The organism is Dactylosporangium sp. NPDC005555 (assembly GCF_040605635.1).
Classification (GTDB): Bacteria; Actinomycetota; Actinomycetes; order Mycobacteriales; family Micromonosporaceae; genus Dactylosporangium.
The window spans coordinates 1-112,305 of the sequence record NZ_JBEXDG010000016.1; the positions used below are offsets into that span (position 1 = coordinate 1).

The following is a 112,305-nucleotide window of genomic DNA, read 5'->3' on the forward strand; positions in this document are numbered from 1 at the left end:
TCGACAGCATGTGTAACGGGAGCTTCGTTGCTGCGCAAGCCGCCACGCGGCATCGACAACCCTCGACGCAAATCCTTAACTCACCGGCATTGCGCTCTGACGACCACAACTTTTCCGGATCACGAGAAATGGGCCGGTGTCGATGGCTGGACCGGGGAGTACCGCGGTTCGGGCGGCGATCTTCGGCCCGGCGGGCTCGACCACATGACGATTTCGGGGCGTGGTGCGGGGGTGGGGGCGGCGCCACTCGCACACCGCCGACGTGGACACGACCGGCCTCACCCGCGGACTGCGGCAACCGCACCAGATCGCAGCGACGCCCGACGGAAGGGACCCGGCACGACGATGCCGGGGCGCAGCACGCGGTGGAGCGGAACGTCAGGTGGCGGGGCGGTCCACGGCGGTCCAGGGGTCCTTCGGGGCGGCGTCCACCCCTGCGGGGCACGAGCGGCGGTAGTCGCACCACGAGCACTGCGGCCCAGGGGCGACCGGAAACGCGTCGTCCGCCGAAGTGCCCGCGGCCAGGGCGGCGCCCGCGGTGGTGATGTCGGCGGCGGTGGCTTCGGCGCGGCGGAGGTGCCGGGCGAGGGAGTCGTCGGTGTGGTCGTGGGCGGCGACCGTGCCCGTGGGCAGGTGGTGCAGCTCGACGCGGTGGCAGGGCTTGCGGAACACGCGGGAGGCGGCGATCGCATACAGCGCCAGCGCCCTGGAGCCCCGCGCGTCGTCGGGGGTGAGGCCCGAGCGGCCGGTCTTGTAGTCGACGATGACGATCTCGCCGGCGCGCTGGTCGATGCGGTCGACGCGGCCGGACAGGGCGAGGGTCTCGGTGCGGGCGGCCACCGTGCGCTCGACGCCGAGCGGCTCGTCGTGGGGGTCGAGGCCGTCCACATAGGACTCGAGCCAGCCGAGGGCGCGGCGGAAGACGTCGCGCTCCTGGGTTTCGTCGCGGTAGCCCTCGCCGACCCAGGTGGCCTTCAGCAGGGTCGGCAGCGCGGCCCTGTCGCGGCGCGAAGGGTCCAGCGCATACCAGCTGCGCAGGGCCGTGTGCACGGAGGCACCGAGCGAGTTGTGCGCCCACGGCGGGCCCTTCGGCGGCGCCGGGCGGTCGACATACGTATACCGGTAACGCCGGGGGCAGTCCTCATAGCTGCCGAGCTTGCTGGGCGTGCAGGTGAACAGCCGCTGAGGCGGGGCGAAGAGACCGAGCTGCTCGTTGTCCACACCCCGATCCTGCCACCGCGGTACGACAAAAACTCAATGGGGTGAGTGCATATATTCGGTGACGAAAGCCCCGATCGCGTCGGCGAGCAGCTGCACGGCGATGGCGGCGACGAGGAGGCCGGCGATGCGGGTGACGACCTCGATGCCGCTCGGCCGCAGGACGCGGACCAGGATCCCTGAGAAGCGCAGCACCAGGTACACGATGGCCATGACGGCGACGATGCCGACGGCGATCGACAGATACCCCGACCACGAGGAGGCCCGGCGGACGAAGAGCATCGTGGCCACGATGGCGCCGGGGCCGGCCAGCAGCGGGGTGCCCAGCGGCACGAGGGCGACGTTGGAGGTGACCTCCTGGCGGGGGTCGTCGGTCTTGCCGGTGAGCAGCTCCAGGGCGACGAGCAGGAGCAGCAGGCCGCCGGCGCCCTGCAGCGCCGGCAGGTCGATGTGCAGGTACGCCAGGATCTGCCGCCCGACGAGTGCGAACGCCACGATGACGCCGAACGCGAGGGCCACGGCCTGCAGCGCCGCGCGGTTGCGGTGCTTGGTGGCCATGGAGCCGGTGAGGGCCAGGAAGATCGGCACCGCCCCTGGCGGGTCCAGGATGACGAGCAGGGTGACGAACACTTCGCCGAAAAGCTTGAGATCCACATCCCGGATTGTCGTGGTGCGCCCGCATCGAGGGGAAACCAGGGTCTTGACGGCATCGAACGGCACCCCTACGTTCCCCATGAACAGCAAACTTTCCTTACAGTCATGGAGGGTTCATGGGCAGACGCTCCGTCCTGGCCGGGTTGGCGGTGTCGCTGACGCTGGCGTCACTGGCAGTCGTGCCCGGCACCGCGTCGGCGCACACCGCGCCGCATCAGGACCAGTACAAGCGCGTCGGATACTTCATCCAGTGGGGCATCTACGGCCGCCAGTACTACGTCAAGAACCTCGAGACCAGCGGGCAGGCCAAGAACCTGACCCACATCAACTACGCGTTCGGCAACGTCGACGCGACCGGCAAGTGCGTCTCCGCCGACCCGTGGGCCGACTACCAGCGGCCGGTCTCCGCCGAGGAGAGCGTCGACGGGGTCGCCGACGCGCCGGGCCAGGCGCTCAACGGCAACTTCAACCAGCTCCGCAAGCTCAAGCTCAAGCACCCCGGGCTGAAGGTGCTGCTGTCGCTCGGCGGCTGGACGCTGTCGGCGAACTTCTCCGACGCCGTGCTGACCGACGCGTCCCGCAAGGCGCTCGTGAAGTCGTGCATCGACACGTTCACCTCCACCGGCGTGTTCGACGGCTTCGACCTCGACTGGGAGTGGCCGGGCTCCGAGGGCAACCCGGGCAACGTCATCCGCCCCGAGGACAAGCAGAACTTCACGCTCCTGCTCGCCGAGTTCCGCAGGCAGCTGCCCAAGAAGTCGACGCTGACCGCGTTCCTCCCGGCGAACCCGGCGAAGATCGACGCCGGCTTCGAGGTCAACAAGATCTTCAAGTACCTCGACTTCGGCACCATCCAGGGCTACGACTTCCACGGTACGTGGGAGCCCAAGACCAACCAGCAGTCCGCACTGTTCGTCCCGCGCGGCGCGCCGACCACCCCGGACTTCAGCGGCGCCACCACGCTGAAGGCCTGGACCGACCGCGGCGCCCCGAAGAAGTCCCTGGTCCTCGGCATCCCGTACTACGGGCAGGGCTGGACCGGCGTGACCAACGCCAACAACGGCCTGTTCCAGACCGCGACCGGCCCCGCGCCGGCCACCTGGGCCGCCGGCAACGAGGACTACAAGGTCCTCGCGACGCTGCCGCAGCAGGGGTACAAGGTGCACCGTGACCTGCTGTCGGGCCACGCGTGGCTGTTCAACGGCACCACGTTCTGGACCTTCGACGACCAGATCACGATCGCGCAGAAGTCGCTGTACGTCCGTCTCGGCGGCTACGGCGGCGCGATGGTCTGGTCCCTCGACGGTGACGACGCCAACGGCACCCTCACCAAGACGATCGGCACGGTCCTGAAGTAACGAAGCACAGAACTGCCTGGGCCGCCTTCAAGGACGAAGGCGGCCCAGGTGCACGTCCAAGAAGGGAACGGCCCCGCCTTCAAGGACGAAGGCGTCCAAGACGCACGTCCCTCGCCTTCAACTACGAAGGCGTCCAAGATGCACGTCGATGCCGTCCAGGACCCGCGCGAGCCCGAACTCGTAGGCGCGCACCGGGTCGCCCGCGCCGTACTCCTCCCCCGCCGCCTGCCCCACCCGCGCCGCGGTCGGGAAGCGGTCCGGGTCGAGGACCTCGCCGAGCAGCGGCGCGTAGGCCTCCCACCACTGCTCCTCGCTCATACCCGTGCCCTGTTCGGCCTGATCCGCCTGTACCGCGGCACGCACCGCACCCGCGACGTAGTTGAGCACCAGGCTCAGCAGCTGGTCCGCGTCCACGTCCGGGATCGCCGAGCTCTCGAAGGCGCGCAGCTCGAAGTCGTACTTCGCGATGACGTTGGGGCCGAGCACGGGGCGGGTCCCCGCGATCTGCAGCAGCCAGGGGTGCCGGCGGTACAGCTCCCAGTTGTTCCCGGCGATCTCCCCCAGCCGCCCCCGCCAGCCGTCCGCGGTGAACGTGTCATGCACCGCCTCCGCGCTGACGGTGTCGACCATGACGTCCAGCAGCTCGGCCTTGCTGGGGACATAGGTGTACAGCGACATCGCCGTCACCCCGAGCTGCTCCGCGACCCGCCGCATGGACAGGGCCCCGAGCCCTTCGGCGTCGGCCAGCGCGATCGCGGCGGTGGTGACGTCGCCGACGGTGAACTTGGCCTTCGGTCCCCGCCGGGCGGGGGCGGCGGTGCCCCACAGCAGCTCGATGCTCCGCCTGGGATCGCCCGAGCCGCTGTACTCCGTGGTCACGCGATCACTTCGGACCCGGTCGCGGCCTCGACGATCTGCTCGAAGACGGCGGGTGCGGTCGTGCGCGCGCCGAGCCGGACGGTCTTGTTGGTGCCGTGGTAGTCGCTGGAGCCGGTGACGACGAGCCCGAGCCGGTCGGCGATGGCCCGCACGTGCGCCCGCTCCTGCGGCGTGTGGTCGGTGTGGTCGGCCTCGACGCCGAAGAGCCCCTCGTACGCCATCTCCTCGATCACCTCGTCGGGCACGACGGGACCGCGCGTGCTGGCCCGCGGATGCGCGAAGACCGGCACGCCGCCGGCCTCGATGACCAGCCGGAGCGCGGCGAAGACGTCGAGGTCCTCCTTGCCCACCCGGTACCGGTGGCCGAGCCACTCCGGCAGGAACGCCTCCGACACGGTGTCCACCAGACCTCGGCGCATCAACGCCTGCGCGAGGTGCGGCCGGCCGACGGTGCCGCCCTCGGCGTGCTCGAGGACCTCGGCCCAGGTGACGTCGATGCCGTCGGCCCGCATCAGGTGGACCATGCGCTCCGCGCGGGTCGCGCGGGAGGCCCGGATGCGGGCGAGCTCCACGACCAGGGCGGGGTACGACGGGTCGAACAGGTACGCGAGCAGGTGCAGGGAGATCGGCCAGGGTCCGCCGTGCCACCGGCACGACAGCTCGGCGCCCGGCACGAGGGTGAGCCCGGCCGGGCGGGCGGCGATGGCGGCGGCCCACCCGGACGTCGTGTCGTGGTCGGTCAGCGCCATGACGTCGAGCCCGGCGGCGGCCGCCTCGGCGACCAGCCCGGCCGGGCTCGACGTGCCGTCACTGGCCGTCGAGTGACAGTGAAGATCGATCCGCACCCAACAAGACTAGGCGCTAGAGCGGTTCGACCAGGACCACGCCGTCGCTCTTGCCGTCCAGCTGCTCCGAGGCGCCGTTCGCCGCCGTCGGTGTGATCGCGCGGAACTTGCCGTCGCTCTCGACCACGAACGTCGCCGCGTTCATCCACACCGTCTTCGTGGTGACCGTCAGCGTCCACGTCTTCGCCGCAGTCGTCCCGTCGAAGATCTTCGTGAGGTCCAGCATGGCGATCTGTTTGAGGCCCGCGACCGGGTACGCGAGCCAGTGCCCGTCCGGTGAGACCCGGCCGCCGGCCTTCGCCGCCACCGGCAGCCCGCACCGCCGCTTCATCTCCTTGAACGGCTGGTCCAGGGTGAGCAGCGCGAGACACATCGGCTCGTCCTTGTCGGCGGGCTTCACCTCGGCGTAGACGCTCTTCGTGTCCTGGTACACCCCGAAGATCCGCACGACCTTGTCGTCCCACGACTCGGTGTAGGTGCGGCCCGCGTACCAGACGTCGAAGCCGGCACCCTCCTCGCGGCCCAGGACCAGGTCGGAGCCGACGAACGCGACCGGCACCGTGCTCTGCGGCGCCGACGTCGTCACCTGCTCGGTGAGCTGCTGCTTCTTGGACTTGTCATCGGTGGTGCGGGAGGCGACGGTGACCTTGCCCTCCTGCGCCCAGGCGACCTTGGTGCCGCCCTTGGCGACGGCGATGTCGGAGGCTTTCTTGACGATGACCTGCTGCGCGTTGTGGTCGTCCTGGAGCACGAGCTGCTTGTCGCCGTCGGCTTCGGTGTTGACGACCAGGTAGCCGTCCTTCGCCTTGTACGCGGCGGCGACGGTGCCGTTGTCGGGCAGCTTCAGCTTCACCGTGAGCGACGGCTGCGCCTGGCCGTCGATCGCGTCGACCTCGCGCGCCGCGGCGGGCGGGGCGGTGGCGGTGTTCTGCGTCGCCTCCGGCTCCGGCGTCTGACGGCCGGTGTCGGTCTGCGCGACGCCGATGCCGGAGGGGGCGTTCGGGGTGAGGACGTGGAACGTGGAGACGGCGGCGAACGCGATGACGACGAACGCGGCGAACCCGGTCACCGCCGTGCGCCGCCGGCGGCGGACCCGCACGGCGTTGCGGATGGCGACATCGGCGATGCCGTCCAGCGACGTCGGCGGCTGGGTGCCCGCCTTCGCCTTGAACGCCTCGCGGAGCGCGTCTTCGATCATGGTCACGTCACCAGTCCCACTTCCACCGACCCTGAGGTCTCCACCAGGACGGCCTCACGTTCGGGCGTCTCGCACTCGTCTTCGCGTGCGGGCTGCTCCTTCGGCACCACTGCCGCCGCCTCGGCGGCCTGCACCGGTGCCGCGGTTTTCACGGTCTTCGCCGGTACCGCCGGCCGCAGCCGGACGGTCGGCGGCCGGGCGGGCCTGGCCGCCGGCTCGATGCCCTCGGCGCTGAGGCGCTGCCGCAGCGTCGCGAGCGCCCGTGACGCCTGGCTCTTCACCGTGCCGACGGACACCCCGAGCAGGCGTGCCGTCTCCGCCTCCGACTGGTCCTCGTAGAAGCGCAGGACCAGCACGGCGCGCTGCCGGTTGGGCAGCTCACGGACGTGCCGCCACAGGGCGTCGCGCTCCAGGCTCTCCTCGACCCGGTCGGCGGCGGCGGACTCCGGAAGGATCTCCGTGGGCCGCTCGCCGTGCCACCGCCGCCGCCACCAGCTGGTGGCGGTGTTGACCAGCACCCGGCGGGCGTAGGGCTCGACCGCTTCGATGTGGCCCAGCCGTTTCCACGCGAGATAGGTCTTGGTCAGTGCGATCTGCAGCAGGTCCTCGGCGGTCGCCCAGTCCCCGGCGAGCAGGTACGCGGTGCGCAACAGCGCACTGGACCTGGTCTCGACGAAATCACGGAAGTCTTCCTCACGGAACCCCGCCTCATCCGGCACCGCCGCTCCCTCCCCCGCTCCGCCCACCAGGCAAGACGCGACAGAGGGGCGGCACGGTTGCACGCCGGGCAAAACTTTCTATGTTTCCGTCGTCTTCGACGCTGTTACCAGCTCCCCGGCCTCACGGCCGCAGCTCAGTGGGGGGTTCCCACCCCACACCCCCCATGCGCCGCGCCGCGACGCACGAAAGCTAGGTTCCGTCGTCTTCGACGCTGTTACCAGCTCCCCGGCCTCACGGCCGCGGCTCAGTGGGGGGTTCCCACCCCACACCCCCCATGCGCCGCGCCGCGACGCACGAAAGCTAGGTTCCGTCGTCTTCGACGCCGGCGGCGCGGCCCAGACGGGCCTCGACGGCCTCCGGCTCGTACATCTCCTCGACGATGCGCAGGTAGAGCTCGTTGGGGTTGGGCAGGTTGCGGATGTTGCGCAGTGCCTGGTCCTGGCCCGCGGACTCGAGCTCGAAATGCCCATAGCCGAACATGCGGCCGGTCAGCGACTGCACGTATTTCATGTCGGTGACCCGCAGCAGCGGCATCATGGCGACATTGCGGGTGAAGATCCCGGAGACCACCATCACCCGCTTGTTGGTGAGGATGAAGCGGTCATACCACCAGTCGGCGACCCGCCACGCGCAGTAGAGGATCACGATGGCCCAGATGACGAGGACCGCGGTGCGCAGCTGGGTCTGGTTGTGCTTGGTCAGCCAGCCCGCGATGTAGCCCATGGCGATCGTGGCGGCCACCGCGATCCCGCCCTCTTTCGCGAGCTGGATCCAGTGCCGCTTCCACTCGCCGCGGAACTTCTCGGTCGGGAAGAGATAGCGGGCCGCGTGCCGGCTGGCTTCTTCGTCCAGCGGCGCCATGCGGCTGCCGGGCGGCACCGGCGGGCCCGAGTCGCCGCCGCGCAGGCCGGAGAACTCGTCCTCGGTGAAGGTCGGCGGACCCTCGTCGACGTAATAGTCGTCGCGTCCGTAACCGCCGAGCCTCGCCGACTGCGCACCGTCGTTGTAGGGGTCGGCGTCGGCATAGTCGTCGGCGTCGGAGCTGGTGGGGCGGGCCCGCGGGATCGGCTCGGTGTCGCGATCCTCCCAGCGGCGGGCACCCGGTTCTTCGGCGGAAGGCTCAGGCCCGGTGGACATCGCAGTCAGGCAACCAGACTGGAGAAGAAGTCACCGAAGCCGGTGGCGATGTCCATGATGCCGCCGCCGATGGACTTGAAGACCTCAGCCGCGGACTGCGGCCGATATGCCACAAAGAAGATGAGGAAAGCAATGCTTCCCCAGGTGAGGACCTTTTTGACCATTGCCGTCAATCCCCTCCCCACGGCGTCGTGCACGTGCACCGTGGCGAACTCAGCGTATCAGTTGCGCGGCACACGGTGAATGCGTGCCGCGCCGACATCGACCCCATCGACCCCATCGACCGATGGTTGATCCTAGTCGTGTACTTCTACGCCTTGCCGTGAAGATAGGGCGACGGCGCGCCGTAGACGAGGTGGGTTGGCACATCGTCGGCGAGATCGTGCAGGTCCAGCTCCTCCTCCAGGAGGTATCCCGCGGCGGCCGGCCAGGTGATGACGTACAGCCAGATCCCCATCGCCTCGCCGACATAGGCGCAGCGGTCCTCCGGCGCCTTCGCCATCCACAGCGGCGTCGGCCACCCGGCGGCGCGGACCTTGGCGTGCGCGGTCGTCGTGGCGATGTCGCCGTCGAAGAACGGGCCCGGGTCGGTGCCGGGGATGCCGGCGAAGCGGGTGCCGAGGCCGACGCCGGGCTCCTCCGCGACGATCACGCAGTCGGCCGGCCCGTGCTGGACGAGGCCGGGGCCGCTGCACGCGAGCACGGTGGCGCGCACGCCGGAGCGCTCGTCGCCGACCCAGCCGACGCCGGTGACGGTCCAGCCGGTCGGCAGCGGCCACGGGCACCACAACGGCATCGGCCGCCGGTCGCCGGCGCGCTGCGCCGCGGCGTTCAGCTTCGCCTTCGCCGACTCGACGATCTCCGGCCCGATGTGCTGAGCCACGTGCAGCGGCAGCACACCGCCGTCCTCATCGCACCTCCACTCGGAGTGCATGAGGTCCGGTGACCGCACCGGGCCGCCACAACGGGGACAGCTGACTGCGACGCCCATGTACCCACGGTAATGGGTCTTATGGGCTGTTGTCGCCGTACGCCCGGATCCAGGCGTGCATCGCGATCCCGCTGGCGACGCCGGCGTTGATCGACCGGGTCGAGCCGTACTGCGCGATGGAGTACACGGCGGCACACGCCTTCCGGGCAGGTTCCGAGAGGCCAGGGCCCTCCTGTCCGAAGAGAAGCACGCACCGGCGCGGCAGGTCGGCCCGCTCCAGGGGCAGCGCGCCGGGCAGGTTGTCGATCCCGATCACCGGGAGCCCCGCCGAAACTGTCCAGTCGAGGAACTCCTCGACCGTCGGATGATGCCGGACGTGTTGATAGCGGTCAGTGACCATTGCGCCGCGTCTGTTCCACCGGCGGCGGCCGACGATGTGCACCTCGGCGGCGAGGAACGCGTTGGCGTTGCGGACCACGGTGCCGATGTTGAGGTCGTGCTGCCAGTTCTCGATGGCGACGTGGAAACCGTGCCGGCGCCCGTCGAGGTCGGCGACGATCGCGTCGAGCGTCCAGTAGCGGTAACGGTCGACGACATTGCGCCGGTCACCGGCCGCGAGAAGCTCAGGGTCGTAGTGCGGGCCGGTCGGCCAGTCGCCGACCCACGGCCCCACGCCGACCTCATCCTGGTTGTGCATCTACCGTGAATCCCCGGGCCGACACTCATTCACCCTGTGGCGCTCACCCGATACGCTACGTTCCTTGCAATCGCAGACCCAGAGGGGATTGGCGAAAATGGTCAAGAAGGTCCTCACCTGGGGAGGCATTGCCTTCCTCATCTTCTTCGTCGCGTATCGGCCGCAGTCTGCGGCCGAGGTGGTCAGGTCCGTCGGCGGCGCCCTGATGGACATCGCCGGCGGCTTCGGAGACTTCTTCGCGAGCCTGTTCGGCTGAGCCTGTCCCAGTCTCAGCTCCGGTCGCGGCGGGTCGTCCGACGAGCCGGCGCACCCAGAGCACGGGCGTGACCTTCTCCAGGGGCTGGAAGCTTGCCATCGCCACCTGGTGCGGGATGAAGGAGATCGTGATCAGGCAGGTCACGACATGGAAGGCGTAGAAGCCGGCGACGATCGCCGTGCGCACCTTCGGCTTCACCACGAACACCAGTGGGCTGAGCAGTTCGAAGCCCACGATGCCGATCTGGCTGACCGTGGTGAAGCCGGGGATGCCGAGCAGCAGCCAGTGCGCCGGCTGGATGCCGCGCCGGCCTGCCGGTCGTGTCGATCCCGTCGGTGCGCGGCACCATGATCGGCTCATTGGGGTTGCCGGCGATCGCGAACGTCCGGAACGGGGCGAACGGAAACCAGACGTCGTTGCCGGCGATCGTGTCGGCGAAGGTCAGCACGACGACCACCGGCGCGACCGCACCCGTGTCACGCGCCCCCGCGGGCTCAAGCGTTCCATCGCCGCGGGACTTTACCGTCCGCCGCCTTGCCCATCCGGACCCCACTACGCTGTGTAGTGAGACCATCGGCACACTCGGTAGTCGCCACGCTCAATTTTCGTCTCATTTCCATAACTGTGATCTGCGTCTCTATACGGAGCGTTGCATTCGCCGCCAAGATACTCGTCACAGAGCGTGGGCGGCGGGTGCCAGGGAGGGCCCCGCCGCTCACTGCGTCTTTGTCACACTCGGCTGAATTTCCCGGCCGTTCCCGGCATGCTTGCAGACCCCACAACGACGAGGGAGTGCGAGATGCAGTTCGGCAGGTACTTCGAGGAGTTCGAGATCGGCGCCGTCTACCGGCACTGGCCGGGCAAGACGGTCACCGAATCCGACGACCACCTGTTCTGCCTGCTCACGATGAACCATCATCCGCTGCACCTCGACGTGCACTACGCCGAGACGTCGACACATTTCCAGCGCAATGTGGTCGTCGGCAACTACGTCTATTCCATCCTGCTCGGCATGTCGGTGCCCGACGTGTCCGGCAAGGCGATCGCCAATCTCGAGGTCGAGTCGCTGCGGCACACCGCGCCGACCTTCCACGGCGACACCATCTACGGCGAGACCACGGTGCTGGACAAGCGCGAGTCCGAGTCCAAGGACGACCGCGGCGTGGTCACCGTGCAGACCAAGGGCTACAAGCAGGACGGCACGCTGATCTGCGTCTTCCGGCGCAAGGTGATGGTGCCGAAGAAGTCGCACGCCGGTCCGGAGATGCCGAGCTTCCCGGAGCCGCGCGAATGACGCTCGTCTAGGAGGACGGCAGTGGGGTTGCTGCGCAGGCTGCTGGGGCGCGAGCCGGCATGGGTCGAACGCTGGGCCGTGTATCCCGGCGAGATCGGCGACGGCCTGGCGATGTACAACATCGACCTCGGCGCCGTCGAGGCCGCCCCGGTGGGGAGGATGCCTTCCCGGTACGACGTCGACTTCACCTATGCGGGTGACGGCGCCGGCGGCATGCCCGCGGAGGCCGAGCTGGGCGCGATCCACGCCCTCGACGAAGCCGTCCGGCAGGCGCTGCGCGGCACCGGTGGCGCGATGGTCGGCAGGGTGGTCACCGCCGGCACCGGCCGCATCACCGGCTACCTGCCCGACGGCGCGACCGTGCCCCCGCTGCCCGACATCCCGGCGCTGTCCCCGGTCGCCACGCTCAGCCCGGACCCGGGCTGGACGCGGGTCCGCGAGGAGCTCACCCCCGACGCCTGGCAGCGCAACATCATGGAGGACAACCAGGTCGTCCAGGAGCTGGAGGGCCACGGCGACCGGCTCAGCCAGCCGCGGCCGGTGGAGTTCCTCGCGTACTTCCCGCAGACCGAGCACGCCGAGGCGGCCGCGGAGGACCTGCGCAACCTGGGCTTCGCGGTGACGGTGGAGCGCGGCGACGAGGCCGACTTCGTGCTCCAGGCGATCCGCCGCGACGCGGTGGAGCCGCCGGCGTTGCACGAGGTCACCTGGGAGGTCCGTGGCGTCGTGGAGCGGCACGACGGCAGCTATGACGGCTGGGGCTGCATGGTGCAGGTCTGAGACCCTCGGTCCGGCCGCTGCGGCGTCGGTACCACCGGTGCCGGGCCTCCGCACGTCTGGAGGCCGGCCGGATGAGAAGGATTGCCCAGCCCACCCGACCGGCGACCACCGGCGCGACCCGTTACTGGCGGTGCAGGGCCAGCGCCAATTCCCTGCCGATCTCGTTGACGAACTCCCGCTCGGCGAGCAGGATCTCCACCCCGCCGAGCCGGATCACCCCGGGCCGCCACGCGGTGCGGCCGACGCTGGCGGCGACGTCCATCAGCCACTCGCCGTAGGCGAGCGCGACGTCCGTGCCCAGCCGCCCGGCCAGCATCCGCACGGCCGCGCCGCACTCTGCGAGGACGCCCTCGCGGTCCAGCGGCGCGGTGCTCGTGACCTGCTCGTGCTCGGCGAAGATCGCCGCGACGACGCCCCGCACCAGCAGCACCCTGGAGCGCTGACCGGCCGCGATGGCCTCGACCCCGGCGACGGCGTCGACGTTGTCGTCCCCGGCGCTGGCGACGACGAGGACGTTGCGGGGCAGCCGGACGAGCCTGTCCCACTCGTGCCTGTGCAGCGGCAGGTCGACCCCGGCGCTGGGCTGGCTCGGTGTGGGCTGGCTCGACATGGCGTACCTCCCACCGCGAGCGTATGCCGAAGATCCGCGGGATTGCCGCCGTTCGCTGATCTTGGCTGCTCGTTTCCGGCGCGGCCTGTCCGTTCCGGCCCGGGGCCTTGCGGTTGCCGGTGCGGGCTCTCCCAGCGGCCGGTGCGGGCCTTCAGCGGCCGGTGTGGGCCCCTTGGGGGTTGCCGGTGCGGGCATTCCAGCCGGGTGCGGGCGTTCAGTTGCCGGTGCGGGCCTTCAGTTGCCGGCGCGGGCCGGGTGCCCGGGCGGCAGGGCACAGGCGGCGGTCCCGCCCGGCATCCGGTGCCGGTTGCGGGCGATCCACCGGTACACCGGCCAAGCCATCGCCGCGACGGGCCGCAGCCCGAGCACGGTGCCGATCGGACGCCACAGGAAGCGGCCGGCGGCGCCGGGCACGTCGCGCAGCATGTCGGCGATCGCGACAGGACCCGCGGTCGGGGCACGGCCGGCGGTCACGTACTGCACCGCGACGCTCGCCGCCTCCTGCGTGACACCGAGCGCGTCGAGGTCGGTGAACTGCCACGCCACGACATGCGCGGTCGGCCTGATGCGGCGCTCGATGAACCGGGCGCATGATGAACAGAAGGCACAGTCACCGTCGAAGACGAACGTCGGCCGATTCATGTCCTCCATCATGGATCACCTGCTCACCGTCGCCATCGTGAGCCCGGACACCGGTTGGGAATGCCGGTAAGGGGTATGTGGTTACAACGGTGCGTACCCGACCGCCCGAAAGGATCTTCAAGACATGGCAACCGTAGAACTGACCGCCGAGAACTTCGCTGAGAAGGTCGGCGGCGAGGGCATCACCCTCGTCGACTTCTGGGCCGAGTGGTGCGGGCCGTGTCGGGCCTTCGCACCCACGTTCGAGAAGGCCTCGGAGAACAATCCGGACCTGATCTTCGGCAAGGTGGACACCGAGGCGCAACAGGAGCTCGCGATGGAGTTCCAGATCCGCTCGATCCCCACCCTGATGATCGTGCGGGACGGGGTCGCGGTGTTCTCCCAGCCGGGCATGCTGCGCGAGCAGCAGCTCGAGTCGTTGATCCAGCAGGTCCGTGAGCTCGACATGGACGAGGTGCGGGCGCAGATCGCCGCCACATCGGGCGGCGAGGCCCCCGCTCCGGCAGCGTCCGAGAAGGCCCCCGCCGACGCTCCGGCCGAGGTTGCGAAGAGTGACGAGAAGGCCGGGGAATCCGTCGAGGCGTAGCTTGCGATTCGTTCGTACACGTGTTCGAATTGGCGTGTGCGATGGGAGAATCTGAAGGCGTCCGGCGGTCCCGGCAACGGTGACGCCGGGGCAGTGCGAGCACTTCCGCTCGCGCTGCCCGGCGCCGTCGCCCGCACCTTCGACGCGCCCGGGTTCCGCGGCGTCACGTTCTACGAGGTCCAGGCGAAATCCCTGATCAACCGGGTGTCCGGCCAGTCCCGGGTGCCGTTCGAGTGGACCGTCAACCCTTATCGCGGCTGCTCGCACGCGTGTGTCTACTGCCTCGCCGGCGACACCGCGATCCTCATGGCCGACGGCACCACCCGCCCCCTCGCCGACCTCCGCACCGGCGACGAGATCATCGGCACGGTCCGCGACGGGCGGCTGCGACGCTATGTCACCACGACCGTGCTCGCCCACTGGTCGACCGTCAAGCCCGCGCACCGCGTCACCCTCCACGACGGCACCACGCTCGTCGCCTCCGGCGACCACCGGTTCCTGTCCGACCGCGGCTGGAAGCACGTCACCGGCGCCCGGCACGGCCGGGCCCGCCGGCCCCACCTGACCACCGCCAACCGGCTCACCGGCTTCGGCGCCCTGCCCGAGCGCCCCCACGAGACCCCGGCCTATCGGCAGGGCTATCTCTGCGGGTTCGTGCACGGCGACGGCCACGCCGGTCCGGTCGCCCCCGCCGCACTGCGCCGCGCCAGGACCTATGCCACCGCCTGCGGCGGCCTGCACGCCATGGCCGCCGACGACCGCGAGTATGCGGGCGCCAGCGTCCGCGACACGAGCGCCGTCATCGACTGGCCCGCCGTCCCCACCCGCACGTGGCGGCAGGGCTTCGTCGCCGGCCTGTTCGACGCCGCCGGCGACACGTCGGCCGACGGCGGCCTGCCGTCCTTCGACGTGGTCGACAAGGTCGTCGTCGACTGGCTCGTCGAGTGCCTGTCGGTCCTCGGCTTCGCCGCCGTCACCGACGGCACCCTGACCAGAGTCCTCGGCGGCGTGCGGGAGCGGCTGCGCTTCGGCCTGATGTTCGCCCCGGCCACCCCCACCGGCACCGTCGCCGGCGAGCTCGTCCGCGGCGACGACGGCCTGCGGATCACCGGGATCGAGCCGCTCGGCGTCGACGTGCCGATGTTCGACATCACCACCGGCACCGGCGACTTCATCGCCGGCGGCGTGATCAGCCACAACTGCTTCGCCCGCAACAGCCACACCTATCTCGACCTCGACGCCGGCCACGACTTCGACTCCCAGATCGTCGTCAAGGTCAACGCCGGCGAGGTCCTGCGCCGCGAGCTCTCCGCCCCGTCCTGGACCCACCAGCACCTGGCGATGGGCAGCAACGTCGACGTCTACCAGCGCGCCGAGGGCCGCTACCGCCTGATGCGCGACATCCTCGCCGCGCTCCGCGACCACGCCAACCCGTTCTCGATCCTCACCAAGGGCACTCTCATCACCCGTGACCTCGACCTGCTCACCCAGGCCGCCCAGGTCACCACCGTCGGCCTGTCGATGTCCATCGGCTTCGTCGACGAGCCCCTGTGGCGCTCCGTCGAGCCCGGCACCCCCAGCCCCCGCCGCCGCCTCGACGTCGTGCGCCGCCTGTCCGACGCGGGCTTCGCCGTCACCGTCCTCATGGCCCCGATCCTCCCCGGCCTCACCGACACCCCCGAGTCGATCGACACCACCGTCGCCGCCCTCGCCGCCGCCGGCGCCGCGGGTGTCGTGCCCCTGGCCCTGCACCTGCGCCCGGGCGCCCGCGAGTGGTATCAGGCCTGGCTCACCCGCGAGCACCCCCACCTCGCCCCGCGCTACCGCCGGCTGTATGGCTCCGGCGCCTACACCGACCAGTCCTACCAACGCGAGATCGCCGCCAGAGTCAGGCTCGCCTGCCGCCGCCACGGCCTCCCCGCCGGCGGCATGACCACCACCCGCCAGCCGTCAGCGGGCCCGCCACCAAGACCACCCGCGGGACCACCCCAGCCTCCGACGCTCCCCTTCACCGTGGCACCGACCACCCCGGCGCCGCCACCCGGCTCGGCATCCGCCGCCCCGATGCCGCCACCCACCACGGCACCATCCGTCGCGACGCCGCCGGCCGCTTCGCCGCCCACGCCTCTCACCGCGACACCGCTCAGCTCGCCGCCCGCGGCCCCGACCTTGCCGCTCGCTCCAGCGCTGCCGGCCACCCCACCGCCGGCAACCGTCGCAGCGGCGGGCGCGAGGTCAGCCACAACCACCCTCACCGCCACACCGCCAGCAGGTGCGAGGTCAGCCACAACCACTCCGACCACCCCGCCTACGGCCGCCGCCGGAGCGGGGGGCGCGAGCTTGACCACAACCGCCCCCGCCACACCGCTCGGAGCCGCTGCGGATGCGGGCGCGAGGTCGGCCACAGCCTCGCCCGTCGCCGTGGTGCCGGGGGGTGTCGTGGCTGGTCCGGGCGGTGGTGTGGTGGCGGGGCAGGGCGCGCGGGCTTTGCGGGTGGGGCAGGGGGCGGTCGAGGTCGTCGAGCAGCTGTCGTTGCTGTGATCGACGGTCAGGAAAACGTCAGCTAGCGTGCATAAGCTCGGTCGTATGCGTGCTCGTGCCGGTGACTTCGTGGTGCTGCTCGCGCCGACCGTGGTGGTCGGCGTGCTGGTGCCGGTCGTGACCAGAGACGACCCGGGCGTTTACGTGCCGATGCTGCTCGTGCTGCTGATCATCGCGACGATCGGGATCGCGTTCGGGTTGATTCTGCTGGCGCACACGACGCGGGGGCCGTCGACGTTCGCGATCGTGGTGTGGCGGGAGCAGGCGGCGTTCCGGGTGCGGCCGAGCTTCCGGCGCCAGTGCGTGTTCTACGGGGTGCTGGGCGCGGCGCTGGTGCTGATGGCGTTCAACGGGTTCCGGGTCGGGCACATCTCGGTGCTGCGCGCCATGTCGTACGGGATCATCGTCCTGACGACGTTGTTCCTGCTGGTCCTGTCGGTCAGGATGCTGCGCAGCGGGCCGCTCGTCCTCACCGCTGAGGGGATCGCCATCGACGGTGGGCGTTCGTTCGTGCCGTGGGACGCGCTCGACGTCACGTCCGAGCCCGGCACGTGGGCGGTCGGCAGCCCTGAGCTGGTGCGCGGGCGGCGGGTGCGGCAGTTCCGGCCCGGCGAGGACGTGCCGCTGGAGGTGTCGCTGTACTTCCTGACCCGCGTCATCGACCTCTATGCCCGGCAGCCCGAGCGGCGGGCCGCGATCGGCACCGAGGAGGAGCTGGAGCGGCTCCGCGGCACGCTCACCCGGCAGGTCACCTGACCGCACCCGCCTTCCGGGGCCACCGCGGGTCATCGTCAGACCCTGTGCGGGGCCGGGGTCCGGCGTGGTGCGCGCGTGCTGGTGGCCGTCGGATGTGCGTACCCACCTGATCCCCCGCGCCGGATGCGCCGCCGACGACCGGGTGCGGGCCGCCGTGGTCGCGTTCATCGTGCCGGTCGCGCTTCGGCGACGCCCACCCCGCGGGCCGGGCGGCATGGGTCGCGTTCGTCGTGCCGGTCGCGCTTCGGCGACGTCCACGCCGTGGGCCGGGCGGCACGGGTCGCGGTCATCGCCCAGATCGTGTTCAGCCTCGTCCACGTCGGTGCCGCCGTCGTCGTCCTGGACACCGCGCTCCGCCACCGTCTCACCCCACCCGCGACCGGCGGGGTCAAGCGGCCATACAAACGCGGACCGGGACGAACGACCACGTGACGCGGGACCGGGCGAGCGACCACGGCACGCCGGACCGGACGAATGACCATGTGACGCGGGGCAGGGCGAGCGGTGACCGGGCACAAGGTGGGGTGCGGGGGGATTCGGCGCGGGCCGGTCGTGGGCCGGGGCCGAACGGGTGACGCAGGGCGCGGCCCGGAATGTCTACCGTATGGCCATGACCTCGGCGCGGCGTGATCCGCTGAACTGGTTGTGGGTCGCGGTGCCGCCGGCCGTGACGCTGGCCGCGGGTGGGCTGCTGCTGGCGTTCGGCGGTCCGGACGCAAGTGCGGTGTTGTTGCCGTTCGTGCTGGCCAACGTGGTCGTGCACGGGGCGAACTACGTCGTCAACGAGATGCGGCGGCGGGACGAGGCGCCGGCTCGGGCGGGGTGGGAGTTTCACCGGCCGTTCCGGGAGGGGTGCGCGAGGGTCGGCCGGCTGTTCGCGGTCGGGTCGGTCGCCCTGGTCTGGGGACTGCTCGTCGACGCCGGGCCGGTGCCGGCCGCCGTCGCGTTCGCCGGGGCCGCCGCGAACTTCGCGGTCGGGTGCCGGGGGCTGGTGCGGCTGGTGCGCGGCACGCCGACGGTGCGGCTCACGGGCGGCGGCGTCGGGGTGGGCGCACGGTCGTACACCTGGGAAGACATCCAGCGCGTCGAGCTCAACGGCGACCGGTGGCATCCCCGGATCGACCTGGCCGTCGCCGGGCGGGCGCGGCCGGTGACGGTGCGGCCGGAGGACGTCGACGGCAGCCTGCTGTTCCTGATGGATCTGATCGGCTACTACGTGGCACACCCGCAGCGGCGGCCGGCGATCGGTGAGCCGGATGAGGCGGTGCGGGTGCACGCGGCGCTGCTCGGCGCGCGGCTGTCGGCCGGCCTGGCCGGCGGCCCGACCCCGATCCCGGCGACGTGACGCGAGCTATGGTCCAGGGGTGCGGAGCGCTGAGCAGATCCTGCGGGAATCGGTGACCATCGCTGTTGTCGGGGCGTCCAGGGATCCGCGGAAGACCGCGCACTCGGTGCCCCTTGCCATCCAGCGGCGGGGGTGGCGGATCATTCCGGTGAATCCGTATGCCGACGAGATCTTCGGGGTGAAGGCGTATCGGCGGCTGGCCGACATTCCCGAGCCGGTCGACTTCGTCAACGTGTTCCGGCCGTCGCGGGACGCCACGCAGGTGGTGCGGGACGCGATCGCGATCGGGGCGCCGGCGGTCTGGCTGCAGCAGGACATCGTCTCGCCCGAGGGGCGCATGCTGGCCGAGGCCGCCGGCGTCGACTACGTCGAGGACACCTGCGTCGCGGTGGTGCGGGCGGTGCACGCGATCAACGGGCCCCGTATTCCTTGAGCAGGCCGCGGCTGATGATGGTCTTCTGGATCTCGCTGGTGCCTTCGCCGATGAGGAGGAACGGGGCTTCGCGCATGAGGCGTTCGATCTCGTATTCCTTGGAGTAGCCGTAGCCGCCGTGGATGCGGAAGGATTCCTGGACGACCTCGGCGCAGTATTCGCTGGCGAGGAGTTTGGCCATGCCGGCTTCGACGTCGTTGCGCTGGCCGGCGTCCTTGAGTCTGGCGGCGCCGACCATGAGGGCGTGGCCGGCTTCGATCTTGGTGGCCATCTCGGCGAGTTTGAACGCGATGGCCTGGTGTTCGACCAGGTGGGCGCCGAACGTCTGGCGTTGCTGGGCGTAGGCGATCGCCAGTTCGAACGCGCGGATCGAGATGCCGCAGGCGCGGGCGGCGACGTTGACCCGGCCGACCTCGATGCCGTCCATCATCTGGTAGAAGCCGCGGCCCGCCTTGTCGCCGCCGCCGAGGACCGCCGTGGCCGGCACGCGGACGTTGTCGAGGACCATCTCGGTGGTCTCGACGCCCTTGTACCCCATCTTCTCGATCCTGCCGGGGATGGTGAGGCCGGGCAGGGCCTCGTTCTCGCCGAAGCCGGGTGTCTTCTCCAGCAGGAACGTGGTCATGTTCCCGTAGACGGAGCCGGCGCCGAGGTCGGTCTTGACCAGGGTCGCCACGACCGAGGAGTACGCGCCGTTGGTCAGCCACATCTTCTGCCCGTTGATGACGTACCCGTCGCCGTCGGGGACGGCCTTCGTGCGGATCGCGGCGACGTCGGACCCGCAGCCGGGCTCGGACATGGAGAACGCGCCGCGGACCTCACCGGCGGCCATCCGCGGCAGGAGGCCCGCCTTCTGCTCGGCCGAGCCGTGCTGAGCGACGAGGTACGCCACGATGAAGTGCGTGTTGACGATCCCCGACACCGACATCCAGCCCCGCGACAGCTCCTCCACGACCAGCGCGTACGTCAGCAGCGACTCACCCAGCCCGCCGTGCTCCTCCGGGATCGTGAGCCCGAACAGGCCCATCTCACGCATCCCGTCGACGATGTCCGCCGGATAGACATCGCCGTGCTCCAGACGCTGGGCATGCGGGATGATCTCCTTGTCCACGAACTCCCGCACGGTCTCCAGGATCGACTGCTGCACATCGGTCAGACCGGGCGTCCGGGCGAGGCGGGCCATTGATTGACCTCCATTGGTCAGCGGCGTGGCGGGATGCGGCAAGTTACCGGCGGGTATGCACGCAGTATCCCGGCTGGGCCTGGCCCGGGCCAACGTGAGCGGCCCACACAACCCTGTGAAATGGTTCTCAGGTGCGCTACAACAAGATGGCGGTCGCCGCCCTGGTCTGCGCGGTCCTGGTCCCGCCGTTCGGCATCCTGATGGGCCACATCGCGTGGGCGCAGACCCGGCGGACCGGGGAGCGCGGGCACGGGCTGGCACTCGCCGCGCTGGTGATCGGATACGTGGAGCTGCTCGTGCTGTGTGGCATCCCGATCGTGCTGCTGGGCTTCTGAGGCTCGTCGACCTTGGAGACTTCGGCACGTCAGGGCGTGTCAAAGTCTCCAAGGTCGAACTCGTGGCGGTTGTTCGCGGCCGGGACGGCCGCGGCAGCTACCGGCGGCGGGAGAGGGAAGGCCGTCCACGGCCTGACCGGAGCCCGCGGGAGCGGCGGTCCGCACCACCGCGGACCTGGGCCATGATTGAAGGCTTATCGATATTGCGCTTCGCGGACGCTGTTGCCGCCGTCGATGACGAGCATCTGGCCGGTGATGTACGACGCGCCGGGCGAGCAGAGGAACGCGATCGTGGCGGCCACCTCTTCCGGGGTGCCGGGGCGGCCCATGGGGGTGCCGAAGCCCTGCTTGAGCTCGACCAGGGTCGAGGCGCCGGTGTGGATGATGCCGGGGGCGACCGCGTTGACGGTGATGCCGTCGGCGACGAGCTCCATGGCCAGGGCGCGGGTGAGGCCGACGACGCCGGCCTTCGCGGCCGCGTAGCCGGCCTCGGCGGGCAGGGCGTTGACGGGGCCGGCGGTGGCGGCGAGGTTGACGATGCGCCCCCAGCCGTGTTCGGCCATGCCGCCGACGAAGGCGCGGCTGACCAGGAACGCGGTGGTGAGGTTGCGGTCGATCTCGGCGCGCCACTCCTCATAGGTGAGCTGGGCGACCGGGCGCAGGACCTCGGGGCTGGCCTTGCTCGCCAGGCCGGCGTTGTTGACGAGGATGTCGACGGTGCCGACGGAGTCGAGGATCGCGTCGGCGAGCGCGCCGACCTCGGCCTCGACGGTGAGGTCGGCGACGAAGCCGGTGACGCCGAGCTCGGTGGCGCGGTCGTGGATGCGCCTGGTGGTGGACACGATGGCGACCGCCGCGCCCATCGCCTTCAGCCGGCGGGCGGTGGCGTAGCCGATGCCGTCCGGGCTGCCGGCGCCGGTGACCAGCGCGACGCGGCCGTCGAGGCGGTCGATCGCCGTGCTGCCCTCGTCCTCCGAGACCGGCTCTTCGGCGAGCTCGGGCCCGGTGGACGGGACGGCCCGCAGGGTGCGGCGGGCCGAGGAGGGGCGGCTCGCGTCACGCCGGTTGCCTTTTCCGGCGGGACCGGTGGATCGTAGGTCGGGTGCCATAGGGCAAATCCTGCCTGCCCGAGCCGCCCCCGGGCAATGCGACACGGATTTCTCAGGCCGGCGGGGTGAATGACGTCGTGCGGGACATGCCCGCGGCGCGGCCCTTGGCGGAGATGACCAGGGCCATCTTGCGGGACGCCTCGTCGATCATCTCGTCGCCGAGCATGACGGCGCCGAGCTTGCCGCCGGCCTCCGAGGTGGAGTGCTCGTAGGCGTCGAGGATGAGCTCGGCGTGGTCGTAGTCCTCCTGGGCCGGCGAGTAGACCTCGTTGGCGGCGTCGATCTGGCCGGGGTGCAGGACCCACTTGCCGTCGAAGCCGAGCGCGGCGCTGCGGGTGGCCACTTCCCGGAAGGCCGCCACGTCGCGGATCTGCAGGAACGGGCCGTCGATCGCCTGCAGGTCGTGCATCCTGGCGGCCATCAGGATGCGCATGAGGATGTAGTGGTACGGGTCGCCCGGGTAGCCGGGGATGAGCGCACCGACGACGAGCGACTTCATGTTGATCGAGGCCATGAAGTCGGCGGGGCCGAAGATGATCGTCTCTGTTCGCTGTGAAGCCGCCGCGATCGCGTCGACGTTGACCAGGCCGGCCGCGTTCTCGATCTGCGCCTCGATGCCGATCTTCCCGACCTCGAGGCCCATCGTCTTCTCGATCTGGGTCAGCGTGAGGTCGAGCCACTCGATCTGCCCCGCGGACTGCACCTTCGGCAGCATGATGCAGTCGAGGTTGGCGCCGGCGCCCTCGACGACCTCGACGACGTCGCGGTAGGTCCACGGCGTGGTCAGGTCGTTGACCCGCACGACCCGGGCCTTGCCGCCCCAGTCGCCGTCGTTGAGCGCGGCCACGATGTTCTTGCGGGCGTCGGGCTTCGCGAGGGGCGCGACGGCGTCCTCCAGGTCGAGGAAGACCTGGTCGGCGGGGAGCCCCTGGGCCTTGTCGAGCATTTTGACGCTCGAACCGGGGACGGCGAGGCAGGACCTGCGAGGACGCATGACGGCGCTCCTTAGCGAGCATTCAGCGGGACCTACGCCACGGTAACCTCGTCGCGGGATGGCGCAGAATGCCCCTGTGGAAGATCTCACCGGCCGCACGGTGGTGATCACCGGTGCCAGTTCCGGGATCGGCCCGGCCGCGGCCGTCGACATGGCCGGCGCGGCGCGCACGTCGTCCTCGTCGGCCGGGATCCGGGCCGCCTGACCGCGGCGGTCGACCGGGTCAAGGCCGCCGGCGGGCGCCGCGGACCTTGTGCAGGCGGAACGGGCGCTTCGGCAGTCTCGTCGCCGGGGACGGCTTCGGGGGCGCGGCCTGGGAGTCGTCGGGCATCGGCAGCAGCGGGGCGTCCTCGGCGGGGGTGAGCCGGCTGACCACGCACCCGGTCGCCCACTTGGCCGCGAGGTCGGCGCCGCCGTTGAGCCGCTTGCCGGCGAGCTGCGGCACGAGCTCCGTCCACGCCTCACCGGCGGGGTCGAGGGTCTCCACGGTCGCGGTCCAGGTGACGATCCGGCCGCCGTGGTCGCCGCGCAGCGAGACGTCGGCGGTGCCGGCCTCGGCGAGGCCGGGTGCGGCCTGCTCGCCCGGGCCGCTCACGACCAGCAGCGAGCCGCCGAGCCACGCGCACCAGACCAGGTAGGCGGGGCCGGCGCCGGGCACGGCGAGCCAGGCGACGGCGGCCTTCTTCGCGGCCTCTTCCACCAGCGGTTCCACGAGTCCCATCCAATCACAGGGGCGGGCGCGGGGACCGGTCCTCGTATTCGGCCGAGCCGTATGCCAGGGCTCGCAGACCCGACGGCCAGCCGGTCCAGCCGCCCTTGTGCAGCAGCGCGTCGAGGAACTGCTCCGCGGAGGGCAGCTTCGCCCACACCGACGGCAGGAAGGTCGCCCTGCGTGTGCCGTCGGTGAGGATCAGCCCGTGCACGTGCGGCACCACGGCGGCCAGCAGCGCCTCCCGGCGGTGCGCGGGCAGTGCGGCGGGGCGGGTCAGGACGGAGACCTTCACGTCGAGCGATGGCCAGTCGGCGGCGGTGACCGGTGGCACCCGCGGATCCGCCATCGCCCGGACGGCGTTGTGCACCACGTCACGGTGCAGGGGACGCATCGCCTCCAGCGTGCCCACGCAGCCGCGGAGCGCGCCGGCCCGCTCCAGCGTGACGAACGACGCGCCGTCGGCGTGCACGGGACCGGACGGCGGCAGGTGCGCGGTGAGGCGTTCGCCGGTCAGCCTGGCGCGGACGGCGCCCGCCGCGAGACCGGCGAGCAGCCGTCCATCCATCGGCGACAATGGCGCCGTCACCAGTTCAGCATAGGCCCGCCGACGGTGGCCGGGAGGGGCATGCGACCCGCGACGAGGTCGGGAATCTGGTCGAGGCTGGTGATGCGGGCGCCGTCCCAGTCGAGGTCGGCGTGGAAGGTCAGGTGCCCGCCGAGGTCGGGCGCGTCGAGTTGCACCGCGGTGAGGCCGAAGGCGCGTGCGCCGGTGAGCTCGTTGCCGCCGCCGTCGCCGATGTACAGGCAGGCCTCGGGGTGCACGCCCAGGCGTTCGCAGGCGGTGCGGTACATCGCCGGGTGCGGTTTGGCCCGGCCGACCTGCGAGGAGTAGACGCCGGCGTCGAAGAGGCGGCCGATGGGGGTGCCGGGCAGGACGGACGGCAGCTCGAACCAGCAGTCGCTGACGACGGCGGTGCGGATGCCGCGCTCGCGCAGCGCGCGCAGGACGGGCTCGGTCTCGGGCCGGGGCGGCGCGTCCTGCTGGATCGTGGCGATCCGCAGGTCGGCGGCCTCGCGCAGCTGGGCGGGGGTGGGTTCGACGCCGAGTTCGCCGCAGAGCGCCCGCAGCCCGGCTAAGACGCCGCCGTAGGCGCCCCGTGCCCGGACGTCGAAGGTGCGGTCGAGGAGGTCGAGCCACGCGTGGGGTTCGACGCCGAGCACCTCGGCGGTCCGGCGGTGGCCGTCGCCGCGTACTACAGCCGTCGTACATGTGTTGAAGTAGTCGAAAAGGACAGCACTAAACACCGTTCGGCCCTCCTGGCATCGTCCGAAAGTACGAGTGCAGATCGCTCTGGTCTACTGCCAAGGGAGGCGGCCCAGTGTCGGATCGCTGACAATTTGCACCTGGTGACAACATCTGCCCATGCGGCATATCGGGATACCCGCGGTGGTAGCACTGACCGTCGCGATCGTCGCCGTGTCGGCGTCGGCGCCGCTGATCGCCTACGCGACCGCACCGGCCCTCGCGATCGCCTTCTGGCGCAACCTGCTGGGCGTCGCCGCGATCGCCCCTGTCGCGCTGGCGGTGCGGCGGGAGGAGTTCCGGTCGCGGAGCATGGTCAGCGCCAGCGTCCTGTCCGGGGTGTGCCTCGCGGTGCACTTCGGCACGTGGGTGCCGAGCGCCAAGCTGACCAGCGTCGCGATGTCCGTCGCGCTGGTGAGCACCACGCCGATCTGGACGTCGCTGATCTCGGTCCTGCGGGGCGTGCGCGTCCCCGGCAGCACGTGGGCGGGGGTCGGGGTCGCCGTGCTCGGGGTCGCCCTCGCCACGGGCGCCGACCCGGACCTGTCGGGCCGGGCGCTGCTCGGTGACGCGCTCGCGCTCGTCGGGGGGATCGCGGCCGCCGGATACACGATGCTCGGCGCCCACGCGCGGGCCACGGCCTCCACCAGCACCTATGCGACCATCTGCTACTCGGTCTGCGCGGTCGTCCTCGGTCTGGCGTGCGTCGTCGGCGGTCAGGACCTGAGCGGCTTCTCGACGCAGACGTGGCTGGCGCTGGCCGCGATGACCGTGGGCCCGCAGCTGCTCGGGCACACCCTGATCAACTACGCGTTGCGGCAGGTCGCGCCGACGACGGTCGCGGTGCTGCTGCTGCTCGAGGTGCCGGGCGCGCTGATCATCGCCTGGCTGATGCTCGACCAGCTCCCGGCGGCGCAGACGCTGCCCGGCATCGCGTTGCTGCTCGTCGGGGTCGCGATCGTGGTCCTCGGCGGGCGCCGCTCCCCTCAGCCCACGAACGGAGGGACGATCATCTCCCCGGACGCGATCGGCACGACGTGGCCGGACACGGTCGCCGACACCGCCTCGCCGCCCGCGGCGGTGATCGAGCAGGTCAGCAGGGACGGGCGGTGCATCTCGGAGCCCTGACGGATCCGGTACCGGCTGAGCCCGTCCCCCGGGAGCAGCCCGGACGCCACCAGCCAGACCCCGAGCCCCATCGCCGCCGAACCGGTCGCCGGGTCCTCGGCGACGCCGGCGTCGGGGACGAGGACGCGGACGTGCGCCTCGTGCCGCTCCGCGTCCCAGTGCAGGACGCTGACGTTGTCGACGAGCCCCGCCGGCCGCAGCCGCCCGACCGCCTCGTCGGTCACCGACAGGAACGTGAACGACAGCCCGCAGCCCGCCTTCCGCGGCGCCGGGCCGACATGGTCCGCCTCGGTGAGGCCGACGGCGGCGAGCAGCGGCGCCGGGTCGAGGGCCGGCTCGACGGTCGGCGTGCCGCCGGTGACGACCGCGCTGCCGTGGACGTCGTCGATGCTGATCGGGATCAGGCCCGCCCCGCACTCCTGGACGACCTCGGCGTCCTTGACCAGGCCGTCGCGGCGCAGGGTGACGGCGCAGCCGACGCTGGGATGCCCGGCGAACGGCAGCTCCGTGCCCGGGGTGAAGATCCGCACCCGGTAGGTCGCCTCGGGGACCGTCGGCGGCAGCACGAAGATCGTCTCGGACAGGTTGAACTCACGGGCGATCGCCTGCATCTGCTCACCGGCGAGGTCGGCCGCGTCGAACACGATCGCCAGCGGGTTCCCCGTGAACGGCCGGTCCGTGAAGACGTCCACCACCTTGTACCGCAGCATGCTCATGCCGTCTTCTCCGCTCCGCCGCGCCGCAGGCCGCTCATGTCGTCGAGCCTAGGCGAGCGACGGGCGCCGGAGGCGGTCCAACCGCGAGCCGGTGGTCTCCTTCAGTAGTCTTGAGCCTCGTGAGCACCGCGCCCAGGGTCTATGTCGCGCGCCTCGCCGGCCTGAGCGTGTTCGACCCGAACGGTGACCAGGTCGGCTGGGTGCGTGACGCGGTCGCGCGGGCCCGCACCGACGACCTGCCGCCCAGGGTGGTGGGGCTCGTCGCGGAGATGCCGATGCGCCGGCGGATCTTCCTGCCGATCGGCCGGATCACCGCGATGGAGCCCGACGCGGTGGTGCTCAACACCGGCACCCTCAACCTGCGCCGCTTCGAGAAGCGCCAGGGTGAGCTGCTGGTCCTGGAGGACTTCATCGACCGGCACGTCAGCGTCCCGGCGACGGGGCGCACCGGCACGGTCGTCGACGTCGCGATGGAGGCCGACCGCACCGGCACGTGGGCGCTGAGCCGGGTCGCGGTCCGCGAGTTCAGCGGCCGGCTCACCCGCCGCGGCCACCTCAACCAGCTCGAATGGGGCGAGGTCGCCGGGCTCGCCGGCACCCCGCACGCGCAGGGCACCGCCGGCATCCTCGCCGTGCTCGACAACATGCGCCCCGCCGACCTCGCCAACGTGCTGCAGGACCTGTCGGAGAGCCGCCGCGTCGAGGTCGCGACCGCCCTGGACGACGAGCGGCTCGCCGACGTCCTCGAGGAGCTCCCGGAGCACGACCAGCTGGAGATCATGGCGGCCCTCGAACCCGAGCGGGCCGCCGACGTCCTGGAGGAGATGGACCCGGACGACGCCGCCGACCTGCTCGCGGAGATGCCGAAGGGCGAGCAGGAGGTGCTGCTGGACCTCATGCAGCCCGACGAGGCGTCCCCGGTCCGCGCGCTGCTGGACTACCTGCCGGGCACCGCCGGGTCGGTGATGACCTCCGAGCCGATCGTCATGGCGCCGCACGAGACGGTCGCGGAGGCCCTGGCCCGCATCCGGGAGCCGCAGCTGTCGCCGGCCGTCGCCGCGGGGGTGTTCGTGACGCGCCCGCCGATGGCGACGCCGACGGGCCGGTATCTCGGCGTCGTGCACTTCCAGCGGCTGCTGCGGGAACCCCCGTCGGCACTGCTCGGCGGGGTCGTCGACAACGACATCAAGCCCCTCGCGCCCCAGGCCACGCTCGGCGAGATCACCCGCCGGATGGCGACGTACAACCTGGTGGTCATGCCGGTGATCGACGCCAACGACCGCCTCGTCGGCGCCGTCACGGTCGACGACGTGCTGGACCATCTGCTGCCCGAGGACTGGCGCGACCGTGAGCACGAGGGTCCTTCGGCGGGCACGGCGGGGCGCGCGCTCGACGGTGCCGCCGGCCGCGCCCTGAACGATCCGGTCACCGACGGCGGGACGGCCGGCGGCCATGGCTGACCGGCGGCGGCTGGATCAGCCGCGGGAGCCCGGCCGGTTGAAGCTGCCCCGCTTCGACCCGGAGGTGTTCGGGCAGTGGTCGGAGGGGATCGCGCGGTTCATGGGGACCGCGAAGTTCCTCGTGTACATGACGGTCTTCATCCTCGCGTGGATCGTGTGGAACACGCTCGCGCCGAGGACGTGGCAGTTCGACCCGTACACCTTCACGTTCCTCACCCTGATCCTGTCGCTGCAGGCCTCCTACGCGGCGCCGCTGATCCTGCTCGCGCAGAACCGGCAGACGGACCGGGACCGGCTCGCCTCCGAGGAGGACCGGCGCCGCGCCGCCGCCCAGAAGGCCGACACGGAGTATCTGGCGCGGGAGATCGCGTCGCTGCGCATCGCCGTCGGTGAGGTCGCCACCCGCGACTTCCTGCGTTCGGAGCTGGCGCGGATGAGCGAGGAGCTCGACGAGGCCGCGGTCCGGCGGGCGAAGCTGGAGCGGAAGAAGGCGAAGAAGACGACGCTGGACGAGCCCGCCGAGGAGGACGTCTTCAACCCCGACGACGACCCGCCGCGCCGGCGCGCCCGGTCGCCCCGCTGACTATTGGGCTCTTGCCGCTACGAGGAGCCCCTCGCCGAGGGGCAGGATCGCCGGCACCCACGCGTCGCTGTCCCGCAGGGCCTTGACGGCCTCCCTGAGCAGGACCGTCTCCGCGTCCCGGATCGTGGGGTCGCTGACCCTGCCGCCGCCGAGCGCGCCCGCCAGCACGAGGGTGCCACCGGGTCGCAGGAGACGCTCCGCGGCGGCGGTCACCGCCACGTACTCGCTCGGGTCGTGGTCGACGAACACCAGGTCATAGGCGCGGTCGGCGAGCCGGGGCAGCACGTCCAGGGCCCGCCCGCTGATGATCCGGGTCCGCGACGGCGGGTTGCCGGCCGCGGCGAAGACCCGCCGGGCGACCCGCTGATGCTCCGGCTCGAGGTCGATCGTGGTGAGGACGCCGTCGCGGCGCATGCCCCGCAGCAGCCACCCGCCGCTCACCCCCGTGCCGGTGCCGACGTCGACGACGGCCTTGGCGTTGCCGACCGCGGCGACGACCCGCAACGCCGCGCCCTCACCCCGGCTGACGCTTGCGATGCCCAGCTCGGCGGCCTGCTCGCGGGCCGCCGTGAGCACCGGATCCTCCAGCACGTAGCCGTCGACGAAGTCGGCGAACTGCTGCGCGGTTCTGACGGACGGGGGGATGTCGCACCTCCATGGGACGTCGATCCCCGCAAGCCTAGGAGACCTCGCCCTCACGTGTGGGATGCCGGCACGTGTAATGCTGGATGCGAAACGGACGGAGGAGCCGATCGTGACAGACGGTTCGGCCTGGCGTCAGCCTGGCCACGGCGCATCGACCAGCCCCGCTGGTTGGCCGATGCCGCCCGCGCGGCCGCGACCGCAGCCCGCCCCGAGCAGTTGGTGGTCCGACGCCCTCGCAGACCCGTGGCGTGACCCGGACGCGCAGGTCGTCGTGGTCAAGACCCCGGTCGAGGCGCCGCCGGAGCTGGAGAAGCCGCCCCCGCCGGGCCCCGGCCCCAAGGCGGGGATCGGCCTGGTGCTGATCGTGTCGATCGTCACCGCCCTGCTCGCCGGCGCGCTCGGCGGCACCCTCGGCTACGTGTTCGCCGGCGGTGGCGGCGGCGTCCTGGGCAACTCGCCGCTCGGCAGCGACCCGCCGCTCAACGGCCGCGCGCCGGACACCGTCGCCGCCCTGGCGAAGAAGGTCCTGCCGAGCGTCGTCACGATCAGCATGCGGGTCGGCTCCGGCACGTCGCTGGGCTCCGGCTTCGTGGTCTCCAACGACGGGTACGTCATCACCAACAACCACGTCGTGCACGGTGGCAGCGGCAACGCCACGGTCCGCTTCAACGACGCCTCGGTCGCCCCGGCGACCGTCGTCGGCGGCGACGACGAGTCCGACATCGCCGTGCTGAAGATCGACACCGCGGGCCTGGCCGACGACAAGCTGCAGCCCGTCGAGTTCGGCGACTCCGACCGGCTCCAGGTCGGCGACCCGGTCGTCGCGATCGGCTCCCCCCTCGGCCTGACCAGCACGGTCACGTTCGGCGTGGTCAGCTATCTGGACCGCCCCATCCGCACCAGCGAGGGCGGCACGGCCCGCTACTACTCGGCGATCCAGACCGACGCGGCCGTCAACCAGGGCAACTCCGGCGGCCCCCTCTTCGACGGCGCCGGCCGGGTCGTCGGCATCAACTCCGTCATCGGCACCCTCTCGGAGGACCAGTCGAACGCCGGCAACGTCGGCCTCGCCTTCGCCATCCCGATCAACCACGCCCGCCGCGTCGCCCAGGACGTCATCAACACCGGCAAGGCCCGCCGCACTGTGATGGGTGTCTCACCCGACCCCAGCTACCGCAACCCGGCCGGCGGCGCCCGCCTCGCCTCCGTCGAAGCCAACGGCCCCGCCGCCGGCGCCGGCATCCGCGCGGGCGACGTCATCATGGCCGTCAACAACAAGCCCGTCGAGGAGTTCTGGGACCTCACGGCCCTCATCCGCAAGTACGCTCCCGGCGCGGTCGTCGAGATCCAGTACCTGCGGGGCACCAGCAAGGAGAAGGCCTCGGTGACCCTGGTCGCCGACGCGAAGTGACCGGTGGGCCCTCCCGTTCCGGGCCCCGGGGTGCGTAGGCTGGCGGGCGAGAGCAGGGAGGCCGGCAATGGGCTTGGAAAACCTCGGTGGCTGGGAGTTCATCGTCATCATCCTGGTGGGGCTGTTCATCTTCGGCCCCGACCGGCTGCCGAAGGCGATCAACGACGGCATGCGCATGCTCCGCAACGTCCGCCAGATGGCCCGCAACGCCACCGGTGACCTGAGCCGTGAGCTCGGCACCGACATCCAGCTCGAAGACCTCCACCCGAAGACCTTCCTGCGCAAACACCTGCTCAGCGAGGCCGACGAGGCCGCCCTGCGCCGTCCGCTCCAGGACATCGTCGGCGAGGTCCGCGGCGTCGCCGACACCGTGAAGCGCGACGCGGAGGCCGCCGTGAAAGCCCCCGCCGCCGCCCCCGCGCCCTCGACCTCCCTGACGAAGCCGGCCGCCGCGGCCCCGGCCGCCGCCCGCCCCTCCTGGGACGACGTCACCTGACCCGGGTCCGGTTGCCATCCCGGACAATCGCCACCTGGCTCAGGTTTGCCGCATGCGGGTGCGGCCACACGGCCGTCCCGCGCCGCGATCCCGGACGACGCGGGCGCGCCTCCGGCCCCCCGACCCGCACGGGATCATGAGCAGCAGCCACCACCGGGCACGAGACCGGCATCGCGCTTCGCCTCAACGCCACATTCCGCGGCCGGCTGCCCGGCCTGACCAGGCCCGATGACACGTCGCCGGCGCACGACCAAGGGTCGCCGCCGGCCGCCCGGGTCGGCAGGCAGGGGTCGGGGGTCGCGGCGGGACCGGACGGCGGCACGGTGACCGCCATGATCCCGGATGGTTCCGTGAGCCACGGCCACCCGGACCGCTCGACCTGCTACGGGTCTGGAGCCGGCGGCGGTGGTGTCACCACCGGACATGCACCTCGACGGCGGCCGACCAGGTGAGGACGCCACCTCAGACCTGGTGGCCACCGCAACCCACGCAACCCATTCGCATGGCCGCCAGGCCCGAGCGGGGCCATCGGCCCAGCGAATGTCCGCCCGCACACGGTGTGATCTTTACCGCGGACCCCGGCCTGGACCCCTCCGGTGACTCCTGGGGGAGCACCGTGAGCAACAGCCCGAACCGGGCAGGGGCGCCGCGGACATCCAATGCCTGCGGCGGGCAGCGGCCCCGTCGTGCGTGACCGCATCACCACCGGCACGGGCCATACCCCCGGCAGGCAGAGCGTGACGTGCCGCCCGGCCGGGGGAAGGCCCGGACGGCACGTCGACGGAGCGGGTGGGTCAGGACATCTGGGGTGCCGGCCGGTCGGCGCGGGCGGCGGCGGGCAAGGGCCCCCCGTCGCGGCCCGGCCGCGGGTCACCGGCACGGCGGGCGGTGCGGGCCGCGGCGCGGCGGTCCTGGTCGCGCCAGTCCAACGCGGTCCGGGCCGTATACGCCCACCAGCCGATCGTGTCGCCATACCAGTCGCGGAGGTCGCCCGGGGACGGTGGTGGGGTGCCGTAGATGGTCTCGGCGGCGTTGCGGTGCTGGTGGAGCTCCAGCGGGGCGCGGTCGGGGTGGCCGAGGACGCGCAGCAGCAGGGCGTGGGCGGTGAAGGGGCCGATGCCGGGCACGGTCAGCAGCGCGTCATACACCTCGGCGGCCGGGGCGGTGCGCAGCCAGGGCTCGCCGAGGCCGCGCAGGCCGGTCAGCACCGCGTGGAGGCGCCGGGCGCTCAGCACATTGCTGGCATACGGCCGCAGTCCCTCCGCGCCGAGCGCGGTCAGCGTGGACATCGGCGGGAAGGCGGCATAGGTGACGCCGTCGACGATGCCGTGGGGGCCGTGGCCGGTGAGGAGGCGGCGCTTGTACGCCTTGGCGAACCAGTGGGCGGAGTGGTGGACGAGCGTGTAGAAGACAGCGCCCTCGGTGAGGGACGGGAAGCGGACCTGGTGCAGGCCCTCGGCGGCGGCGAGGACGGGTGTCATCAGCGGGTCCGCGCGGGCCAGGTGCAGGAACCGGGCGCGGTCGTCGGCGAGGCTGAGCCAGTCGCTCACCCGCTCGCCGACCGCGGCCAGCTCCCCCGGTCTCAGCCCGCCGTCGCTGAACACGGTGAGCGTGACCCCGGGCACCCCGTCGGCGCGGCCGGTGACGTCGGTGACGACGGCGCGGGTGGGGTCGGTGGGGTGCAGGAAGGCGCGGCGGGCGCGGCCGGGGGTGACGAGCTGGTCGCCGCCGCACGGGGCGAAGGACTCCATGGCGCGCAGCGAGCAGGCGAGGTCGAACGGGGCCGTGGCGGCGAGGACGGTGCGGGTGGTGGTGCCGAGTTCTGTCATGCCCCCATCTTCGAACAGGGGTACGACAGAAAAGGAGAAAACGCCGCGTGCCTCAAGGGGCGAGGCGCGCGGCGTACAACGATCGTCCCATCGGCGTGGACGTGGGACAACCCTGTCACCGTTCAGGTGAGTGTGATGTGTTACCGCCCGCGGCAGGGCGCCTGAACAGGCTCGGGGACCGACGTACGATTGCGGGCATGTCAGCCCCGGCCACCACCGTCGAAGCCGCGATCGCCGCCGCCCTGTCGACCGTCGACGACCCTGAGATCCGTCGCCCGATCACCGAGCTCGGCATGGTGCGCGACGTCGTGCTGCGGCCTGACGGCGTGGCCGTGATCGGGTTGCTGCTCACGGTCGCCGGGTGTCCGCTGAAGGACAAGCTGCGCACCGACATCACCGGCGCGGTCGGGGCGGTCGACGGGGTCACCGGGGTCGAGGTCGACTTCGGGGTGATGACCCCCGAGCAGCGCAAGGACCTGCAGAGCAGCCTGCGCGGCGACGTGCAGGAGCCGGTCATCCCGTTCGCTCAGCCGGGCTCGCGGACCAGGGTGTATGCGGTCGCCAGCGGCAAGGGCGGCGTGGGCAAGTCGAGCGTGACGGTCAACCTGGCCGCGGCGCTCGCCGCGAAGGGGCTGGCGGTCGGTGTCGTCGACGCGGACATCTACGGGCACTCGGTGCCGCGGATGCTCGGCGCGGACGGCCGGCCCACCCAGGTCGAGTCGATGATCATGCCGCCGTCGGCGCACGGGGTGAAGGTCATCTCGATCGGGATGTTCACGCCGGGCAACACGGCCGTGGTGTGGCGGGGGCCGATGCTGCACCGGGCGTTGCAGCAGTTCCTCGCCGACGTCTACTGGGGCGACCTTGACGTGCTCCTGCTGGACCTGCCGCCGGGCACCGGCGACGTGGCGATCTCCCTGGCGCAGCTGCTGCCGTCGGCGGAGATCCTGGTCGTGACGACCCCGCAGGCCGCCGCGGCGGAGGTTGCGGAGCGGGCGGGCTCGATCGCCCTGCAGACGCACCAGCGCATCGTCGGCGTCGTGGAGAACATGTCGTGGCTGGAGCTGCCCGACGGCCAGCGCATGGAGGTCTTCGGCAGCGGCGGCGGCACGCAGGTCGCGGAGTCGCTGAGCCGGCTCGTCGGCGCGCCCGTGCCGCTGCTGGGTCAGATCCCGCTCGACACGCGCCTGCGTGAGAGCGGCGACGCCGGGGTGCCGCTGGTGCTGTCGGAGCCGTCGGCGCCCGCCGCGGCCGCGCTGGCCGCCATCGCCGACCGCCTCGCGGTCCGCCGCGAGAGCCTGGTGGGCAAGCCGCTCGGCCTCAAACCCGCCGGTCGTTGACAGAACACGGTGCGACCGGAGCCGCCGCCGGACGTCAGCCGGCGGAGGTCTCGAGCCAGCGCAGGAGGGTGCGCACACCCCAGCCGGTGGCGCCCTTGGTCAGCTCACCGTCGGCGGAGTCCGCCCACGCCGGCGACGACATGTCCAGGTGCGCCCACTGCTCCCGCAGCGAGCCGGTGAACTCGCGCAGGTACAGCGCCGCCATCAGCGACCCGGCGCCGACGTCGGTGGAGTTGACGATGTCGGCGACGTCGCTGCCGAGGGCCTCGAAGTAGTCGTCGTGCAGCGGCATCCGCCACATCGACTCGCCCGCGGCCGCGGCGGCCTCCGCCAGCGACGACGCGAGGGTGTCGCTGTGGCTGTACAGCGCGGCGGTCCGCTTGCCGAGGGCGACGCCCTGCGCGCCGGTCAGGGTCGCCAGGTCGATGATCGCGTCGGGGCGCAGCCGCCGGACGGCGTAGGCCATGGCGTCGCCGAGGACGAGGCGGCCCTCGGCGTCGGTGTTGTGGATCTCGCTGGTGATGCCGCCGTAGTGGCGCACGACGTCGCCGGGGCGGAAGGAGTCGGCGCCGAGCGCGTTCTCCGCCAGGGGCGCGAGTGCGGTGATCCGCAGCGGCAGGCGCAGCGCCGCCGCGGCCAGGGTCGCGCCGATGACGGCGGCGGCGCCGGCCATGTCCTTGCGCATGAGCTTCATACCGGACAGCGGCTTGACGCAGATGCCGCCGGTGTCGAAGGTGATGCCCTTGCCGACGAGCACGACGTGCCGCTTGGCGCCGCGGGGCCGCCAGGACATCTCGACGAGGCGCGGCCCGCGGGTGGAGCCGCCGCCGACGGCGAGGATCGCGTTGAACCCCTCCTCGGCGAGCGCCTTCGGGTCGCGGACGGTCGTCGTCAGCCCGGCGACGCCGGCGGCGGCCTTCTCGACCCGCTTCGCGAACCACGCGGGGGTCTTCTCGTCGCTGGGCATGTTGGTGAGGTCCCGGGCGAGCCGGGTGGACTCCGCGACGATCTTCGCGGCGGCGAGCGCGGCCGCCAGATCCGCGTCCGCGGCGCCCGGGGGTGATGCGAGCACGACGCGGCGCAGCTCCGGCGGCTCGTCGGCGCCGAGGCGGAAGCGGTACGACGCCAGCCACAGCCCCTCGCCGAGCCCCCGGACGGCCGCCGGGGTGACGTCCTGCGGCAGCAGGAGCGTGAGGGTGGGCTCGCCGCTCGCCGACCTGGCGAGCTTGGCGCCCGCGGCCCGCCAGCCGGCCTCGTCGCCGGCCCCGACACCGACGAAGAGCAGCTTGTCCGGGCGGTGACCCGCCCGCGGCAGCTTGTGGATGGTGCCGGCCGACCCGGAGTGCTCGACGTCCAGCAGGAACGCCGTGATGTCGTCCAGGTCGGCCGGGCCGAGCTTCAACCTCGCCAGCGCCGACCGCACGGCGGCGAGCCGTGCCGCCGCGAGCTCCTCCGACGACGGCGAGGGGTCTGTGGTGTCCTTACCGGCCGGCACGACAACGGCGACCGCGCCGGAGGCGTTGCGGGCCGTGGCGAACCGAATGTCCAGCAAGTGCTTGCCTCCATGAGAAGTTTCCGCGCACGCCTCGGGGAGCGACCGCCCAGGGCCACTCGGTTGCGCGGGGTCGTGCCGGATGAACGGAAAAGACCTCAGCCGGTGGCGGTCTTCAGCGCCTCGCTGAGCTCGTTGGCCTCATCCTTGGTCATCTCGACGACGAGCCGCCCACCACCCTCCAACGGGACCCGCATGACGATGCCCCGGCCCTCCTTGGTGACCTCCAGCGGACCGTCGCCTGTCCGCGGCTTCATGGCCGCCATGTTGTCTCCCTTCGCTCCCTGATGTCCCAGACACCAGGTGGCACAGCCGTCCCCGCATGCCCGCGCGTCGTCTCACCGGCGTCGACCGGGACCTGCCTCCCGGCCTTCCGACCCGTGATGAACGCGCCAACAGATGATTTTCCCTGATGATGGCCCCAAGACCCAAACTGGGACGCGAACCATGTGACAACTCCTGGCGGTGGATGCCGGTCAACTGTCACAATAAGCGGCCATGCAGGCCCGGTCCGCCCTCTTTGATCTCTATGGCGACCATCTCCGTCCCCGCGGTGGGCGGGCCGCCGTAGCGGCCCTCGTGCGCCTGCTCGCACCGCTCGGCATCGCGCCACCCGCCGTCCGGACCGCGGTGTCACGGATGGTACGCCAGGGCTGGCTGCAGCCTTTACGGTTGCCGACCGGCCCGGGCTACGGCATCACCCCGAAGGCGGCACGGCGGCTCGACGCGGCGGGAGCCCGCATCTACCGCACCCCGAAGGGCGACGCCGCCTGGGACGGCCGCTTCGATCTCATCACGCTCGACCCGCCGCAGCACCGAGGCGCGCGGGCGAGGCTCGTCGCCAACCTCGGATTTCTCGGGTACGGCGCGATCGACGCCTCCACCTGGATCGCGCCACGCCCCGGCGAGGGCGTCGACGCGCTGCTGGCCGAGGCCGCTGTCAGGTATGACAGGTTCAGCGCCGAGCACGTCGCCGGCGGGGAGCGGCTCGTGTCCCGCGCCTGGGACCTGCGGGAGATCGGCGAGGCGTACGAGCAGTTCGTGGCCCGGCTGACGCCCCTCGTGGCGGCGATCGGCCCCGGCGCGGACGACGAGCGGGCGTACGCGGCCAGGTTCACGCTCGTGCACGCCTGGCGGGCGTTCCTGTTCCGCGACCCGCAGCTGCCGCCGCAGTTGCTGCCGCGGCGCTGGCCGGGGACCGCGGCGGCGGCGTTCTTCGACCGGCACGCGAGCCGGCTGCGGCCCGCCGCCGACCGGTACGTTGACCAGTGTCTGCGCAACCAGTAAGGAGCCGAACCATGAGTCTTGAGGTCGAACGCAACGGCGCGGTCGCCATCGTCACGTTCAACCGTCCCGAGGCGCTCAACGCGCTGGACGTCGCCACCAAGGTCGCGCTGCGCGACGCGCTGCGGGAGCTGGCGGACGACACCGCGGTCCGGGCCGTCGTCCTCACCGGCGCCGGCGGCCGCGCGTTCTGCGTCGGCCAGGACCTGCGCGAGCACGTCGCGCTGCTGGAGTCCGGCGACGAGGGGCCGCTGTCGACCGTCCGGGAGCACTACAACCCGATCGCCGAGCTGATCGTGGGCATGCCGAAGCCGGTCGTCGCCGCCGTGCGGGGTATGGCCGCCGGCGCCGGCGCGTCCCTGGCGCTGCTGGCCGACTTCCGCGTCGGCGGTCCGAAGACCGGGTTCCTGATGGCGTTCGCCAACGTGGGCCTCGCCGGGGACACCGGCGTGTCGTGGACGCTGCCCCGGCTGGTCGGGCAGGCGAAGGCGGCGGAGCTGCTCCTGCTGGCCGAGCCGATCGACGCCGGGACCGCCGACCGGCTCGGGATGCTGACGCGGCTGGTCGACGACGACGAGCAGGTGCTGCCGGTCGCGCTGGAGCTCGCGACCCGGCTCGCCGCCGGACCGACCGTCGCCTACGGGCAGATCAAGCGCCAGCTCGCCGCCGGCGCGTCCGGCACGCTGAGCGAGACCCTGGAGGTCGAGGCGCAGGCCCAGGCCGTCTGCGGGCAGACCAAGGACCACCGGGCATCGACGGCCGCCTTCGTGCAGAAGCAGAAGCCGGACTTCGTCGGAGCCTGACCGCGGATTTACCTCGCTCGAACACCGTGGTCCTACCGTGGGCCGCATGGCCGACCGGAAAGCACTCGCACACCTGCTGCGCCGCGCGACCTTCGGACCGACCGCCGAGGAGGTCGACGCGGCGGAGCGGGCCGGCGCCGCGGCGACCGTCGACGCCCTGCTCAAGCCGTCGGGCGCCGACGCGGGCGCGGCTCGCACACCGGCACCCCGACTGCCCGAGGTCGACGAGCGGGCCGACCGGGCCGCGCAGATCCGCACCGTCGGCTCCTGGTGGCTCGACCGGATGGTCCAGGCCGAGCACCAGCTGCCGGAGAAGCTGACGTTCTTCTGGCACGGGCACTGGGCGACCTCCGCCGACAAGGTCAGGTACGGCACGCTGATGCTCGGCCACCAGCAGACGCTCGCCCGCACCGCACTCGGCGACTTCGGCACGATGGTGCGCGCGATGCTCCGCGACCCGGCCCTGATCATCTGGCTGGACGGGCAGAAGAACACCGTCAAGGCGCCCAACGAGAACCTCGCCCGCGAGCTGATGGAGCTGTTCACGCTCGGTGTCGGGCACTACACGGAGCAGGACGTCCGGGAGGGCGCACGGGCGCTGACCGGCTGGGTCGTGGACCAGCGGACCGGCGCGACGAGCCTCAACCCGAAACGCCACGACAGCAGGCCCAAGACGATCCTCGGCAGCACCGGCGACTTCGACGCGGACTCGTTCGCGGCGCTGCTGCTGGGCCGCCCGGAATGCCCCGAGTTCATCGCGCGCCGGTTGTGGCTGCGGTACTGCGGCGACAACGAGATCCCGGGCGCCGCGCTGACCGAGGCGGCACGGCAGACCACGACGGGCGCGATGCTGAAGGTCCTGCTGCTCGCCGACGGCCACGCCGAGCTCGTCAAGCAGCCCGTGGAGTGGCTGGCCGGCGCGCTGCGGCAGCTCGGCCTGCGCCCCGGGGACATGCCGGAGCAGCAGCGCAGACAGCTGCAGAGCGGGCTCAACCAGCTCGGCCAGGTGCCGCTGCGCCCGCCGAGCGTCGGCGGCTGGCCGGCCGGCGCCGCGTGGCTCACCACGTCGGCGGCGCAGGCCCGGCTGAAGATGGCGCAGCTGCTGGCCGGGAAGGCCCCGCAGCCGGTCCTGGACCGGCTCGGCGCGGCGCCGCAGGGCACCCGGATCGACGCCCTCGCCCGGCTGCTGGTCGTCGACGCGTTCACCGACCGGACCCGGGCCGCGCTGACCCCGGCCGCCGGCGACCCCCGCAAGCTCCTGGCCCTGGGTCTGGCGAGCCCCGAATACGCGATCCAGTGACTGCAAGGAGGCGCACATGGACGCCCTGACCCGGCGTAGGTTCCTGATCACCAGCGGTGTCGTCGGCGCCGCCGGCCTCGCCGCGGGCGGCGCGTGGACGCTGCGCGACGTCTTCGACACCGCGACCTGGGACGACCGGCCCGGCGACGCGAAGACGCTCGTCCTGGTCACCCTGTACGGCGGCAACGACGGCCTCGCCAGCGTCGTCCCCTTCGCCGAGAAGGGCTACCGCGACGCGCGCGGCGACCTCGCCTACTCCGGCGAGGAGGTCCTCGGACTCGACGACCGCAGCGGCCTGAACCCCGCCTTCGCCGGCCTGAAGAAGCTGTACGACACGAAGCAGCTCGCCGTCATCCGCGGCGTCGGCTACCCGAAACCCGACCACAGCCACTTCCGCTCGATGGACATCTGGCAGACCGCGCAGCCCGACCGCCCCGGCAACACCGGCTGGCTCGGCCGCTGGCTCGACACGTTCGGCGGCGACCCCCGGCACGCCGTCTCGTTCGAGCCCGTGCTTCCGCCGGTACTGGCGGGCGCGACGAGCGCGGGTGCCGCCGTGCCGGTGACCGGTCTCGCGCTGCCGAACGGCGTACAGACGGCGACGCTGCGGAAACTCGGTGCTGTCGCGGCCGGTGAGCCGCCGCTGCAGGCCCGGGCGGCGCGGGCGTTCGCCGACCTGGTCAGCGTCGACACCCTCATCGACAGCGTGGACGCCGCTGAGGACGCCGACGAGCCCGAGCCGGCCGGCACCGGGACCGGCGGCCGTTCGGACCTGCGGGCGCAGCTCGACCTGGTCGCCCGCTGCGTCGAGGCGAACGTCGCGACCCGCGTCTTCTCCGTGTCGCTGGGCGGCTTCGACCTGCACGCCTCGGCCGGCCGGTCCACGCAGGAGCAGATCCTGCAGCGGCTCGACGACGCGCTGACCGCCTTCGCCACCCGGATGGCCCGCACCGAGGCGGGGCGGCGCGTCGTCGTCGCGGTCTACTCCGAGTTCGGCCGCCGGGTCGCCGCGAACGGCTCCGAGGGCACCGACCACGGCACCGCGTCGAACATGTTCCTGCTCGGCAGCCCCGTGCGCGGCGGCCTCTTCGGCGAGCAGCCGAGCCTGTCCGACCTCGACAACGGCGACCTGCGCTTCGTCGTCGACTTCCGGTCCGTCTACGCCACCCTGCTCAAGGACGTCCTGGACGCCGACCCGCAGCAGATCCTCGGCTACTCCACCACGCTGCCCGGGCTGCTGTAGCTACTCCTCTTCCGGGTCCTGGTTGGCCTCGGCCCCGAGCACGAACGCCTGCATCGCGAGCTCGTCCCCGACCGGCCACACGAACGCGGGCAGCTCAGCCGGGCCGAGGTCGCGCACATACGTCCAGAACTCCCGCACCGCCTCGCCGGGCGACGCGGCCTCGATCGGCAGGTCGACGCTCACCAGCCAGGTGCGCTTCCCCCCCTTGGACGCGCCGGCGGCCGCGCTCGCCACCTTCCCGAACGCCGCCTCGTCCAGCGGATGCGCCCCCGGATCGAGCCCCGCCCCGAACGGCAACGGCGCTGCGATCAGGTCGACGGTGTACCGCACGCGCCCCTCGGCATCGGCCCGCCCCACCCCGAACACCACCGGCGGCTCGACCGCCGCCACCAGCAACGCCTCATCCCCCGCCGGCAACGTGGCCCCCGGCACGAACGGCGATGCGTAGAGCCGCTCCTGCGAATACCGCTCCCCGGAAACGACCACCGCCCATTTCGCCATACCCCCATTCCACCACCCGCCGCCGCTCCCCTGGACCCGCCCTCGCCCGTCGCCATGATCTGACCGGATCACGGCCGCTGCGACCCGGCCGGTGACTGGAGGTAGTGGCCTCCAGGACCGACCCCGGGCAAACCGCGCGTCGATGCCGTGCCCGGGCGTTATGAAACTGCCACGCGCGGGCGGGGACCGGCTGCCGCGCGCGGCTCATCGTTCTTCGACGGTCCAGCCGGTCTGGTCTGCCCACTGCTCGGCGCGGTCGAGCATGTCGAAGATGAACTCGGTCTTGGCGCGGGTGTAGCGCTCCCGGTCGTCGGCGAAGCGGATGGCGAGGCGGCGCTTCACCTGGGCGTAAGCATCGGCGGCGAGGTCGTGGTTGCGCAGGAAGTCCACGAAGAGCAGCTGGACCCGCTCGTGGGAGGAACCGCGCGACGTGACGTGGACGTGCCTGGTGCGGGGTGGGGCGGCGGGACGGTAGAACGACCAGGAGGCGGCCGGGTCTCGGTGGGCCAGGGCCATCCCGGTCGACTCGACCGCGGGCCGGTAGCCGTCGCGGTCGTGTTCGTCGGCGACGACGACGAGGATGTCGATGACGTTCTTCGCGGCGAGGCCGGGCACCGCCGTGGAGCCGATGTGCTCGATGCGCAGCGCCACAGGGCCGAGGGCGTCGGCCAGCTCGTCGCGGTAATAGGCGAACTTCGCCGGCCAGCCCTGGTCGTATTCGACCAGGTCGAGTGGACCGCCGTAGTCGGCGGCATACTCGGCGGTCATCAGCTCACGCTCCAGTCACTCGCCGTGCGGTCGTCAGTCCGGATCATGGCCGGTCGAGCTGCACAAAACAAGAGGCGAGATGATCGTCGACCATGCCGGTGGCCTGCATGAGGGCATAGGCGGTGGTCGGGCCGACGAACCGGAAGCCGTGCCGCTTCAGGGCCTTGGCCAGGGCTTTGGACTCCTCGGTGGTCGCCGGGACGTCGGCGGAGGTGGCCGGGCGGGTGGGCCTGGGCTCGGGTGCGAAGGACCACAGCAGTTTGGCGAGGCCGCCGGGGAGGTCGGCGGCGGCGCGGGCGTTGGCGACCGCGGCCTCGATCTTCGCCCGGTTGCGCACGATGCCGGTGTCGGTGAGGAGCCGCTCGACGTCGGCCTCGCCGAACTCGGCGACCGTGGCGATGTCGAACCCGGCGAACGCGGCGCGGAACGAGGGGCGCTTGCGCAGGATCGTGATCCACGACAGGCCCGACTGGAACGCCTCGAGGGTGAGCCGCTCATAGAGGCCGTCGTCGTCGCGGACGGGCCGGCCCCACTCCGTGTCGTGATAGACCGCATAGTCGGGCGTGGAGCCACCCCACGGACACCTGGCGAGCCCGTCGTCACCGATCACCACATCAACCACGCCAGGGAATCTACCGCCCGCCTACGACAGTTTCCCCGCCTCGACGAGGCGGGCGAAGCGGCGCAGGGCACCGGTGAGGCTGACCTTGGAGCCGGGCCACAGGACCGGCCAGGCGGCCTTCCCCGCGACCCCGGCCGGCAGGTGGAACCATTCGTGCCAGACGACCTGGGTGCGGGCGGCGCCCAGCGGCGTGCAGCGCAGCACCCCCGGGCCGCGGAGCACCTTGCCGTGGTGCACGACGCGGACCTCGAACGGCGGGTCGACCTTCACCACGCGCATGAGGTCGCGCAGCGCGGCCGGGCCGACCCGGGTGACCGCCTCGATCGTGCTGCCCTCCCCGCCGTCTCCGGTCAGTACCCGCACCTTGGTGAACGGGATCCAGTCGCTCTGGCGGGGCCAGTCGACGAGGGCGGCGAAGACCCGCTCGACGGGTGCCCGGACGATCACCGTCGCGGTCACCTCGCCGGTGCCGGGCTGGGCGACCGCGTCGCCGAACGCCGGATCGGTCACTTCACCACCGGGGAAGGATCGCCCCAGCTGTGCGCGGTGTCGTCCGAGGCGGAGTCCGCGGGCTTGGAGAGGTCGACGACAGGCTCGGCGGCGGGATCGGGTTCGGCGGCGGGGGCGGCCGGGACGTTGGTGCCACCGGCGCCGGTGACCGCGGCCTCGCGGGCGTCGCGGAGCGCGTCGGCGTCCTCCGTGCGCCCGTCGCGCAGGGCCCTGACCTCGGCCTCGAGGACCTGGATCAGCTCCTCCTTGTAGCCGATGTCGTAGCCGGCGCGGCGCAGCGCGGAGTCGACCTGCGCCATCCGGTATCCACGCAGGGCGGTGTCGAAGCGGACGTGTCCGACGTCGCCCTCCACCAGGGGCCGGGAGGACGGCAGGGGCACGGCACGCCCGTCGGGCTCGTGACCTTCGATCCCCGGGTCGTCGCCGGTGATCAACAAGGACACGCCGAACCCGATGGCCCCGACGACCACGGCGGCGATCAACACCAGGAGGAACTCAGCCATAGGGGGAATCGTGGCACGCTGACTTGGCGCGGGCGACCCCGGCACACCCATCAGAAGGAAAGACGGAGGATCCATGATGTTTCGGCTGGGCGGCCGGCAGTTCACCGACGGTGACTATGCGGTGATGGCGATCGTGAACCGGACCCCGGACTCGTTCTTCGACAAGGGTGCGACCTTCGCCGAGGACGCCGCGCTGCGGGCGGTGGAGGTGGCGGTCGGCGAGGGCGCGGACATCATCGACATCGGCGGGGTGAAGGCCGGCCCGGGCAGCACCGTGGACGCCGCGGAGGAGCTGCGCCGCACGCTGCCGACGGTCGCGAAGGTCCGGGAGCGCTTCCCCGACGTGGTCATCTCCATCGACACGTGGCGGGCGGAGGTGGCCCGGGAGGTCATCGCCGCCGGCGCGGATCTGATCAACGACACGTGGGCGGGCGCGGACCCGCGGCTGGCGGAGGTCGCCGCGGAGACGGGCGCCGGCCTGGTGTGCTCGCACGCGGGCGGGCTGACCCCGAGGACCCGGCCGCACCGGGCGGCATTCTCCGATCCCGTCGAGGATGTCGTACGCACGGTGACGGCCCTCGCCGAGCGGGCGGTCGCGCTGGGCGTGCGCAGGGACGGCATCCTCATCGATCCGGCGCACGACTTCGGGAAGAACACCCGGCACTCGCTCGCCATCACCAACCGGCTCGACGAGATGACGGCGACCGGCTGGCCGGTGCTCGTGGCGCTGTCGAACAAGGACTTCATCGGCGAGACCCTCGACCTGCCGGTCGGCGAGCGCCTGGAGGGCACCCTGGCGGCGACGGCGGTGTCGGCGTGGCTGGGCGCCCGGGTCTTCCGGGCGCACCAGGTGCGGGCGACCCGCCGGGTCCTGGACACGGTCGCGGCGATCAGAGGCGACCGCCAGCCGTCGGTGGCCCGCCGCGGCCTCGCCTGAGCGATCAGGTCCAGCGCAGGATGCGCTTGCGCCACGCGTACAGGATGCCGAGCGCCAGGACCGCCACGAAGATCGCCATCTCGATGACGGCGGCCGCCCCGAACTCGGGCCGGTCGAAGATCACGGCCCACGGGAACAGGAACACACTCTCCACCGCGAACAGCGCGTACAGGAATGCGTACACGTAGTAGCGGATCTGCGCCTGCGCCCAGTCGCCGCCCACCGGGTCAAGCCCGCATTCGTACGTGTCGAACTTCGCTGCGGTCGCCCCGCTGTCAGCCGATCGGCGCGGCCCTAGCAGCCGAGCAGCCGTAAAGGCCGCGACGAAAACGCCCGCACCGACCAGAAGCAGGAGGCCGAGCGTCGCATAACCACCCAGATAGCCACTCACAACACGCACCGTACCCGCATAGTTACGAACTCCGAGATGCCGAAAACCGGAACTTGTCTAGATAATGGGCTTCCTTGTCCAACAGCAAGCAAGCGGACCTCCGCCGAGATACGAGGACACCTCCATGGAAGCACCCGCGCGCCGCCGCGCCCGGCTTCGTGCTGCCTTCGTCGCCCTGAGCGCCGTCTGCTCGCTGCTGTTCACGCTCTCCCCGGCCGCGTACGCGGAGCCGGATCCGGAGCAGTCGACCACCGCGCCGACGGACCCTCCGGTCACCACCGACCCGCCGCCGCCGACCGTGGAGCCCACGACCCAGGCGCCGCCGCCGCCGACGACCGAGGCACCGCCGCCGGCGCCGAAGGTCCGCAAGTTCGGCATGACCGTCAGCGACGTCGTCCTCGGCGACGGCTACTGGCAGGGTGACGGCTCGTCCAAGCTGGTCGTCTCGGTGCAGAACCTCGGCGAGATCGCGGAGACCATCACCGGCTTCTACACGTTCCCCAGCGGCACCCGCCCGACCGGCGGCTACGGCACCGACGGCTGCACGACCAGCAACGGCACGCTGAGCTTCTCCTGCCCGCTCGATCCGGGCAAGATCGGCCACGTCGTGGTCAACGTCGACGTCGCGCCGGACGCGTGGCGGCTGACCGGCGCCGGCAACGTCACCGCGGTGATGGAGAACTTCCCGCAGAAAGTGCGAAATTTCTCAGTCACCTTCAGCACCAAGCCTCCGGTGCCCGGCATCGAGTTGACAACCGACCACCTGACGCTCCCGGCGCAGGCCTCGCCGCACGCGGAGAACGCGACGCTGCAGGTCAGACTCCGCAACACCGGCTCGGCGAAGGCCGCCGCCGCGGTCGAGGTGGTCACCCCGCCGGGCGTCGACCTGGTGTCGCTGTCGAGCGCCTGCAAGACGAAGAAGAAGATCTCGCCGGAGCGGGACCGGTGTGAGCTGGGCGACGTCGCCGCGGGCAAGGACGTCTCGGCGAGCTTCGTGCTGTCGATCAGCGCCTCCGCCCGCGCCGAGGTGCCGCTCACCGGCGCCGTCCACGGCTACCTGGCCCCGATCGGCCGGGACGCGATCGAGACCCGCGCCGACTACAGGATCAGCGGGCCGCCCCTGGCGGGCGAGTCGCCGCTGCCCACCGAGGCTCCGGCGTCGCCGGCGGCCGTGGCGGTCCGCACCACCACCGACCCGGCCAGGCCGCGCTCCTCCGGCGGCATCCTGACCAGCGAGCAGCTGTCCAGCCTGCCGTTCGTGGGCGGGATCATCGGACTCGTCGCGCTGGTCGGTTTCCTGGTCGTGTTCTCCCTGCGCCGCCGCCTGCGCGACGAGTCCGAGGCGCAGCAGGAAGCCGCCGCGAGCGCCGACGAGTCGCTGGTGACGGTGCCGGCGCAGCGCGGGAGTGACGAAGATCTACCGCCGCTGCCGCAGCGCTCCCCGATCCCCAGGTCGCTGACGTTGCCGAGGCTGCCCAGCGGCCCTGTGGCCGGGTCCGGCTTCCGGGAGCCCGAGGAATAAGCGCAGAATAGTGGAGTTTGCACGATTCGGCGCCAGCCGCACAAATCTGGGATCCGACCTACATAAGCAACTGCGCCCACGGCGGGCGCGGACCTTCGACGTACCCTCTGAGTGTCAGGAAGGATCGGCCGGCTCGACGATGTCGTCGCACCACCGCATCCCCGCTCCGCCGGCTTAACAGGAGGTCAGCTCACGTGACCAAGCAGGTCCGCCAGCTGGATCGAGTGGTCATCAGGTTCGCTGGCGACTCCGGCGACGGCATGCAGCTCACCGGTGACCGCTTCACGTCGGAAACCGCGCAGCTCGGCAACGACATCTCGACCTTGCCCAACTTCCCCGCGGAGATCCGCGCGCCCGCCGGCACCCTACCGGGCGTGTCGAGTTTCCAGGTCCATTTCGCCGACTTCGACATCCTGACGCCGGGTGACGCGCCCAACGTCCTGGTGGCGATGAACCCCGCGGCGCTCAAGGCCAACCTCGGCGACCTGCCCAAGGGCGCCTCGATCATCGTCAACACCGACGAGTTCACGAAGCGCAACCTCGCGAAGGTCGGCTACGCCGCCAACCCGCTCGAGGACGGCTCCCTCGAGGGCTGGGCCGTCGCGCCGGTCGGGCTCACGTCGATGACGGTGAAGGCCCTGGAATCGCACGGCGTGTCGAAGAAGGACGCCGAGCGGGCCAAGAACATGTTCGCGCTCGGCCTGCTGTCGTGGATGTACTCGCGGCCGCACGAGTCGACGCTGCGGTTCCTGGAGCGCAAGTTCGCCGCCCGGCCGGAGCTCGTCGCCGCCAACATCGCCGCCTTCACCGCCGGGTGGAACTTCGGCGAGACGACCGAGACGTTCGCGGTCCGGTATGAGGTGAAGCCGGCGAAGATGACCGCCGGCAACTACCGCAACATCACCGGCAACGCCGCGCTCGCGCTCGGTGTCGTCGCCGCCGGGGTGCGAGCGGACCTGCCGGTCTTTCTCGGCGCCTACCCGATCACCCCGGCGTCGGACATCCTGCACGAGCTGAGCAAGCACAAGAAGTTCGGCGTGACCACGGTCCAGGCCGAGGATGAGATCGCCGCGATCGGCGTGGCCCTCGGCGCCTCCTACGGCGGCTCGCTGGGCGTGACGACCACGTCGGGCCCGGGTGTCGCGCTGAAGGGCGAGACCATCTCCCTCGCCGTCGCGCTGGAGCTGCCGCTGCTCATCATCGACGTGCAGCGGGCCGGTCCGTCCACGGGCCTGCCGACGAAGACCGAGCAGGCCGACCTCAACATGGCGCTGTTCGGCCGGCACGGCGAGGCGCCGGTCGCGGTCGTCGCGCCGCGCTCCCCCGCCGACTGTTTCGACGCCGCGATCGAGGCCGCCAGGATCGCGCTGACCTACCGCACCCCGGTCATCCTGCTCTCCGACGGGTACATCGCCAACGGCTCCGAGCCGTGGCGGCTGCCCGAGGTATCGGAGCTGCCGGACCTGCGCACCGAGTTCGCGACCGAGCCCAACGGCGAGGACGGCACGACGTTCCTGCCGTATCTGCGCGACCCGGTGACCCTGGCCCGCCCGTGGGCGGTGCCCGGCACGCCCGGCCTGGAGCACCGCATCGGCGGCCTGGAGAAGGCCGACAAGACCGGTGACATCTCCTACGACCCGGCCAACCACGACTTCATGGTCCGCACCCGCGCGGCGCGGATCGAGGGCATCGAGGTGCCCGACGTCGAGGTCGAGGACCCGGACGGCGCCGCCCGCGTGCTGGTGCTCGGCTGGGGCTCCACCTTCGGCCCGATCGGCGCCGCCGCCCGGGCGCTGCGCCAGCGGGGCCTGCCGATCGCGCAGGCGCACCTGCGGCACCTGTCGCCGATGCCGAAGAACCTCGGCGCGGTCCTCGCCGCCTACGACAAGGTCGTCATCCCCGAGATGAACCTCGGCCAGCTGGCCGGGGTCATCCGCTCGAAGTTCCTGATCGACGCGATCGCGTACAACCAGGTCCGCGGCCTGCCCTTCACCGCCGCGGAGCTGGAGTCGGTGCTGGAGGAAGTGGTCAAGAATGCCTGAGGCGCTCAAGCTGACGACGAAGGACTTCAAGTCCGACCAGGAGGTGCGCTGGTGCCCCGGCTGCGGGGACTACGCGATCCTGGCCGCGGTCCAGTCGTTCATGCCCGAGCTCAACATCCCGCGCGAGCGGATCGTGTTCGTCTCCGGCATCGGCTGCTCGTCGCGCTTCCCGTACTACATGAACACCTACGGCATGCACTCGATCCACGGCCGCGCACCGGCGATCGCGAGCGGCCTGTCGGTGTCCCGCCCTGACCTGTCGGTGTGGGTGGTGACCGGCGACGGTGACGCGCTGTCGATCGGCGGCAACCACCTGATCCACGCGCTGCGCCGCAACGTCAACCTGAAGATCCTGCTGTTCAACAACCGGATCTACGGCCTGACCAAGGGGCAGTACTCGCCGACGTCCGAGATCGGCAAGGTCACCAAGTCGACGCCGGCGGGTTCGGCGGACTCGCCGTTCAACCCGATCTCCCTGGCGCTGGGCGCGGAGGCGAGCTTCGTCGCCCGCACCATCGACTCGGACCGCAAGCACCTGCAGTCGGTGCTGCGGGCCGCGGCCGAGCACCGCGGGTCGGCGTTCGTGGAGATCTACCAGAACTGCAACATCTTCAACGACAACGCGTTCGAGGTCCTGAAGGACCCGTCCACCAGGGACGACTTCACGATCCGCCTCGAGCACGGGCAGCCGATCACGTTCGGCAAGGACGGCGAGTGGGCGGTGACGCACCCGCCCGGCGGCTTCGGCCTGTCGGTGGTGCCGACCGCGTCGGCGGCGCCGGGCGAGATCGTCGTGCACGACCAGTCGGTCGCCGAGCCGGCGTACGCGTTCGCGCTGTCCCGGCTGCCGGGCCTCGACCTGCGCAACACGCCGATCGGGGTGTTCCGCTCCGTCGAGCGGCCGGCCTACGACGACCTGGTCCGCGACCAGCTCACCGCAGCGAAGGCCAAGGTGAAGGGCACCCCCGAGGAGGAGCTCGGCGCCCTGCTCAACAGCGGCGACACCTGGACGATTCTCTAGGCAACCGCAGAAGGATCCGATGCGTCAGAAGAGGTAGCACACCGATCACGTCGGTGAGCCCTCCCTGAGGTGGGATGGCAGGTCAGTGGGGCAACCCCCCGCCGGACCTGCCATTCCATCTGCGAATGCCTATTCGGCGGCGGAGAAGCGGATCGAGCCGGCCACCAGGTCGGGGTGCTCGATCGTCAGCGCGAGGGCCACGGACTCCTCCAGGCCCAGCGCGGCGCCGGCGACGTAGGCGTCGTCGAAGTCCGCGTCGCCCATCGAGGCGCGTAGCGCCGCCTGCTGCTCCGTCCAGTACGTGCCGAAACCCCCGGCGGAGCAGCGCAACCGGACTCTGGCCGCCTGCGCGGCGCCGAACAGCCGGGCCGCGGTGCCGGTCTCCCCGGCCATGCGGCAGCGCACCGCGATCGCCATCAGCGTCTCGCAGACCCGCAGGTGGAAGCCGAAGCTCATGCGCGACCGCAGCGCGACGATCAGGTGGTCGTGCGCCGCGACCAGGTCGCCGCGGGACAGCGCGACGAGCCCGAGGAGCATGTCGACCGTGCGCCGGCCGCGCTCCATCGGTCGCGAGTTCTCCAGGGTACGAGCCGATGCCAGCAGGTCGGCCGCCTCGTCGAGCGCGCCCCGGCGCCAGAGCAGCTGGGCGAGCGCGTAGACGGCGAAGAGGGTCTCCCCGGCGACGCCCTGCTCGTCGGCGAGGGCGATGACCTCCCGGCAGGAGCGTTCGGCCTCGTCGAAGCGGCCCAGGTCCAGCAGCGGCGCGCCCCGCCCGGCGAGGACCCGCGCGATGAGCCCGGGGTCGCCGGCCCGCCGGGCGGCCGCCTCGGCCCGCTGGGAGAAGCGCAGCTCCTCGACGGTCTCCCCGTCGGCTCCGGCGTGCAGGGAGTGCAGGTGATAGGCGGCGGCCAGCTCCGCGTCGGGGACGGGCTCTCCGGTCGCGCTGATCCGCTCGTACAGGCGGAACAGCCACATGCGTCCCTCCCGGACGAGGCCGCGCTCCCGCCACCACTGGTCCAGCGCCCCGGCGACGGCGAGGCCCTGGCGGGCGCTGCCACGGGTGACGGTCCAGTGCAGGGCGGCCCGCAGCTCGTCGGCGAGCGGGTCGAGCGTGTACAGCGACAGGGTGACGGGCCGCCCGTCGGCGTCGAGGTAGGCGTCGTGGGCGGCCTGCAGGCACCAGGCGACGTGCCGCTCCCGGGCCTGCTCCTCCTCGCCGGCCTCGACGAGCAGCCGGGCGGCGTACGCGCGGATCGGGTCGAGCATCCGGTAGGTGGCGTTCGTCGCACCGGCCTCGGCCTGCAGCAGCGACTTGTCGACGAGGGTGGCCAGGGGGTCGAGGGGGTCGCCGTCGTGCAGCCATTCGATCGCGGGCAGGTCGACGGGGCTGGCGAAGACCGACAGCCGGCGCAGCAGCCGGGCGGCGCGGTCGTCGAGCGTCCGGTAGGACCAGTCGACCGCGGCCTGCATGGTGCGGTGCCGGTTGCTCGGCGCGTCGGCGTCGGCGGCCACGCTGCGCCCGGCGTCCAGCGTGCCGAGCACGTCGTCGATGCGGGCCGCCAGCTGCGCGGCGGACAGCAGCCGCAGCCGGGCCGCGGCGAGCTCCAGGGCGAGCGGCAGCCCTTCCAGGGCCTCGGCGACGCGGGTGAGCTGGGCGATGTCGCCGGGCTCGACGGGCCGCCCGCCCCGGGCGGCGGAGGCCCGGTCGACGAGCAGGGCGACGGCGTCGCTGAAGCCTCCGCCGCTGGCCGCCTCGACCGACAGCGGCGGGATCCGCCAGACGACCTCGCCGGGCAGGCCGAGCGGCTCGCGGCTGGTCGCCAGGACGGTGATCGCCGGCCCGGCGGACAGCAGCCTCGACACGAGCCGCCGGGCCGCGGGCAGCTGCGCGTCGGAGGTGTCGAGCAGGATCAGCATCCGCCGGTCGCGGGCGTGGTCGGCGAGGGTCTGGATGACGGGCCGGCCCGGCTCGGGGCGCAGCCCGACCGCGGCGGCCACGGCGACGTCGACGAGGTCACTGGTGGCCACGGCGCTGAGGTCGGCGAACCAGACCCCGTCGCGGAACCGCTCGACCAGCTCACCGGCGGCCTCGACGGCGAGGCGGGTCTTCCCCGCGCCGCCGGCGCCGACGACGGTGACGATGCGGTGTGTGCCGATGAGGTCGCGCACGGCGGCGCGCTCGGTGGCCCGGCCGATGAACCGGGTGGTCTGCACCGGCAGGTTGTGGGCGGGCGCGTCGATGGTGCGCGGCCGGGGGAACTGGCGGTCTAGGCCGGGCGCGACCAGCTGGAAGATCCGCTCGCAGCCGTCGAAGCCGCGCAGCCGGTGCAGGCCCAGGTCGAGCAGGAACGCCTCGCCGCCGGGGCCGCCGCTGTCGCTGAGGTCACCGACGCGGGCGGCGGTGGCCGCGGAGCACAGCACCTGGCCGCCGTGGGCGGCGGCGGCGACGCGGGCCGCGCGGTGCACCTCGGGCGAGGTGTACTCGCCGCCGTAGGGCTCGGCGAAGCCGGTGTGCAGGCCCATGCGGACCTTCGGCCGGCCGTCGGTGCCGTCGGCCGCGGTCGGCCAGTCGTGGGCGGCGAGCTCGCGCTGCGCCTCGACGCACGCGGTGAGCGCGGCGCCGGCGTCCGCGAACGCGACGAAAAGAGAGTCACCCTCGGTGAAGAGTTCGACACCTTCCGCTTTGGACAGTGCGCGGCGGATCACCTGCCGGTGCTCCTGGAGCACCGGCCGATACCCCGTCCCGAGCATCTGGGCCAGTCGAGTCGAGCCCTCGATGTCGGTGAACAGGAATGTCACCAGCCCGCTGGGCAGATGCGTCCGCGCCGACACGTGAAACCTCCGCCTCCCTTTTCAGGCGTGACCCATATTTCCCCACCCATGGGTCACGCGCATCGTAGAAACGGTCCCCACCGGTCGGCCTCAAGGTCGAACAGATGCCGGTCTGCGACCGTCCAAGCAGGTCAGCAAGCATACGGGGGTAAAGCTCGAGTGGGTTTCGCGTGACGTAACGAGAACGTGACCGACAGAGTTGTGGCACGCAAGGCCACAACATCAAAGCCGTACGGCGACTATGACGAAACCGACCCGTAACAATGGCATCAACAACCGCACGAGCCGCCGCAACATCCGCCACCAGAAGGACGCTGCGGGGCACCCGCGGCGTTGACACCGCCCACCGCGACGGTCGACAGCAGCTTCACCGTGTCGTCGTGGCCCGACGGACACGCGGCGTTCGCGTTGGCTTCACTCATCGGGCGCTGGACTTCGAACGTGTCGCCGCAGGCCCTGCACCGGTACTCGTAACGAGGCATCCCCACAGGTTAGGCGACGGTGACACGCGAGCGGGAATTCGGAATACTCGACGGTGTGGCACAGAAGCACGGTCCCGAGCCCAGCGAGCAGCGACCCACCACAGTGGACACACTCTCGGTGACCGCGATTCGTTCACCCACGCCTGATGAGGCGGACTCACCATCGAATCACGGTAGAAAAGCGGTGGATCTGGTCAAATCGACGTCACCGAAGGTGCCTATGCAGCGGCACGTGCCGAAGCACGCGGCCAAGGATCCCGCCGACGGCGCCGCCGTGGTGGACGTCCTGCAGACCCGGCCGCCGCGCTTCGAGGGCCTGCGGGTCTGGCTGCGCCGGCCCTCCGGCCGCGCGGTCGCCGCCGGACTCGCCCTCGCGCTGGTCCTCGGTGCCGCGTTCGCCTCAGGCCGGTTCCTGGTCCCGGCGGTGTCCGAGCCGCGGGCCGGCAGCTCCGCCCCGCCGCCACCGTCGGCGACGCCCGGCGCGATCGAGACCGGCGAGGCACCCGTGCCGCAGCAGCCGCCCACGACGTTCGCCCCGCCGCCCGGCACCAAGGAGCGCCCCTCCGACGTCCTGGCCGCGTGGGCCGGTCCGCGCGCGGTGAAGCTGAACATCCCGCCGGTGGCCATGCAGGCGTATGGCTACGCGGAGCTGATCACGGCGCGCACCACACCCGGATGCAAGCTGACCTGGACCACGCTCGCCGGCATCGCGAAGATCGAGTCGGACCACGGCAGGACCAACGGCTCGCTCGTGCAGGAGGACGGCAAGTCGGTGCCGCCGATCATCGGCCCGCCGCTGGACGGGCAGAGCAACCGGCAGGCGATCGCGGACACCGACGGCGGCCAGATCGACACCGACAAGACCTGGGACCGCGCGGTCGGGCCGATGCAGTTCCTGCCGAGCACCTGGAAGCAGTTCGGCGTGGACGCCGACGCCGACGGGGTGACCGACGTCAACGACATCGACGACGCGTCCCTGACCGCCGCCGTCTACCTGTGCTCCGGTGGCCGTGACCTCTCCACGGTGGAGGGCTGGAACGCCGCCATCCACGCGTACAACATCCCGGAGGAGTACCGCACATCGGTGTTCAACGCCACGAATGACTACGGCCGGCGCGACCGTACGGGGTAGATGAAGGCCACGCTCTGCGGCGCGGTACTTCCGCTGAGCCACAAAGGTAGGCAAGCTTGACTCCGTGATGGTGCGCGAGTGGGACCCAGGGACCGCGTCCGCGGCCGAGCTCGAGGCGGTGCTGCGGGCGCTGAACGAGATCGTGGCGTTCGACATGCCGGAGGACCCACCGTGGCGTGACGTCAAGTTCCGGGAATACCTCGCGGTGACGATGCCCGGCGAGCGACGCACATCGTGGCTGGCCGTGGACTCCTCCGGTGAGGTGCTCGGACACGCGAGCCTGCTCGCGCTGGAGGAGATCGGGGTGCTGGAGCTGTCGGTGCGCCCGGCGGCGCGCCGCGGTCACGTCGGCACCGCCCTGCTCGCGGCGGTCGCCCGCCGCGCCGCCGAGGAGGGCTTCGAGTCCGTCGGCGTCGAGGTGATCGGCGGCACCCCGAGCATCAAGTTCTTCGAGTCGTTCGGCTTCGACTGCGCGTTCATCGAGCAGCGCAACCTGCTGGACCTCGGCGGCGTCGACTGGCTGCGGCTGGGCGAGATGGCCGCCGGCATCGGCGCGGGCTACCGGGTCGAGTACTACCCGGGCGGCCCGCCGGAGCAGCACTACGCGGGCTACGCGGCGGCGAAGGAGGCGGCCCGGGCCGCGGTCGTGGAGGACCTGGCGCTGCGCCCGAGCTCCTATGACGCGGAGCGGCTGCGGGCCAGCCTGGGGACGCTGCACGCGCGCGGCCTGAAGCCCTACATCGTGCTCGCGGTGCACGAGGCGACGGACACGATCGCCGGCCTCACCGAGGTCGTGGTGCCCGCGCAGCGGCCGACCCGCGCCGACCAGTACGACACCATCGAGGTGCCCACACACCGCGGCTACGGCATCAGCCGGGCGATCAAGGCCAGGATGCTGTTCGAGCTGCGCGCCGCCGAGCCGCACCTGCTGGACGTGCAGACGTGGAACGCGACGGAGAACGAGCCGCTGCTGAAGGTCAACGCGGAGCTCGGCTTCAAGCCCGACCGTGAGTGGCGCGAGTACGACGCCGACGTCATCGACCTGCTGCGCCGCCTCAAGTAGTCGGATCAGCCAGGTACCCAGGGGCCTTGGACAAAGGTCCCCAAGTGGTCGAAACACGCACACGACGAGGGCCCCGGGGACTGCCCCGGGGCCCTCATCAGCGGCGGTCCGTTACGGAAGGATCCACTTCTGGTTCGCGGGCGGGCCGGCGACGCAGGTCCACAGGTGCACGACGGTGCTGTCCGCGGAGTTGTTGCCGGACACGTCGAGGCACTTGCCCGACTGCGGGTTGCGCAGCGTGCCGTCGGCGTTCGGCGCCCAGTTCTGCGCACCGGAGCCGTTGCACGTCCACAGCTGGATCTTCGTACCGTCGGCGCTGCCGCCACCGGAGATGTCCAGGCACTTGCCGAGCGCCCGCAGGGTCTGGCCGTTGCGGGTCCAGGTCTGCGCACTCGAGTTGTTGCAGGTGTAGATCTGGATCTGGGTGCCGTCGGCGGTGCCGCTGGAGCGGACGTCGAGGCACTTGCCGGCGAGACCCTTGATCGGGCCCACCCCGGTCGGCGGTGTCGAGGTCTTCACGAACGTGATGTCGTCGACGTCGAACAGGCCGGTGCCGGTGCCGGTGAACGTGAGGAAGATGTTCGCGTTGCCCGACGGGACGCCGGACAGCGTGGTCGTCACGTTGGCGTAGGTGTCCCAGCTGCCGGTGTTCGGCACGTTGACGGTGCCGAGGATCGTGCCGGTCTGGGAACCGTTGCGGATCTGGATCTGGCCGCCCGCGCCGCCGGACACGACCCGCGCCCGGAAGGACGTGGCGCCGCCGACATTGACGTTGTTGTAGCCGGCCCAGTCGCCCGGGTCGATGTAACCGAGGGTCTGGCCGTTGTTGGCGCCCGCCTTGGTGAAGGCCTGCGCGCCGTTGACGGAGGTGAACGACTCCGCCTGCACGGTCACGTCGGTCGGCTGCGGGTTGGTGCCCAGGTCCTTGATCCGCACGTTGCGGAACGAGGCGGTGTCGCCGGTGCCGTGGTTCTGGATGCCGATGTACCCGTCGAGGTTGCGGTTCGGGTCGGCGTTGGTGAAGTCGTTGATCTGGGTGCCGTTGAGGTACACCCGGATCCGCTGGCCCTCGACCAGCAGCTCGTAGGTGTTCCATTCGCCGGCCGGGTTGAGCGCCGCGTCGCGGGCCGCGATGTCCGCGGACTTGAACGTGTAGATGGCGCCCGTGGTGCGGTCGGCGGCGTCGGTCGCGTCGATCTGGATCTCGTACCCCTGGTTGACGGCGACCCACGGGTCGGTGCCGGGGTTCGGGAAGCCGACGAAGATGCCGGAGTTGCTGTCGCCGGTGAGCCGCCAGTCCGCCTTCAGCGAGTACGAGGTGTACTGCTTCGCGCTGTACCAGAACAGGCCCATGCCGCCGACGGAGGTCAGCGTGGCGTCGGTGTTGCTGAAGCTGCCGGGGCCGGCCTGCGACCAGCCGGTCGTGGAGCCGTTGTAGATCGCGGTGTAGCCGCTCTCCGACCGGCAGTCGGCCTTGGCACGCTTCGAGGCGTACCGGATGCCGCCGAGGAGCTCGTTGCGGAAGTTGCCGTCCGCGTACGACTCCTGGGTGTGCCCGAAGCCGGTGTAGAACGAGCGGCCGCTGTCGATCGTCTTGCACCAGGTGATCGGGTGGTCCGCGCCCATCGAGCCGCCGGAGTAGGACGACTCGTCGAGCGTGGCCAGGACGCGCGCGTTGGTGCGCGGGTTGGTCTGGTAGTTGTACAGCTCGTCGGTGCGGGTCCAGGTCTGCGGCAGGTGCGCCGTCGCCGGGTGGGCCCGGTTCTCGGTCTTCGAGTTGACCTGCTGGATCGCCGGGTGCGATGCGAACCAGGCGCCGACGAGGTTGCCGTAGAACGGCCAGCTGTATTCGGTGTCGGCGGCCGCGTGGACGCCGACGTAACCGCCGCCGCCGCGCACGTACGACTCGAACGCGGTCTGCTGGGTGTCGTTGAGGACGTCGCCCGTGGTGTTCAGGAAGACGACGGTCTCGTACTGCGCGAGGTTGCCGGTGGTGAACGCGGCGGCGTCCTCGGTGGCCGTGACGGTGAAGTTGTTCGCCGCGCCCAGCTGCTGGATCGCGGTGACGCCGGCCGGGATGGCGTCGTGCCGGAAGCCGGCGGTCTTGGAGAACACGAGCACGTCGTAGGGCGCGTCGGCGGCGACGGCCGGGGTGGCGGCGGAAAGGGTGCCGGCGGCGAGGGCGATGGCGGCGCCCGCTCCGGCGAGAATTCTGCGCACGGAATCTCCTTAGCAGGGAGGGAGGCGCCCGTGTGGCGGCACGGGCGCCCGATCACCTCGTTAGGGCAGGGTCCACTTCTGGTTGGCGCCGGTGCCACACGTCCACAGGTGGACGATCGTGCTGTCCGCGGAGTTGTTGCCGGACACGTCGAGGCACTTGCCCGACTGCGGGTTGCGCAGCGTGCCGTCGGCGTTCGGCGCCCAGTTCTGCGCACCGGAGCCGTTGCACGTCCACAGCTGGATCTTCGTACCGTCGGCGCTGCCGCCACCGGAGATGTCCAGGCACTTGCCGAGCGACTGGAGCGTCTGACCGGAGCGGGTCCAGGTCTGCGCGTTGGTGCCGTTGCAGGTGTACAGCTGGATCTGCGTACCGTCGGCGGTCGCTGCGCCGCGCACGTCGAGGCACTTGCCGGCCAGACCCTTCACCGGCCCGATGCCGCCGCTGCTGGTCGTGAACGTGAAGCTGTCCAGGTCCAGCAGGGCGGCGGTGCCGGTGCCGGCGAACGTCACGTAGAGCGACGTGGTGCCGGCGGGCGCCCCGCTGATCGGAGCGGTGACCGTCGTGAACGTCTCCCACGAGCCCGTGACCGGGATCGTCGCGGAGCCGATGATCGTGCCCGTCGGCGAGCCGGTGCGGAACTGCACGGTGCCGCCGGTGCCACCGGACGACGCCCGCACGGCCACCGAGGTGGCGTTGTTCAGCTTGTACGGGTCGAACTGGATCCAGTCGCCGTTGTTGATGTCGCCGACCGTCTTGCCGCCCTCGGCCGTCGTCTTGGTGAACTGGTTGATGCCCGAGCTGGTCTTGTAGTGCTCGGCCTGCCGCTTGCGCGGCTGCAGGATGTTCTGCGCGTGGACGGTCAGCCCGCCGTTGTCGGTGTACTGCGCGTCGAAGATCGGGAAGATGTTCGCCGCGTCGTCGTGCTCACCGTCGACGGGGATGTTGATCGTGCCGGTGCAGCCGGTCTGCGAGGTGATCTGGTGGGCGTGCTGGTCGTGACCGAGCACGTAGGTCATGGTGATCCGCGAGCAGGCGATCGTGCCGTCCTCGGGGTCGCTGACCGTGACGCTCCACGGCACGCTGTCGCCGAAGGACACCAGCTGCCCGGACGCCGGCGCGTTGATGGTGACCGTCGGCGCGGTGTTGCCGACGCTGATCAGCACGCTGGACGTGGCGGGGGCGTTCTGGTTGTCCCGCACCGTCAGGGTCGCGGTGTAGGTGCCGTTGGTGTTGTAGGTGTACGACGGGTTGGCGGCGGTCGAGTCCTGGGTGCCGTTGCCGTCGAAGTCCCACGAGTAGGTCAGCGGCCCGCCCTCGGGGTCGCTGGACCCGGCGGAGGAGAACGTCACCGCGAGCGGCGCCGCACCGGAGGTCTTGTTCGCGCCGGCGACCGCGGTCGGGGCGCGGTTGCCGCCGCCGACGTAGTCGTAGCGGTACAGGGCCGAGTTGGCGTCGCCGTTGAAGTAGCCGGTGCCGTAGTCCAGGACGTACAGCGAGCCGTCGGGGCCGAACTGCATGTCCATGACCTGCTTGCCGCCCCACGGGAACGTGTCGATCGCGCCGCGGCTGCCGTCGCTGTTGACGACGATCGGCTTGATCCACCCGCGCCCGAACTCACCGGCGAAGAACATGCCGTTGAACGCGGCCGGGAACTTCGTCGCCGACGGGTTCGCGGCGTCGTAGCGGTACACCGGGCCGCCCATCGGCGACTCGGAGCCGCCGCCGAACTCGGCCGGGGAGCCGGAGTCGCCGCCGTACTTGATCCAGGCCGGGCGCGCCGCGGGCAGCGTGGTCTGGCCGGTGTTGCGGAACGAGTTGTTCGTCGGGCCGCCGGCGCAGTTGTACTTGGCGCCGGTGGTGCCGTTGGAGAAGTTCCACTCGTTGTAGATCTCGGTGCTGGTGTTCGAGCCGGTGCAGTACGGCCAGCCGTAGTTGCCCGGCGACGTGATCCGGTTGAACTCGACCTGCCCGGACGGGCCGCGGTTGGCGTCGGTGGTGCCTGCGTCGGGGCCGTAGTCGCCCACGTAGACGATGCCGGTGGCCTTGTCGACGCTCATCCGGAACGGGTTGCGGAAGCCCATCGCGTAGATCTCGGGCCGGGTGTTGGCGGTGCCCGGCGCGAACAGGTTGCCCGACGGGACGCTGTACGTGCCGTTGGCGTTGACCTTGATCCGCAGGATCTTGCCCCGCAGGTCGTTGGTGTTGCCCGCGGACCGCTGCGCGTCGTACGCCGGGTTGCGGTTCGTCCGCTCATCCAGCGGCGAGTAGCCCGCGGAGTCGAACGGGTTGGAGTCGTCACCGGTCGACAGGTACAGGTTGCCGGCCGCGTCGAAGTCGATGTCGCCGCCGACGTGGCAGCAGATGCCCCGGTTGGCGGGCACGTCCAGGACGTCGACCTGGCTGCTCATGTTGACGGTGAAGTTCGCGTTGAGCGTGAACCGGGAGAGGCGGTTGACCCCGGTCCAGGTGGCCCAGTCGGTGGCGGTGCCGGTGGCCGGCGCGTCGCCCGCGGGGGTGCTCAGCGGGGGCGCGTAGTACAGGTAGATGTAGCGGTTCGTGGCGAAGTTCGGGTCTGCCGCGACGCCCTGCAGGCCTTCCTCGTCGTGCTGGTAGACGGGGATGTTGGCGATCACGCTCGTGGTGCCGTTGGCGTCGGTCCGGCGCAGCGTGCCGTTGCGGGCGGTGTGCAGGACCGAGCGGTCGGGCAGGACCGAGATGGTCAGCGGCTCGCCGACCTCGGGCTCACCCTTGGCGAGCGTGACCTGCTGGAAGTCGGCCGCGTTGATCGCCGCCGCCGCGGGCGCGGCCTGGACGACCAGGGCGCTGACGCTCGCCGAGACAAGAAGCAGAGCGGCACCCATCGTCCGCCATCGATGACGTGAGGGTTGTTGGTTCATTGTGGTCCCTTCCCTGACTGAACGTGCCAGGCAGGGCGCGCGCCGCCGCGCCGGATGCCGTGAGCCTCCGTGACGCCGGGATGCTCGTCGATGTGCCCGCTGCCGGCGGATACATTGACGAAACACTCCAGTGTCGTGCAGGACACACTAAGAGCTTCGAACCAACCTGTCCACACTTTCCGATGCCTTGGCATGAACTTTCGCTGGCCTAACCAAAAGTCACCGTTTCATTGCGGCCGAACGATGCAGTATGGTGGATGTCCGGGCCGACAAGAAATTTGGTCGGTGGGTGTAGGCTCAGGTTTGGAAGGAGCGCCGGGACCGGCCCGGTCGCGTGCCGGCTCAGCAGGTCTGGCGCCAGGCGTCGAGGTCTTCCTTCTTCTTCATCGACGAGAAGCGCAGGGCGGTGGTCTTGGGGCAGAACTTGGCGGTGTCGACGTCGTATTCGACGTGGAAGACGGGCTTGCCGGCGGCGATGAAGACCTTGAGGGTGTCGCACTCGTCGTAGTGGGCGCATTCCTCGTTGACCGCGAAGTCGAACGCGGGCGCCAGCGCCTCGGCCTGTTCGACGTCGTTCTTCAGGCCGACGGCGAGGCCGAGGCCGTGGGCGAGGTCGGCGACCCGGCGGTTGAAGGTGAGCTGATCCTCGGCGGTGAGCGGGAAGCCGCTGTTGTTGGCGTAGCCGTCGACGTTGTCGGGTTCGACGGCGTCGAAGCCCTTGTCCTTGCACATCTTGAAGCGCGCGGCCAGCAGCGGCTCCAGGGTGTCCCAGCGGCGGATGTCGAGCCACTTCTCCCCCGGCCAGCCCTCCAGGCCCTTGCCGCGCACCGATTCGGGGAAGTTGCCGGCGTCGGCGCGGAAGTCCTCGTGGGCGCCGGCGTTGACGTAGCAGATGACGCGGCGACCGGCCGCCTTCAGGCGAGCGACGTCCGCGGCGGACGTGGTGACGGCGTCGACGTCGTACACGTCGGCGGCCACCGACGTGTCGAGGGTGCCCGTCAGCTGCCACTGCCAGGTGACCCCGACCGCGGGCTTCCACCAGCCGGCGGGGGCGGGTGGCGGGGAAGACGAAGCAGCGGGCGGGGACGCCGGGCCGAGACCGCCGAGGCCGGACGGGGGGACGGCGGCGGTCTTCGGGGTGCCGCGGCCCTCGTCCGGGTCGTCGTCGCCGGTGGTCGTGCAGGCGGCGGCGTACAGGACGGTCAGCAGGACCAGTCCGCACAGGGCGAAGCGGAGCCGCCGGCCGGTCACCGTGCCGCCGCCCGCTCGCGCACGACCGTCGGGATGCCCTCGTACGGCAGGGGGGCGACGAGGTCGGTGACGAGGCCGTGCGGGGCCCGCGAGAGCAGCAGGGCGGTGGCGGCGCCGAGGCGTTCGGTGGGAACGCCGTAGACGAGGTGCGCCGCGTTCGGCCAGTCGCGGCCGTCGGGCAGCCCGTACGCCGGCGGGGCGTCCACATAGGACTCCCAGGGGCCTTCGAAGGTGCACACGACGTCGGCGAGGTCGGCGTAGCCGGGCAGGCACCTGGTGCCGGGGTTGAGGACCACCGATCCGCGCACCGCCCGCACCACCTGTGTCACGTAGGCCAGGCCGGCCGCGTCCGCCGGCACCTGATCGAAGAAGATACCGCCGACCGGATACCGCGCCCAGCCGACGATGTCGCACCAGACCTCCCCGTTGGCGCGACGGCCGTAGTCGAGGTCGACGTAGCCGAGCATGCGGACGCCGCTGCGGTGCAGGCGGGCGGTCGCGACGGCGTACACCTCGTCGCGGTCGGCGCCGCCGGGGCCGTTGTGGACGTTGACGATCGCGGTGGGGCGTTCGGTGCTGCGGCACAGCGCCTCCCACGCGTCGGGGTCGGCGAGGGGGTGGACGTACATCGGCAGGAGCATCATCGGTAACTCTCCGGGTCACGCAGGACGAGCGCCGCGACGGCGAGGCCGGGGAGGCCGGCTCCGAGCAGGGTCGCGACGGCGAGGGTTTCGGTGAACGTGGGTGCCACGTGCACGAGTGCGGGTGCCCAGTGCCCAACGCCCGCGACGAGCAGGGTCGGCCACCAGACGACGAGGGCGGCGGTGCCGGCCCGGCCGTGCGCGGCGAGGACGAGGCACAGCGCGTACACACCGGTGAGCAGGATCGCGGCGGCGAGGGATTGTCCGCCGGGTCCGGCGACGCCGAGCCAGACGGCGCCGGCGATCGCGGCGCCGAGCGCGACGGGGACGCACAGGACGGCGACGGTGCCTTTGCTGATCCGGGCGAGCCGCCGGTCGAACGCGCCCCGGTCGGCGAGGACGGCACGGGCGTACGCGATGCGCCGCTGATGCCAGACCAGCGTCAGCTCGATCAGGGGGACCCCGACGAGCAGGGGCACGGCCTCGACGGGCACCCGGTGGGGTGCGATCCCGTCGAGGGCGACGGCCCGCAGCAGCGCGGCCTGGCCGGTGCCGACGAGGCCGTAGAGCAGGGCGTAGCCGATGTCGCCGCGCCACGACCGCCATCGTCGCCACGGCATCCGGCCGCTGACGTCGGCGCCGAGGACGGGGCGGAACGCGACGGCGAGCAGGGCCGCGACCCCGCACAGCAGCGCGGTCACCGCCCACCGGCCGGAGCCGAGGGCGACGAACGCGGTGGCGATCCAGCAGGGCGCGGCGGCGGCGAGGACGACGCGTTCGCGGCCGGTGACGAGGGCGACGGCGGCGACCGCGAACAACGCGAGTTGCACGGCGGCGATGGTGTACGCCCGTAGGCCGTTGCCGGCGAGTGCGAGCGACCACAGGGCGGCGACGCTGAGGAACCCGGCGCCGAGGAGGCGGGCGGCGGCGGTGACGCCCCGCTCGGACAGTGCCCGGTAGCCGAGGTATGACAGGGCCTGTCCGCCGCCCCAGCCGAGCAGGAGCGTGCCGGTGGTGGCGAGTTGCGGCGCGCCGTCGACCTCGGTGGCGGCGCCGAGCCCGATCGCCAGGGGGGTCAGGTAGATCGCGGCCCGGGTGAGCGTGTCGGTGACGACGGCGCGTGGTGTGGGGCCGTCTTCCGGCGGTGTCGACTGGACGACGGTGTGTGCGGTGTCGATGGTGCGGGCGACGACGCGTCCGGCGAGTGCGAAGACCGACGGCAGCCCGTATTCGCGGTCGGCGACGCGGTCGTTGATGCCGTTGGCTTCGAGGATCGCGGCGACCTCGTCGACGTCGACGGCGCTGACGCAGTCTTCCAGCATCCGGTCGGCGAGGGCGGCGACGGGGTCGGTGGAGACCCGCCCGACGAACCGCAGCGGTTCGCCGCGGTCCAGCAGCGGTGGCCGGGCCCGCCGCTGCGTCGGCACCATGAGCAGCGAGTCAGCGCTCATGCGGGCACCGCTTTCCGGTCAGCGTCGGGCTGTTCACGCGGGCACCAGGATCTGGTCGGGGACGGGTGCTGAGGCGACGACGCGGGTGTCCGTCAGTTGCAGGTACCGGCCGCGGTAGGCGGTCAGGCAACGGTCCAGCGTGTATTGCTGTAGCGCCCGCTGCTGACCGCGGTGACTGGTCACGGCCCGCAGGTCCGGTGAGGTGAGCAGTGCGACGCACGCCTCGCCGAATGCCCGCGGGTCGCGCGGTGGCACGACGAGCCCGGCGTCGCCGACGGCTTCGGCGACGCCGCCGACGTCGGTGCTGACGGTCGGCCGGCCGCACATCATGGCTTCGAGGACCGTGTAGGGCATGCCTTCGGAGATGCTGGACAGCGCGGCGATCTGCCCGACCTCGAAGGCGTCGCGGCTGGACGAGCACGGGCCGGCCCAGGTGACGGCGTCGGTGAGTCCGAGGTTCGCGGCGGTGTCGCGGCAGGCGGCGGCGTAGGCCTCGTTGCCGGCGGGGACGGGCCCGGCGAGGTGCAGCCGTGCCTGCGGCGCTGTTTCCCGGACGACGGCGAGGGCGCGGATGAGGGTCTCCAGGTCCTTGAGCGGGTCGATCCGTCCGACCCAGGAGATGACGGGGTCGGCGGGTTCGCCGACGAGCGGCGGGAAGCGGGCGGGGTCGACGCCGTTGCCGATGACGGCGAGTTTCGCCGGGTCGGCGCCGTGCCGGACCGCCCACCGTGAGTTGAACCCGCTGACGGGGGTGATGAGGTCCGACTCCCAGTAGGCGAGCCGGGCGAGGGCGCGGTGGAAGCGCAGCAGCGCGGTTTTCACGCCGGGTGACTGGTCGCCGGGGGCGAGGTACCGCTCCCGGAGGTAGACGCCGTGTTCCGTCATGAGGAACGGCACGCCGGTGCGCCATTTCGCGGCCAGGGCGACCATGGACGACAGTCCGTTGGCGTTGGCGTGCACCAGGTCGGCGTCTTGCGGGATCTCGGCGGCCAGCGGTCGGAGGGCGTGTTCCAGCAGTACACCGGCGACGTCCGCGTCGCGGAGGGTGAGTCGTGGCAGGTGGATGCCGTCCGCCCGGGCGCGGGCCCACGCGTCGAGCAGGATGTCGGCGAGGCTGGCCCCGGCGAGGGGGTGGCGCCCGGTGCGGGTCTTGGAGAACCGGCCCGGGCGGGGCCGCGCGAGCTCGGCGAGCTCACGCAGCCCCTCGGTGAAGACGACCAGGTCGGCCGCGGTGTCGCCGAGCATCCCCCGGCACAGCCGTGCGGCGGCCCGTTCGGGCTTGCCGCGGGTGGGGCGGGCGGCGCCCCAGACCGGGACCGCGGTGAGTGACCGGACGTTGCCGGGCAGTTCGACCGCGGGCCGGTCCGGCTCGGTGCCGACGATGGCCATGAGGTCCCAGTCCACATCGGACAGTCCACGCACCAGCTGGTCGCACCAGGTGCTGACGCCGCCGGTGACGTACGGGTAGGTGCCTTCGTTGACGAGGACGACACGCACGGCGCGGACCTCAGCTGCCGAGCTTCAGCTGCTGCGTGCCGTTGCGGGCCAGGTTTCTCCAGGTGGAGCGCTCGCCGCCGTAGGCGTCGCCGAAGGTGCCGCCGACGATTTCGATGCCGAGCAGGGAGATGGTGATCAGTTTGGTCCCGTTGGGCATGGTGATCGGGATGTCGAGGGCGCCGGTGCCCTTGTTGACGATGGTGACGCGCCCGTCGAGGGTGTAGGCCTCCACGGAGCGGGCCTGCAGCGCCGCGGTCCACGCCGCTTGCCGCTTGTTCTGCAGGGCGGTGTCGGCGAACTTCGGGTTCACGACGGGGGTGGCGCTGGTGTACGTGGCGGCGTACCGGTCGAGGACGGCGTCGAGGACGGGGTAGAGGATGCGGTCCTCGGCGAGGTTCGACTGGTGCGCGTAGTGCGGCGCCGGGCTGGTCGAGACGATGTGGTCGTAGGCGATGCGGGCTTCGATCGGCACGATGTACGTCTCGAAGCCGTTCGCGCCGAGCGGGGTGATGCAGGTGGACGCGGGGTTGTTCTCGCAGATCCCGCTGCCGCCGTTGGCCCGGCTGGTGTAGATCCAGTTGTATTCGTCGACCTCTTCGGCCTTCGTGGCCACGTTGTAGTAGATGTTCATCGGGTAGCGGGGCACGGTCACGGCGTTGCCGATGCCGCGGGTGGTCTGTTCGCGGCTGGCGTCGGAGGCGATGTACTTGACGCCGGTGGCGTTCAGCGCGGGGGCGAGGTTGGGGTTGTCGGCCGGCATCTGCGGCAGCGTCTTGAGTCCTGAGTGTTCGCCGGTGACGAGTTCGCCGGCGTCGATGGTGATGCCTTTGCTCTTCGCCCAGTCGACGTTGGACTTGATCTGTGTGGTGATCTCGGCCTGCGTCGCCCATCTGGTGGCGCCGTAGCCGTCGGTCGCGCATTTCCACGGTGCGACGGTGAAGTCCTGGACGCAGCCGAGGTACGGGTGTTCGTAGGTGTGGTTGATCCAGCGGAACTGGCCTTTGTTGTTCACCAGGGCGGTGGTCAGTGGGTCGCCGGTGCTGGCCTCGACGCTGCCGCCGCCGTTGAACGCGACGTCGAGTTTCAGGTTGTTGGCCCGCTGCCACGCGATCAGCGCCTGGACGTCGGCGGGTGTCATCCGGATCGGGGTGTTCTGCACGCCGGGGCCGCAGTCGTCGCCGACGGTGCAGTTGTGGGTGGTGTCCCACCGGTCGTCGGGCAGGAGCACGTCGTCGATGTGGACGCTGAGGTGGTTGCGGGTGTATCCGAGGTGGATGCCCTTGGTGAGCCAGGTGATGAGGCCGTGGCCGAGTTCCATCGCGTGGGTCTGGTAGCGGTTCGCGGCGAGTGTGACGACGAGTTCTTCGCGGCCGTCGTGGGTGTAGACGCCCATCAGTGAGCCGGTCGGGGCGTTCTGGACCGAGCCGGTGACCAGTGGTGTGAAGGTCGCGCCGGCGGGCAGGGTGCTCGCCTTCGTGCCGAGGTATCCGTAGGACTCGATCACGTCAGGGTCGCGGTCGTCGATGCGGACCGTGCCGTTGAGGTAGCCGAAGCCGGCGGTCTTGCCGGCGTCGGTGACGTTCATGGTGGCGCCGTCGAGGACGCCGCTCCACGCGAGGTCCTGGCCCACGCCGGGGTTCGCCCAGGTGTATGCGTCGATCTGGCGGATCTTGAATTCGCGTTCGAAGTCGGCGAGGGCGGCCGCCTCGGTGCCGGTGACCGCGCTCTCGTTCGGCACGATCACGCCCTGGAACTTGGCGCGGCGGACGCCGCTGACGGAGTCGGCGAGGAAGGCGGCGGTGATCTGCTGGCGGCCGGCGGCGGCGAGCTGGATCGCGTCGTGGGGGACGCCTTCACGGTCGAGCTGGGCGCGGAGCATGTCGATCCCGGTGCTGCCGTCGTCGAGGACGAGGACGCGCAGGTCGATGCGCTGCTTCGGCGCCGCGGCGAGGGCTGGTGGGGCGACGAGGAGGCCGGTGACGGCGACGAGCGCGCAGGCACCGGCGAGGACTCGCCGGCGGATCAGTAACTTCAACGTGCTGCTCCTTCGGGGGGATCTTCGGGGGCATTGCGTTTCAGGCTGCTTGGGTCTCCGGGACGGGTTGTGCGGCGGCGCTGGTGACGATGTCGTCGAGGTCGTGGCGGGCGCGCCAGCCGAGCAGTTCGCGGATGCGGGCCGGGGAGGCGACGACCGCTGCGGGGTCACCGGCCCGGCGGGGTTCCGTGACGTACGGCAGTGGGTGGCCGAGCGCGGCGGCGACGGCGTCGATCATCTGCAGGACGGAGGCGCCTTCGCCGCGGCCGATGTTGAGGATCTCGTCGTGGATCTCCCGGTGCCGCAGCGCGAGGGCGGCGCTGACGTGCGCGTCGGCGATGTCGGCGACGTGCACGTAGTCGCGGACGGCGGTGCCGTCCGGGGTCGGGTAGTCGTCGCCGTAGACGGTCGCGGGGATGCCCCGTGCGGCGGCCTGCAGCAGGCGCGGCACGAGGTTGGTGCCGCCGGTGTCGCGCAGGTGCGGCGCGCCGGCGCCGGCGACGTTGAAGTAGCGCAGCGCGCACCAGCCGAAGCCTGCGCTGGCGGCCGCGTCGCGCAGCATCCATTCGCCGATCAGTTTGGTCCGGCCGTAGGCGTTCTCGGGTGCGGTGCGGTCGAGTTCGGTGACCGGTGAGCGCGGCGGGGTGCCGTACACGGCGGCGCTGGAGGAGAACAGGACCGATGGGGTGCCGGTGGCCGCGACGGCGGCGAGGACGGACCGCAGGCCGTCGAGGTTGTCCTGGTAGTAGCGCAGCGGATGGGCGGTCGACTCGGCGACGTCCTTGCGGGCGGCGAGGTGGATGACGCCATCGGGCCGATAGCGGCGGAACAGTTCGCGCATCGTGGTGCTGTCGCGCACGTCGGCGCGCACCAGCGGCACACCGAGTGGCAGGCGGGCGGCGCGCCCGGTCGAGAGGTCGTCGACGACGACCGATTCGACTCCGGACTCACCGAGGGCGGTGACGACGTGCGCGCCGATGTATCCGGCGCCTCCAGTGACAAGCCATCTCACGATGGGGGCAACGAGGGTCTATCACTACGAATCGGGCAACTGTCGGGTTCCTGACAGTTGGTGCACCCGAAAGTCCTACCGAAGTCCCTCCACCGGTCCCGTAACTCCAGTGTGCACCCCGGCTGGACCTGCGCATTCCCTTTTTATGGCGAAACGCCCGAAATGTACGTCCTGAGGGAGTGGGGCGCTCCGCAACGCCCGGCGACTCGACCGGCGCGCTGCTCAACGCGGTCCGCGCGCATGCCCGGCACCTGTGGGGCGAAAGTGTCAGGGGCGGAGCAGGCGGGCGGCGTCCAGCGCCCAGTACGTGAGGATCAGCTGGGCGCCGGCGCGGCGGATCGAGGTGAGGGTCTCCAGGACGACGCGGTCGCGGTCGAGCCAGCCGTTGGCGACCGCGGCCTCGACCATCGCGTATTCGCCGGAGACCTGATAGGCGGCGACCGGCACGTCGACCGACTCGGCGACCCTGGTCAGCACGTCCAGGTACGGCAGGGCCGGCTTGACCATGACCATGTCGGCGCCCTCGGCGACGTCGAGGGCGACCTCGCGCAGCGCCTCGCGGAGGTTGCCGGGGTCCTGCTGGTAGGTCTTGCGGTCGCCGACCAGGGCGGACTCGACGGCCTCGCGGAAGGGGCCGTAGAAGGCGCTGGCGTACTTGACGGCGTACGCGAGCAGCGACACGTCCGTGAATCCGGCCGCGTCCAGGGCCCGCCGGACGACGCCGACCTGGCCGTCCATCATGCCGGAGGGGCCGAGGACGTGGGCGCCGGCCGTGGCCTGGGCGACGGCCAGGTCGGCGTACGCGGCCAGGGTGGCGTCGTTGTCGACCTCGCCGTTGGCGTCGAGCAGGCCGCAGTGCCCGTGTGAGGTGAACTCGTCGAGGCACAGGTCGCTCATGACGACGGTCGCGTCACCGACCTCGGCGACGACGTCGCGGATGGCGACGTTGAGGATGCCGTCGGGGTCGGTGCCGGCGGAGCCGGTCTCGTCGCGGGTCTCGGGGACGCCGAAGAGCATGATGCCGCCGAGCCCTGCCTGGGCCGCTTCGACGGCGGCCTTCCGCAGGGACTCGCGCGAGTGCTGGACGACGCCGGGCAGCGACGAGATGGGTCGCGGCTCGGTGAGGCCCTCTTTGACGAACATGGGCAGGATGAGGTTCGACGGCTCGACGTGTGTCTCGGCGACGAGCCGTCGCATCGCTGGGTTACGACGCAGCCGGCGTGGGCGGACGGTCGGGTAACCAGCCATGACGGAACCTCCTGCAGACTTCTACCGGAACCGCAGCGCGGTCGGGCCCTGGACCTTGGAGCCGCGGCGCTGCTTCGCGGGCATCGCGGCGAGCTTCTCGCGCAGTTCGACGGCGTAGCCGGCGAGCGCCTCGACCAGGTCGGGCACGGAGGCGTGCGGCGGCTGGACGTCGACGCGGAGCCCGAACTCGACGGCGGTGTCGGCGGTCTTGGGACCGATGACGGCGACGACGGTGCGGGCGTGCGGCTTGCCGGCGATGCCGACGAGGTTGCGGACGGTGGACGACGAGGTGAAGAGGACCGCGTCGAAGCCGCCGGACTTGATGGCGTCGCGGATGTCGGCCGGCGGCGGGGCCGCGCGGACGGTCCGGTAGGCGGTGACGTCGTCGACCTCCCACCCGAGTTCGGTGAGCCCGGCGGCGAGGGTCTCGGTGGCGATGTCGGCACGGGGCAGCAGCACCCGGCCGACAGGGTCGAGGATCTCGTCGTGCGGGGAGAACTCGGCGAGGAGCCCCTCGGAGGACTGGTCGCCGGCGGGGATGAGCTCGGGGACGATGCCGAAGCCGCGGACGGCCTCCGCGGTCGCCTCGCCGATGCAGGCGACCTTGACGCCGCCGAAGTGGCGGGCGTCGAGGCCGTGCTCGGCGAACTTCTCCCAGACGGCGCGGACGGCGTTGACGGAGGTGAAGACCGTCCACGCGTAGCGGCCGTCGACGAGGCCCTTGATCGCGCGTTCCATCTGCGCCGGGGTGCGGGGCGGCTCGACGGCGATGGTCGGGACCTCGCACGGGATGGCGCCGTAGGCGCGCAGCCGCTCGCTCATCGCGCCGGCCTGCTCCTTGGTGCGGGGGACGAGGACCTTCCACCCGTACAGGGGCCGGTTCTCCCACCAGCCGAGCTTCTCGCGCTGGGCGACGCCGGAGCCGAGGCAGAGCACGACCCGCCCGGCGAAGCCGAGGGCGGCGGCGACCATGCTGTCGACGGTGGTGGCGGAGCTGTACTGGGTCTCGCCGGTGCCGTCGCCGGTGACGGAGACGGGGGTGCTCGCGTCGACGCCGGCGGCGAGGAGCCCGTCGCGGACGGCGGCGAGGTCACCGGCGTCGACGGCGAGGGCGGAGGAGCCCCGGCTGACGGCGGCGGCGATCGACTCGAAGTCCACGGACTGGACGTCGTCGACGTCGGCGGTGACGCGGACCCCGGGCAGCGGGACACCGGCGTACGTGGCGACGCCCGCGGCCTGACCGATGCCGGGGACGACCTCGAACGGGACGGCGGTGCGGGCGACGGCCTGCACCTCCTTGAGGACGGTGTCGTGGGCGAGCGGGTCGCCGCCGACGAGGTGGATGGCGCGCAGCCCGGACCGGGCGGCGGACAGCAGCACCTTGGCGACGTCGCCGGGCGCTCCCTCGGCAGGGGAGAACTGCGTCTCGGGGTCGGCGTCGGCGCGGATCACGCTGAGCAGCGACTCGGGGACGTTGCGGTCGTAGACGATGTGGTCGGCGGACACCAGCGCCTCATGGGCGCGACGCGTCAGCAGGCCTGGATCGCCGGGGCCGGCCCCGACGAAGGCGATCCGGCCGGTGCTGCCCTTACGGGTGCGGGTCATGCTGCACTCCCAGTGCGTTGTCGGCGCCTTCTTCGCGCAGGTCACGGGCCAAGGCTCGGCCCACCTCCGCGGCGTCGGCGAGCGTTCCGGTGCGTGACAGCCGGAGGGCGAACCCGCCGTCCGGGCTGAAGACCGCACCGCGCAGATAGATCTCCGGGCCGTCGTCGCCTTCTGCGACCTCGGCCAGTGCCGCGATCGGGGCGGAGCATCCCGCCTCGAGCTCGGCCAACAGCGCCCGCTCGGCGGTGACCGCCGCGCGGGTGTATTCGTCGTCGAGCGCGGCGAGGAGTTCGCGCAGCTCGGCATCGTCTTCCCGGCACTCGACCGCGAGTGCGCCCTGCGCGGGGGCGGGCAGCATCAGCAGCGGGTCGAGGACCTCGGTGGCTTCGGCGGCGCGGCCGAGGCGGGTCAGGCCGGCGTGGGCGAGCACGATCGCGTCGAACTCGCCCTCGGCGAGCTTGCGCAGGCGGGTGTCGACGTTGCCGCGCAGCGGCAGCGGCTCGAACCGGCGGCCGAGGGCGTTGAGCTGGGCGACGCGGCGCAGGGCGCCGGTGCCGATGCGGGCGCCGACGGGCAGCTCGTTGAGGGTGAGGCCGCCGCGGGCGACGAGCGCGTCGCGGGGGTCGTTACGCGGCGGGACGGCGGCGATGACGAGACCGTCGGCGGGCGCGGTCGGCAGGTCCTTGTACGAGTGGACCGCGAAGTCGATCTCCTTGGCGAGCAGCGCGTCGCGCAGGGCGGAGACGAAGACGCCGACGCCGAGGGTCTGGATGGGCGCGCTGGAGCGGTCGCCGGGGGTGACGATCTCGACGAGGTCGACGTCGCGGCCGGTCCGCTCGCGGACGGCGGCGGCGACGGTGCCGGACTGCGCCATGGCCAGCGCGCTGCCCCGTGTGCCGAGTTTGTAGGTCATGGGTGCACCTCGCCTGCGGCGGCCGGGTCGATGTCTGATGTGGGGATCTGCAGGTCGAACAGTTCCCGGAGCGCCTGAGCGTATGCCTCGCCACCGGGTTCGGCGGCGAGTTGCCGGACCCGGACGGTCGGCTGGTGGAGCAGTCGCTGGACGATCCGGTGGATGCTGTGGGCCACTTCGGCACGGTGCGTGTCGGTGAGCTCGGGGCAGCGCTGGGCGAGCCGGCCGAGCTCGGCCTCGACGACCTCGTCGGCGCGGGCGCGCAGGGCGGCGACGGTCGGTGCGACGTCGGCGCCGCGCAGCCAGGTGAGGAACGCCTCGACCTCGCCGGCGACGATGTCCTCGGCGGCGCGCTGCTCGGCGTCGGCGGTCGTGGACAGCGACTCGGACAGCAGCTCGATGTCGACGAGGGTGATGCCGGGCAGGTCGCCGACGCCGGGTGCGACGTCGCGCGGCAGGGCAAGGTCGAGGATGAGCAGTGGGTGACCGGCGGCGCCGACGAGGGCCGCGTCCAGGACCGGCTCGGGTGAGGCGGTGGCGCTGACGACGACGTCGACCTGCTCGAGTGCGGTCGGCAGGGTGGCGTACGGCACTGCGATGGCGCCGTGCAGCTCGGCGAGGCGTTCGGCCCGCTCGTGGCCACGGTTGGTGACGTACAGCGGGTTCGCGCCGGCGCGGCGCAGCGTGGCGAGGGACAGGGCGCCCATCGCGCCGGCGCCGATGACAAGGGCAGGGCGATCTTCCACGGGGCCGGTGGCGCCCTGGCCGTAGGCGAGGGCGGCGCTGACGACGCTCTGCCCGGCGCGGTCGATCTCGGTCTCGGCGTGGACGCGTTTGCCGACGCGCAGCGCCTGCTGCAGCAGCTCGTGCAGGACGCGGCCGGCGGTGCCCTGATCGGCGGCGGTGCCGTAGGCGTCGCGGAGCTGCCCGAGGATCTGCGCCTCACCGACGACCATGGAGTCGAGGCCGGCGGCGACGCGGAAGGCGTGGCGGACGGCGTCGACCTCGTAGTGGACGTAGAGCCGGCCGGCGAGGTCGCCGACGGTGGTCGCCGCGCGGGTGGCGAGGACGCCGCCGATGTCGGCGAGGGCGCCGTGGAAGGCGGTGACGGCGGCGTAGATCTCGACCCGGTTGCAGGTCGACAGGACGACGGCCTCGTCGATGTACGGCTGGGCGGCGATGTCGGCGAGCAGGGTGGGCAGCTCGTCGCCGCTGACGGCGAGGCGCTCCAGGAGCGGGACTCCGGCGGTCCGGTGCGAGATCCCGACGACGAGCAGGTTGGAGCCGGTCATGCCGTCACCCGCGCTGCGGTCCGGTGCGAGATCCCTGCGACGAGAAGGTTCACGTGGCCACCGCCTCCCCGCCGAGCCGGTTGGCCATGCCGACCCGCCCGGGCTTCTGCACCGCGGCGGGCAGCGCGGTGAGCGCTGACTTGCGGTGCTCGTGGAAGGACAGGATTTGCAGTTCGATGGCCAGATCGACCTTACGCACGTCGACGCCGTCGGGAACGTTCAAAACACAGGGTGCGAAATTCAGGACACTGGTGACGCCGGCCTCGACGAGCCGGTCGGCGACGTGCTGCGCGGCGTGCGCGGGGGTGGCGATCACGGCGATGGAGATGGACTCCTGCTCGACGACCTCGGGCAGGTCGTCGATGTGGCGCACGACGAGGCCGTTGATGTGTTCGCCGACGCGGCCGTGGTCGGCGTCGAAGAGGGCGGCGATGCGGAAGCCGCGGGTGCCGAAGCCTGCGTACCCGGCAAGAGCGTGACCGAGATTACCCACGCCGACGAGGGCGACGGCCCTGCGGTGGGTGAGGCCCAGGACCTGTTCGATCTGGTCGATGAGCAGCGTCACGTCGTAGCCGACGCCGCGGGTGCCGGTGCGGCCGAGATGGGAGAGGTCTTTGCGGAGCTTGGCGGAGTTGACGCCGGCGGCCGCTGCGAGGCCCTCCGAGGAGACCGTGTCGTGCCCGTCCTCTGCGAGGTGGTGCAGGGCGCGCAGGTATTCCGGAAGCCTGGCGACGGTCGCCTCCGGGAGGTCCGGAAAGTCCGGTCCGCCGGTGGGGCCGGTGCGCTGCTGGCTCATGAGTCTCCGTGACGACGACGGTATGCGAGGCCGCTCGCGATGGCGGTGACCGCCTGTGCTAGCGGGGTTCGTCGTTGCAACAGAATAGGCGCTTGTGAAGCCGTGCACAAATCGCGATCTTGAAGCGCCGACGTCAACCATGTAGAGGTCAGCGCCCGCCCGTGCGGTCCACGTACACATGGAATGCCCCCGCGGCACCTGCGTGCCCCTTTCCCCGGACCTGGCCGGCAGCGGGCGGGCGCTCGATGAAGTATCACTACAAAATTGGGCATATTGCCACCAACACGCCGGTGCGTTTTTTCTCCACCCGTAGCGACACTACACGTGCCGGTAGGGTTGCCCCTACTACCGAGTGGCCGGGCGGCGGGATGGGATGAGCGAGGCCCCGTGAATAGCGTCGATGACATGACAACGACCATCACCCCTCGCCACCGTGGCATCTTCCGTCAGCTCGGCGTCGACACGCAGTACGTGCTGCTCGGCTTCCCTCTCGGCCTCGTGACCCTGGTGCTCTTCCTCGTCGGTTTCGCCCTCGGCCTGGGGTTGCTCGTCATGGTGATCGGCTTCCCGATCCTGGTCGCGACGCTCTTCCAGGCCCGCGGATTCGCCACCGTCGAACGCGCCCGGATCGGACCCGTGCTCAGGACCCGGCTACCACACCCGTACTACAAGAAACCCGACCCTGACGACGGCTTCTGGCGCAAGATGCTGGTGCCGCTCAGCGACGGCCAGTCATGGCTGGACCTGCTGCACGGGATCCTGCGCTTCATCCCGAGCACGATCGCCTTCGCGTTCGTCGTCACGTGGTGGGCCGGGGCCCTCGGCGGTGTGACCACGATTCTATGGGACTGGTCGATCCCCCGCCCGCCGGACAACAAGGACCTCAACGAGCTCATCGGCCTCGGCAGCGGCGACAACGTGCGGATCCTGCTGTACACGGGCATCGGGGTGATTTTCGCGCTCACCCTCCTGCCGGTCGTCCGCGGCGCGGCGCAGCTGGAGGCGCAGTTCGCCCGGGCACTGCTCAACGGCGTCAACGAGCTGCGGGAGCGGGTCGCGGAGGCCGAGGCCGGCCGGGACGCCGCCCGGGCGCAGCGGGAGGCGGCCGTGTCCGCCGAGGCGACCGCGCTGCGCCGGCTCGAGCGGGACATCCACGACGGGCCGCAGCAGCGCCTCGTCCGGCTGGCGATGGACCTCGGCCGGGCCGACCTGCAGTTCGAGTCAGACCCGCAGGCGGCGCGCGCCACGGTCGCCGAGGCCCTCGCCCAGACCCGGGAGACCCTGGACGAGCTGCGGGCCCTGTCGCGGGGCATCGCGCCGCCGATCCTGGTCGACCGCGGGCTGCGGGCCGCGCTGACCGCGCTCGCCGGCCGGTCGCCGGTGCCGGTGGACCTGGAGCTGCCGGAGATCGACGACCGGCTCGCGGAGAGCCTGGAGACCACGACCTACTTCGTCGTCGCGGAGGCGCTGACCAACGTCGCGAAGCACAGTGGCGCCGAGGAGGTCACGGTGCGGTTGCAGCGCTCGGCGTACGGGCTGCTGGTCACCGTCGAGGACGACGGGGTCGGCGGCGCCAGCCTCGCCAAAGGCCACGGCCTGACCGGCCTCATGGACCGGGTCAAGGCGGCCGGCGGTGAGATGACCGTCACCAGTCCCGCCGGCGGCGGCACCCGCCTGACCGCCATCCTGCCCACCTGACGGGCGCGTCTCAGCTCTGCAGATACGTCAGCACCGCCAGCACCCGGCGGTGCTGTTCGTCGTCCGGGGGCAGGTCGAGCTTGGTGAAGATGTTCTTGACGTGCTTCTCGACGGCGCCGTCGGTGACGACGAGCTTGCGGGCGATCGCCGTGTTGGAGCGGCCCTCCGCCATCAGGCCGAGCACCTCCCGCTCCCGCGGGGTGAGGCTGCGCAGCGGGTCGTCGCGGCGGCGGCGGACCAGCAGCTGCCCCACGACCTCCGGGTCGAGGACGGTCGCGCCGGTCGCGACCCGCCGCATCCCGTCGAGGAAGTCGGCGACCTCCGACACGCGGTCCTTGAGCAGGTAGCCGACGGCTCCGGCACGGTCGGCGAGCAGGTCGTCGGCGTAGGACACCTCGACGTACTGCGACAGCACCAGGATCGGGGTGCCGGGGACCCGCCGGCGGGCCTCGACGGCGGCGCGCAGGCCCTCATCGGTGTGCGACGGCGGCATCCGCACGTCGACGATCGCGACGTCGGGCCGGTGCTCGACGACCGCCTCGACGAGGCTGGGACCGTCACCGACGGCCGCGACGACCGTGTGGCCGCTCTCGGTGAGCAGCCGGACAAGGCCCTCCCGCAGGAGCACCGCGTCATCCGCGACGACCACCCTCAAGCCGCTGCCGCTCATGCGGCAGCCGTCTCGACGGCTTCGAGCAGCGAGGACGCCACGGGCAGGCCGGTCGCCTTCAGCAGCGTCACGTCGGTGAAGCCGCCCGCGTACAGGACGCAGGTCGCGCCGAGGGACAGGGCGGCCTCGCCGTCGTCGACGGAGTCGCCGATCAGTACCACCGCGGCGGGGTCGATCTCGAGCGCTTCGAGGTGCCGCTGCAGGTAGGCGGCCTTGCGGTGGCCGCCGACGGTGCCGGGCAGGCCGTCGACGCGGACCAGGTGGGCGCCGAGGCCGTGCCGCTCGACCTCGATGAGCAGCTCGTCGTGGAAGAACATCGACAGCAACGACTGGGTGCCGGTCCAGCGGCCCATCGCCTCCAGCGCGTCGGGGGCGAGCCGCACGTCGGCCATGCCCAGCCGGTACGCGTCGTGGAACGCGTCGTCGAGCAGCTGGAACTCGATCTGCTCGACGGGCCGGGCCAGGACGTGCGCGTAGTAGTCGAGGATCGGCCGGCGGAAGTCGCGGCGGTGCTCCTCGGCGGTGATCACCGGGCCGCCGACGGTGGCCAGGCAGACGTTGGTGGCGTCGACGACGAGTTTCAGGTCGTCGAGGAGGGTCCCGTTCCAGTCCCAAACCAGGTGCTTCACGGCGCTGAGGATAGCCGTATGTCGCGCAGGAGCCTGTCCTCCTCGACACGCCAGTAGCCGTGCTCCTTGCCGTCGAGGAGGACGACGGGGATGCGGAAGCCGTACTCCTCCTCGAGGGCGTCGTCGCCGGTGATGTCGATCTCCGTCCAGCCCTCGCCGGTGGCGGCGGCGACCCGCTCGATCGCCTCTTTGGCGACGTCGCACAGGTGGCAGCCGGGTCGCGTGTACAGCGTGAGCCTCACCGCAGCGCCGCCTTCCGGATCTTGCCGGTGGCCGAGTGGGGCAGCTCGGCGACGAACTCGACCGCGGTCGGGCACTTGAACCTGGCGAGGTTGCGCTCGCAGTGCGCGATCAGCTCCTCGGCGGTCACCTGTGACCCGGGCTTCCGCACGACGACGACCTTGACGGTCTGGCCGGTGTACGGGTGGGGCACGCCCAGCGCGGCCGCCTCCACGACGGCGGGGTGCGCGGCGAGGACCAGCTCGACCTCGTGCGGGTAGACGTTGAAGCCGCTGACGAGGATCAGCTCGCCGAGCCGGTCGACGATGAACAGGTCGCCGTCCTCGTCGGCGTAGGCGACGTCGCCGGTGGCCCACCAGCCGTCGGCGTCCGGTGCGCCGTCGCCGCCGGGCCAGTAGCCGTCGAAGAGGTTCGCGCCGCGCACGACGATCTCCCCCGGGTCGGTGCGGACCTCGTCGTCCTCGTCGAGCAGGACCTCCTCGCCGCCGGCGTCGAGGAGCTTGAGCTCGACGCCGGGGATGGCGCGGCCGATGGAGCCGGGCTTCACCGTCCCGCTCGCGAGGGTGCTGGTGAGGACGGGGGCGGCCTCGGTCAGCCCGTACCCCTGATGCACCGGCTGACCGGTCGCCTCGACGAACCGGCGCTCGGCGGCGACGTCCAGCGGCGACGCGCCGCACACGGCGAGCCGGACCCCGGCCCAGGCGCGGGTGAGCCGCTCCCCCATCAGCGACCAGGCGATGAACATCGGCGGGACGCCGACGACGCCGGTGACGCCGTGCCGCTCGATGACCTGCAGGGAGTCGGCGGGGTCGAAGCGTTCGAGGAGGACGCCGCACGCGCCGTGGTAGGCGACCGCGCCGAGGCCGCTGTTCAGCCCGTACGCGTGGAAGAGCGGCACGGCGAGCAGCAGCGCGTCGTCGGGGCGGACCGGCGGCGGGTCGATCGCGGCGAGCTGCTCATGGTTGGCCAGCAGCGCCCGGTGCGACAGCATCGCGCCCTTCGGGGCACCCGCCGTGCCGGACGTGTAGAGCAGCAACGCGAGACCGCTGTCCGTTCTGTCGTGCTTCACCGGGCTCGGTTCGAGCAGCTCCCGCAGGTTCTGCCCCAGGGTGTACCTCCGGGCCGGCGACTCCACGGCGGCGGTCACGGTCTGGGTGCCCACCAGGACCGCGGCGCCGGAGTCGGTGAGCACGTGGGTGAGCTCACGCGCGGTGTAGGCGGGGTTGACCGGCACGGCGACGAGCCCGGCGCGCAGCGTCCCGAAGAACACCGCGGCGAACTCCGGCACGTTCGGCAGCGCGACCGCGACCCGGGCCGGGCCGCGCTCGTCGGCGGGCAGGCCGAGCCCGGCCAGGTGCGCGGCGACCGCGTCGACCTGCTCGTCGAGCTCGGACCAGGTGATCAACGTGTCGTGTGATCGCAGGGCCGGTCGAGCGCCGTTCGCAGCGGCGGCGCGACGGACCAGATCGGCGAAGTTGGTGACGTCCTGCACGATCGATCAGTCTGCCACGTCACGGGTGGGAGCTCGGCAACTGAGAGATCACCCGTCACCAATCACCCTGGGGTCACCCGGTGTTGTGCCAGGGTGCTTACGCCCCCGACACGCCGACTGAGTAAGGGTCCACTCGATCGTGTGCGTCGGGTGCGACAGACCTAAGTAAGTGCGGCGTGCCTTCGCACTGTTTGCCCAGATACTCGGCGTGTTGCACGGCGTGTCGCGACGAAGTGACGGACAGCATGTGCGCCGGGACGCCCCCGTTCTGTGGGAAGAATTGTGCCCTCACGCCAAAGACTGCCCACATGCGGGTGACGCCGGACCTATCATCACCCAAGTCAGCTCACCCCATTTGTTGCGAGTTGACACCCCTCACCCCGAGGAGGCCGAAGTGCCCGTGATCGCGCCGAATAGGCCTTGTGGTCTGGATTGCAACGAATGACCGCGATCCAGCACGTGTTCGACGCCGAGCACGCACTCACCGATGGGCTGTCGATGTTGCGCGACTCCGTGCGCGAGTCCGTACGCGACATGTTCAGCACGGTGATCCGTGGTGAAGGAGGCAGCGTCCCGCGGACAAGGGGCCGCCCCCACACCAACGAGGCACCCGCCCGTCAGGGTTCCGGTCAAGGTCCCGGCACGAACGTCAGACCGAACGCGGGCGCCAAGCCGTCGCCCGGCGGTGGCCTGATCGAGGACGACACGGTCCCGATCTCGAACGTCGCGGTCGCCGGCACGCTGGTCGACAGCGGTCCCGGCGGGTCCGGCGCACCCGAGACCCAGGAGCCGGCGCCGAAGCCGGCCCGGCCGGACCGCGGCGACCCCGCGTCGGAGGTGTGGGCGCTGATCGAACGCGCACAGGCCGGCGACGGGGCGGCGTTCGGGCTGCTGTACGACCGCTACTTCGACACCGTCTTCCGGTTCGTGTACTTCCGGGTCGGCAACCGGCAGCTCGCCGAGGACCTGACCGCCGACACGTTCCTGCGGGCGTTGAAGCGCATCGGCAGCTTCACCTGGCAGGGCCGCGACCTCGGCGCCTGGCTCGTCACGATCGCGCGGAACCTCGTCGCCGACCACTTCAAGTCCGGGCGCTACCGGCTGGAGGTCACCACCGGTGACGTCCTGGACGCCGACCGCCCCGACCGGGGACCGGAAGGCAGCCCCGAGGCCGCGGTCATCGACCACATCACCAACGTCGACCTGCTCAAGGCGGTCAAGCAGCTCAACCCGGAGCAGCAGGAGTGCATCGTGCTGCGCTTCCTGCACGGGTTCTCCGTCGCGGAGACCGCGCAGACCATGGGCAAGAACGAGGGTGCGATCAAGGCGCTGCAGTACCGCGCCGTCCGGGCCCTCGCGCGGCTGCTCCCCGACGGATTCCAGCCGTGACCGCTGTCACCTTCAGTTACAGTGCCCCGTTCGGCGCCGTAACCAGCTTCCGCTCTGCACCGTTGGTCCGGGTGCGACCGTCGGCTTGGCGCACGGCGGACGCGGTGGCACACCATCCCGCTACCCTGCCGCGCCTGAGTGACGCGATCAGCGAAGGGGGGTGCCTCAGGTGATCGGCTCCGTCTTCCACCGTCGTCGGGCTGAGCGTTTCGCACAGCTCATTGACGAGGCAGCAGGAGCCCGCAGGCACCGCATGAGGTCCACGCTCGACGACTCCCTGACCGAACTGGTCCAAGTCAGCCAACGGCTGACGGACCTGCCGGTCAAGGTGGAGACGCAGCAGGAGTTCAAGGACGGACTGCGGGCAATGCTCCTGGCCACAGCAGAACGTGAGGGCATCGGCATCACGGCCAAGGACCCTGAGCCCGAGGTGACCCGCCGGGGCGTGCGCTCCCTGCGCCGTCCCGCGGGCAGCAGGCCCGCGGTCAGCCGGCGGACCCGCACCCGCGGCGCGATCGTCGTCGGCCTCGCCGCCGGCACCCTCGCACTGTCGGGCATGTCCGCGGCGAGCGGCGACGCCATCCCCGGCGACGCCCTCTACTCGGTGAAACGGTCCACGGAGAAGGCCCAGCTGGCACTCGCCGGCTCGGACATCAGCCGCGGCCAGCTGTTCCTCGAGTTCGCGCGGACCCGGCTCGACGAGGCCCAGGCGGTGAAGGACCCGGCGGGTCTGTCCGCGGTCCTCGACGACATGGACAGCGAGACGCTCGAAGGGGTGCGTCTGCTGACCGCGACCGCCGTCAGCCGCAAGGACGCCGCCGCGCTCGATGCCATCGACGCGTTCGTCGGCACCCAGCACACCGGCGCCGAGAAGCTCCGTAACGGCGTCAACGGCGACGCCAGGACGCGGGCCGCCAAGTCCGTCACCCTGCTCGACGAGATCGACCGGCGCTCGAAGGCGATCCGCCCGCTGATCAAGTGCGGCGCCGGCGCGGTCTCCGCCGCCGACCAGCTCGGACCGGTGCCCAACAGCACCGCGTGCAAGCCGGCCGGTCAGAAGACCTCGGGCACCAACCAGCAGCCGGGCAACACCCAGCAGCAGAACAACCCTGGCCAGACCGGCACCCCCGCCGGCCAGCGTCCCGTCCCGAGCGGTTCCGCGACCGACAGCGGCTCGGCCACCGAGTCCGCGCCGGCGTCGCCGTCGCAGGGCCCCTCGCCTTCCCCCACGAAGGAGCAGGGTCTGCTGGACTGGCTGTTCGGCTGAGCCTGGAGCTGAGCTTTTGGTGAAGAAGGGCCCGGTGTCTGACACCGGGCCCTTCTCGTTGTTCCTGCCGGTACGGTTGGTCGAACATAAGAGGGGGTTCCAGCGCAATGCCGATCCGACCTTCGACCGCCGCGCTCGCCCTGCGGCGCCGCCGGCAGCCCGGCCGCATCGTGGCGTCTTCCCCCGCGGGCTGGGCCGTCGCCGAGGTCGAGGCCGCCCTCACCGTCCCCGCCGACCATGCGGCCGCCGCCTTCTTCGACGTCGACAACACGATGATGCAGGGCGCCTCCATCTACTACTTCGCCCGCGGCCTCGCGAAACGCCGCTACTTCACCAGCGGCGACCTGGTCCGCTTCGCCTACCAGCAGGCCCGCTTCCGCCTCCTCGCCTCCGAGCACGCCGGCACCGTCGCAGGCGCGAAGTCCGCGGCCCTCGCCTTCATCGCCGGCTGGCAGGTCGACGACATGGAGCGGCTCTGCGAGGAGATCTTCGACGAGCTCATGGCCGACCGCATCTGGTCCGGCACCCGCGCCCTCGCCCAGCTCCACCTCGACGCCGGCCAGCGCGTCTGGCTCGTCACCGCGGCCCCCGTCGAGCTCGGCCGCATCATCGCCCAGCGCCTCGGCCTCACCGGCGCCATCGGCACCGTCGCCGAGATCGTCGACGGTGTCTACACCGGCCGTCTCGTCGGCGACCTCATGCACGGTCCCGAGAAGGCCGACGCGATCACCGCGCTCGCCTCGGTCGAGGGCCTGGACCTCGCACGCTGCGCCGCCTACAGCGACTCCGTCAACGACACGCCCATGCTCTCCACCGTCGGCTACGCCGTCGCCGTCAACCCCGACCCTGCCCTGCGCCGCGAGGCCCGCAGACGAGGCTGGGAGATCCGCGACTTCCGCACCGGCCGCAAAGCCGCGAAGATCGTCGTCCCCGCCGCCCTGGCCACCGGCATGCTCGTCGGCGGCGTGGCCACCGCCGCCGCCCTCCGCCGCCGGCGCCTCCGCAGAAGCACTCCTCTTCCGTGATCCGGAAGACCTTGTGTCGCTCTGGCGATGAAAAGTCTTCCGGATCATGGGAAAACGGCGACGGCGCTCAGCTGGAGAAGGCGTCCGGGCGGCGGTCGAGGAGTTTGTAGAGGGTCTGCTGGATCGTCTCGCGGACCTGGTCGGCGAGGTTGAACACGACCATCGGGTCGTCGGCGGAGTCGATGAAGTCGGCGGTGGGGATGGGTTCGCCGAACTCGATGAGCCACTTGCTCGGCAGCGGGACCAGGCCGAGGGGGCCGAGCCACGGGAACGTCGGGGTCACCGGGAAGTAGGGCGCGCCCAGGAGGCGGGCGAGCGGGCGCAGGTTGCCGATCAGGGGGTAGATCTCCTCGGCACCGACGATGGAGACCGGGACGATCGGCGTGCCGGTGCGGACCGCCGCTGAGACGAAGCCGCCGCGGCCGAAGCGCTGCAGCTTGTACCGCTCGGCGAAGGGCTTGCCGATGCCCTTGAAGCCCTCGGGGAAGACGCCGACGAGTTCGCCCTCGCCGAGGAGGCGTTCGGCGTCGGGGTTGCACGCGAGGGTCGCGCCGGACTTGCGGGCCATCTCGGACAGCACAGGCAGGCGGAAGACCAGGTCGGCGCCGAGCAGCCGCAGGTGGCGGCGGGAAGAGGTCTCGTCGTGGACGGCGACGGAGAGCATCAGGGCGTCCAGCGCGACGGTGCCGGAGTGGTTGGCCACGACGAGCGCCGGGCCCTCCTTCGGCAGGTGCTCGACGCCGAAGACCTCGGTGCGGAACCACTGGTTGTACAGAGGGCGCAGCAGCGGCAGGAACACGCCGTCGGTCAGGTGCCGGTCGAATCCGAAGCCGTCGACCTCGTAGTCGCCGGTGAGCCGCTCGCGGAGAAACGCCAGCGCCCCGGCGACCCGGTCGTCCCACTGGTCCGGCAGGCCCCCGTCCGCGGCGGAATCAGCGCCCGCGCGAGCGGCAGCGCTCCCGGGAGAAGCGTCCGCGCGAGCAGCAGCGCCCCTGGGAGAAGCGCCCGCGGAAGAGACAGCGCCCGAGGGAGCGGCGGCGGGAGAGGCGGCGGCAGCGCCCGAGGGAGCGGGAGAGGCGGCGGCAGAAGCGGAGCCTGTGGAAGGGGCAGCGGAAGACGCGGAGGCAGCGCCCGCGCGAGAGGCAGCGGCAACGCCGGTGTCCACAGAAACAGACGCAGAAGCAGGGGCAGCGTCCGCGACACCTGGACCCGGCACGCCAGGGTCCGCGAGACCGGGATCAGTCATGTGTTGCCCGCCTCCAGGGCGGCGCGTGCCGCACGGGTCCGTCGGAAGCCTTCGAGCAGGGTCTGTTCGAGGGCGCGGATGCGGTCGGCCGGCAGCGCCTCGCCGGACCGGCGGCTGCGGACGAACTCGTCGAAGGCTTCCGCGGTGGTCCGGGGGGTGAAGCCGAACTCCCGGATGAGTCTGGTGGTGTCGACGACCCGGCCGTGCACGAACAGGTCGAGCTGGTCCAGCGACACGTTGCCGCGGCCGAGGCCGGCGGCAATGCCCAGGCCGGGCTCGACGACCGGCATGGTGATCCGGCCGGCGCGGCGGACGGCCTGCGACAGGGTCAGGGTGCCGCCGCCGGCGACGTTGAAGGTGCCGGGGTGCGTCTCGACCACGGAGCGGTGCAGGACCTCGAACGCATCGTCGACGTGCAGGAACTGCAGTCGCGGGTCGCGGCCGAAGACGGTCGGGACCACGGGCGCGGCGAAATACCTCGTCAGGCTGGTGTCGACGGTCGAGCCGATGAACGGCGCGAAGCGCAGCACGGTGGCGCCCACGTCGGGGCGGCGGCGGCGGAAGCCACGGACGTAGCCCTCGATGTCGAGGACGTCCTTGGCGAAGCCGCCGCGCGGGATCTCCCGGGGCTCGGTGTCCTCGGTGAAGATCGCCGGGTCGCGGAAGGACGCGCCGTAGGCCGCGGTGGAGGAACGCACGACCAGCTTGCGCAGCCGGGACGCCTGCTGGCAGGCGGCGAGCAGCTGCATCGAGCCGATGACGTTGAGCTCTTTCATCGCGGCGCGACCGCCGTGCTGATCGGCCGCGGTGGTGACCGCGAGGTGCGCCACCGCCTCGACCCGGGCGTCGACAATCACCCGCAGCACCCCCGGGGTGCGCAGGTCGACCTGGTGCACGTCGACATCCTTGAGCACCGCGGCGAGGTCACCCGACGGTGCTGTGCTGTCGATGCCGACGACCCGCTCGATCCGTGGATCAGCGGCGAGCCTGGCGGCCAGATGCGCGCCCAGATAGCGGCCCACCCCTGTCACCAGGACAACCCTTGGCGTACTCACGCGACTCCTCTAGATGCCAAAATCCCCTAGATGCGAGTGCGTGCGAGCCGGGGCGGACCGCCGACGCGCCGCTACTTGCCGAGACGACGACGCTGGACGCGGGTCTTGCGCAGCAGCTTGCGGTGCTTCTTCTTGGCCATACGCTTGCGGCGCTTCTTGACCACCGAGCCCATACGGGTATCTCCTCGAAACAGCGGAACGCGTGCCATCGCTGGCACGCCGAAGACATGGTTAGCGGCTCCAGCGTAGCCGCATCCCCGCGCGATCGGAAAAGCGGGTCCACCAGTGAGGTGGTTTACGCCGTTTCGCGGAACGCTTCGCGCAGGTAGGCGTCGACCGCGTGCTCGGGCACCCGGAAGGATCTGCCGACCCGCACGGCGGTGAGATCCCCGGCGTGGACCAGCCGGTAGACGGTCATCTTCGAGACCCGCATGAGGGTGGCCACCTCGGCGACCGTGAGGAACCTGACCTCGCCCAACCGGCCTTCGGTGGTGTGTGGCGTGCTAGACATCGCAACCTCCGACCAGCTGCTCGCCGAACTGATGAATCAGCGTGTTATCAGTACGGTAACGGTACTGCTGTGACTTGCGCCCCGGCTTCGTCGGAATCTTTCCCGTCAAGGTCAAGTTACTCGGTGCGCAGCGCCACGACGGGGTCGAGACGGCCGGCCCGCTGTGCCGGGACCACGCCGAAGATGATGCCGACGGCGGCGGAGACCCCGAAGGCCAGGGCGAGCGACCACCAGGTGATCGCCGCCGGCACCGGCGACAACGCGGCAACGACAAGGGCGGCGCCGATGCCCAGTCCCATCCCGATGAAGCCGCCGAGCGTGGTGAGCAGCACCGCCTCGAGCAGGAACTGCACGCCGATGTCGCGGGGTCTGGCGCCGACCGCCTTGCGCAGACCGATCTCCTTCGTCCGCTCCCGGACGGAGACGAGCATGATGTTGGAGACGCCGACCCCGCCGACGAGCAGGGAGATGCCGGCGATCGCGGCGAGGACACCGGTGAGCACGCCGAGGATGTCGCCGAGCACGCCGAGGATCTGCTCCTGCGTGACGGCGCTGAACTCGGTGCCGGGGTGGCGGCGGCCGAGCTCGGCGATGATGCGGGCGCTGAGATCGTTGATCTCTTCCCGGTTCGGCGCCTTGATCGCGATCCCGTCGACGCGGTTGGTGCCGAGCAGGCGTTGCGCGGTGGTGATCGGGACGTGGACCTCGTTGTCGCGGTCGACGCCGAGGCTCTGCCCGAGCTGCGCGAAGACCCCGATGACGCGGAAGCGCACGCCGGCGATGGTGATCTGCTGGCCGACGGCGTCGCGCTCGCCGAACAGCGTCTTCGCCACGCGCCACCCGAGGACCGCGACCCGGCGGGACGTGTCGACGTCGCTGCGGCTCAGGTACGTGCCACGCGCCAGGCTGCGGACGAACACCTGCGGCGTGGTCTCGATGACGCCGTTGATCGTGGCGAACGTGTCGACGTTGCCGGCCGCGACGGTCTCGCCCGAGGCGACGGTGACGGCGACCCGGTTGCGGTCCCCGACGATCTTCGACACGGCGTCGACGTCGGAGAGGTCCATCCGCGACACCGACGGCGCCGAGCCGAGGCTCACCTGCCCCGGCAGGACGATGAGCAGGTTCGAGCCGAGCCCTTCGACCTGCTGTTCGATCTGTTGTTTGGTGCCGGTGCCGATGGCGACCAGGACCACCACGGCGGCGACGCCGATGATCACGCCGAGCATGGTCAGCGTCGAGCGGAGCCGGTTGGCACGCAGCGCGTCGATGGCGACGCGCCACGCCTCGGCGAACCTCATGACGCCGGCACGATCTCGCCGTCGCGCATGACGATCTTGCGGTGGGCGCGGTCGGCGACCTCGTTGTCGTGGGTGACGACGACGAGCGCGACGCCCTGCTCGCCGTTGAGCGCTTCCAGCAACGCGAGGACCGCCTGCCCGTTGCGGGTGTCGAGGTTGCCGGTCGGCTCGTCGGCGAGCAGCACCTGCGGGTCGGTGACCAGCGCGCGGGCGATCGCGACCCGCTGCTGCTCGCCGCCGGACAGCTGGTTGGGCCGGTGGTCGAGGCGGTGACCGAGCCCGACCCGCTCCAGCATCGCGGCCGCCCGTCGGCGCCGTTCGGAGGCGCGCATGCCCCGGTAGACCAGCGGCAGCGCGACGTTGTCGACGGCGCTGGTACGCGCGAGCAGATGGAACGACTGGAAGACGAACCCGATCGTCTCGTTGCGCAGCTTCGCCAGGTCCTGCGGGTCGAGGCCGGAGACGTCGCGGCCGCCGATCTCCAGCGTCCCGGTCGTGGGCCGGTCCAGGCCGCCGAGCAGGTGCATGAGGGTCGACTTGCCGGAGCCCGACGGGCCGATGATCGCGACGTAGTCACCGGCGTCGACGGTGAAGCTGACCCCGCGCAGCGCCGGGACGGTGACGCCGTCGAGGGCGTACTCCCGGGTCACGTCGCGCGCGAGCAGGGCCGCGGTCATCGGGGCAGGTCCATGCCCTGCTTGACCTTGTCGGTGCCGCGGACGACGACCCGGTCGCCGTCGGCGACGCCGCTGAGCACCTGGACCCGGTCCTGGCCGGAGACGCCGACGCTGACGGGTGCCTGGACCGCCTTGCCGTCCCTGACGAGCCACACGACGTCCTTGCCGGCGACGTTGAACACGGCCGCCGCGGGCACCGTCACCGCGTCGCTGATCTGGCGGACCCGCAGGTGCGCGACCGCGTTCATGCCGGGGCGGGGTGCCGGGGCGGGCCGGCCGTCGGCGAAGGCGCCTCCGCTGAGGGTGAGCCTCGACCGGTACGACACGCCGCCGCGTGCCGACGTCGACGGCAGGACGTCCGCGGACGTGACCGTCGCGGAGTAGGTGGCGCCGGGCGCGGCGTCGAGCTCGACCTCGGCGGTGACGCCGGGCTGGACGAGCAGCACGTCGGTCTCGTCGATCTCCGCCATGAGCCCGAGCTGCGACACGTCGACGACGGTGAGGATCGCGGTCCCGGCGCTCACCTGGCCGCCGACGGGGACGGCCGGGTCGACGCCCGGGCCGGCGGCGCCCGCCGGGCCGCCGGGCGCCGCGCCACCCGCCGGAAGCGCGGAGCCGGCCGCGCCGAGCAGGTCGGTGATCGACGGTGCCGACGCGGCCGACGTGCCGCCGAGCTGGACGACCCCGGCGACCGGGGCCCGCAGCGTCAGCGCGTCGACGGTGGACTTCGCCAGGTCGTACGCCGCCTGCGCCTGGCTGCGCTGGGCCGCCGTCAACGCCGCCATGGCCTTCGTCACGCTGGCCAGGCCGCGCTGGACCGCGGTGATCACCGCACGGGCGGACGCGGCGGCCTCCTGGTAGGACCTCTCGGCGAAGTCGATCTGGGCCAGGAGCCCGGCTCGTACCGTGGCATCGGCGATCACCTGGGCGGCCTTGCGGGCCTCGCCGAACGCCCGGGCCGCGGCGTCGTCGGTCTTCTTCTGCGTCGCGGAGAGGCCCTTGACCCCGCCTCCGCCACCGCCGGCGCCCTTGAGCGCTTCGAGGGCCTCCTCAGCGCCGCGCAGCCGCTGCTGGGCGGACGGGGAGTCGACGACGGCCAGGACCTGCCCGGCCTGGACCGTGTCGCCGGGGCGCACCGCGAGGGTGGCAAGGGTGCCGTCGGCCGCCGCGGTCAGGGTCGCCGCGGCCCGGGCGGTGACGGTCGCCGGCGCGTCGACGACCTCGACGACGTCACCACGGCCGGCGGTGCCGAGCCCGATGTCGTCGACCTCCTCGGAGCAGGACGCGCCGGTGAGGGAGAAGACCGTGAGGACGGCGACCAGCAACTGAACACGCGGGGGAACGCGATTCACGCCCGTAAGTCTGCCACGGGCTCTTAGATGTGGTTGCGCACGTACTTCACGCAGTCGGTGGACACGTTGTCCCACGACACGCCGTAGACCTTCGTCGCGGCGGTGTCGAGCGGCTCACCCTGCCTGGCGGTGAGGTCGAAGAACTCCAGCATCTTCGCCTCGCCGAAGCGCTCCGCCATCCGGTTGACCGCCAGGTACGCCACGCCGTACCGGCCGCTGACGTCGGCGGAGCTGGTGCCCTCCGGCGGGTCGTCCATCGCGATCTCGTTCGCCCAGCGGCCGCTCTGCACGTACTTGCGGACCGTCGCGACGTCGTCGAACTTGCCGCCGATGCCCTGCACGCGCACGTACTCGGCGATGCCCTCGACGAGCCACCACGTCTGGTCGTAGGCGCGGGCGACCTTCGACAGCGTCACGACGTGCGTGAACTCGTGCCGTAGCACGTCCAGGGTCTCCTTCACGTCGACCCGGTTGGCGTTGAGCACGATCTCGGTCGCGTCGGCGGTCAGCGGCAGCGCGAACCCGGCGACCCAGCTCTCCTGCCGGATGCCGTACCAGGTCGACCACTCATCGGGCCCGGCGAGGTAGACGACGTACCGCGACGGCGGCGGCGCCCACTTCGAGTAGCGGTCCGACAGCTCAGCGGCCTTCTCCGCCGCGTTGAGCATCGTGGTGAGGCGCGACGCGTACTTCGGGGTCGTCGCCATGATGACCCGCTTGCCGACGGCGACCCTGAGCTCGCTGCGCTCCCACGGCCGCGGGCCGAGGTCCTCGGCGACGCCGAACTCGAGCAGCTTCACCCCGTCGGCGGTGACGTTCCACTTCGTCTTCGTCTCGAGGTTCATCGGGTCGCAGGTGTCGACGACATAGCAGTACCGGACGTAGACGATCACGTCGGCGGTGTTGTCGCCGGCGACCTTGACCGCGTCCAGGACCGTCGGCTCCCACACCTTCACCTGGAGCTGCCGCAGCGAGTCGAACCGTCTGGTGAGCTCCTCGCGCAACGCGCCCGCGGACGGGTCGACGGCCGCGACGAACCCGGCGGCGTCGCCCTTGAGCAGCGCCGCGCCCTGGTCGGTGAGGGCCTGCTTGACCTTGCCGTCCACCGACGTGGGCGGGGTCTTCGGGGAGCCGCTCGCGCCGGGCCGGGCGTCGGTCTGCTCGGGGTTGCGGGCGCCCGGGGCGACGTCCTGGGCGCCGCCGGCGGCGGTCCGCTCCCGGCGGACGGTCTCGAACGCGATCGCCGCCGGCGGCGTCACCAGCACCAGCGCGAGCGCCACCAGCAGCGCCGCGCGCAGCCCGGTGATCCTTCCCCGCTTCGGCGGGACCTGCGGCGGATACGGCTGCGGGTAGGGCGACTGGTAGCCGTACTGCTGCGGGATGTGCCGCGGCGGATACATCAGCGGCCCGGCCTGCGAGGGCACCCCGAGGTGCGGGCCGGACGGCGGCGCGAAGCCGGGCTCGTTCCGCTGCTGCTGCTGCGGTACGACGGGGAACTGCCCCGTCTGGTGCGGCCCCTGCGGCTGCGGTACCAGCGGGAACTGCGCCGTCTGGTGCGGTCCTGGCTGCTGCGGGACGTGCTGCTGCGGGACGACCGGGTGCTGGCCGGTGTTGCCGGTGCCGCCCATCCGCGGCGGCTGCACGACCGGGTGCTGGCCGGTGTCACCGATCCGCGGCTGCACGATCGGGTGTTGACCGGTGTTGCCCATCCGCGGCGGGAACGGCCCGGCCGGCGGCCAGGGCGCGACCGGCTGCGCCGACGTCCGCGGCCACTGCGGCACGGTCAGCGGCTGCGGCGACGGCGAGTCCGGCGCCACCCACATCGGGGCGGCGACGGGCTCGGGCTCCGATTCGAAGGCGGGACGCGGCCGGGGCAGCGGGGGACGCGCGGAGACCGGGTCCGGTGCGGTGTCCGGTCCGTTGGTCGCGTCAGCCTCATCCCCCTGCATCACTGCCGGAACGTACGCGACCCGGTCAAGGCGGCGCGTCGCCCGTACGGACGAGATGCAGGGTAAGGCCGTAACTTTCCGGAATGTCCGCTATCGCTTCGTAGCGACCGCTCTGGCGAGAAATCCGAGGTTGGCGGGGCGTTCGGCCAGCCGCCGCATCATGTACGCATACCACTGGGTGCCGTACGGAAGGTAGACCCGCACGGTGTACCCGAGCCGGGCGAGGCGCAGCTGTTCGTCGGGGCGCACGCCGTACAACATCTGGATCTCGAACTCGTCGGGGTTGCGGTCGAACCATTTGGCCCGGTCCTCACCGATGGCGACCAGCCGGGGGTCGTGCGTGGCGATCATCGGATAGCCCGAGCCGGCCATCAGGACGTTGAGGCAGCGCACGTACGACTTGTCGACGTCGAGGCGGGACTGGTAGGCCACCGACTCGGGCTCCTTGTAGGCGCCCTTGCACAGCCGGACGCGGGAGCCACTGACGGCCAGCTCGCGACAGTCGGCCTCGGTGCGGCGCAGGTAGGACTGCACGACGGCGCCGGTGGTCGGGAAGTCGGCGCGCAGCCGGCCGAGGACCTCCAGGGTCGAGTCGGTCGTCGTGTGGTCCTCGGCGTCGAGGGTGACGGTGGTGCCGGCCTCGCTCGCCTTGGCGCAGATCGCGCGGGCGTGCTCATAGGCGAGCTTCTCGTCGAAGACCTGGCCGAGCGCGGAGAGCTTCAGGCTGACCTCGGCGGCCGGGGTCAGCTCGGCGGCGTGCAGGGCGTCGAGCAGCCGCAGGTATTCGTCCCGGGTCGCCTCGGCCTGCTGGGGGTTGGTGGTGTCTTCGCCCAGGTGGTCGATGGTGACGGCCAGTCCGTCGGCGACGAGCTCGCGGGTGCGTCGCAGCGCGTCCTCCACGTGCTCACCGGCGATGAAACGGCGAACGATGCTCCGGCTGACCGGGGCGGTTTCAACGATTCGCTCGACCCGATGTGAGCGGGCGGCGGCGAGGATGACCGATCTGAGCATGTGCCGAGCGTAGACAGAACCACACGCCCGCGGTGACGCCTGGTCGCCAGTGTGGCATTTCTTGACTACCTTGGTCGGGTGGACTTCGACGCGTATGCGCGGACCGCTGTCGACATCGTCAACGCGCCGCTCGAAAGCATGCAGGATCTCGCCGCGCTGTTCGGCGAGGACAGTTGGCAGACCGCCGAGGCGACGGAACGCGACCTCATCGCGTTCCGGCGTGCCCGCAAGCGGCTGCGGGAGGTGTTCGAGCACGGCTCTTCCGGCCGCGACATGGCCGCCGTCGCCGAGCTCAACGCGCTGCTGGAGGCATATCCGATGCAGCCGCGCATCTCCGGTCACGACACCCACGACTGGCATATGCACGTCACCGGTCGCGGATCGTCGGTCAGTTCGGAGCTGCTCGCCGGGGCGGCGTGGGGCCTGGCGGTGTGGCTGTGCGAGCACGGCAGTTCCAGGTTCGGCGTGTGCGCGGACGAGCGCTGCGGCAACGTCTACCTGGACACGTCGTCCAACTGCTGCCGGCGCTTCTGCTCGGAGCGGTGCGCGACCAGGTCGCACGTCGCTGCGCACCGGGCGCGCAAGCGTGCCGCCGAAACCGGCGCCGCACCCGCACCGTCGCAGGTCGCAGTCGGCGAGGCCGATCGGGCCGTCGTGACCGCGTAAGTGCTGGAAACCGCCACGGACGCTGCCGACTTCGGCATATCTTGCGTGTTGTGGTTCGCTTCACCGCGCGCCCGGCCTGCCCGAGCTGTCGGACATGTCGGGCGGTCGGGTCAGGGCGATGTTGGGGCGTGACTTCCGTTCGCGGCCCTCGACACCCGGGCACGCGCCGGATCACAACGCCCTACGAAGGAGAAACAGCACCATGGCACAGGGAACCGTGAAGTGGTTCAACGCTGAGAAGGGCTTCGGCTTCATCAGCGTCGACGGCGGCAACGACGTCTTCGTCCACTTCTCCGCCATCACCGAGGACGGCTACCGCAGCCTCGACGAGAACCAGCGCGTCGAGTTCGAGATCAAGCAGGGCCCGAAGGGCCCCCAGGCCGAATCCGTCCGCAAGCTCTGACCGTCGAGACTTCACGGCCCGGCGCGCGACTCGGCGTGCCGGGCTTTTTCCCGCCCCGCCGACATCTCGACGCCGCCCCACCGCCTCGCCTCGGCTCGGCCGGACCGGTCGCCGGTCTTCCCGGTCGGTTCCAGCGCCGCGCAGGGCACTTTCCCGTCGGACAAATACGATATGTCGGATAAGTCTGGCGCTTGCGCCGGACTTATCCGGGGGTGACGGCGAGCGCCGGACTTGCCCAGGGACCTCTGTCAGACCTTGCTCGGGGCGGCGGTCGGGGTGGTGGCCAGGTGCCTGCGGGCGAAGCGCAGGGACTCCGCGAGGTCGGCTTCCCGCTCAGTCCTGCTGCTCGCCTTGCGGGTGCCGACCTCGACCGCGACCGACCCGGTGAAGCCGCGCCGGCCCAGCGACTCCAGCAGCTCGGCGCACGGCTGGGTGCCCCGGCCGGGGACCAGGTGCTCGTCGCGGCCCTTGCCGGTGCCGTCGCCGAGGTGGACGTGGGCCAGGCCCGCCGCCATCGTGTCGGCCAGCGCGATCGCGTCGGTCCGTGACGCCGCGCAGTGGGACAGGTCCAGGGTGTAGGCGTCGAAGCCGGTGATCGTGGGATCCCAGCCCGGCGCGTACGGCACGAACTCCCGGCCGACGCCGCGCAGCGGGAACATGTTCTCCACCGCGAACCGGATCCCGGGGAACTGCCTGCCGAGCTTGGTCAGGCCGGTTTCGAACGTCCGTGCGTATTCCCGCTGCCAGGCGAACGGCGGGTGGACCACGACGACGGGCGCGCCGAGGGTGTCGGCGAGCATCGCGGCCCGCCGCAGCCGCTCCCACGGGTCGGGGCTCCACACCCGCTGGGTCACCATCAGGCAGGGCGCGTGCACCGATCGGACCGGCACGCCGTAGTGCTTCGACAGGCCGGCGAGGGCGCCCGCGTCCTGGCTCACCGCGTCGGACCAGACCATGACCTCGACGCCGTCGTAGCCGACGGCGGCGGCCATCTCGAACCCGGCCGCGGTCGGCTCGGGGAAGACGGACGAGGTGGACAGCAGCACCGGCACTCGAGGGCTCACTCCCCCAGGCTAGCCCGCGTGCCCTAACGTCTCCCGTCGATCAACTGGACTCCAGTACTTCCAACCGGCGAAGAATCACCCCTTCGCGCAGTGCCCACGGGCAGATCTCGACCTCGTCGATGCCGAGGTTGCGCATCGTCACCTCGGCCACGACCGCGCCGGCGAGGATCTGATGGGCGCGGCCCGGGCTGACCCCGTCGATCTCGGCGAGGGCCGCCGACGGCATCCTCCGGATGAACGAGAGCACCTGGTGCAGCCCCACCCTGGTCAGCTTCCGCGGTGCGCGGGGCCCGGCGGACGAAGGCGCCGCGCCGGCCAGCCGGGCGAGGGTCCGAAACGTCTTCGAGGTGGCCACGGGCCGGTCCCAGCCCGCGTCCAGGAGCCGCTTGACCGGCTTCGCGACCTCGGCCTCCGCGTATTCGCACAGCGCCTCGACCGACGCCCTGGTCGGCGGGTCGCCGTCGATGCGGTCTCGGGTCAGCCGTCCCGCGCCGAGCGGCACCGACAGTGCCACGTCGGGCTCCTCGTCGATGCCGGTCGCCAGCTCCAGCGAGCCGCCGCCGATGTCCATCACCAGCAGCCGCCCGGCGGACCAGCCGAACCAGCGGCGCACCGCCAGAAACGTCATGATCGCCTCGGCCTCGCCCGACAGGACCTGCAGGTCGACGCCCGTCTCCTCGCGGACCCTCCGCAGCACTCTCGCCGAGTTTTTCGCGTCTCGCACCGCCGACGTCGCGAACGCCAGAAGGTCGTCGGTCTCCAGACCGGCCGCCGCGTCGCGCGCCTCCGCACACGCGGCGACGAGACTGTCGGCGCCGGCCTTGCTGAGCTCGCCGTCCTTGCCGATCCTCTCCGCGAGCCGCAGCTCCGCCTTCTGCGAGTGCGCGGGCCACGGATGTGCGCCGTGATGGGCGTCGACCACCAACAGGTGGACCGTGTTGGATCCGACGTCGAGCACACCGAGCCGCATCCCTTCACCGTAATGCCGCTACAGGACGCGTACCCTTCGTCAAATGGAGATTCACGTCGCGGTCGACCGCATCGGCGACTCCGAAGCGCCCCGTGACCTGGAGGTCGATCTCGACTTCCCGCGGGAGTTCCTGGAGTTCTACGACCCCGCCGACGCCGACCACCTCGTGCGCGCCGACCTCACCTGGCTGCTGTCCAACTGGACGTGCGTCTACGGGCAGGGCTGCCACGGCATCATCGAGGGCAAGGCCGAGGAGGGCTGCTGCTCGCACGGCGCGTTCTTCACCGACGCCGACGACGAGAAGCGGGTCCGCGCCGCCGCGAAGCGCCTCGGCCCGGAGCACTGGCAGCACTACCGCCGCGGCTTCAAGAACTACACCGAATGGGACACCATCGACGGCGAGTCGAAGGCCCTGCGCACCGCGACCCGCCCCGGCGCCGGCTGCGTCTTCCAGAACGACACCGACTTCGCCGGCGGGGGCGGCTGCGCCCTGCACGGCCAGGCGCTCCGCGACGGCGTACACCCCCTGGAATACAAGCCTGACGTCTGCTGGCAGCTGCCCGTGCGCCGCGACCAGGACTGGCGCAAGCGGCCCGACGGCACGAAGATCCTCGTCTCCACGCTGGGCGAGTTCGACCGCCGCGGCTGGGGCGAGGGCGGCCACGACCTGCACTGGTGGTGCACGTCCTCCCCGGAGGCACACGTCGGCGCGAAGCGGCTCTACCAGGAGTACGAGGCGGAGCTCGTCGCCCTCATCGGCCGCTCCGCCTACGCGAAGCTCGCCGACCTGTGCGCGGAGCGCGCGAAGCAGGGCATGGTCGCCCCGCACCCGGCGACGACCGTCGCCCTGACCCTCCTGCCGACCCGCCTGGCCTGACAGGCGAGCACGCGCGGACCGGCTCAGTCCTCGTCGGCCGGCGGGTGGGGCCGGGAGCCGGTGCGGCGGGCCCTGGAGAACAGGGAGTAGCCGACGGCGGTCAGGGACAGGCCGATGAGCATGCTGGGCAGGGCCTCGGGCCAGTCCGAGCGGGTGATCGCGGTCCAGGCCGAGCTGGCGGCGAGGATCGCGCCGACCAGCATCATGATCGTCCCGGCGGGGCCGGAGTTGAAGCTGCGCACCCCCGGAAACGCTACGGGTCGGCGGTGTCGAGTGTGTGACAACGCGGGAACCCGGCGGCGGCGACGCCCCGCGGTGCAATAGGTTCGTCTGGTGACCGAAGAGATCTTCCCCGGCGTGGAGCTGGGTGAGGGCACCGTGGTGGAGCCCGGTGCGCGGATCGGGGTGCCGCCCCGCGGCGCGGCGCCCGGCGAACTGCCGACGATCATCGGGCCGGGGAGCCGGATCCGGTCCGGGACCGTGATCTACGCGGGGGCGCGGATCGGGGCGCGGTTCCAGTCCGGGCACGGGGCGATGATCCGGGAGAACAACGTCATCGGCGACGGGTGCTCGGTGGGCACCAACGCGGTCCTCGAACCGGGCAACCGGATCGGCGACGGGAGCCGGGTGCACTCGCACTGCTTCCTGGAGAACGTGACGCTCGGCCGCAGGGTGTTCCTCGGCCCCGGTGTCGTGTTCACCGACGACCCGCACCCGCCGTGCCCGCGGTACGACGAGTGCGTGGGCGGCGCCACGGTCGAGGACGACGCCTCGATCGGCGGCAACGCGACGATCCTGCCCGGTGTCCGGATCGGCGCCCGGTCGCTGGTCGGCGCGGGGTCGGTGGTGACCCGGGACGTGGCACCGGACACCGTCGTCGCCGGCAGCCCGGCGCGGGAGAAGCGCAAGACCTCGGAGCTGGTGTGCATGCCCGGGCACTACGCCAAGCCGTACGAGTGGCGTGAGGCACTCGACTCGTAGCACGCCGGCCTCAAGTCGGCGGACGATCGGCCGAACGTGAAGGCGTGACCCTGCCCGCGATCAACGCTCTGGTCGACGTGGTGCTGATGGACGGCGAGGCCTATCAGTCCCGCGTCGAAGACATGACCGGCAAGCGGCTGACCGTCGCCGCGCCGTTCGGCGTCAACGGCACCGACATGCCGAAGCTCGGCACCTCCGTCGAGCTGGCCTGGGTGGCGGGCGACCGGCGGCAGGCCGTCGACGTGCGGCTGGTCGAGCTCAGCAAGGAGCAGCCGCCGCGCTGGTCGCTGGAGGCCGTCGGGTCGGTGCGGCTGCAGACCAGGCGCAACTACGTGCGCGGTGGCGGCGGCGAGGCCGTGGAGGTCAGCAGGGACGGCACGGCGTTCCGCGGGCGGGTCATCGACCTGTCCGAGGGCGGCGTGCGGTGTCGGCTGCACGAGGACCGCTTCGACCGGGACGACCGGGTCGACCTGCGGATCGCGCTCGACGAGGAGACGATCGCGATCCGCGGCACGGTCCTGTTCGTCCGCCGCGACCCCGAGAACGACGCCTTCGACGTGATCATCACGTACGAGACGACCGAGATCATGGGCCGGGCGATCCGCGGCTACGTCCTCCGGCGCGAGATGGAAGAGCGCCGAAGGGCCCGCGAGTCAGTGGCGAACGCTGGATAGAGCTTGCGTGCCCGGAGCCCGGACATCCCGTTGACCTTGGAGACTTTGTCTCGTCGGAGGCAGCCAAAGTCTCCAAGGTCAACTCGGTGGCCATACAGACGGGACCGGACCCGCCGCTTGCGGTGGGGCAGCTAGTGACAGCCGGCCTACGGCTCGAACTTGTAGCCGAGGCCGCGGACGGTGACGATGAAGCGCGGAGCCGAGGGCTCCGGCTCGATCTTCGAGCGCAGCCGCTTGACGTGCACGTCGAGGGTCTTGGTGTCGCCCACGTAGTCGGCGCCCCAGACGCGGTCGATCAGCTGGCCGCGGGTGAGGACCCGGCCGGCGTTGCGCAGCAGCAGCTCGAGCAGTTCGAATTCCTTCAGCGGCAGCTGCACGGCGTCGCCGGCGACCGTGACGACGTGCCGGTCGACGTCCATGCGGACCGGCCCGGCGGACAGCGTCGGCGGGGCGAGCTCGCCGGGCGCGTCGACCTGCCGGCGCAGCACCGCTCGGATGCGGGCGACCAGCTCGCGCGGCGAATACGGCTTGGTGACGTAGTCGTCGGCGCCGATCTCCAGGCCGACGACCTTGTCGATCTCGCTGTCCCGGGCCGTGATCATGATGATCGGCACGTTGGACTTGGTCCGCATCTGGCGGCAGACCTCGGTGCCCGACATCTCCGGCAGCATCAGGTCGAGCAGGACGATGTCCGCTCCGGTGCGGTCGAACTCGGTGAGAGCCTCGGTGCCGGTCGCCGCGATGGAGACCTCGAAGCCCTCCCTGCGAAGCATGTACGACAACGGGTCGGAGATGGACTCTTCGTCCTCGACCACGAGTACGCGCGCCAACGTGCTGTCCTTTCGTAGCTGCCGGGGAGCCGCACTGCGCTGCGAACCGCGGGTCTGATGTTGCGATTGGGTCACGATCATGGAGCCCCTCCGATCTCAGCGGACGGCGGTATCGCCAGCGCGGCCTCCGTCGGACGCGCGGGAAGCCGCAGGGTGAACGTCGAGCCAACTCCGACACTGCTGACCACGTCGACGCGGCCGCCGTGATTGGTGGCGATGTGCTTGACGATCGCCAGGCCAAGGCCGGTGCCGCCGGTCGCCCGGGAGCGGGCGCGGTCGGCCCGGTAGAAGCGCTCGAAGATCCGGTCGATGTCCCGCGGCTCGATGCCGATGCCCTGGTCGGCGACCACGATCTCGATGAGGCCGGCCTCCTCGCGGGTCGTGACGGTGACCGTCGTCGACTCCGGCGAGTAGGCGATCGCATTCTCCACGAGGTTGACCACGGCGGTGACCAGCTGATTCTCGTTGCCGTAGACGATCAGGCCGCGCGGGCCGTCGGAGGCGACCTCGATCTTCTTGGCGGCGCCGGGCGTCTTCGTGCGGTCGAGCACCTCGACGAGGATCTTGTCGACGTCGACGGGCTCGGGCTCGGGCAGTGGCTCGGCGCCCTGCAGCCGCGACAGCTCCAGCAGCTCCGAGACGAGCCGGCCGAGCCGGGCCGACTCGTGCTTGATCCGCTCGGCGAACCGGATCGCGGCGGCGGGGTCCTGGTCGGTCGCGTCCAGCAGCGCCTCGGCGAGCAGCTGCAACGCCCCGACGGGGGTCTTGAGCTCATGGCTGACGTTGGCGACGAAGTCGCGGCGGACCCTGGCGACCCGGTGCGACTCGGTGACGTCGGCGGCCTCGATCGCGACCCGGCCGCCGTCGAGCGAGACCGCCCGCACGTTGACGCCGAGCGGGTCGCCGTGGGTGAGGCGGGGCAGGTCGAGCTCGACCACCCTGGTCACCCCGTTGCGCCGGACCTGGGCGGCGAGGGTGCGCACGATGGTGTGCGCCTCCTCAGGCGCGCCCTGACGCTGCCGGATGAGACCCATCTCGCGGGCCGCCGCGTTGGCCAGCACGGGCCGGTCGGTCTCGTCGAGGACGACGACACCGACGAGCAACGCGTCGAGGATCTCGGTCATCGCCGAGTCCATCGCCGCGCTGTCAGCCTTCGACTGCCGGAACTTCCAATCCACGACCTGATGGTAGGAGGTCGCTTACCCGACGGACGGTGGTCCAGGGCACGAAACGGGCTCACATCACCCAGTGTTCACCCTCGCGCGGGATGAAGTTCACCGGCCACGTCCACGTGCGACCTACGGTGAGGGACACCACGATAGGAGAACTATGCGCGACGAATACCGTGCCGACCTGCTGCAGGTCAACCGTCTACTGGTGTCGATGGCGGACGCCGTCCGCAGCGCGATGGTCCGCGCCACGAAGGCGCTGCTCACCGCCGACCAGACCGAGGCCGAGGAGGTCGTGGCCCGCGACGCGGAGGTCAACGCCCTCTACCGGCTCGTCGAGGACAAGGTCTACGACCTCTGCGCCCGCCAGGCGCCGGTCGCCTCCGACCTGCGCGTCGTGCTGACCGCGCTGCACCTCGCGACCGACCTCGAGCGCATGGGCGACCTCGCCGACCACGTCGCGAAGACGGCGCTGCGCCGGCTGCCCGACGTCGCCGTCCCGGTCGCGCTGACCGAGACGTTCGAGCAGATGGGGCTGGTCGCCGACCGGATCGCGGGCAAGATCTCGCGCGCGATCTCCAACCTCGACGTGGTCGCCGCCGGCCAGCTGGACCGCGACGACGACGAGATGGACAAGCTGCACACCAGCCTGTTCGAGAGCATGTTCGGCCCGAAGTGGACCGAGAGCACCCAGGCCGCGGTCGACACGGCGCTGCTCGGCCGCTTCTACGAGCGCTACGCCGACCACGCGGTCAACGCCGGTCGGCACGTGGTGTTCCTCGTCACGGGCGAGGCGTTCGACACAGCGCAGGCATAGCGCGGCACAGCAAGAAGCACGGCAAAGCAAAGAGGAGGGGGCCGCGGAACGGCCCCCTCCTCGGAAAAAACCTAGCGGCCCTGGTTGGCGACCGCGGCCGCGGCCTCCTTGGCCGCCTCCGGGTCCAGGTAGGTGCCGCCGGCCGTGACCGGCCGCAGCGCCGCGTCGAGGTCGTAGCGCAGCGGGATGCCGGTCGGGATGTTGAGCTTGGCGATGGCCTCGTCGGAGATCCCGTCGAGGTGCTTCACCAGGGCGCGCAGCGAGTTGCCGTGCGCCGCGACCAGCACGGTGCGGCCGGCCAGCAGCTGCGGGACGATCTGGTCGTACCAGTACGGCAGCATGCGCTGCACGACGTCCTTGAGGCACTCCGTGCGCGGACGGATGTCCGGCGGGAGGTTGGCGTAGCGAGGGTCGGCGGCCTGCGACCATTCGTCGTCGTCGGCGATCGGCGGCGGCGGCACGTCGTAGGAGCGGCGCCAGAGCATGAACTGCTCCTCGCCGAACTCCTCCAGGGTCTGCTTCTTGTTCTTGCCCTGCAGGGCACCGTAGTGCCGCTCGTTGAGCCGCCAGTTGCGCTGGACCGGGATCCAGTGCCGGTCGGCGGCGTGCAGGGCGATCTCGCTGGTGCGGATGGCACGGCGCAGCACTGACGTGTGCACCACATCCGGCAGCAGACCGGACTCACGGATCAGCTCGCCGCCCCGACGGGCCTCGGCCTCTCCTTGGGCGCTGAGGTCCACGTCGACCCAGCCGGTGAACAGGTTCTTCGCGTTCCACTCGCTCTCACCGTGCCGCAAGAGCACCAGTGTCCCGACTTCACTCATGCCGCAATCTTCCCGCACCGAATCACTTCGACAGCACCGGACCTCCGATGTAAGGATGCGGGCGTGCCTCGCAGCTTACAAAAGCACCACCGGAACCGGTTGCCGGCCCAGTTCTGGATCGTCTGGACCGCCACGCTGATCAACCGGGCCGGCGGGTTCGTCGGCATCTTCCTGACGATCTACCTGACGACCGAGCGGGGCTTCAGCGGGTCGACCGCCGGGCTCGTCCTCGGCCTCTACGGGCTGGGCGGTGCGGTCGGCGTCACCATCGCCGGGCATCTGACCGACCGCTGGGGCCGGCGGCCGACGGTGCTCCTGGCGATGGGTTCGGCGTCGGTGCTGATGGTCGCCCTGGGCCTGGCACATGACCGCGTCGCGATCATGGTGGGCGCGCTCGCGCTGGGCATGGCCGCCGAGGGGGCCCGCCCGCCGCTCGGCGCGATGATCGCCGACCTGGTGCCCGCGCCCGACCGCGGCCGGGCGTTCTCGGTGTACTTCTGGGCGATCAACCTCGGGTTCGCCACGGCCGCCGTCCTGGCCGGGTTCGCGGCCGGCGCCGGCTATCTGACGCTGTTCGTCGCCGACGCCGTGACCACGGCGGCCGCGGCGGTCCTCATCGCGGTGAAGATCCGTGAGACCAGGCCGGAACACGTCCCGCGGCACCACCACGCGACGGGCCTGGGCGCGCTCGGCCGGGACCGGGTGTTCCTCGGCTTCGTCGTGTGCAACCTGCTGATCGCGCTGGTGCTGATGCAGCACTCCTCGATGCTGCCGATCGCGATGATCGACGACGGGCTGAGCCCGCGCACGTTCGGTGTGGTGATCGCGCTCAACGGCGTGCTCATCGTGCTCGGCCAGCCGCTCGTCACCCGGCTGCTCACCGGCCGCCGGGAGGCCCTGGTCGCGCCCGTCGCCGCGGTGGTGCTGGGGATCGGCTTCGGGCTCACCGCCTTCGCGCACGCCCCGGTCTGGTACGCGGCGACCGTGCTGCTCTGGACCGTCGGCGAGATGCTCAACGCGCCCTCCACCGCCGCGCTGCTGGCCGGCCTGTCCCCGGTGGACATGCGGGGGCGCTATCAGGCCGCTTACAGCCTGTCGTGGCAGGCGGCGGCGTTCCTGGCACCGACGCTCGGCGGCGCGGTCCGCGACCTGGCCGGCAACACCACGCTGTGGCTGGGCTGCCTCGGGCTGGGCCTGGCCGCCGCGCTGTGGAGCCTGCTCGCCGTGCCCGCGCGGGAGCGCCGGGTGGCGGCCCTGACCGCCGCCGCGGAGGAGCGGACCGAGCTGGCTAAGATCTAACTGTTAAGAGCGTTAACGATTCCTGGAGCAACTGTGCGTGTGTGGTACCGGTCCACGATCGGTGGCCTGCCGAGGATGTACTGGTACCTCTGGACCGGCATGCTCATCAACCGCGTCGGCGGGTTCGTCGCGCTGGTCCTGTCGCTGTACCTCACCTCCGACCGGGGCCTGAAGCCCAGCGCCGCGGGCCTCGTCGTCGGCCTCTACGGCATCGGCGGGATCGCCGGCGTCCTGCTCGGCGGCGTGCTCGCGGACCGGTGGGGGCGCCGGCCGACGCTGCTGCTGTCGCACTTCGGCGCCGTGGTGTTCCTCGCCGGGCTCGCCGTGACGCAGTACATCCCCGCGATCGCCGCCCTCGCCGCGCTGCTCGGCCTCATGCACGCCATGCCCGGCCCGGCGTTCGTCGCCGCGATCGTCGACGTGGTGCCCACCGGCGACCGCGGCCGCGCGTTCAACCTGCAGTTCTGGGCGTTCAACCTCGGCATGGCCGCGGCGTCGCTGATCGCCGGCGCGCTCGCCGAGGTCAGCTTCACGCTCCTGTTCACCGTCGACGCGGCCGGCACGCTGGTGACGGCGCTGCTGCTGGTGTGGAAGGTGCGGGAGACGAAACCACCGGCCCCCGCGACACCGGACGGGCCGCAGGGCGGCTCTCAGGGTGGGCTGCACACGGCGCTGACCGACCGGGCGTTCCTGTCGTTCGTCGGGCTGAGCCTGCTGCTCGCCGTCGTCACGCTGCAGAGCTCGACGATCCTGCCGCTCGCCATCACCGCCGACGGGCTGCGCCCCACCGTGTACGGCTCGGTCGTCGCGTACGCCGGCCTGCTCATCGTCGCCGGGCAGCTCTTCGTGCCGAAGCTCATCGACCGGTGGCGCAAGGGCACCACCCTCGCCGTCGCCAACGTGTTCCTGGGGCTCGGCTTCGCCTGCGTCGCGCTCGCCGCGGACGTGCCCGGCTACCTGCTCGCCGCGACCGTGTGGACGGTCGGCTCGATGCTGGCCGCGCCACCGAACGCCGCCGTCATCGCGGAACTGTCGCCGGAGGCGTTGCGCGGGCGGTACCAGAGCGTGTTCTACCTGATCTTCCCGGCGGCGAGCTTCATCGCCCCCGCTGCCGGCGGCGCGAGCCTGGAGTACCTGGGCGACTGGCACTGGGTGATCTGCGGCTGCCTCGGCGCGGTCGCCGCCATCGGCCACCTGCTGATCCAGCCCGCCCGGGAGCGCCGGGTCGCCCGCGCCGAAATCCGGCGTTTAGAGGTGCCCGTCGCGGGGTAGACGCCGCCCCTCAACGTGACAGGGGGCGTAGTGGACGGACTGACGGCGAGCCTCGAGGCACCGGACCCCGGCACGGTCGTCATCCGGCTCGACGGGGAGCTCGACCTCGCCACCCGCGACCACCTCTCCGAAGCGGTGCGGGCGGTGCTGCCCGTCTTCCGGCCGAGGACGCTGACGGTGGACCTGGCCGAGGTGACCGTGCTCGACTCGGCCGGCATCGGCGCGCTCGTCAGCTGCTGGAAGGTGGCGCAGGAGGCCGGCTGCAAGCTGAGCCTGCGCAACCCGCGCCCCCTCGCCTACGCCCAGCTGCGCCTGACCGGCCTCCTGGACGTGTTCGCGGTCGCCTAGATGGTGCCGTCGTACTTGGCGGCGCCGGTCACCGTGGCGTCGGTGCGCAGGCGGGACTTCGCGGCGCTGTCGCCGTACAGGGTGAAGCGCAGGAAGTCGAGCATCGTCTTGGAGACCGCCTGGTTGGCCGGGGTGGACCCGAACAGGCCGCCGCCGTGGTCGCCCTTCAGCAGGGTCAGGAAGGCCTTCGGCCAGGTGCAGCCGTCGTAGAGCGAACGGCCGCTGCTGTAGGGCACGGTGGCGTCGGCGTCGCCGTGGATGAACAGGACCGGGGTGCTGACGCCGCTGAACTTGCCGCCCATGCCGCCGCCGGAGACGATGATGCCGCCCTTGAGCCGGGCGTCGCGGCCCGAGCCGGACAGCATGCCCGCGGTGGTGTAGCCGCCCGCCGAGTGGCCGCCCGCGGCGACCCGGCCGGTCTCGATGTGGCCGGCGAGGGCGGCGCCCGCCTTCGTGTCGAGCTTGAGCACCTCGGTGATGACGGCGGAGGCGTCGGCGGGCTGGTTGCCCATGTCGTTCTGGTTGAAGGGGTTCGCCGCGGAGTTGGTGAACGGGTACGCGGGCGCGGCGACGACGAACCCGGCGGCGGCGATCTTCGCGGTCACGCCCTGGTAGCCCTCGGGCGAGCCGTGCAGCCCGTGGCTCCACAGGACGAGCGGGAACCTTCCGGCGGCGACACCCGCGTTGCTCTTCGGCGAGCCGCCCGCCGAGCCGGTCGCCGGGTAGAAGACGAGGGTGCGCAGGGTGCGGCCGGCCCTGGTGAAGGTGAACGTGCTGACCCCGACGGCGAACGTCTGGGTGGGCGCCTTGACCGCCGGCGCGGCGCTCTTCGAAGCGGCGGCCGACGCCGACCCGGACGGCGCGGCCCCGGCGGCGGCGAGCGCGGCGGCACCGTCGTCCACGGCGGCGGAATCCGACGTCGAGGCCGGCATTTCCGGATTTTCTGAAGAATCGGCTTGGTTGGCCTTGCTGCCGCAGCCCGCCAGCGCGACGACGAGCAAGAGACCGGCGACAGCGCCCCGCATCCGCATGCGAGGAAACTACGGCTCTGGAACCGCGTGCGTCTTTACGCCCGACTTAAGTTTGGGGCTCGTACCGGCGGCAGCGGGTGGCGTGCACCCCCAGTCCACGACCACCCGCTCTGCTGCGGTCTTTCGACCGCGCGGTGCCGCCGGTTGCAGTGGTCGCCCCGCCCGGACAGACCACCGCGAGTGGGCCTCGCGGCCCAGAAACACCCCCGTCGCTCCCCAACTTCAGGAATCGCCGGTATCCGTGATCGACGGTACGCGGCGAGGAAATGCAGCGACAAGTACCGGGACTGTCGGCTCGCTCACATACTTGAAATAATTGAAATCAATCGAAATGTTGGAAGCTCGGCCACAGGTCGGCCCAGGTGCCCGTCAGACCCCGGCACACGAAGACGCGAGCTGTTTGCTCCTCGTTCTCGACGCCGTAACCGTTGTCCAGCTCGGCTTTCAGGTCGCACGATCCGAATGCCGTCGCGCGGGCCGGGTCGCCCTGCGTCACGAGCACGACCACGGTCGCCGACTCGGGCGGCGGGCCGAGCCACCACAGCTCGTTGTGTCCACTGTAGACATCGGGCAGGCGCAGGTCCCTGCCGTAGCGGTCCAGGGCGCCGGCCTCGCCGTAGTTGCCAGTGACGAGCACCGTGTTCGGTTTGTCCTGCGCCGGGAGGGCCTCGTAGACGTCGGCGACCTGCCGCACGTACTGCTGCCATCCGATCTGATCCGAGATGCCCTGGTTGATCGCGGGGACCGGCGTGTCACCGATCAGGTCGACGGGCAGCACCGGCAGCGACGTCAGGATCGCGACGCCCACGTTGACGGCCGCCCCCGCGACGAGGATCCAGCGCCGGGTGACGCGCCGCTCGACGGGCACCGCACCGATCGCGAACAGCGCGCACAGCAGCCCGACCGTGTAGTACGGCTGGCCGGCGACGGCGAACAGCAGGACCAGCATCAACGGGTACGCCACCCCGAACGCGCGGACCGGGCGCAGCGCCGGGTTCCGCAGCAGCGTCACGATGCCCGCGATCCAGACCGGCACGAAGAGCGGGCCCAGCCACGCCAGCTGCAGCGGGATCAGGGTGATCCTGGCCTCGTCGCCCTTGTTCTCCGCCAGGGCCGAGGCCATGTCGAGCTGCGGGAAGTCGTTGGTGATCTGGTACAGCAGGTTGGGCAGCCCGACGACGACCGCGATGCCGGCGCCGGCCCACAGCCACGGCGACAGCAGGAGCCTGCGCGGCCCGGCGATGAGCACCCCCGCCGCGAACGTGAGCAGCAGCAGGATGACGAGGTGTTTGTTGTACAGCGCGAGCCCGGTGACCAGCCCGGCCACCAGCCAGTACCGTGGCAGCTCCCGCAGCGACGCGCGCATGACGCACAGGACGACCGCGAGCCAGACCAGCAGATCGGGTCCCGTGGTCAGCGTCAGGTGCGTGGAGACCAGTGCGAAGGTGGTCAGCGCACCGGTCCCGGCGAGCGTCTGCGCGACCGCGCCGCCGCCGGCCTCGCGGGCGATGAGGGCGAGCAGGAAGACCGCCGCGGCCAGGAACAGCACGCCGGGCAGCCGGATCGCCCACACGGAGTCGCCGAACACCTCGACGCACGCCCGGATCAGCAGCGGCGTGAAGGGCGGCTGGTCGACGTAGCCCCACGTGGGGTGCGAGCCCAGCATGCGGAAGTACAGCTCGTCGCGGTGGTAGTCATACCGGTTGATCGTCAGCAGGAGCGCGACGGAGGCCGAGGCCGCCACCGCACCGACAGGTTTCCAGGCAAGCGGCGACCGTTCGATCACCGGCACAGCGTAGCTACGATCGGTCCGCTTCCATGTCCCCCTGTTTCGGCTGTTTCTCCACGAAAGCCGTGAACGCGCGAAGATTGTCCAGCGGCTCGCCGCGCTTGACCCGCCACTCCCACTCGCGCCGGATCGCGGAGCCGAAGCCGATCTCCAGCATCGGGTCGAAGCTCTCGTCGGCGTAGGTCAGCACCGCCCCGAGCAGCCGGTCGAGCTCCTCCTCGGTGACCGCGTGCAGGGGCAGCCGGCCCATCAGGTACACGTCGCCGACCGTGTCGACGCTGAACGCGACCCCGTACATGCGCGAATTGCGCTGCAGGAGCCACTGCCACAACGCCTCGCGGTTCTCGTCGGGGTGGCGCATCACGAACGCCTCGACGCGCAGCGTGTGCTCCCCCACGATGAGGTTGCAGTTGGTCTTCTGCTTGTGGGTGCCGGGCAGGACCGCCACGTAGGCGTTGTCGCCGGTCTTCTCCCAGGCGATCTCGCGCTCCTCACAGACCCGCTCGATCAGCTCGCCGACGGTCTCGGTCATGGCGTGACCTCCGCTGCGCTCCAGTGCCGCCCGAAAGGCTGGGCCCCTCGATGACCGGCCGCTCCGCTACGCTCCGGCCCGGTCATCGCCGCCAGCAGCTCGGTGTCGCGGTGGGTGGTGAGGGCGTCGCGGTACGCGGCGAGCAGGCCGCTCGCGGTGTGGCTCCAGGAGAACTCGCGGGCGTGCCGGACGGCTCCCTCGGACAGCTCCTTGCGCCTGGCGGGGTGAGCCAGGAGGTCGCCGAGGACCGCGGCCCAGTCGGCCGGGCGGTGGGTGTCGACCAGGACGCCGGAGACACCGTCGCGCACGGCGGTCACCAGGCCACCGACGGCGGCCGCGACGACCGGCGTGCCGCACGCCTGGGCCTCGATCGCGACGAGGCCGAACGACTCGTTGTGGCTCGGCACGGCGACCAGGTCGACGGCGCGGAAGAGCTCCGCCAGGTCCTCGCGCGGCTGCGGGGCGAGGAACCGCACGCAGTCGGCGATGCCCAGGTCGGCGGCGAGGTCCATGAGCGCGGTCGGCCGGTCCAGCCCGGAGCCGCTGGGGCCGCCGCAGACCGCGACGACCAGCTTCGCGCCCAGCTCGGGGTCGCGGGCCCGCAGCTCGGCGGCGGCGCGCAGCAACACGTCGGGCGCCTTCAGCGGCTGGATCCGCCCGACGAACGCCACGACGAGCGCGTCCTCGGGCAGGCCGAACTTCTTCCTGTTCCGCGGACCGGGCGTGAACGTGTCCAGGTCGACGCCCGGCGGGACCACGCTGACCCGGCGCGGGTCGGCTGCGTAGAGCTCGATCAGGTCGGCGGCCTCGGCGGGCGTGTTGGCCACCAGGCTGTCGGCCGCGGCCACGACCTGCTCCTCGCCGATGACGCGGGCGATCGGCTCGGGCTTGTCACCGTCGGCGAGCAGCTGGTTCTTCACCTTGGCCAGGGTGTGTGCGGTGTGCACCAGCGGGACGCCCCAGCGGTCCTTCGCCAGCCACCCGACCTGACCGGACAACCAGTAGTGGGAGTGGACGAGGTCATACCAACCGGGCGCCCTCGACGCCTCGGCGCGCAGGACACCGTTGGTGAACGCGCACAGCTGCGCCGGCAGGTCCTCCTTGGCGAGGCCCTCGAACGGCCCCGCGATGACGTGCCGCACGAGCACGCCCGGCGCCATCTCCACCACCGGCGGCAGCTCGCTGCACGTCGCCCTGGTGAAGACCTCGACCTCGACACCGGCCCTGGCCAGGCGCTCGGCGACCTCCACGATGTACACGTTCATGCCGCCGGCGTCGCCGGTGCCCGGCTGGTCGAGCGGGGACGTGTGCACGGACAGCGTCGCGACCCTCCGCGGAAGCGTTCGACGGGAATGCGGGGTGTGCCTGTGCAGCGAGTCGACCCGCGCCACGTCGGTGCTCCTTCTTCTGTTGCCGGACGATTACATCTTCCCAACCGTCCATGTTCCCTCGCGGACGGCCGTCTACCCACCGTTGCGTTGGTCACTACGCTCCCGGGCCTTTGCGGCAGGATGGTCGGCATGTCTTCTCCTATCGCCGTGGTGACCGGGGCCTCCAGCGGCATCGGTGCTGCTACCGCCCGCCGGCTCGCCGCTGAGGGCTTCCACATGGTGGCCGTCGCCCGGCGCGCCTCGCACCTTGCGTCGCTGGTCGATTCCCTTCCGGCCGCGACCGCCGTTGTGGCCGACGTCACCTCCGATGCAGACATCACGCGACTTGTCGGTGTTGTGGCTGATTTGGGCGGCCCGGTGGAGCTGCTGGTCAACAACGCCGGGGGCGCCATCGGCGCGGAGACCGTCGAGGAGGCCGACCTCAGCGACTGGCAGTGGATGTTCGAGGTCAACGTCCTGGGCACCGTCCGGGTCACCAAGGCGCTCCTGCCGCTGCTGACCGAATCGGGCAGGGCGACCATCGTGGTGATCTCCTCCACCGCGGGTCTCGTCGTGTACGAGGGGGGCGGCGGCTACACGGCGGCGAAGCACGCGCAGACGGCGGTCGCGGAGACGCTGCGCCTGGAGCTCAACGGCCGCCCGATCCGGGTCGTCGAGATCGACCCCGGCATGGTGAAGACCGACGAGTTCGCCATCAAGCGCTTCGAGGGGGACGCCGAGAAGGCCGCGGCGGTCTACAAGGGGGTGGAGTTCCCCCTGGTCGCCGACGACATCGCCGATTGCGTCGCGTGGACCGCCACCAGGCCGCACCACGTCAACATCGACCGGATCGTGGTCCGGCCGCTCGCCCAGGCCGCCCAGCACAAGGTGCACCGGGTGTCGTGATGCGGCCGTTCGGCGCCGTTACCCGGGGCACCACCAACCCCAACCGGCTGCGGCGGGTCGACAACTGGATCGCGGTGACCCTCGGCGCGGTGCTCGCCCGGGCCGAGGCACCGCTCGTCGTCGACCTCGGCTACGGCGCCTCGCCGGTCACCACCCTGGAACTGCACCGCCGTCTGGGCTCTTCGGTCAGCGTCGTCGGCCTGGAGATCGACCCGGCACGCGTCGCCGTCGCGCAGCCCTTCGACGACCCGCCGGGGCTGACGTTCCGGCGCGGCGGCTTCGAGCTGGCCGGGCTCGCGCCGACGGTGGTGCGGGCGTTCAACGTGCTGCGCCAGTACGACCTCGACGCCGTCCCCGCCGCGTGGGCCGCGATGACCGCGACCGGAGCGGTGCTCGTGGAGGGCACGTGCGACGAGCTCGGGCGGCTGGCATCCTGGGTGACCGTTTCGGCGGGTGTACCGCGGACGCTGACGCTCGCCAGCCGGCTGTCCACACTGGACACGCCCGCGACCCTGGCGGAGCGGCTGCCGAAGTGCCTCATCCACCACAACGTGCCCGGGCAGCCGATCCACGCCCTGCTGTCCACACTGGACACCGCGTGGCGGGACGCGGCGCCGCTGTCGGTCTTCGGCCCGCGGCAGCGTTGGCGGCGGGCCGTCGAGGCGACCCGCGACGCCGGCTGGCCGGTGCTGGACCGCCCGGCCCGCTGGCGCCTGGGCGAGCTGACGGTGCCCTACTCCTGCCTGGTCACAGACGGCAGTTGACGAGGACCGGCTCGGGGTGCAGCTCGACGCCGAACTTCGCCTGGACGCCGTGCCGGATCTCACGGGCCAGGCCCAGGAGCGCGGTCGTCGTGCCGGTGCCGCGGTTGGTCAGCGCAAGGGTGTGCTTGCCCGACAGCGCTACGCCACCGGCCGGGTCGCCGTAGCCCTTGCCGAAGCCGGCCCGCTCGATGAGCCACGCCGCGCTGAGCTTGACCATCCCGTCGGGCGCGGGCCAGGCGGGCGGCTCGCCGGCCTCCGCCCGCACCTTGGCCACCGCTTCCGCCGCGACCACCGGGTTGGTGAAGAACGAGCCCACCGAGAACGTGTCGCGGTCGGACGGGTCGAGGACCATGCCCTTGCCGGCGCGCAGCTTCAGCACCGCCTCGCGGACCTCCCGCAGCGGCGCGGCCTCCCCCTGCTCCACGCCGAGGGTCCTGGCCAGCTCCGCATACCGGATCGGCGTGGACAACGGCGACACCGCCAGCTCGAACGTGACGGCGAGGACCACGAAACGCTCGTCGTGCTTGAACACGCTGGTCCGGTACGCGAAGCCGCACGCCTCCCTCGGCAGCTCGACGACCTCGTCGCGGACCCGGTCGTACACGCGCACCGCGGTGATCGTCTCGGCGACCTCCTGCCCATACGCACCGACATTCTGGATCGGGGTGGCGCCGGCCGAGCCGGGGATGCCCGACAGCGACTCGATCCCCGACCAGCCGTTGGCGACCGCCTCGGCGGCGACCTCGTCCCACGGCTGCCCTGCCTGGACGGTCAGCCTGACGACCTCGTCCGCCCGGTGCGCCGCCGTCCCGCGCTGCCGCATCAGCACCACGGTGCCCGGGAACCCCTCGTCGGCGATCACGACGTTGCTCCCACCGGCGAGGACGAGCACGCGGTCCGCGTCCTTGACAGCTTTTACGGTGGCCTCCTCCGAGGTCACCTCCACCAGATGATCGGCTGGACCGCCGAGGCGCAGGGTGGTGAGGTCGGCGAGGCTGGGCACGGGCGCGGCTGCTTCGGACACCGCACCAGAGTAAGGCGTGGCCTAATGTTGGACCTGCAGCGTCCGGACCGGGAGAGGGATCGCCGATGAGCAAGCCTCAGCTCACCAAGGAGTTCTGGCTCGCCGCGCTGCGCGCCGAGGGCGACGCCTTCCGTGCCACGATCGGCGCCGCGGTCCCCCTGGACGCCGCCGTGCCCACCTGCCCCGGCTGGCAGGTGCGCGACCTCGCCTGGCACCTCAGCCAGGTGTATGTCTGGGTCACCGGCGTCGTCCCGCGCGGCGTCACCGACCGTCCCGACCCGCGCCCGGACTCGTCGCTGCCCGCCGGCGTCGACCCGGTGGTCGCCTGGACCGACGCCTTCACCGAGCTGCTCGCCACCCTCGACGCCGTCGACCCCGACCTGCCCGCCTACAACTGGGCTCCGCAGGCGAAGAAGGCCGGCTTCTGGCACCGCCGCATGGCCCTGGAGACCGCCATCCACCGCTGGGACGCCCAGATGGCCGGCGGCCTCAGCGAGCCCATCGAGCCGCGCCTCGCCAGCGACGGCGTCACCGAGGTCCTCGACACCTGGCTCCCCGCAGGCCGCCGCTCCGGCCCCGCCAACCGCGTCGGCATGATCGCCCTGCACGCCACCGACGTCGACCAGGTCTGGTATGTCCGCCTCCGCGGTGCCGGGGTCGCCCTCCTGGACACCGACACCCTGCTGGACTCCGACGACCACCACGAGCGCGCCACCGCCAGCGGCCCGGCCAGCGACCTGCTGCTGGCGCTGTTCGGACGGGTCGCCTTCGACACCCTCCTCGTCAGCGGCGACACCGGCCTTCTCGAAGGCCTCCGCACCGGCTGACGGGTCTTCACACCCGCGCGACCACGCGCTGCTCGCCCTTGTCGGTCTGCTCGATGGGCAGGCCGAACAGTTTGCGGGTCAGCAGGGTGCTGCCGGCGACCGCGGCCGGCACGACCAGGATCGCGGCGAAGGGGATCAGCAGGATCACGAACACGGGCATGCCGAAGCCGAGCGCGAGGGGCCGGTTGGCACGCAGCATGGCCCGGCGCTCCTTCAGGCGCAGCCCGCGCCGGTTGAAGGGCACACCCGTCAGCTCCACCGCGAGCAGCCACCCGCCCACGACGACGTCGACGACCGGGACGACCGTCTGCCCGAACACCGGCACGAACCCCAGCAGGAACAACGGGACCGACACCGCGATCCCCAGCACGATCAGCCTGATCGAGTCCGCCGCGTTCTTCAGGATCGTCTTGTGCCACGGCAGGTCGGGCATCCCGGGTGTCCCGCCGAACCGCCCCTCGACCCGCTCGGAGATGACCTCGTAGAACGGGTCCCCGATGAGCAACGTCAACGCCGTATACGTCAGCACCGACACCAGCGCCGACACGATGACGATCCCCGCACCCGCCCCGAACCGGGTCATCCCCCGCCACGGCGACCCCCAGTCATCGGCGAACCACGTGACGGCCGCCGAGATGTCCCGGATGAACCACAACAGGAAGAACCACGCGGTGCCGAGCAACAGGAATGAGATGACCGCAGGGATCAGCCCCAGCAACAGGAGACGGGGGTTTCGCCCGTACAGCGCGAACCCCCGCCCGAGCAGCCGCGCCCCTTCGGCGAACTCGTCCCACAACGTCTTCAGCGGCGCCACCCGCTCATCTTTCACGACCCCGGAGGCCCCGGACACAGAACCCCCGGGATC

109 protein-coding genes and 4 pseudogenes are annotated in these 112,305 nt (G+C 71.6%); 43 read left to right on the plus strand and 70 right to left on the minus strand.

The genetic code is table 11. The annotated features are described in order from the left end of the window. Positions 1–378: 378 nt before the first annotated feature. Together ABZS58_RS19655 and ABZS58_RS19660 are read right to left on the minus strand one after the other, a co-directional pair. On the minus strand, positions 379–1,221 hold the full coding sequence (locus ABZS58_RS19655) for a PD-(D/E)XK nuclease family protein (RefSeq protein WP_354783337.1): 843 nt from the start codon (positions 1,219–1,221) through the stop codon (positions 379–381). A gap of 33 nt (positions 1,222–1,254) precedes the next feature. Continuing rightward, the gene (locus ABZS58_RS19660; RefSeq protein WP_354783339.1) at positions 1,255–1,872 is read right to left on the minus strand and encodes a MarC family protein; all 618 of its coding nucleotides are present in this window, start codon (positions 1,870–1,872) and stop codon (positions 1,255–1,257) included. A gap of 116 nt (positions 1,873–1,988) precedes the next feature. Here ABZS58_RS19660 and ABZS58_RS19665 point away from each other — a divergent pair, with 116 nt between their 5' ends. Next, positions 1,989–3,230 (plus strand): glycoside hydrolase family 18 protein, encoded by a 1,242-nt coding sequence (locus ABZS58_RS19665; protein WP_354783341.1) that lies wholly within the window; start codon positions 1,989–1,991, stop codon positions 3,228–3,230. Positions 3,231–3,347: 117 nt separating this feature from the next. Here the strand turns inward: ABZS58_RS19665 and ABZS58_RS19670 are convergent, their stop codons facing one another. The 9 genes from ABZS58_RS19670 to ABZS58_RS19710 form a co-directional block, all read right to left on the minus strand. After that, positions 3,348–4,109, minus strand: a complete 762-nt coding sequence (locus ABZS58_RS19670; RefSeq protein WP_354783343.1) for a TetR/AcrR family transcriptional regulator — start codon at positions 4,107–4,109, stop codon at positions 3,348–3,350. Beyond that, positions 4,106–4,954: a PHP domain-containing protein gene (locus tag ABZS58_RS19675; protein WP_354783344.1), complete on the minus strand. Its 849-nt coding sequence runs from the start codon at positions 4,952–4,954 to the stop codon at positions 4,106–4,108. Before ABZS58_RS19675 ends, ABZS58_RS19670 begins: the two co-directional genes overlap by 4 nt. 16 nt (positions 4,955–4,970) lie before the next feature. After that, positions 4,971–6,158: a hypothetical protein gene (locus ABZS58_RS19680; protein WP_354783346.1), complete on the minus strand. Its 1,188-nt coding sequence runs from the start codon at positions 6,156–6,158 to the stop codon at positions 4,971–4,973. Then, a complete protein-coding gene (locus ABZS58_RS19685; protein ID WP_354783348.1) occupies positions 6,155–6,871 on the minus strand; it encodes a SigE family RNA polymerase sigma factor in 717 nt (238 codons plus the stop codon). Before ABZS58_RS19685 ends, ABZS58_RS19680 begins: the two co-directional genes overlap by 4 nt. A 301-nt stretch (positions 6,872–7,172) precedes the next feature. Continuing rightward, complete coding sequence (locus tag ABZS58_RS19690) at positions 7,173–8,009, minus strand: PH domain-containing protein (protein WP_354783350.1); 837 nt, start codon at positions 8,007–8,009, stop codon at positions 7,173–7,175. A 5-nt stretch (positions 8,010–8,014) separates the two neighbouring features. After that, positions 8,015–8,206 carry a hypothetical protein gene (locus ABZS58_RS19695; protein WP_354783668.1) on the minus strand — a complete coding sequence of 64 codons (192 nt, stop codon included), beginning with the start codon at positions 8,204–8,206 and terminating at the stop codon, positions 8,015–8,017. Positions 8,207–8,319: 113 nt separating this feature from the next. Then, positions 8,320–9,000: a DUF6758 family protein gene (locus ABZS58_RS19700; protein ID WP_354783352.1), complete on the minus strand. Its 681-nt coding sequence runs from the start codon at positions 8,998–9,000 to the stop codon at positions 8,320–8,322. A gap of 19 nt (positions 9,001–9,019) precedes the next feature. After that, positions 9,020–9,637, minus strand: a complete 618-nt coding sequence (locus ABZS58_RS19705; protein WP_354783354.1) for an RNA methyltransferase — start codon at positions 9,635–9,637, stop codon at positions 9,020–9,022. Between the two features lie 55 nt (positions 9,638–9,692). After that, positions 9,693–10,253 (minus strand): hypothetical protein, encoded by a 561-nt coding sequence (locus tag ABZS58_RS19710; RefSeq protein WP_354783670.1) that lies wholly within the window; start codon positions 10,251–10,253, stop codon positions 9,693–9,695. A 439-nt stretch (positions 10,254–10,692) separates the two neighbouring features. On the opposite strand from ABZS58_RS19710, the gene ABZS58_RS19715 reads away from it, so the two are divergent. Further along, complete coding sequence (locus tag ABZS58_RS19715) at positions 10,693–11,187, plus strand: MaoC family dehydratase (RefSeq protein ID WP_354783356.1); 495 nt, start codon at positions 10,693–10,695, stop codon at positions 11,185–11,187. Positions 11,188–11,208: 21 nt separating this feature from the next. After that, the gene (locus tag ABZS58_RS19720; protein WP_354783357.1) at positions 11,209–11,967 is read left to right on the plus strand and encodes a DUF695 domain-containing protein; all 759 of its coding nucleotides are present in this window, start codon (positions 11,209–11,211) and stop codon (positions 11,965–11,967) included. Between the two features lie 121 nt (positions 11,968–12,088). On the opposite strand, the gene ABZS58_RS19725 is transcribed toward ABZS58_RS19720, so the two are convergent. Continuing rightward, positions 12,089–12,577, minus strand: coding sequence for a hypothetical protein (locus ABZS58_RS19725; protein WP_354783359.1), 489 nt, complete (start codon positions 12,575–12,577; stop codon positions 12,089–12,091). A 234-nt stretch (positions 12,578–12,811) separates the two neighbouring features. Beyond that, positions 12,812–13,219, minus strand: coding sequence for a DCC1-like thiol-disulfide oxidoreductase family protein (locus ABZS58_RS19730; protein WP_354783361.1), 408 nt, complete (start codon positions 13,217–13,219; stop codon positions 12,812–12,814). A 124-nt stretch (positions 13,220–13,343) separates the two neighbouring features. On the opposite strand from ABZS58_RS19730, the gene trxA reads away from it, so the two are divergent. From trxA to ABZS58_RS19760, 6 genes are all read left to right on the plus strand, one after another. Continuing rightward, positions 13,344–13,805 carry a thioredoxin gene (gene trxA, locus ABZS58_RS19735; protein WP_354783363.1) on the plus strand — a complete coding sequence of 154 codons (462 nt, stop codon included), beginning with the start codon at positions 13,344–13,346 and terminating at the stop codon, positions 13,803–13,805. Positions 13,806–13,841: 36 nt separating this feature from the next. Next, the gene (locus tag ABZS58_RS19740) at positions 13,842–16,346 is read left to right on the plus strand and encodes an intein-containing Rv2578c family radical SAM protein (RefSeq protein WP_354783365.1); all 2,505 of its coding nucleotides are present in this window, start codon (positions 13,842–13,844) and stop codon (positions 16,344–16,346) included. Between the two features lie 45 nt (positions 16,347–16,391). Beyond that, the gene (locus tag ABZS58_RS19745; protein ID WP_354783367.1) at positions 16,392–17,102 is read left to right on the plus strand and encodes a hypothetical protein; all 711 of its coding nucleotides are present in this window, start codon (positions 16,392–16,394) and stop codon (positions 17,100–17,102) included. A 261-nt stretch (positions 17,103–17,363) separates the two neighbouring features. Beyond that, entirely contained in the window at positions 17,364–17,534 is a 171-nt protein-coding gene (locus tag ABZS58_RS19750) for a hypothetical protein (RefSeq protein ID WP_354783369.1), read from the plus strand. Positions 17,535–17,712: 178 nt separating this feature from the next. Beyond that, the gene (locus ABZS58_RS19755) at positions 17,713–18,447 is read left to right on the plus strand and encodes a hypothetical protein (protein WP_354783371.1); all 735 of its coding nucleotides are present in this window, start codon (positions 17,713–17,715) and stop codon (positions 18,445–18,447) included. 19 nt (positions 18,448–18,466) lie between these two features. Continuing rightward, positions 18,467–18,880 (plus strand): CoA-binding protein, encoded by a 414-nt coding sequence (locus tag ABZS58_RS19760; protein WP_354783373.1) that lies wholly within the window; start codon positions 18,467–18,469, stop codon positions 18,878–18,880. Here ABZS58_RS19760 and ABZS58_RS19765 read toward each other — a convergent pair. Then, positions 18,858–20,063, minus strand: a complete 1,206-nt coding sequence (locus ABZS58_RS19765; protein ID WP_354783375.1) for an acyl-CoA dehydrogenase family protein — start codon at positions 20,061–20,063, stop codon at positions 18,858–18,860. The two genes, ABZS58_RS19760 and ABZS58_RS19765, sit on opposite strands and share 23 nt — an antisense overlap. 131 nt (positions 20,064–20,194) lie before the next feature. Between ABZS58_RS19765 and ABZS58_RS19770 the strand changes: the two genes are divergently transcribed. Next, positions 20,195–20,398 (plus strand): DUF4190 domain-containing protein, encoded by a 204-nt coding sequence (locus ABZS58_RS19770; protein WP_354783377.1) that lies wholly within the window; start codon positions 20,195–20,197, stop codon positions 20,396–20,398. Between the two features lie 194 nt (positions 20,399–20,592). On the opposite strand, the gene ABZS58_RS19775 is transcribed toward ABZS58_RS19770, so the two are convergent. Together ABZS58_RS19775 and ABZS58_RS19780 are read right to left on the minus strand one after the other, a co-directional pair. Continuing rightward, entirely contained in the window at positions 20,593–21,507 is a 915-nt protein-coding gene (locus ABZS58_RS19775; protein WP_354783379.1) for an SDR family NAD(P)-dependent oxidoreductase, read from the minus strand. 52 nt (positions 21,508–21,559) lie between these two features. Then, positions 21,560–22,501: a CoA ester lyase gene (locus ABZS58_RS19780; protein ID WP_354783381.1), complete on the minus strand. Its 942-nt coding sequence runs from the start codon at positions 22,499–22,501 to the stop codon at positions 21,560–21,562. 76 nt (positions 22,502–22,577) lie between these two features. Here ABZS58_RS19780 and ABZS58_RS19785 point away from each other — a divergent pair. Continuing rightward, a pseudogene (locus tag ABZS58_RS19785) lies at positions 22,578–22,741 on the plus strand (SDR family NAD(P)-dependent oxidoreductase); the annotation flags it as partial. On the opposite strand, the gene ABZS58_RS19790 reads toward ABZS58_RS19785, so the two are convergent. The 3 genes from ABZS58_RS19790 to ABZS58_RS19800 are packed head-to-tail and all read right to left on the minus strand — an operon-like array spanning position 22,725 to position 24,518. Then, positions 22,725–23,213: a hypothetical protein gene (locus tag ABZS58_RS19790; RefSeq protein WP_354783383.1), complete on the minus strand. Its 489-nt coding sequence runs from the start codon at positions 23,211–23,213 to the stop codon at positions 22,725–22,727. The pseudogene ABZS58_RS19785 and the gene ABZS58_RS19790 overlap by 17 nt on opposite strands. 13 nt (positions 23,214–23,226) lie before the next feature. Next, entirely contained in the window at positions 23,227–23,799 is a 573-nt protein-coding gene (gene amrA, locus ABZS58_RS19795) for an AmmeMemoRadiSam system protein A (RefSeq protein ID WP_354783385.1), read from the minus strand. Further along, a complete protein-coding gene (locus tag ABZS58_RS19800; protein ID WP_354783387.1) occupies positions 23,796–24,518 on the minus strand; it encodes an HAD family hydrolase in 723 nt (240 codons plus the stop codon). Before ABZS58_RS19800 ends, amrA begins: the two co-directional genes overlap by 4 nt. Positions 24,519–24,660: 142 nt before the next feature. Between ABZS58_RS19800 and ABZS58_RS19805 the strand changes: the two are divergent. Then, positions 24,661–25,482: pseudogene (locus tag ABZS58_RS19805) on the plus strand (DMT family transporter); the annotation flags it as partial. A 20-nt stretch (positions 25,483–25,502) separates the two neighbouring features. Here the strand turns inward: ABZS58_RS19805 and ABZS58_RS19810 are convergent. Then, entirely contained in the window at positions 25,503–26,360 is an 858-nt protein-coding gene (locus tag ABZS58_RS19810) for a PhzF family phenazine biosynthesis protein (RefSeq protein WP_354783389.1), read from the minus strand. A gap of 119 nt (positions 26,361–26,479) precedes the next feature. Here ABZS58_RS19810 and ABZS58_RS19815 point away from each other — a divergent pair, with 119 nt between their 5' ends. Both ABZS58_RS19815 and ABZS58_RS19820 read left to right on the plus strand, forming a co-directional pair. Then, positions 26,480–27,820: a CBS domain-containing protein gene (locus tag ABZS58_RS19815; RefSeq protein WP_354783391.1), complete on the plus strand. Its 1,341-nt coding sequence runs from the start codon at positions 26,480–26,482 to the stop codon at positions 27,818–27,820. Further along, positions 27,813–28,403 carry a DUF1003 domain-containing protein gene (locus ABZS58_RS19820; RefSeq protein WP_354783392.1) on the plus strand — a complete coding sequence of 197 codons (591 nt, stop codon included), beginning with the start codon at positions 27,813–27,815 and terminating at the stop codon, positions 28,401–28,403. The genes ABZS58_RS19815 and ABZS58_RS19820 overlap by 8 nt, the downstream gene beginning before the upstream one ends. Here ABZS58_RS19820 and ABZS58_RS19825 read toward each other — a convergent pair whose 3' ends face one another. Further along, positions 28,404–28,994 (minus strand): class I SAM-dependent methyltransferase, encoded by a 591-nt coding sequence (locus ABZS58_RS19825; protein WP_354783394.1) that lies wholly within the window; start codon positions 28,992–28,994, stop codon positions 28,404–28,406. Between the two features lie 163 nt (positions 28,995–29,157). On the opposite strand from ABZS58_RS19825, the gene ABZS58_RS19830 reads away from it, so the two are divergent. Next, positions 29,158–30,459, plus strand: a complete 1,302-nt coding sequence (locus ABZS58_RS19830) for a trypsin-like peptidase domain-containing protein (protein ID WP_354783396.1) — start codon at positions 29,158–29,160, stop codon at positions 30,457–30,459. Positions 30,460–30,526: 67 nt separating this feature from the next. Next, entirely contained in the window at positions 30,527–30,955 is a 429-nt protein-coding gene (locus ABZS58_RS19835; RefSeq protein ID WP_354783398.1) for a twin-arginine translocase TatA/TatE family subunit, read from the plus strand. 794 nt (positions 30,956–31,749) lie between these two features. On the opposite strand, the gene ABZS58_RS19840 is transcribed toward ABZS58_RS19835, so the two are convergent. Next, on the minus strand, positions 31,750–32,784 hold the full coding sequence (locus ABZS58_RS19840) for a hypothetical protein (protein ID WP_354783400.1): 1,035 nt from the start codon (positions 32,782–32,784) through the stop codon (positions 31,750–31,752). Between the two features lie 197 nt (positions 32,785–32,981). On the opposite strand from ABZS58_RS19840, the gene ABZS58_RS19845 reads away from it, so the two are divergent. Further along, the gene (locus tag ABZS58_RS19845) at positions 32,982–34,124 is read left to right on the plus strand and encodes a P-loop NTPase (protein ID WP_354783404.1); all 1,143 of its coding nucleotides are present in this window, start codon (positions 32,982–32,984) and stop codon (positions 34,122–34,124) included. 34 nt (positions 34,125–34,158) lie between these two features. Here ABZS58_RS19845 and ABZS58_RS19850 read toward each other — a convergent pair whose 3' ends face one another. Further along, the gene (locus ABZS58_RS19850) at positions 34,159–35,619 is read right to left on the minus strand and encodes a leucyl aminopeptidase family protein (RefSeq protein ID WP_354783635.1); all 1,461 of its coding nucleotides are present in this window, start codon (positions 35,617–35,619) and stop codon (positions 34,159–34,161) included. A gap of 155 nt (positions 35,620–35,774) precedes the next feature. Beyond that, the gene (locus tag ABZS58_RS19855) at positions 35,775–35,942 is read right to left on the minus strand and encodes a DUF3117 domain-containing protein (protein WP_081971220.1); all 168 of its coding nucleotides are present in this window, start codon (positions 35,940–35,942) and stop codon (positions 35,775–35,777) included. A 232-nt stretch (positions 35,943–36,174) separates the two neighbouring features. Here ABZS58_RS19855 and ABZS58_RS19860 point away from each other — a divergent pair, with 232 nt between their 5' ends. The 4 genes from ABZS58_RS19860 to ABZS58_RS19875 are packed head-to-tail and all read left to right on the plus strand — an operon-like array spanning position 36,175 to position 40,306. Further along, positions 36,175–36,963 (plus strand): PaaX family transcriptional regulator C-terminal domain-containing protein, encoded by a 789-nt coding sequence (locus ABZS58_RS19860; RefSeq protein WP_354783406.1) that lies wholly within the window; start codon positions 36,175–36,177, stop codon positions 36,961–36,963. Between the two features lie 11 nt (positions 36,964–36,974). Then, complete coding sequence (locus tag ABZS58_RS19865) at positions 36,975–37,763, plus strand: enoyl-CoA hydratase-related protein (RefSeq protein ID WP_354783407.1); 789 nt, start codon at positions 36,975–36,977, stop codon at positions 37,761–37,763. Between the two features lie 46 nt (positions 37,764–37,809). Next, a complete protein-coding gene (locus tag ABZS58_RS19870; RefSeq protein WP_354783409.1) occupies positions 37,810–39,063 on the plus strand; it encodes a DUF1800 domain-containing protein in 1,254 nt (417 codons plus the stop codon). A 16-nt stretch (positions 39,064–39,079) separates the two neighbouring features. Further along, positions 39,080–40,306 (plus strand): DUF1501 domain-containing protein, encoded by a 1,227-nt coding sequence (locus ABZS58_RS19875; protein WP_354783411.1) that lies wholly within the window; start codon positions 39,080–39,082, stop codon positions 40,304–40,306. Here the strand turns inward: ABZS58_RS19875 and ABZS58_RS19880 are convergent, their stop codons facing one another. From ABZS58_RS19880 to ABZS58_RS19900, 5 genes are all read right to left on the minus strand, one after another. After that, the gene (locus ABZS58_RS19880) at positions 40,307–40,807 is read right to left on the minus strand and encodes a hypothetical protein (protein WP_354783413.1); all 501 of its coding nucleotides are present in this window, start codon (positions 40,805–40,807) and stop codon (positions 40,307–40,309) included. A gap of 204 nt (positions 40,808–41,011) precedes the next feature. Continuing rightward, on the minus strand, positions 41,012–41,575 hold the full coding sequence (locus ABZS58_RS19885; protein ID WP_354783415.1) for a GrpB family protein: 564 nt from the start codon (positions 41,573–41,575) through the stop codon (positions 41,012–41,014). 43 nt (positions 41,576–41,618) lie between these two features. Next, a complete protein-coding gene (locus ABZS58_RS19890) occupies positions 41,619–42,197 on the minus strand; it encodes a DNA-3-methyladenine glycosylase I (protein WP_354783417.1) in 579 nt (192 codons plus the stop codon). A gap of 21 nt (positions 42,198–42,218) precedes the next feature. Continuing rightward, a complete protein-coding gene (locus ABZS58_RS19895; protein WP_354783419.1) occupies positions 42,219–42,707 on the minus strand; it encodes an SRPBCC family protein in 489 nt (162 codons plus the stop codon). Beyond that, complete coding sequence (locus ABZS58_RS19900) at positions 42,704–43,210, minus strand: DivIVA domain-containing protein (RefSeq protein ID WP_354783421.1); 507 nt, start codon at positions 43,208–43,210, stop codon at positions 42,704–42,706. The genes ABZS58_RS19895 and ABZS58_RS19900 overlap by 4 nt, the downstream gene beginning before the upstream one ends. Positions 43,211–43,283: 73 nt before the next feature. Between ABZS58_RS19900 and folP the strand changes: the two genes are divergently transcribed. After that, on the plus strand, positions 43,284–44,147 hold the full coding sequence (folP, locus tag ABZS58_RS19905; protein WP_354783423.1) for a dihydropteroate synthase: 864 nt from the start codon (positions 43,284–43,286) through the stop codon (positions 44,145–44,147). Between the two features lie 4 nt (positions 44,148–44,151). Here folP and ABZS58_RS19910 read toward each other — a convergent pair whose 3' ends face one another. Further along, the gene (locus ABZS58_RS19910) at positions 44,152–44,538 is read right to left on the minus strand and encodes an NADH-quinone oxidoreductase subunit A (protein ID WP_354783425.1); all 387 of its coding nucleotides are present in this window, start codon (positions 44,536–44,538) and stop codon (positions 44,152–44,154) included. 124 nt (positions 44,539–44,662) lie between these two features. On the opposite strand from ABZS58_RS19910, the gene ABZS58_RS19915 reads away from it, so the two are divergent. The 3 genes from ABZS58_RS19915 to ABZS58_RS19925 all read left to right on the plus strand — a co-directional run bounded on the left by ABZS58_RS19915 (position 44,663) and on the right by ABZS58_RS19925 (position 49,123). Then, entirely contained in the window at positions 44,663–46,060 is a 1,398-nt protein-coding gene (locus tag ABZS58_RS19915) for a hypothetical protein (protein ID WP_354783427.1), read from the plus strand. 194 nt (positions 46,061–46,254) lie between these two features. Beyond that, entirely contained in the window at positions 46,255–48,102 is a 1,848-nt protein-coding gene (locus tag ABZS58_RS19920; protein ID WP_354783429.1) for a 2-oxoacid:acceptor oxidoreductase subunit alpha, read from the plus strand. Beyond that, a complete protein-coding gene (locus tag ABZS58_RS19925; protein ID WP_354783431.1) occupies positions 48,095–49,123 on the plus strand; it encodes a 2-oxoacid:ferredoxin oxidoreductase subunit beta in 1,029 nt (342 codons plus the stop codon). Before ABZS58_RS19920 ends, ABZS58_RS19925 begins: the two co-directional genes overlap by 8 nt. 129 nt (positions 49,124–49,252) lie before the next feature. On the opposite strand, the gene ABZS58_RS19930 is transcribed toward ABZS58_RS19925, so the two are convergent. Together ABZS58_RS19930 and ABZS58_RS19935 are read right to left on the minus strand one after the other, a co-directional pair. Next, entirely contained in the window at positions 49,253–51,955 is a 2,703-nt protein-coding gene (locus ABZS58_RS19930; RefSeq protein WP_354783433.1) for an adenylate/guanylate cyclase domain-containing protein, read from the minus strand. A 269-nt stretch (positions 51,956–52,224) separates the two neighbouring features. Further along, positions 52,225–52,437 (minus strand): zinc ribbon domain-containing protein, encoded by a 213-nt coding sequence (locus ABZS58_RS19935; protein ID WP_354783435.1) that lies wholly within the window; start codon positions 52,435–52,437, stop codon positions 52,225–52,227. 232 nt (positions 52,438–52,669) lie between these two features. Here ABZS58_RS19935 and ABZS58_RS19940 point away from each other — a divergent pair, with 232 nt between their 5' ends. Beyond that, positions 52,670–53,569 carry a lytic murein transglycosylase gene (locus ABZS58_RS19940; protein ID WP_354783437.1) on the plus strand — a complete coding sequence of 300 codons (900 nt, stop codon included), beginning with the start codon at positions 52,670–52,672 and terminating at the stop codon, positions 53,567–53,569. 67 nt (positions 53,570–53,636) lie between these two features. Next, the gene (locus tag ABZS58_RS19945) at positions 53,637–54,632 is read left to right on the plus strand and encodes a GNAT family N-acetyltransferase (RefSeq protein WP_354783637.1); all 996 of its coding nucleotides are present in this window, start codon (positions 53,637–53,639) and stop codon (positions 54,630–54,632) included. Between the two features lie 111 nt (positions 54,633–54,743). Here the strand turns inward: ABZS58_RS19945 and ABZS58_RS19950 are convergent, their stop codons facing one another. From ABZS58_RS19950 to ABZS58_RS20010, 13 genes are all read right to left on the minus strand, one after another. After that, entirely contained in the window at positions 54,744–56,843 is a 2,100-nt protein-coding gene (locus tag ABZS58_RS19950) for a ThuA domain-containing protein (RefSeq protein WP_354783639.1), read from the minus strand. 69 nt (positions 56,844–56,912) lie between these two features. Beyond that, a complete protein-coding gene (locus ABZS58_RS19955; RefSeq protein WP_354783439.1) occupies positions 56,913–59,714 on the minus strand; it encodes a PQQ-dependent sugar dehydrogenase in 2,802 nt (933 codons plus the stop codon). A gap of 378 nt (positions 59,715–60,092) precedes the next feature. Next, positions 60,093–61,001, minus strand: coding sequence for an endo alpha-1,4 polygalactosaminidase (locus tag ABZS58_RS19960; RefSeq protein WP_354783441.1), 909 nt, complete (start codon positions 60,999–61,001; stop codon positions 60,093–60,095). Continuing rightward, on the minus strand, positions 60,998–61,645 hold the full coding sequence (locus ABZS58_RS19965; RefSeq protein WP_354783443.1) for a spherulation-specific family 4 protein: 648 nt from the start codon (positions 61,643–61,645) through the stop codon (positions 60,998–61,000). Before ABZS58_RS19965 ends, ABZS58_RS19960 begins: the two co-directional genes overlap by 4 nt. Continuing rightward, complete coding sequence (locus ABZS58_RS19970) at positions 61,642–63,093, minus strand: hypothetical protein (protein WP_354783445.1); 1,452 nt, start codon at positions 63,091–63,093, stop codon at positions 61,642–61,644. Before ABZS58_RS19970 ends, ABZS58_RS19965 begins: the two co-directional genes overlap by 4 nt. 33 nt (positions 63,094–63,126) lie before the next feature. After that, on the minus strand, positions 63,127–64,590 hold the full coding sequence (gene pelF, locus ABZS58_RS19975) for a GT4 family glycosyltransferase PelF (RefSeq protein ID WP_354783447.1): 1,464 nt from the start codon (positions 64,588–64,590) through the stop codon (positions 63,127–63,129). 10 nt (positions 64,591–64,600) lie between these two features. Further along, positions 64,601–66,625: a hypothetical protein gene (locus ABZS58_RS19980; RefSeq protein WP_354783449.1), complete on the minus strand. Its 2,025-nt coding sequence runs from the start codon at positions 66,623–66,625 to the stop codon at positions 64,601–64,603. 40 nt (positions 66,626–66,665) lie between these two features. Further along, positions 66,666–67,637: a UDP-glucose 4-epimerase GalE gene (gene galE, locus ABZS58_RS19985; RefSeq protein WP_354783451.1), complete on the minus strand. Its 972-nt coding sequence runs from the start codon at positions 67,635–67,637 to the stop codon at positions 66,666–66,668. 267 nt (positions 67,638–67,904) lie between these two features. Then, complete coding sequence (hemB, locus tag ABZS58_RS19990) at positions 67,905–68,885, minus strand: porphobilinogen synthase (RefSeq protein WP_354783453.1); 981 nt, start codon at positions 68,883–68,885, stop codon at positions 67,905–67,907. 21 nt (positions 68,886–68,906) lie between these two features. Beyond that, on the minus strand, positions 68,907–70,490 hold the full coding sequence (locus tag ABZS58_RS19995) for a uroporphyrinogen-III synthase (protein WP_354783455.1): 1,584 nt from the start codon (positions 70,488–70,490) through the stop codon (positions 68,907–68,909). Continuing rightward, complete coding sequence (gene hemC / locus ABZS58_RS20000; protein WP_354783457.1) at positions 70,474–71,403, minus strand: hydroxymethylbilane synthase; 930 nt, start codon at positions 71,401–71,403, stop codon at positions 70,474–70,476. The genes ABZS58_RS19995 and hemC overlap by 17 nt, the downstream gene beginning before the upstream one ends. Continuing rightward, positions 71,400–72,695 (minus strand): glutamyl-tRNA reductase, encoded by a 1,296-nt coding sequence (locus ABZS58_RS20005; RefSeq protein ID WP_354783459.1) that lies wholly within the window; start codon positions 72,693–72,695, stop codon positions 71,400–71,402. Before ABZS58_RS20005 ends, hemC begins: the two co-directional genes overlap by 4 nt. A 49-nt stretch (positions 72,696–72,744) precedes the next feature. Further along, a complete protein-coding gene (locus ABZS58_RS20010; protein ID WP_344511596.1) occupies positions 72,745–73,491 on the minus strand; it encodes a redox-sensing transcriptional repressor Rex in 747 nt (248 codons plus the stop codon). Positions 73,492–73,896: 405 nt separating this feature from the next. On the opposite strand from ABZS58_RS20010, the gene ABZS58_RS20015 reads away from it, so the two are divergent. Beyond that, positions 73,897–75,189: a sensor domain-containing protein gene (locus ABZS58_RS20015; protein ID WP_354783461.1), complete on the plus strand. Its 1,293-nt coding sequence runs from the start codon at positions 73,897–73,899 to the stop codon at positions 75,187–75,189. 10 nt (positions 75,190–75,199) lie between these two features. Here ABZS58_RS20015 and ABZS58_RS20020 read toward each other — a convergent pair whose 3' ends face one another. The 4 genes from ABZS58_RS20020 to ABZS58_RS20035 are packed head-to-tail and all read right to left on the minus strand — an operon-like array spanning position 75,200 to position 78,220. Beyond that, a complete protein-coding gene (locus ABZS58_RS20020; protein WP_354783641.1) occupies positions 75,200–75,844 on the minus strand; it encodes a response regulator transcription factor in 645 nt (214 codons plus the stop codon). Between the two features lie 11 nt (positions 75,845–75,855). After that, the gene (locus tag ABZS58_RS20025; protein ID WP_354783643.1) at positions 75,856–76,500 is read right to left on the minus strand and encodes an HAD hydrolase-like protein; all 645 of its coding nucleotides are present in this window, start codon (positions 76,498–76,500) and stop codon (positions 75,856–75,858) included. Next, on the minus strand, positions 76,485–76,730 hold the full coding sequence (locus ABZS58_RS20030; RefSeq protein WP_354783463.1) for a glutaredoxin family protein: 246 nt from the start codon (positions 76,728–76,730) through the stop codon (positions 76,485–76,487). Before ABZS58_RS20030 ends, ABZS58_RS20025 begins: the two co-directional genes overlap by 16 nt. Beyond that, positions 76,727–78,220, minus strand: a complete 1,494-nt coding sequence (locus tag ABZS58_RS20035) for an AMP-binding protein (protein ID WP_354783465.1) — start codon at positions 78,218–78,220, stop codon at positions 76,727–76,729. Before ABZS58_RS20035 ends, ABZS58_RS20030 begins: the two co-directional genes overlap by 4 nt. Positions 78,221–78,754: 534 nt before the next feature. On the opposite strand from ABZS58_RS20035, the gene ABZS58_RS20040 reads away from it, so the two are divergent. From ABZS58_RS20040 to ABZS58_RS20050, 3 genes and pseudogenes are all read left to right on the plus strand, one after another. Beyond that, positions 78,755–79,609: a sigma-70 family RNA polymerase sigma factor gene (locus ABZS58_RS20040; protein WP_354783645.1), complete on the plus strand. Its 855-nt coding sequence runs from the start codon at positions 78,755–78,757 to the stop codon at positions 79,607–79,609. A gap of 169 nt (positions 79,610–79,778) precedes the next feature. Further along, positions 79,779–80,642: pseudogene (locus ABZS58_RS20045) on the plus strand (DUF5667 domain-containing protein); the annotation flags it as partial. A gap of 341 nt (positions 80,643–80,983) precedes the next feature. Then, entirely contained in the window at positions 80,984–81,901 is a 918-nt protein-coding gene (locus ABZS58_RS20050; protein WP_354783467.1) for an HAD-IB family hydrolase, read from the plus strand. A 67-nt stretch (positions 81,902–81,968) separates the two neighbouring features. On the opposite strand, the gene ABZS58_RS20055 is transcribed toward ABZS58_RS20050, so the two are convergent. The 9 genes and pseudogenes from ABZS58_RS20055 to ABZS58_RS20095 form a co-directional block, all read right to left on the minus strand. Continuing rightward, on the minus strand, positions 81,969–82,814 hold the full coding sequence (locus ABZS58_RS20055) for a lysophospholipid acyltransferase family protein (RefSeq protein ID WP_354783647.1): 846 nt from the start codon (positions 82,812–82,814) through the stop codon (positions 81,969–81,971). 329 nt (positions 82,815–83,143) lie between these two features. Continuing rightward, a complete protein-coding gene (locus tag ABZS58_RS20060; protein WP_354783469.1) occupies positions 83,144–84,202 on the minus strand; it encodes an NAD-dependent epimerase/dehydratase family protein in 1,059 nt (352 codons plus the stop codon). Between the two features lie 71 nt (positions 84,203–84,273). Next, positions 84,274–84,375, minus strand: coding sequence for an AURKAIP1/COX24 domain-containing protein (locus tag ABZS58_RS20065; RefSeq protein WP_007465623.1), 102 nt, complete (start codon positions 84,373–84,375; stop codon positions 84,274–84,276). Between the two features lie 122 nt (positions 84,376–84,497). After that, entirely contained in the window at positions 84,498–84,713 is a 216-nt protein-coding gene (locus ABZS58_RS20070) for a helix-turn-helix domain-containing protein (RefSeq protein WP_033363444.1), read from the minus strand. A gap of 116 nt (positions 84,714–84,829) precedes the next feature. Continuing rightward, positions 84,830–86,014, minus strand: coding sequence for an ABC transporter permease (locus tag ABZS58_RS20075; protein ID WP_354783471.1), 1,185 nt, complete (start codon positions 86,012–86,014; stop codon positions 84,830–84,832). 8 nt (positions 86,015–86,022) lie between these two features. Further along, positions 86,023–86,691 (minus strand): annotated as a pseudogene (locus ABZS58_RS20080) (ABC transporter ATP-binding protein); the annotation flags it as partial. Beyond that, positions 86,688–88,097 (minus strand): efflux RND transporter periplasmic adaptor subunit, encoded by a 1,410-nt coding sequence (locus ABZS58_RS20085; protein WP_354783649.1) that lies wholly within the window; start codon positions 88,095–88,097, stop codon positions 86,688–86,690. The gene ABZS58_RS20085 and the pseudogene ABZS58_RS20080, both read right to left, overlap by 4 nt. Continuing rightward, positions 88,067–89,995, minus strand: coding sequence for a hypothetical protein (locus ABZS58_RS20090; RefSeq protein WP_354783473.1), 1,929 nt, complete (start codon positions 89,993–89,995; stop codon positions 88,067–88,069). The genes ABZS58_RS20085 and ABZS58_RS20090 overlap by 31 nt, the downstream gene beginning before the upstream one ends. Before the next feature lie 87 nt (positions 89,996–90,082). Further along, positions 90,083–91,003 carry a proline dehydrogenase family protein gene (locus ABZS58_RS20095; protein WP_354783475.1) on the minus strand — a complete coding sequence of 307 codons (921 nt, stop codon included), beginning with the start codon at positions 91,001–91,003 and terminating at the stop codon, positions 90,083–90,085. 78 nt (positions 91,004–91,081) lie between these two features. Between ABZS58_RS20095 and ABZS58_RS20100 the strand changes: the two genes are divergently transcribed. Beyond that, a complete protein-coding gene (locus ABZS58_RS20100) occupies positions 91,082–91,669 on the plus strand; it encodes a CGNR zinc finger domain-containing protein (protein ID WP_354783477.1) in 588 nt (195 codons plus the stop codon). A 202-nt stretch (positions 91,670–91,871) separates the two neighbouring features. After that, positions 91,872–92,072 carry a cold-shock protein gene (locus tag ABZS58_RS20105; RefSeq protein WP_354783479.1) on the plus strand — a complete coding sequence of 67 codons (201 nt, stop codon included), beginning with the start codon at positions 91,872–91,874 and terminating at the stop codon, positions 92,070–92,072. Positions 92,073–92,320: 248 nt separating this feature from the next. Here ABZS58_RS20105 and ABZS58_RS20110 read toward each other — a convergent pair whose 3' ends face one another. After that, positions 92,321–93,136 (minus strand): sugar phosphate isomerase/epimerase family protein, encoded by an 816-nt coding sequence (locus ABZS58_RS20110; protein ID WP_354783481.1) that lies wholly within the window; start codon positions 93,134–93,136, stop codon positions 92,321–92,323. A 40-nt stretch (positions 93,137–93,176) separates the two neighbouring features. Beyond that, complete coding sequence (locus ABZS58_RS20115; protein WP_354783483.1) at positions 93,177–94,106, minus strand: Ppx/GppA phosphatase family protein; 930 nt, start codon at positions 94,104–94,106, stop codon at positions 93,177–93,179. Positions 94,107–94,149: 43 nt separating this feature from the next. Between ABZS58_RS20115 and ABZS58_RS20120 the strand changes: the two genes are divergently transcribed. Beyond that, complete coding sequence (locus ABZS58_RS20120) at positions 94,150–94,983, plus strand: hypothetical protein (protein WP_354783485.1); 834 nt, start codon at positions 94,150–94,152, stop codon at positions 94,981–94,983. Positions 94,984–95,006: 23 nt separating this feature from the next. Here ABZS58_RS20120 and ABZS58_RS20125 read toward each other — a convergent pair whose 3' ends face one another. Further along, positions 95,007–95,225, minus strand: coding sequence for a hypothetical protein (locus tag ABZS58_RS20125; RefSeq protein WP_354783487.1), 219 nt, complete (start codon positions 95,223–95,225; stop codon positions 95,007–95,009). A gap of 91 nt (positions 95,226–95,316) precedes the next feature. Between ABZS58_RS20125 and ABZS58_RS20130 the strand changes: the two genes are divergently transcribed. Together ABZS58_RS20130 and ABZS58_RS20135 are read left to right on the plus strand one after the other, a co-directional pair. Then, positions 95,317–95,964 carry an acyltransferase gene (locus ABZS58_RS20130; RefSeq protein ID WP_354783489.1) on the plus strand — a complete coding sequence of 216 codons (648 nt, stop codon included), beginning with the start codon at positions 95,317–95,319 and terminating at the stop codon, positions 95,962–95,964. A 44-nt stretch (positions 95,965–96,008) separates the two neighbouring features. Next, entirely contained in the window at positions 96,009–96,638 is a 630-nt protein-coding gene (locus tag ABZS58_RS20135; protein ID WP_354783491.1) for a PilZ domain-containing protein, read from the plus strand. 146 nt (positions 96,639–96,784) lie between these two features. On the opposite strand, the gene ABZS58_RS20140 is transcribed toward ABZS58_RS20135, so the two are convergent. Both ABZS58_RS20140 and ABZS58_RS20145 read right to left on the minus strand, forming a co-directional pair. Beyond that, a complete protein-coding gene (locus tag ABZS58_RS20140; RefSeq protein ID WP_354783493.1) occupies positions 96,785–97,468 on the minus strand; it encodes a response regulator transcription factor in 684 nt (227 codons plus the stop codon). Positions 97,469–97,545: 77 nt separating this feature from the next. Then, positions 97,546–98,604, minus strand: coding sequence for an ATP-binding protein (locus tag ABZS58_RS20145; RefSeq protein ID WP_354783650.1), 1,059 nt, complete (start codon positions 98,602–98,604; stop codon positions 97,546–97,548). Between the two features lie 193 nt (positions 98,605–98,797). Between ABZS58_RS20145 and phoU the strand changes: the two genes are divergently transcribed. Continuing rightward, on the plus strand, positions 98,798–99,454 hold the full coding sequence (phoU, locus tag ABZS58_RS20150) for a phosphate signaling complex protein PhoU (RefSeq protein ID WP_354783495.1): 657 nt from the start codon (positions 98,798–98,800) through the stop codon (positions 99,452–99,454). A 71-nt stretch (positions 99,455–99,525) separates the two neighbouring features. Here the strand turns inward: phoU and ABZS58_RS20155 are convergent, their stop codons facing one another. After that, positions 99,526–100,278, minus strand: a complete 753-nt coding sequence (locus tag ABZS58_RS20155; RefSeq protein ID WP_354783497.1) for a phosphoglyceromutase — start codon at positions 100,276–100,278, stop codon at positions 99,526–99,528. A 63-nt stretch (positions 100,279–100,341) separates the two neighbouring features. On the opposite strand from ABZS58_RS20155, the gene ABZS58_RS20160 reads away from it, so the two are divergent. From ABZS58_RS20160 to ABZS58_RS20170, 3 genes are all read left to right on the plus strand, one after another. Further along, a complete protein-coding gene (locus tag ABZS58_RS20160) occupies positions 100,342–101,577 on the plus strand; it encodes an MFS transporter (protein ID WP_354783499.1) in 1,236 nt (411 codons plus the stop codon). A 75-nt stretch (positions 101,578–101,652) separates the two neighbouring features. Beyond that, on the plus strand, positions 101,653–102,849 hold the full coding sequence (locus tag ABZS58_RS20165) for an MFS transporter (protein WP_354783652.1): 1,197 nt from the start codon (positions 101,653–101,655) through the stop codon (positions 102,847–102,849). A 30-nt stretch (positions 102,850–102,879) separates the two neighbouring features. Beyond that, entirely contained in the window at positions 102,880–103,197 is a 318-nt protein-coding gene (locus ABZS58_RS20170) for an STAS domain-containing protein (RefSeq protein WP_354783501.1), read from the plus strand. On the opposite strand, the gene ABZS58_RS20175 is transcribed toward ABZS58_RS20170, so the two are convergent. The 4 genes from ABZS58_RS20175 to mshA all read right to left on the minus strand — a co-directional run bounded on the left by ABZS58_RS20175 (position 103,194) and on the right by mshA (position 107,940). Beyond that, positions 103,194–104,129 (minus strand): chlorophyllase, encoded by a 936-nt coding sequence (locus ABZS58_RS20175; protein WP_354783503.1) that lies wholly within the window; start codon positions 104,127–104,129, stop codon positions 103,194–103,196. The two genes, ABZS58_RS20170 and ABZS58_RS20175, sit on opposite strands and share 4 nt — an antisense overlap. Before the next feature lie 421 nt (positions 104,130–104,550). Continuing rightward, positions 104,551–106,014, minus strand: coding sequence for a glycosyltransferase family 39 protein (locus tag ABZS58_RS20180; protein ID WP_354783505.1), 1,464 nt, complete (start codon positions 106,012–106,014; stop codon positions 104,551–104,553). A gap of 13 nt (positions 106,015–106,027) precedes the next feature. Next, positions 106,028–106,549 carry a YbjN domain-containing protein gene (locus ABZS58_RS20185; protein WP_354783507.1) on the minus strand — a complete coding sequence of 174 codons (522 nt, stop codon included), beginning with the start codon at positions 106,547–106,549 and terminating at the stop codon, positions 106,028–106,030. Further along, complete coding sequence (gene mshA, locus ABZS58_RS20190; RefSeq protein WP_354783509.1) at positions 106,546–107,940, minus strand: D-inositol-3-phosphate glycosyltransferase; 1,395 nt, start codon at positions 107,938–107,940, stop codon at positions 106,546–106,548. Before mshA ends, ABZS58_RS20185 begins: the two co-directional genes overlap by 4 nt. A gap of 129 nt (positions 107,941–108,069) precedes the next feature. Here mshA and ABZS58_RS20195 point away from each other — a divergent pair, with 129 nt between their 5' ends. Both ABZS58_RS20195 and ABZS58_RS20200 read left to right on the plus strand, forming a co-directional pair. After that, positions 108,070–108,825 carry an SDR family oxidoreductase gene (locus ABZS58_RS20195; RefSeq protein WP_354783511.1) on the plus strand — a complete coding sequence of 252 codons (756 nt, stop codon included), beginning with the start codon at positions 108,070–108,072 and terminating at the stop codon, positions 108,823–108,825. Then, positions 108,825–109,589, plus strand: coding sequence for a class I SAM-dependent methyltransferase (locus ABZS58_RS20200; protein WP_354783654.1), 765 nt, complete (start codon positions 108,825–108,827; stop codon positions 109,587–109,589). Before ABZS58_RS20195 ends, ABZS58_RS20200 begins: the two co-directional genes overlap by 1 nt. Here the strand turns inward: ABZS58_RS20200 and ABZS58_RS20205 are convergent. After that, complete coding sequence (locus tag ABZS58_RS20205; RefSeq protein ID WP_354783513.1) at positions 109,573–110,613, minus strand: UDP-N-acetylmuramate dehydrogenase; 1,041 nt, start codon at positions 110,611–110,613, stop codon at positions 109,573–109,575. The genes ABZS58_RS20200 and ABZS58_RS20205 overlap by 17 nt on opposite strands. Before the next feature lie 65 nt (positions 110,614–110,678). Between ABZS58_RS20205 and ABZS58_RS20210 the strand changes: the two genes are divergently transcribed. After that, the gene (locus ABZS58_RS20210; protein ID WP_354783515.1) at positions 110,679–111,440 is read left to right on the plus strand and encodes a maleylpyruvate isomerase family mycothiol-dependent enzyme; all 762 of its coding nucleotides are present in this window, start codon (positions 110,679–110,681) and stop codon (positions 111,438–111,440) included. Positions 111,441–111,447: 7 nt separating this feature from the next. On the opposite strand, the gene ABZS58_RS20215 is transcribed toward ABZS58_RS20210, so the two are convergent. Further along, complete coding sequence (locus ABZS58_RS20215) at positions 111,448–112,254, minus strand: EI24 domain-containing protein (RefSeq protein WP_354783517.1); 807 nt, start codon at positions 112,252–112,254, stop codon at positions 111,448–111,450. Between the last annotated feature and the right edge of the window lie 51 nt (positions 112,255–112,305).

Coding starts and splice junctions, on each gene's coding strand:
- ABZS58_RS20185 (WP_354783507.1), bottom strand. CDS start 106,549: ATGACCGAGACCGTCGGCGAGCTGATCGAGCGGGTCTGTGAGGAGCGC.
- ABZS58_RS19665 (WP_354783341.1), top strand. CDS start 1,989: ATGGGCAGACGCTCCGTCCTGGCCGGGTTGGCGGTGTCGCTGACGCTG.
- ABZS58_RS19725 (WP_354783359.1), bottom strand. CDS start 12,577: ATGTCGAGCCAGCCCACACCGAGCCAGCCCAGCGCCGGGGTCGACCTG.
- phoU (WP_354783495.1), top strand. CDS start 98,798: ATGCGCGACGAATACCGTGCCGACCTGCTGCAGGTCAACCGTCTACTG.
- ABZS58_RS19880 (WP_354783413.1), bottom strand. CDS start 40,807: ATGGCGAAATGGGCGGTGGTCGTTTCCGGGGAGCGGTATTCGCAGGAG.
- ABZS58_RS19955 (WP_354783439.1), bottom strand. CDS start 59,714: ATGGGTGCCGCTCTGCTTCTTGTCTCGGCGAGCGTCAGCGCCCTGGTC.
- ABZS58_RS20120 (WP_354783485.1), top strand. CDS start 94,150: ATGGAGATTCACGTCGCGGTCGACCGCATCGGCGACTCCGAAGCGCCC.
- ABZS58_RS19700 (WP_354783352.1), bottom strand. CDS start 9,000: ATGGGCGTCGCAGTCAGCTGTCCCCGTTGTGGCGGCCCGGTGCGGTCA.
- ABZS58_RS19840 (WP_354783400.1), bottom strand. CDS start 32,784: ATGACAGAACTCGGCACCACCACCCGCACCGTCCTCGCCGCCACGGCC.
- ABZS58_RS20145 (WP_354783650.1), bottom strand. CDS start 98,604: ATGGACTCGGCGATGACCGAGATCCTCGACGCGTTGCTCGTCGGTGTC.
- ABZS58_RS20210 (WP_354783515.1), top strand. CDS start 110,679: ATGAGCAAGCCTCAGCTCACCAAGGAGTTCTGGCTCGCCGCGCTGCGC.
- ABZS58_RS19855 (WP_081971220.1), bottom strand. CDS start 35,942: ATGGCGGCCATGAAGCCGCGGACAGGCGACGGTCCGCTGGAGGTCACC.
- ABZS58_RS19705 (WP_354783354.1), bottom strand. CDS start 9,637: ATGCACAACCAGGATGAGGTCGGCGTGGGGCCGTGGGTCGGCGACTGG.
- ABZS58_RS20095 (WP_354783475.1), bottom strand. CDS start 91,003: ATGCTCAGATCGGTCATCCTCGCCGCCGCCCGCTCACATCGGGTCGAG.
- ABZS58_RS19690 (WP_354783350.1), bottom strand. CDS start 8,009: ATGTCCACCGGGCCTGAGCCTTCCGCCGAAGAACCGGGTGCCCGCCGC.
- ABZS58_RS20070 (WP_033363444.1), bottom strand. CDS start 84,713: ATGTCTAGCACGCCACACACCACCGAAGGCCGGTTGGGCGAGGTCAGG.
- ABZS58_RS20195 (WP_354783511.1), top strand. CDS start 108,070: ATGTCTTCTCCTATCGCCGTGGTGACCGGGGCCTCCAGCGGCATCGGT.
- ABZS58_RS20075 (WP_354783471.1), bottom strand. CDS start 86,014: ATGAGGTTCGCCGAGGCGTGGCGCGTCGCCATCGACGCGCTGCGTGCC.
- ABZS58_RS19885 (WP_354783415.1), bottom strand. CDS start 41,575: ATGACCGCCGAGTATGCCGCCGACTACGGCGGTCCACTCGACCTGGTC.
- ABZS58_RS20105 (WP_354783479.1), top strand. CDS start 91,872: ATGGCACAGGGAACCGTGAAGTGGTTCAACGCTGAGAAGGGCTTCGGC.
- ABZS58_RS19870 (WP_354783409.1), top strand. CDS start 37,810: ATGGCCGACCGGAAAGCACTCGCACACCTGCTGCGCCGCGCGACCTTC.
- ABZS58_RS19875 (WP_354783411.1), top strand. CDS start 39,080: ATGGACGCCCTGACCCGGCGTAGGTTCCTGATCACCAGCGGTGTCGTC.
- ABZS58_RS19925 (WP_354783431.1), top strand. CDS start 48,095: ATGCCTGAGGCGCTCAAGCTGACGACGAAGGACTTCAAGTCCGACCAG.
- ABZS58_RS19865 (WP_354783407.1), top strand. CDS start 36,975: ATGAGTCTTGAGGTCGAACGCAACGGCGCGGTCGCCATCGTCACGTTC.
- hemC (WP_354783457.1), bottom strand. CDS start 71,403: ATGACCTACAAACTCGGCACACGGGGCAGCGCGCTGGCCATGGCGCAG.
- ABZS58_RS20040 (WP_354783645.1), top strand. CDS start 78,755: ATGTTCAGCACGGTGATCCGTGGTGAAGGAGGCAGCGTCCCGCGGACA.
- ABZS58_RS19745 (WP_354783367.1), top strand. CDS start 16,392: ATGCGTGCTCGTGCCGGTGACTTCGTGGTGCTGCTCGCGCCGACCGTG.
- trxA (WP_354783363.1), top strand. CDS start 13,344: ATGGCAACCGTAGAACTGACCGCCGAGAACTTCGCTGAGAAGGTCGGC.
- ABZS58_RS19810 (WP_354783389.1), bottom strand. CDS start 26,360: ATGAGCATGCTGCGGTACAAGGTGGTGGACGTCTTCACGGACCGGCCG.
- ABZS58_RS19845 (WP_354783404.1), top strand. CDS start 32,982: ATGTCAGCCCCGGCCACCACCGTCGAAGCCGCGATCGCCGCCGCCCTG.
- ABZS58_RS19935 (WP_354783435.1), bottom strand. CDS start 52,437: ATGCCTCGTTACGAGTACCGGTGCAGGGCCTGCGGCGACACGTTCGAA.
- ABZS58_RS20155 (WP_354783497.1), bottom strand. CDS start 100,278: ATGAGTGAAGTCGGGACACTGGTGCTCTTGCGGCACGGTGAGAGCGAG.
- ABZS58_RS19835 (WP_354783398.1), top strand. CDS start 30,527: ATGGGCTTGGAAAACCTCGGTGGCTGGGAGTTCATCGTCATCATCCTG.
- ABZS58_RS19900 (WP_354783421.1), bottom strand. CDS start 43,210: ATGGCTGAGTTCCTCCTGGTGTTGATCGCCGCCGTGGTCGTCGGGGCC.
- folP (WP_354783423.1), top strand. CDS start 43,284: ATGATGTTTCGGCTGGGCGGCCGGCAGTTCACCGACGGTGACTATGCG.
- ABZS58_RS19775 (WP_354783379.1), bottom strand. CDS start 21,507: ATGGCACCCGACCTACGATCCACCGGTCCCGCCGGAAAAGGCAACCGG.
- ABZS58_RS19780 (WP_354783381.1), bottom strand. CDS start 22,501: ATGCGTCCTCGCAGGTCCTGCCTCGCCGTCCCCGGTTCGAGCGTCAAA.
- ABZS58_RS20010 (WP_344511596.1), bottom strand. CDS start 73,491: ATGAGCCAGCAGCGCACCGGCCCCACCGGCGGACCGGACTTTCCGGAC.
- ABZS58_RS20015 (WP_354783461.1), top strand. CDS start 73,897: ATGACAACGACCATCACCCCTCGCCACCGTGGCATCTTCCGTCAGCTC.
- ABZS58_RS19970 (WP_354783445.1), bottom strand. CDS start 63,093: ATGAGCGCTGACTCGCTGCTCATGGTGCCGACGCAGCGGCGGGCCCGG.
- ABZS58_RS19710 (WP_354783670.1), bottom strand. CDS start 10,253: ATGAGCCGATCATGGTGCCGCGCACCGACGGGATCGACACGACCGGCA.
- ABZS58_RS19755 (WP_354783371.1), top strand. CDS start 17,713: ATGACCTCGGCGCGGCGTGATCCGCTGAACTGGTTGTGGGTCGCGGTG.
- hemB (WP_354783453.1), bottom strand. CDS start 68,885: ATGGCTGGTTACCCGACCGTCCGCCCACGCCGGCTGCGTCGTAACCCA.
- ABZS58_RS20050 (WP_354783467.1), top strand. CDS start 80,984: ATGCCGATCCGACCTTCGACCGCCGCGCTCGCCCTGCGGCGCCGCCGG.
- ABZS58_RS19965 (WP_354783443.1), bottom strand. CDS start 61,645: ATGATGCTCCTGCCGATGTACGTCCACCCCCTCGCCGACCCCGACGCG.
- ABZS58_RS19945 (WP_354783637.1), top strand. CDS start 53,637: ATGGTGCGCGAGTGGGACCCAGGGACCGCGTCCGCGGCCGAGCTCGAG.
- ABZS58_RS19730 (WP_354783361.1), bottom strand. CDS start 13,219: ATGAATCGGCCGACGTTCGTCTTCGACGGTGACTGTGCCTTCTGTTCA.
- ABZS58_RS20200 (WP_354783654.1), top strand. CDS start 108,825: ATGCGGCCGTTCGGCGCCGTTACCCGGGGCACCACCAACCCCAACCGG.
- ABZS58_RS20005 (WP_354783459.1), bottom strand. CDS start 72,695: ATGACCGGCTCCAACCTGCTCGTCGTCGGGATCTCGCACCGGACCGCC.
- ABZS58_RS19715 (WP_354783356.1), top strand. CDS start 10,693: ATGCAGTTCGGCAGGTACTTCGAGGAGTTCGAGATCGGCGCCGTCTAC.
- ABZS58_RS19860 (WP_354783406.1), top strand. CDS start 36,175: ATGCAGGCCCGGTCCGCCCTCTTTGATCTCTATGGCGACCATCTCCGT.
- ABZS58_RS19915 (WP_354783427.1), top strand. CDS start 44,663: ATGGAAGCACCCGCGCGCCGCCGCGCCCGGCTTCGTGCTGCCTTCGTC.
- ABZS58_RS19995 (WP_354783455.1), bottom strand. CDS start 70,490: ATGACCCGCACCCGTAAGGGCAGCACCGGCCGGATCGCCTTCGTCGGG.
- ABZS58_RS20165 (WP_354783652.1), top strand. CDS start 101,653: ATGTACTGGTACCTCTGGACCGGCATGCTCATCAACCGCGTCGGCGGG.
- ABZS58_RS20115 (WP_354783483.1), bottom strand. CDS start 94,106: ATGCGGCTCGGTGTGCTCGACGTCGGATCCAACACGGTCCACCTGTTG.
- ABZS58_RS19820 (WP_354783392.1), top strand. CDS start 27,813: ATGGCTGACCGGCGGCGGCTGGATCAGCCGCGGGAGCCCGGCCGGTTG.
- ABZS58_RS20065 (WP_007465623.1), bottom strand. CDS start 84,375: ATGGGCTCGGTGGTCAAGAAGCGCCGCAAGCGTATGGCCAAGAAGAAG.
- ABZS58_RS20175 (WP_354783503.1), bottom strand. CDS start 104,129: ATGCCGGCCTCGACGTCGGATTCCGCCGCCGTGGACGACGGTGCCGCC.
- ABZS58_RS19765 (WP_354783375.1), bottom strand. CDS start 20,063: ATGGCCCGCCTCGCCCGGACGCCCGGTCTGACCGATGTGCAGCAGTCG.